Source organism: Allobosea rubneri, from assembly GCF_032464875.1.
In the GTDB taxonomy this organism is placed as follows: Bacteria; Pseudomonadota; Alphaproteobacteria; order Rhizobiales; family Beijerinckiaceae; genus Allobosea; species Allobosea rubneri.
Map to the genome: position 1 here is coordinate 52,741 of NZ_JAWDID010000007.1, position 99,723 is coordinate 152,463.

The 99,723-nt window shown below is 67.0% G+C and carries 103 protein-coding genes (1 of these 103 only partly in view); 50 read left to right on the forward strand and 53 right to left on the reverse strand.

Going from position 1 to position 99,723, the window contains the following annotated elements:
• Window positions 1-79, reverse strand: partial view of a phage portal protein gene (locus RKE40_RS06795; RefSeq protein WP_316017481.1) — the 5' portion only. Its footprint begins 1,121 nt before the window's first position; the window shows 79 of its 1,200 coding nt (coding positions 1-79); the start codon lies at window positions 77-79; its stop codon lies beyond the left edge, outside the window.
• A 1,584-nt stretch (window positions 80-1,663) separates the two neighbouring features.
• Here RKE40_RS06795 and RKE40_RS06800 point away from each other — a divergent pair.
• Window positions 1,664-1,936, forward strand: a complete 273-nt coding sequence (locus RKE40_RS06800) for a Blp family class II bacteriocin (RefSeq protein ID WP_316017482.1) — start codon at window positions 1,664-1,666, stop codon at window positions 1,934-1,936.
• Window positions 1,937-2,133: 197 nt separating this feature from the next.
• Window positions 2,134-2,271, forward strand: coding sequence for a hypothetical protein (locus tag RKE40_RS06805; RefSeq protein WP_316017483.1), 138 nt, complete (start codon window positions 2,134-2,136; stop codon window positions 2,269-2,271).
• Between the two features lie 185 nt (window positions 2,272-2,456).
• Here RKE40_RS06805 and RKE40_RS06810 read toward each other — a convergent pair whose 3' ends face one another.
• From RKE40_RS06810 to soxY, 8 genes are all read right to left on the reverse strand, one after another.
• On the reverse strand, window positions 2,457-2,843 hold the full coding sequence (locus tag RKE40_RS06810; RefSeq protein ID WP_316017484.1) for a c-type cytochrome: 387 nt from the start codon (window positions 2,841-2,843) through the stop codon (window positions 2,457-2,459).
• A gap of 99 nt (window positions 2,844-2,942) precedes the next feature.
• Window positions 2,943-4,220 carry an FCSD flavin-binding domain-containing protein gene (locus tag RKE40_RS06815; protein ID WP_316017485.1) on the reverse strand — a complete coding sequence of 426 codons (1,278 nt, stop codon included), beginning with the start codon at window positions 4,218-4,220 and terminating at the stop codon, window positions 2,943-2,945.
• Between the two features lie 111 nt (window positions 4,221-4,331).
• Window positions 4,332-4,661 carry a c-type cytochrome gene (locus RKE40_RS06820; RefSeq protein WP_316017486.1) on the reverse strand — a complete coding sequence of 110 codons (330 nt, stop codon included), beginning with the start codon at window positions 4,659-4,661 and terminating at the stop codon, window positions 4,332-4,334.
• The gene (locus RKE40_RS06825; RefSeq protein WP_316017487.1) at window positions 4,661-5,386 is read right to left on the reverse strand and encodes a c-type cytochrome; all 726 of its coding nucleotides are present in this window, start codon (window positions 5,384-5,386) and stop codon (window positions 4,661-4,663) included. Before RKE40_RS06825 ends, RKE40_RS06820 begins: the two co-directional genes overlap by 1 nt.
• Window positions 5,370-6,647: a sulfite dehydrogenase gene (gene soxC / locus RKE40_RS06830; protein ID WP_316017488.1), complete on the reverse strand. Its 1,278-nt coding sequence runs from the start codon at window positions 6,645-6,647 to the stop codon at window positions 5,370-5,372. Before soxC ends, RKE40_RS06825 begins: the two co-directional genes overlap by 17 nt.
• 46 nt (window positions 6,648-6,693) lie before the next feature.
• On the reverse strand, window positions 6,694-8,391 hold the full coding sequence (gene soxB / locus RKE40_RS06835; RefSeq protein ID WP_316017489.1) for a thiosulfohydrolase SoxB: 1,698 nt from the start codon (window positions 8,389-8,391) through the stop codon (window positions 6,694-6,696).
• A 104-nt stretch (window positions 8,392-8,495) separates the two neighbouring features.
• Window positions 8,496-8,825, reverse strand: coding sequence for a thiosulfate oxidation carrier complex protein SoxZ (gene soxZ, locus RKE40_RS06840; protein WP_316017490.1), 330 nt, complete (start codon window positions 8,823-8,825; stop codon window positions 8,496-8,498).
• A 53-nt stretch (window positions 8,826-8,878) separates the two neighbouring features.
• Window positions 8,879-9,334, reverse strand: a complete 456-nt coding sequence (soxY, locus tag RKE40_RS06845) for a thiosulfate oxidation carrier protein SoxY (RefSeq protein ID WP_316017491.1) — start codon at window positions 9,332-9,334, stop codon at window positions 8,879-8,881.
• Window positions 9,335-9,551: 217 nt separating this feature from the next.
• Here soxY and soxA point away from each other — a divergent pair, with 217 nt between their 5' ends.
• Both soxA and soxX read left to right on the forward strand, forming a co-directional pair.
• A complete protein-coding gene (soxA, locus tag RKE40_RS06850) occupies window positions 9,552-10,343 on the forward strand; it encodes a sulfur oxidation c-type cytochrome SoxA (protein ID WP_316017574.1) in 792 nt (263 codons plus the stop codon).
• Between the two features lie 11 nt (window positions 10,344-10,354).
• Window positions 10,355-10,963: a sulfur oxidation c-type cytochrome SoxX gene (gene soxX / locus RKE40_RS06855; RefSeq protein WP_390893269.1), complete on the forward strand. Its 609-nt coding sequence runs from the start codon at window positions 10,355-10,357 to the stop codon at window positions 10,961-10,963.
• 92 nt (window positions 10,964-11,055) lie between these two features.
• Here soxX and RKE40_RS06860 read toward each other — a convergent pair whose 3' ends face one another.
• A complete protein-coding gene (locus RKE40_RS06860; RefSeq protein ID WP_316017492.1) occupies window positions 11,056-11,625 on the reverse strand; it encodes a thioredoxin family protein in 570 nt (189 codons plus the stop codon).
• Between the two features lie 10 nt (window positions 11,626-11,635).
• Window positions 11,636-12,346 carry a cytochrome c biogenesis CcdA family protein gene (locus tag RKE40_RS06865; RefSeq protein ID WP_316017576.1) on the reverse strand — a complete coding sequence of 237 codons (711 nt, stop codon included), beginning with the start codon at window positions 12,344-12,346 and terminating at the stop codon, window positions 11,636-11,638.
• Between the two features lie 81 nt (window positions 12,347-12,427).
• Here RKE40_RS06865 and RKE40_RS06870 point away from each other — a divergent pair, with 81 nt between their 5' ends.
• The 5 genes from RKE40_RS06870 (at window position 12,428) to RKE40_RS06890 (ending at window position 15,485) form a co-directional block, all read left to right on the forward strand.
• Window positions 12,428-12,838 carry a hypothetical protein gene (locus RKE40_RS06870; protein ID WP_316017493.1) on the forward strand — a complete coding sequence of 137 codons (411 nt, stop codon included), beginning with the start codon at window positions 12,428-12,430 and terminating at the stop codon, window positions 12,836-12,838.
• A complete protein-coding gene (locus RKE40_RS06875; RefSeq protein ID WP_316017494.1) occupies window positions 12,835-13,212 on the forward strand; it encodes a metalloregulator ArsR/SmtB family transcription factor in 378 nt (125 codons plus the stop codon). Before RKE40_RS06870 ends, RKE40_RS06875 begins: the two co-directional genes overlap by 4 nt.
• A 35-nt stretch (window positions 13,213-13,247) precedes the next feature.
• Entirely contained in the window at window positions 13,248-14,324 is a 1,077-nt protein-coding gene (locus tag RKE40_RS06880; protein ID WP_316017495.1) for a YeeE/YedE family protein, read from the forward strand.
• A gap of 265 nt (window positions 14,325-14,589) precedes the next feature.
• Window positions 14,590-14,811, forward strand: coding sequence for a YgaP family membrane protein (locus RKE40_RS06885; RefSeq protein WP_316017496.1), 222 nt, complete (start codon window positions 14,590-14,592; stop codon window positions 14,809-14,811).
• Window positions 14,812-14,855: 44 nt separating this feature from the next.
• Window positions 14,856-15,485 (forward strand): rhodanese-like domain-containing protein, encoded by a 630-nt coding sequence (locus RKE40_RS06890; protein WP_316017497.1) that lies wholly within the window; start codon window positions 14,856-14,858, stop codon window positions 15,483-15,485.
• A gap of 50 nt (window positions 15,486-15,535) precedes the next feature.
• Here the strand turns inward: RKE40_RS06890 and RKE40_RS06895 are convergent, their stop codons facing one another.
• Complete coding sequence (locus RKE40_RS06895) at window positions 15,536-16,438, reverse strand: MBL fold metallo-hydrolase (protein ID WP_316017498.1); 903 nt, start codon at window positions 16,436-16,438, stop codon at window positions 15,536-15,538.
• A 220-nt stretch (window positions 16,439-16,658) separates the two neighbouring features.
• Here RKE40_RS06895 and ybaK point away from each other — a divergent pair, with 220 nt between their 5' ends.
• From ybaK to RKE40_RS06920, 5 genes are all read left to right on the forward strand, one after another.
• Window positions 16,659-17,132, forward strand: coding sequence for a Cys-tRNA(Pro) deacylase (gene ybaK, locus RKE40_RS06900; protein ID WP_316017499.1), 474 nt, complete (start codon window positions 16,659-16,661; stop codon window positions 17,130-17,132).
• A gap of 182 nt (window positions 17,133-17,314) precedes the next feature.
• Window positions 17,315-18,304, forward strand: coding sequence for a TRAP transporter substrate-binding protein (locus tag RKE40_RS06905; RefSeq protein ID WP_316017500.1), 990 nt, complete (start codon window positions 17,315-17,317; stop codon window positions 18,302-18,304).
• Window positions 18,305-18,397: 93 nt separating this feature from the next.
• Window positions 18,398-18,901, forward strand: coding sequence for a TRAP transporter small permease (locus tag RKE40_RS06910; RefSeq protein WP_316017501.1), 504 nt, complete (start codon window positions 18,398-18,400; stop codon window positions 18,899-18,901).
• Complete coding sequence (locus RKE40_RS06915) at window positions 18,898-20,184, forward strand: TRAP transporter large permease (protein ID WP_316017502.1); 1,287 nt, start codon at window positions 18,898-18,900, stop codon at window positions 20,182-20,184. The genes RKE40_RS06910 and RKE40_RS06915 overlap by 4 nt, the downstream gene beginning before the upstream one ends.
• A gap of 27 nt (window positions 20,185-20,211) precedes the next feature.
• Window positions 20,212-21,456, forward strand: a complete 1,245-nt coding sequence (locus RKE40_RS06920) for a Zn-dependent hydrolase (protein ID WP_316017503.1) — start codon at window positions 20,212-20,214, stop codon at window positions 21,454-21,456.
• A gap of 76 nt (window positions 21,457-21,532) precedes the next feature.
• Here RKE40_RS06920 and RKE40_RS06925 read toward each other — a convergent pair whose 3' ends face one another.
• The 8 genes from RKE40_RS06925 to RKE40_RS06960 all read right to left on the reverse strand — a co-directional run bounded on the left by RKE40_RS06925 (window position 21,533) and on the right by RKE40_RS06960 (window position 29,075).
• A complete protein-coding gene (locus RKE40_RS06925) occupies window positions 21,533-21,928 on the reverse strand; it encodes a RidA family protein (RefSeq protein ID WP_291634213.1) in 396 nt (131 codons plus the stop codon).
• Window positions 21,929-21,965: 37 nt separating this feature from the next.
• Window positions 21,966-22,961, reverse strand: a complete 996-nt coding sequence (locus tag RKE40_RS06930; protein WP_316017504.1) for a LysR family transcriptional regulator — start codon at window positions 22,959-22,961, stop codon at window positions 21,966-21,968.
• A gap of 104 nt (window positions 22,962-23,065) precedes the next feature.
• Entirely contained in the window at window positions 23,066-23,899 is an 834-nt protein-coding gene (locus tag RKE40_RS06935; RefSeq protein ID WP_316017505.1) for an inositol monophosphatase family protein, read from the reverse strand.
• A gap of 44 nt (window positions 23,900-23,943) precedes the next feature.
• Window positions 23,944-24,786 (reverse strand): endonuclease/exonuclease/phosphatase family protein, encoded by an 843-nt coding sequence (locus RKE40_RS06940; protein ID WP_316017506.1) that lies wholly within the window; start codon window positions 24,784-24,786, stop codon window positions 23,944-23,946.
• 33 nt (window positions 24,787-24,819) lie between these two features.
• The gene (locus tag RKE40_RS06945; RefSeq protein WP_316017507.1) at window positions 24,820-25,689 is read right to left on the reverse strand and encodes a carbohydrate ABC transporter permease; all 870 of its coding nucleotides are present in this window, start codon (window positions 25,687-25,689) and stop codon (window positions 24,820-24,822) included.
• The gene (locus tag RKE40_RS06950) at window positions 25,686-26,564 is read right to left on the reverse strand and encodes a carbohydrate ABC transporter permease (protein ID WP_316017508.1); all 879 of its coding nucleotides are present in this window, start codon (window positions 26,562-26,564) and stop codon (window positions 25,686-25,688) included. The genes RKE40_RS06945 and RKE40_RS06950 overlap by 4 nt, the downstream gene beginning before the upstream one ends.
• A 125-nt stretch (window positions 26,565-26,689) precedes the next feature.
• A complete protein-coding gene (locus RKE40_RS06955) occupies window positions 26,690-27,979 on the reverse strand; it encodes an ABC transporter substrate-binding protein (protein ID WP_316017509.1) in 1,290 nt (429 codons plus the stop codon).
• A 52-nt stretch (window positions 27,980-28,031) separates the two neighbouring features.
• The gene (locus tag RKE40_RS06960) at window positions 28,032-29,075 is read right to left on the reverse strand and encodes an ABC transporter ATP-binding protein (RefSeq protein WP_316017510.1); all 1,044 of its coding nucleotides are present in this window, start codon (window positions 29,073-29,075) and stop codon (window positions 28,032-28,034) included.
• Window positions 29,076-29,408: 333 nt separating this feature from the next.
• Here RKE40_RS06960 and RKE40_RS06965 point away from each other — a divergent pair, with 333 nt between their 5' ends.
• The 4 genes from RKE40_RS06965 (at window position 29,409) to RKE40_RS06980 (ending at window position 33,325) form a co-directional block, all read left to right on the forward strand.
• Window positions 29,409-30,473, forward strand: a complete 1,065-nt coding sequence (locus RKE40_RS06965) for an ABC transporter ATP-binding protein (protein WP_316017511.1) — start codon at window positions 29,409-29,411, stop codon at window positions 30,471-30,473.
• A 14-nt stretch (window positions 30,474-30,487) separates the two neighbouring features.
• Entirely contained in the window at window positions 30,488-31,618 is a 1,131-nt protein-coding gene (locus RKE40_RS06970; RefSeq protein ID WP_316017512.1) for an ABC transporter substrate-binding protein, read from the forward strand.
• A 64-nt stretch (window positions 31,619-31,682) separates the two neighbouring features.
• Window positions 31,683-32,513: an ABC transporter permease gene (locus RKE40_RS06975; protein WP_390893273.1), complete on the forward strand. Its 831-nt coding sequence runs from the start codon at window positions 31,683-31,685 to the stop codon at window positions 32,511-32,513.
• Window positions 32,513-33,325, forward strand: coding sequence for an ABC transporter permease (locus RKE40_RS06980; protein ID WP_066472647.1), 813 nt, complete (start codon window positions 32,513-32,515; stop codon window positions 33,323-33,325). Before RKE40_RS06975 ends, RKE40_RS06980 begins: the two co-directional genes overlap by 1 nt.
• Window positions 33,326-33,336: 11 nt before the next feature.
• Here the strand turns inward: RKE40_RS06980 and RKE40_RS06985 are convergent, their stop codons facing one another.
• Window positions 33,337-33,984, reverse strand: coding sequence for a hypothetical protein (locus RKE40_RS06985; protein WP_316017514.1), 648 nt, complete (start codon window positions 33,982-33,984; stop codon window positions 33,337-33,339).
• A 54-nt stretch (window positions 33,985-34,038) separates the two neighbouring features.
• Complete coding sequence (locus RKE40_RS06990) at window positions 34,039-34,350, reverse strand: hypothetical protein (RefSeq protein ID WP_316017515.1); 312 nt, start codon at window positions 34,348-34,350, stop codon at window positions 34,039-34,041.
• 124 nt (window positions 34,351-34,474) lie between these two features.
• On the opposite strand from RKE40_RS06990, the gene RKE40_RS06995 reads away from it, so the two are divergent.
• Window positions 34,475-34,729 (forward strand): hypothetical protein, encoded by a 255-nt coding sequence (locus tag RKE40_RS06995; protein WP_316017516.1) that lies wholly within the window; start codon window positions 34,475-34,477, stop codon window positions 34,727-34,729.
• Window positions 34,730-34,741: 12 nt separating this feature from the next.
• On the opposite strand, the gene RKE40_RS07000 is transcribed toward RKE40_RS06995, so the two are convergent.
• The 6 genes from RKE40_RS07000 to RKE40_RS07025 form a co-directional block, all read right to left on the reverse strand.
• Window positions 34,742-36,130, reverse strand: a complete 1,389-nt coding sequence (locus RKE40_RS07000; protein WP_316017517.1) for a M20 family metallopeptidase — start codon at window positions 36,128-36,130, stop codon at window positions 34,742-34,744.
• Window positions 36,131-36,289: 159 nt separating this feature from the next.
• Entirely contained in the window at window positions 36,290-37,273 is a 984-nt protein-coding gene (locus RKE40_RS07005) for an ABC transporter ATP-binding protein (protein ID WP_316017518.1), read from the reverse strand.
• The gene (locus tag RKE40_RS07010) at window positions 37,270-38,244 is read right to left on the reverse strand and encodes an ABC transporter ATP-binding protein (RefSeq protein WP_316017519.1); all 975 of its coding nucleotides are present in this window, start codon (window positions 38,242-38,244) and stop codon (window positions 37,270-37,272) included. Before RKE40_RS07010 ends, RKE40_RS07005 begins: the two co-directional genes overlap by 4 nt.
• Complete coding sequence (locus RKE40_RS07015; RefSeq protein ID WP_316017520.1) at window positions 38,244-39,140, reverse strand: ABC transporter permease; 897 nt, start codon at window positions 39,138-39,140, stop codon at window positions 38,244-38,246. The genes RKE40_RS07010 and RKE40_RS07015 overlap by 1 nt, the downstream gene beginning before the upstream one ends.
• Before the next feature lies 1 nt (window position 39,141).
• The gene (locus RKE40_RS07020; RefSeq protein ID WP_316017521.1) at window positions 39,142-40,059 is read right to left on the reverse strand and encodes an ABC transporter permease; all 918 of its coding nucleotides are present in this window, start codon (window positions 40,057-40,059) and stop codon (window positions 39,142-39,144) included.
• A gap of 164 nt (window positions 40,060-40,223) precedes the next feature.
• Complete coding sequence (locus RKE40_RS07025; RefSeq protein WP_316017522.1) at window positions 40,224-41,750, reverse strand: ABC transporter substrate-binding protein; 1,527 nt, start codon at window positions 41,748-41,750, stop codon at window positions 40,224-40,226.
• A 165-nt stretch (window positions 41,751-41,915) separates the two neighbouring features.
• Between RKE40_RS07025 and RKE40_RS07030 the strand changes: the two genes are divergently transcribed.
• Complete coding sequence (locus RKE40_RS07030) at window positions 41,916-42,866, forward strand: LysR family transcriptional regulator (protein ID WP_316017523.1); 951 nt, start codon at window positions 41,916-41,918, stop codon at window positions 42,864-42,866.
• Window positions 42,863-44,308, forward strand: a complete 1,446-nt coding sequence (locus tag RKE40_RS07035; RefSeq protein WP_316017524.1) for an SNF2-related protein — start codon at window positions 42,863-42,865, stop codon at window positions 44,306-44,308. Before RKE40_RS07030 ends, RKE40_RS07035 begins: the two co-directional genes overlap by 4 nt.
• Window positions 44,309-44,450: 142 nt before the next feature.
• On the opposite strand, the gene RKE40_RS07040 is transcribed toward RKE40_RS07035, so the two are convergent.
• Entirely contained in the window at window positions 44,451-44,633 is a 183-nt protein-coding gene (locus tag RKE40_RS07040; RefSeq protein WP_316017525.1) for a hypothetical protein, read from the reverse strand.
• A 133-nt stretch (window positions 44,634-44,766) separates the two neighbouring features.
• Here RKE40_RS07040 and RKE40_RS07045 point away from each other — a divergent pair, with 133 nt between their 5' ends.
• From RKE40_RS07045 to RKE40_RS07055, 3 genes are all read left to right on the forward strand, one after another.
• Window positions 44,767-46,032 carry a putative DNA modification/repair radical SAM protein gene (locus RKE40_RS07045; RefSeq protein ID WP_316017577.1) on the forward strand — a complete coding sequence of 422 codons (1,266 nt, stop codon included), beginning with the start codon at window positions 44,767-44,769 and terminating at the stop codon, window positions 46,030-46,032.
• Window positions 46,032-47,480: a UdgX family uracil-DNA binding protein gene (locus RKE40_RS07050; RefSeq protein WP_316017526.1), complete on the forward strand. Its 1,449-nt coding sequence runs from the start codon at window positions 46,032-46,034 to the stop codon at window positions 47,478-47,480. The genes RKE40_RS07045 and RKE40_RS07050 overlap by 1 nt, the downstream gene beginning before the upstream one ends.
• Before the next feature lie 65 nt (window positions 47,481-47,545).
• Window positions 47,546-48,307, forward strand: coding sequence for an SDR family NAD(P)-dependent oxidoreductase (locus RKE40_RS07055; RefSeq protein WP_316017527.1), 762 nt, complete (start codon window positions 47,546-47,548; stop codon window positions 48,305-48,307).
• 234 nt (window positions 48,308-48,541) lie between these two features.
• Here the strand turns inward: RKE40_RS07055 and puuE are convergent, their stop codons facing one another.
• Together puuE and uraH are read right to left on the reverse strand one after the other, a co-directional pair.
• Complete coding sequence (gene puuE, locus RKE40_RS07060; protein WP_316017528.1) at window positions 48,542-49,966, reverse strand: allantoinase PuuE; 1,425 nt, start codon at window positions 49,964-49,966, stop codon at window positions 48,542-48,544.
• Between the two features lie 72 nt (window positions 49,967-50,038).
• Window positions 50,039-50,392: a hydroxyisourate hydrolase gene (gene uraH, locus RKE40_RS07065; RefSeq protein ID WP_316017529.1), complete on the reverse strand. Its 354-nt coding sequence runs from the start codon at window positions 50,390-50,392 to the stop codon at window positions 50,039-50,041.
• Between the two features lie 155 nt (window positions 50,393-50,547).
• Between uraH and RKE40_RS07070 the strand changes: the two genes are divergently transcribed.
• The 3 genes from RKE40_RS07070 (at window position 50,548) to RKE40_RS07080 (ending at window position 55,290) form a co-directional block, all read left to right on the forward strand.
• Window positions 50,548-51,798 (forward strand): urate hydroxylase PuuD, encoded by a 1,251-nt coding sequence (locus RKE40_RS07070; RefSeq protein ID WP_316017530.1) that lies wholly within the window; start codon window positions 50,548-50,550, stop codon window positions 51,796-51,798.
• Between the two features lie 494 nt (window positions 51,799-52,292).
• A complete protein-coding gene (locus RKE40_RS07075; protein WP_316017531.1) occupies window positions 52,293-54,731 on the forward strand; it encodes a hypothetical protein in 2,439 nt (812 codons plus the stop codon).
• 73 nt (window positions 54,732-54,804) lie between these two features.
• Entirely contained in the window at window positions 54,805-55,290 is a 486-nt protein-coding gene (locus RKE40_RS07080) for an isochorismatase family protein (protein ID WP_316017532.1), read from the forward strand.
• 34 nt (window positions 55,291-55,324) lie between these two features.
• Here RKE40_RS07080 and RKE40_RS07085 read toward each other — a convergent pair whose 3' ends face one another.
• Together RKE40_RS07085 and RKE40_RS07090 are read right to left on the reverse strand one after the other, a co-directional pair.
• Window positions 55,325-56,407: an NAD(P)/FAD-dependent oxidoreductase gene (locus RKE40_RS07085; RefSeq protein WP_316017533.1), complete on the reverse strand. Its 1,083-nt coding sequence runs from the start codon at window positions 56,405-56,407 to the stop codon at window positions 55,325-55,327.
• A 143-nt stretch (window positions 56,408-56,550) separates the two neighbouring features.
• Window positions 56,551-56,985, reverse strand: coding sequence for a GlcG/HbpS family heme-binding protein (locus RKE40_RS07090; RefSeq protein WP_316017534.1), 435 nt, complete (start codon window positions 56,983-56,985; stop codon window positions 56,551-56,553).
• A gap of 195 nt (window positions 56,986-57,180) precedes the next feature.
• On the opposite strand from RKE40_RS07090, the gene lysM reads away from it, so the two are divergent.
• The 9 genes from lysM to RKE40_RS07135 all read left to right on the forward strand — a co-directional run bounded on the left by lysM (window position 57,181) and on the right by RKE40_RS07135 (window position 66,246).
• Window positions 57,181-57,624 (forward strand): peptidoglycan-binding protein LysM, encoded by a 444-nt coding sequence (lysM, locus tag RKE40_RS07095; protein ID WP_066472202.1) that lies wholly within the window; start codon window positions 57,181-57,183, stop codon window positions 57,622-57,624.
• Between the two features lie 172 nt (window positions 57,625-57,796).
• Window positions 57,797-58,849 (forward strand): TRAP transporter substrate-binding protein, encoded by a 1,053-nt coding sequence (locus RKE40_RS07100; protein ID WP_316017535.1) that lies wholly within the window; start codon window positions 57,797-57,799, stop codon window positions 58,847-58,849.
• 8 nt (window positions 58,850-58,857) lie between these two features.
• On the forward strand, window positions 58,858-59,361 hold the full coding sequence (locus RKE40_RS07105; RefSeq protein WP_316017536.1) for a TRAP transporter small permease: 504 nt from the start codon (window positions 58,858-58,860) through the stop codon (window positions 59,359-59,361).
• Complete coding sequence (locus tag RKE40_RS07110; protein ID WP_316017537.1) at window positions 59,358-60,677, forward strand: TRAP transporter large permease; 1,320 nt, start codon at window positions 59,358-59,360, stop codon at window positions 60,675-60,677. Before RKE40_RS07105 ends, RKE40_RS07110 begins: the two co-directional genes overlap by 4 nt.
• Window positions 60,678-60,695: 18 nt before the next feature.
• A complete protein-coding gene (locus RKE40_RS07115; RefSeq protein ID WP_316017538.1) occupies window positions 60,696-61,010 on the forward strand; it encodes a rhodanese-like domain-containing protein in 315 nt (104 codons plus the stop codon).
• A 72-nt stretch (window positions 61,011-61,082) separates the two neighbouring features.
• Window positions 61,083-62,048, forward strand: coding sequence for a YiiG family protein (locus tag RKE40_RS07120; protein WP_316017539.1), 966 nt, complete (start codon window positions 61,083-61,085; stop codon window positions 62,046-62,048).
• A 135-nt stretch (window positions 62,049-62,183) separates the two neighbouring features.
• Complete coding sequence (locus RKE40_RS07125) at window positions 62,184-64,493, forward strand: xanthine dehydrogenase family protein molybdopterin-binding subunit (protein WP_316017540.1); 2,310 nt, start codon at window positions 62,184-62,186, stop codon at window positions 64,491-64,493.
• A 133-nt stretch (window positions 64,494-64,626) separates the two neighbouring features.
• Window positions 64,627-65,061, forward strand: a complete 435-nt coding sequence (locus tag RKE40_RS07130) for a c-type cytochrome (RefSeq protein ID WP_316017541.1) — start codon at window positions 64,627-64,629, stop codon at window positions 65,059-65,061.
• 246 nt (window positions 65,062-65,307) lie between these two features.
• Window positions 65,308-66,246: a cytochrome c gene (locus tag RKE40_RS07135; RefSeq protein WP_316017542.1), complete on the forward strand. Its 939-nt coding sequence runs from the start codon at window positions 65,308-65,310 to the stop codon at window positions 66,244-66,246.
• Between the two features lie 38 nt (window positions 66,247-66,284).
• On the opposite strand, the gene RKE40_RS07140 is transcribed toward RKE40_RS07135, so the two are convergent.
• From RKE40_RS07140 to RKE40_RS07160, 5 genes are all read right to left on the reverse strand, one after another.
• Entirely contained in the window at window positions 66,285-67,127 is an 843-nt protein-coding gene (locus RKE40_RS07140) for a hypothetical protein (RefSeq protein WP_316017543.1), read from the reverse strand.
• Window positions 67,128-67,262: 135 nt separating this feature from the next.
• Window positions 67,263-67,883: a helix-turn-helix domain-containing protein gene (locus RKE40_RS07145; RefSeq protein ID WP_066472225.1), complete on the reverse strand. Its 621-nt coding sequence runs from the start codon at window positions 67,881-67,883 to the stop codon at window positions 67,263-67,265.
• Between the two features lie 107 nt (window positions 67,884-67,990).
• A complete protein-coding gene (locus RKE40_RS07150; protein ID WP_316017544.1) occupies window positions 67,991-68,920 on the reverse strand; it encodes a DMT family transporter in 930 nt (309 codons plus the stop codon).
• Window positions 68,921-69,072: 152 nt separating this feature from the next.
• The gene (locus tag RKE40_RS07155) at window positions 69,073-69,525 is read right to left on the reverse strand and encodes a GNAT family N-acetyltransferase (protein ID WP_316017545.1); all 453 of its coding nucleotides are present in this window, start codon (window positions 69,523-69,525) and stop codon (window positions 69,073-69,075) included.
• A 64-nt stretch (window positions 69,526-69,589) separates the two neighbouring features.
• Window positions 69,590-70,369 carry an SDR family oxidoreductase gene (locus RKE40_RS07160; protein WP_316017546.1) on the reverse strand — a complete coding sequence of 260 codons (780 nt, stop codon included), beginning with the start codon at window positions 70,367-70,369 and terminating at the stop codon, window positions 69,590-69,592.
• A 118-nt stretch (window positions 70,370-70,487) separates the two neighbouring features.
• On the opposite strand from RKE40_RS07160, the gene RKE40_RS07165 reads away from it, so the two are divergent.
• A complete protein-coding gene (locus RKE40_RS07165; protein ID WP_316017547.1) occupies window positions 70,488-71,321 on the forward strand; it encodes a UDP-2,3-diacylglucosamine diphosphatase in 834 nt (277 codons plus the stop codon).
• Window positions 71,321-72,415, forward strand: coding sequence for a glycosyltransferase family 4 protein (locus tag RKE40_RS07170; protein WP_316017548.1), 1,095 nt, complete (start codon window positions 71,321-71,323; stop codon window positions 72,413-72,415). Before RKE40_RS07165 ends, RKE40_RS07170 begins: the two co-directional genes overlap by 1 nt.
• On the opposite strand, the gene RKE40_RS07175 is transcribed toward RKE40_RS07170, so the two are convergent.
• Window positions 72,354-74,141, reverse strand: a complete 1,788-nt coding sequence (locus tag RKE40_RS07175) for a cation:proton antiporter domain-containing protein (protein WP_316017549.1) — start codon at window positions 74,139-74,141, stop codon at window positions 72,354-72,356. The genes RKE40_RS07170 and RKE40_RS07175 overlap by 62 nt on opposite strands.
• A 197-nt stretch (window positions 74,142-74,338) precedes the next feature.
• On the opposite strand from RKE40_RS07175, the gene RKE40_RS07180 reads away from it, so the two are divergent.
• Window positions 74,339-75,184 (forward strand): AAA family ATPase, encoded by an 846-nt coding sequence (locus RKE40_RS07180; RefSeq protein WP_316017550.1) that lies wholly within the window; start codon window positions 74,339-74,341, stop codon window positions 75,182-75,184.
• On the opposite strand, the gene RKE40_RS07185 is transcribed toward RKE40_RS07180, so the two are convergent.
• A complete protein-coding gene (locus RKE40_RS07185) occupies window positions 75,159-75,935 on the reverse strand; it encodes a hypothetical protein (RefSeq protein ID WP_316017551.1) in 777 nt (258 codons plus the stop codon). The two genes, RKE40_RS07180 and RKE40_RS07185, sit on opposite strands and share 26 nt — an antisense overlap.
• Here RKE40_RS07185 and RKE40_RS07190 point away from each other — a divergent pair.
• Window positions 75,928-76,437 (forward strand): DUF2975 domain-containing protein, encoded by a 510-nt coding sequence (locus RKE40_RS07190; RefSeq protein WP_316017552.1) that lies wholly within the window; start codon window positions 75,928-75,930, stop codon window positions 76,435-76,437. The two genes, RKE40_RS07185 and RKE40_RS07190, sit on opposite strands and share 8 nt — an antisense overlap.
• Before the next feature lie 10 nt (window positions 76,438-76,447).
• A complete protein-coding gene (locus RKE40_RS07195; protein ID WP_316017553.1) occupies window positions 76,448-76,693 on the forward strand; it encodes a helix-turn-helix domain-containing protein in 246 nt (81 codons plus the stop codon).
• Window positions 76,694-76,702: 9 nt separating this feature from the next.
• On the opposite strand, the gene RKE40_RS07200 is transcribed toward RKE40_RS07195, so the two are convergent.
• Complete coding sequence (locus RKE40_RS07200) at window positions 76,703-77,962, reverse strand: ABA4-like family protein (protein ID WP_316017554.1); 1,260 nt, start codon at window positions 77,960-77,962, stop codon at window positions 76,703-76,705.
• 106 nt (window positions 77,963-78,068) lie between these two features.
• On the opposite strand from RKE40_RS07200, the gene RKE40_RS07205 reads away from it, so the two are divergent.
• The 7 genes from RKE40_RS07205 (at window position 78,069) to RKE40_RS07235 (ending at window position 86,916) form a co-directional block, all read left to right on the forward strand.
• On the forward strand, window positions 78,069-78,755 hold the full coding sequence (locus RKE40_RS07205; protein ID WP_316017555.1) for a TetR/AcrR family transcriptional regulator: 687 nt from the start codon (window positions 78,069-78,071) through the stop codon (window positions 78,753-78,755).
• A gap of 38 nt (window positions 78,756-78,793) precedes the next feature.
• Window positions 78,794-79,321, forward strand: a complete 528-nt coding sequence (locus RKE40_RS07210; protein ID WP_316017578.1) for a SixA phosphatase family protein — start codon at window positions 78,794-78,796, stop codon at window positions 79,319-79,321.
• 13 nt (window positions 79,322-79,334) lie between these two features.
• Window positions 79,335-80,783 carry a YcjX family GTP-binding protein gene (locus tag RKE40_RS07215; RefSeq protein WP_316017556.1) on the forward strand — a complete coding sequence of 483 codons (1,449 nt, stop codon included), beginning with the start codon at window positions 79,335-79,337 and terminating at the stop codon, window positions 80,781-80,783.
• A 13-nt stretch (window positions 80,784-80,796) separates the two neighbouring features.
• Window positions 80,797-81,804 carry a YcjF family protein gene (locus RKE40_RS07220; protein WP_316017557.1) on the forward strand — a complete coding sequence of 336 codons (1,008 nt, stop codon included), beginning with the start codon at window positions 80,797-80,799 and terminating at the stop codon, window positions 81,802-81,804.
• A 242-nt stretch (window positions 81,805-82,046) separates the two neighbouring features.
• Window positions 82,047-83,459: a flagellar hook protein FlgE gene (locus tag RKE40_RS07225; RefSeq protein WP_316017558.1), complete on the forward strand. Its 1,413-nt coding sequence runs from the start codon at window positions 82,047-82,049 to the stop codon at window positions 83,457-83,459.
• Window positions 83,460-83,523: 64 nt separating this feature from the next.
• The gene (gene flgK / locus RKE40_RS07230; protein ID WP_316017559.1) at window positions 83,524-85,386 is read left to right on the forward strand and encodes a flagellar hook-associated protein FlgK; all 1,863 of its coding nucleotides are present in this window, start codon (window positions 83,524-83,526) and stop codon (window positions 85,384-85,386) included.
• A gap of 12 nt (window positions 85,387-85,398) precedes the next feature.
• Window positions 85,399-86,916, forward strand: a complete 1,518-nt coding sequence (locus tag RKE40_RS07235) for a flagellin (RefSeq protein ID WP_316017560.1) — start codon at window positions 85,399-85,401, stop codon at window positions 86,914-86,916.
• 126 nt (window positions 86,917-87,042) lie between these two features.
• Here RKE40_RS07235 and flaF read toward each other — a convergent pair whose 3' ends face one another.
• The 8 genes from flaF to RKE40_RS07275 form a co-directional block, all read right to left on the reverse strand.
• Window positions 87,043-87,414 carry a flagellar biosynthesis regulator FlaF gene (gene flaF / locus RKE40_RS07240; RefSeq protein ID WP_316017561.1) on the reverse strand — a complete coding sequence of 124 codons (372 nt, stop codon included), beginning with the start codon at window positions 87,412-87,414 and terminating at the stop codon, window positions 87,043-87,045.
• Window positions 87,398-87,790: a flagellar biosynthesis repressor FlbT gene (gene flbT, locus RKE40_RS07245; RefSeq protein ID WP_316017562.1), complete on the reverse strand. Its 393-nt coding sequence runs from the start codon at window positions 87,788-87,790 to the stop codon at window positions 87,398-87,400. Before flbT ends, flaF begins: the two co-directional genes overlap by 17 nt.
• Before the next feature lie 45 nt (window positions 87,791-87,835).
• A complete protein-coding gene (locus RKE40_RS07250) occupies window positions 87,836-89,170 on the reverse strand; it encodes a flagellin N-terminal helical domain-containing protein (RefSeq protein ID WP_316017563.1) in 1,335 nt (444 codons plus the stop codon).
• Between the two features lie 194 nt (window positions 89,171-89,364).
• Window positions 89,365-90,696, reverse strand: coding sequence for a flagellin N-terminal helical domain-containing protein (locus RKE40_RS07255; protein WP_316017564.1), 1,332 nt, complete (start codon window positions 90,694-90,696; stop codon window positions 89,365-89,367).
• 272 nt (window positions 90,697-90,968) lie between these two features.
• Entirely contained in the window at window positions 90,969-91,439 is a 471-nt protein-coding gene (locus RKE40_RS07260) for a flagellar protein FlaG (protein ID WP_316017565.1), read from the reverse strand.
• Between the two features lie 189 nt (window positions 91,440-91,628).
• Window positions 91,629-92,117, reverse strand: coding sequence for a hypothetical protein (locus RKE40_RS07265; protein WP_316017566.1), 489 nt, complete (start codon window positions 92,115-92,117; stop codon window positions 91,629-91,631).
• Entirely contained in the window at window positions 92,107-92,472 is a 366-nt protein-coding gene (locus tag RKE40_RS07270; protein ID WP_316017567.1) for a rod-binding protein, read from the reverse strand. Before RKE40_RS07270 ends, RKE40_RS07265 begins: the two co-directional genes overlap by 11 nt.
• Window positions 92,472-93,710 carry a flagellar basal body P-ring protein FlgI gene (locus RKE40_RS07275; protein ID WP_316017568.1) on the reverse strand — a complete coding sequence of 413 codons (1,239 nt, stop codon included), beginning with the start codon at window positions 93,708-93,710 and terminating at the stop codon, window positions 92,472-92,474. The genes RKE40_RS07270 and RKE40_RS07275 overlap by 1 nt, the downstream gene beginning before the upstream one ends.
• A gap of 262 nt (window positions 93,711-93,972) precedes the next feature.
• Between RKE40_RS07275 and RKE40_RS07280 the strand changes: the two genes are divergently transcribed.
• On the forward strand, window positions 93,973-94,380 hold the full coding sequence (locus RKE40_RS07280; RefSeq protein ID WP_316017569.1) for a flagellar assembly protein FliX: 408 nt from the start codon (window positions 93,973-93,975) through the stop codon (window positions 94,378-94,380).
• 33 nt (window positions 94,381-94,413) lie between these two features.
• Here RKE40_RS07280 and RKE40_RS07285 read toward each other — a convergent pair whose 3' ends face one another.
• The 4 genes from RKE40_RS07285 to RKE40_RS07300 form a co-directional block, all read right to left on the reverse strand.
• On the reverse strand, window positions 94,414-95,586 hold the full coding sequence (locus tag RKE40_RS07285; RefSeq protein WP_316017570.1) for an alpha/beta fold hydrolase: 1,173 nt from the start codon (window positions 95,584-95,586) through the stop codon (window positions 94,414-94,416).
• Between the two features lie 124 nt (window positions 95,587-95,710).
• Window positions 95,711-96,256 carry a 2,4'-dihydroxyacetophenone dioxygenase family protein gene (locus RKE40_RS07290; protein WP_291646792.1) on the reverse strand — a complete coding sequence of 182 codons (546 nt, stop codon included), beginning with the start codon at window positions 96,254-96,256 and terminating at the stop codon, window positions 95,711-95,713.
• 113 nt (window positions 96,257-96,369) lie between these two features.
• Window positions 96,370-97,086 (reverse strand): SDR family NAD(P)-dependent oxidoreductase, encoded by a 717-nt coding sequence (locus tag RKE40_RS07295; RefSeq protein ID WP_316017571.1) that lies wholly within the window; start codon window positions 97,084-97,086, stop codon window positions 96,370-96,372.
• Window positions 97,087-97,251: 165 nt separating this feature from the next.
• Window positions 97,252-98,076, reverse strand: a complete 825-nt coding sequence (locus RKE40_RS07300) for a hypothetical protein (protein ID WP_316017572.1) — start codon at window positions 98,074-98,076, stop codon at window positions 97,252-97,254.
• Between the two features lie 260 nt (window positions 98,077-98,336).
• Between RKE40_RS07300 and RKE40_RS07305 the strand changes: the two genes are divergently transcribed.
• Window positions 98,337-99,551 (forward strand): NADP-dependent isocitrate dehydrogenase, encoded by a 1,215-nt coding sequence (locus tag RKE40_RS07305; RefSeq protein ID WP_316017573.1) that lies wholly within the window; start codon window positions 98,337-98,339, stop codon window positions 99,549-99,551.
• Window positions 99,552-99,723 lie beyond the last annotated feature (172 nt).

The following is a 99,723-nucleotide window of genomic DNA, read 5'->3' on the forward strand; positions in this document are numbered from 1 at the left end:
CCGCGAAGAACTCCGCCAGCGCTTCGAGCGACTTGGCGTCCTCTGCCGAGGCGTCTTTGCGAGATCCGAACGGCCACATGGCCACTGTGAATCACGCGGTCTAATCGACTACAAGGCAACGCCCAATGTCACTAATCACTGACAATCGAGCGTTACATGGCCGGCTTTCTCGTGTCCGCGAATTGCGAAACGATCGGTGACATTATGACGCTAGCTGACGACCTCGCTCGCGTCTTGAACTCCTCGGCTATTCTCTCGTGGACGTCGCCTGGGCGCGCGCTGATAACGATTTCCGGATTGCTCTGTGAAGAAGACATCTTTGAAGGAGAGTTTCTGGAACTGATCGCATTCATCTATGGAGTGAGGTCATAGCTCCGCCTCCGCTACCCTCCTCCTCCGACCTAACCGGATGATCCCGGCGATCCGAGGCACCGGCCACAGCAAGGCGGATCGCGCCATGGCCTAGAGGGGGTGAGCTTCCATCTGCGTATACCCACGATGCCCGATGTCGGGGGCCAGCCGCTCGTCCGCCCTGTATTGCCCGGGCCAGGTAGGAGGGGTCGTCGTCGTGGTTTCTCCCCTAGCCATCACCATGGCGTCGGGGCGGTCGGAGGATCGGCGACGCGCTGCCAGCATGGCCGCCGATTGAGTTCCCGCGCAGATCATATCCTGATGCCCGAGGCGCCGGCATGCCGAACGCGCCAGATCATATGCCCGTCAGGCCGGGCTCCGGTTTCTCTTGAGGCGTCCGGTAACGCCGCGATCGCTCATCACCCTTGCGGGCGCGGTAGGGACAGGATCGAGAGGAGACCACCGCGAAACGCGGCGGCTGGCTCAGGGACTGGATCGCGCGCGGTGGACCTCCGAGCCCGTGCTGATCCAATGCGGAGCCATGCCGCCGCGCGATGCGGTCAGCCCAGTCTCTTCCTAAGGCGGCGCTCAGCCTGAGCCCTTGGGTTGAAAACCTCGTTCCGCAGCCTGTGGGTCACGTCCTGCTGATCGGACGGCTTCAGCGTCGGTAGCCAAGCCTTGAGCGCAGCTTCCGCTCGACGCTGCAGCTCGTCGCGTGGAGCAGTTCGGAGCGAGCGATAGTCGATATTGATGCCGATTCGCGGCTGCGTTACATGAGAGATGTTCGCGCCAACCACAGCGCCTTTGCTATCGAGCCCGTTCGCATTTCCCGATGCGGCGGGCTCTTGCTTTTGGGGCCAATTCGGTCCCCGATTTCGTTCTGACAAAGCCAAATTCTCCTTTTGCTCCAATGCCGGAACGAAAAGGGAATCTGTCAGAAGCGCCCTTGAACGACGCGGCTTCTACGCCGCCTCTTAATCAGCGGGTCGTAGGTTCGAGCCCTACATCACCCACCACGGTCCTTTCCTGAAAACTCGAAATTTCGCGCTGCGGCGCTCCACACCGGTGGAGCATCGCGAACAATGCGCGCCTGCGCGGATTTCGCCCGCTCTCGTCATCTCCGGATGGCTCGATCAGCCGCCCGTGGCCGGCGGTTGATGGCTAAAATTGCTCGGATATAGTCGGCAGTCTCTTTGCCGTAGCTGAAACCTCGGCTTCAGATGCGGCCGCCAACATTAGGCCTGTAAGCTTCCCGTAAGTCAGCTTCGGTACATCTCGCTCATCGAAACGACGCAATTGATGGAGCAGAGCGATGAACACCGAACATCACAACGTTGCTTTGAACGACGAGTCCCTGGAAAGCGTTAGCGGCGGCTTCAACCTCTACGACTCCATCTGCAACATCGGCGAATCCGTCGAGACCAGCTTCCAGAAGGGCGGGGAAGTCGGCTTTACCTTCGGGTTCGTAGGAGCCTTCGCCGGCGGCGTCGCGGGTGCGATCGTCGGCACCGTCAACGGCGTGAAGGACGAGGTCGGCAAGGGCGTCGGCGAGGCCGTTGATGCGGTCCGCGGGGCGATGCGCTGAGCCTTGCCGCCAGGCGCGTCCGCGCCTGGCCCGCTTCCACCGCGAGATCACCCGGCCCGTGCACGCGGTGCCGGGTTTTTTGTGCTCTACGGTCCCTCGAGGCCAACACCGCGGCGCGAGGCCGCTTTGCCAATTCCCCCAGATGAGCGCTAGAACGTCTCTGAAGGGGCCATAGTCTTGTCGCAAGGAGACGGGGCATGGCAATCGCACTTTTCAGCGTCGCGATGGCGGCGTTTGGAGGTCTGGCGCTGGGCACGGCAGAAGCAGGGGTGGCCCTCGGGCTGTTCTCGTTTCTCGGCCTCTGGATCGGGAGGCGCGCATTCACCGACGCCTGATCCGGGTCTGAGCGCGGCACGGCCGGCAAGCTCGGGTACGCCCCGCTCGGCCTGCTCCGTTATTCCGGCCGGAACGCCGCCGTTGCCGGTGCCCGCTCCACAAATGCAAACCGCCCATGGCATGGCCATGGGCGGTTCGTTCTTGAGAAGCTGGTCGGCGAGCGTCCGGCTACTGCTTCTTGCCGTTACTGCTTCTTGCCGTCCTTGCCGAACTGCTTGAGGAAAGCGGTGAGGTCGCCGATTTCCTTCTCGTTCTTGATGCCGGCGAAGACCATCTTGGTGCCCGGGATCTTGGCCTTCGGGTCCTTGATGTACTCGGCGAAGACCGCATCGTCCCAGGTGATCGCCGCATTCTTGTTGGCGGTGGAGTAGCTGTAGCCCTCGACGGTGCCGGAGACGCGGCCGAACAGGCCGTTGAGCTGCGGGCCGACGCCGTTCTTGGCCGTCTCGCCGAGCTGATGGCAGGCGCGGCACTTGTTCCAGGAGCGCTCGCCGGCGGCGATGTCCTGGGCGCTCGCGGCGCCGGCGCCGAGCACTGCGGCAAGAAGGCTGGCCGAGATCAGAAGTCGCATGCTTCGTCCTTGTTTCTGGTGGCTGGAAAAAAGGAGGCCGCGCGGGGCGCGGCCATCAGGTTCGCGCCGCGTGGGAGGCCGCGGCGCCGGTGCATTGCCTCAGCTGAACATGTCGGCGGTGATGCCGGCATACCAACCCATGTTCTCGGCCTGGTTCTCCTTGCGCAGCTCGGCACTCTCGCCGGGCTTGGAGACGAAGGTTTCGGTCGCGGCGATCTTGCCGTCCTTGGGCTCGTAGCGGCCGCCGACCTTGATGGTGTCGTCGGGCGCGACGAGCGACCAGCAGGTGTTGACGTAGCGGGCCGGGAAGGTGCGTGCGCTGGTCAGCTCGCCGCGGATCGTCATCGCAGCGACCTTGGCCTGGCTGTTGGCCGAGAAGGCGGATTTCGGCATGTCGCCCGCGATGCAGGCGTCTCCGAGCACGAAGATGTTGGCGTCTGCCGTCGACTTCATCGTGGCGGCATCGATGGCGCAATAGCCGCCGGCCGGTGCAAGGCCGGCACTGCGGGCGATTTCGCCGGCCATCTGCGCCGGGATGACGTTGACGAAGGCGCAGTCCTTGTAGGTCTCGAAGCCGGTGACGACGGTGTTGGTCTTCGGATCGACGGACTTGATCCCGTCATGGACCTTGGGGCCGAGCCATTCGATCATCGAGCCGTAGCGCTTCTCCCAGTCGGCCTGGAAGACGCCCTGCTTGGAGAAGCTCTCCTTCGGATCGAGGATGATGACCTTGGCGTCCTTCTTGCCGGCCTGCTGCAGCACATGGGCGAACATCGAGGCGCGCTCATAGGGGCCGGGCGGGCAGCGATAGGGGTTGGGCGGGGCGATCATCACGATGGTGCCGCCATTGGGCACGGCATCGAGCCTCTGCTTGATCAGCTGCGTCTGGCGGCCGGGCTTCCAGCCATGCGGCATCTGCTCCTCGACCTCCTTCGACCAGCCGGGGACGGAGTCGTATTTCAGGTCGATGCCGGGCGAGACGACGAGCCTGTCATAGGGCAGGCGCTGGCCGGTCGAGAGCACGACCTCCTTCTTGTCGCGGTCGATCTGGGTCGCCCGTGCCCGCGCGAGGGTGATGCCGTGGTTCTTCGTCAGCGCATCGTAGCGATGGCTGATTTCTTCGTAGGTCTTGAAGCCGCCGACATAGAGATTGGAGTGGAAGCAGGTCTGGTAGGTCTCGTTCTCCTCGACCAGCGTCACCGCGATTGCGCCCTGGCTGTCCTTGGCGATGTAGCGGGCAGCGGTCGCTCCGCCGGCGCCACCGCCGATCACCACGACGCGAGGCTTGGCCTGGCCGAGGACGGCCGGGGCTCCCAGCCCGAGCGTGCCGGCTGCCGTCAGGCCGGTCATGACGAAAGATCGGCGATGAATCTTCATGTCCCTCTCCCCAGTTCTCGTTCGACATCGTCGCGGCTGCATACCCGGCGGCCTCTTGGTGGGCCTGTCCGATCCTCGTTTGGCCGAGGCCGTCGCGCACCCTACGGGCGCTCACCGGCTCGGTTTCAGGCTTTCATAGTAGGCGGCGAGCGCCTCGATCTCTTCCTGCGATAGCCGGCCGGCGATGGTCTGCATGACCTGATTGTCGCGCTGCTTGTCACGATAGGTGATCATCAGCGCGACGAACTGGTCGGCAGGGTGGCCGATGATGGCGGGAATGCCGCCGACCTGCCGGCCGCTGCTCTGGTGGCAGGTCGAGCACTCCGACGACAGGTATTCGCCCAGCGCCTTGTCGCCGGCCGCGCTCGCCGGACCGCCCGAGAGCGCGAGCGCGGTCGCGACCGAGCCGAACCAGGTTGGAACCGGCGAGGCGCTAGGCATCAATCGACCTTCGGCGCCGATTTCGAATCAGGCGTAACGTCGAGCACGGCGGCCCGCCCGGTGATCTTCACTTCGGCCTTGCAGTCCTTCATGCAGGGTTCCTTGCCCCAGAACGCCTTTTCGGTCGCCTCGCGATCATCATCGTAGAATGCGGCGGCGTTGGGCAATTTCACCGAGGTGAAATTCTTGTCCGACAGCTCGAACTCCTCATCCTTCACGATGTCGTTCAGGTAGAGCAGATAGGCCGTCAGGGCGTAGATCTCGTCGGGGCTCAGCGACTGGGCGTTGCCATAGGGCATGGCGCGCCGGATGTAGTCGTAGACCGTCGAGAGATCGGGCCAGAACGAGCCGATCGTCTTCTCCGGCCGGTCGGCGGTGAGCGAGCCCATGCCGCCGGCGAGCACCGGCCAGCGGCCATTGCCCTGGCCGAACTCGCCATGGCAGCTCGCGCATTGCGCCTGGAAGAGCTCGTCGCCCTGCTTCACCGTGCCCTTGCCGGGCGGCAGGCCCTTGCCGTCGGGCCGCACGGCGATGTCCCAGGCCTTGATCTCCTCGGGCAGGGCGGGGCGGCCGAGGCCGAGCGCCGGCGCCTTGGCGGCGGGAGTGTGAGCAGGCGCGGCGGCTTTCGCCTGCGGCTTCGCGGTCTGGGCGATCAGCGGGCCGGTGCCAAGGATCGCGAGACCCGCCAAGCCCGCCAGCAGAACCGGCTTAAGCGATCTCGACATTCTCGGTCTCCCCGTTCGGCCGGACCTGCCAGGTCTGGATGCCGTTGTTGTGGTAGATGGAGTTGACCCCGCGGACCTTGCGCAGCTCCGCCTTGGTCGGCTGGACATAGCCGGTGGAATCGATGGCGCGCGACTGGATCAGCAACTCCTGGCCGGCCCAGTCGAAATCGACATAGAAGCGGGTCAGCGACTTCTCGAGCACCGGCCCGTCGATCCTGGCCGACTGCCAGTTCTTGCCGCCGTCGAGCGTGACGTCGACGCGTTTGATCGTGCCGCGTCCCGACCAGGCGAGGCCGGAGAGGACATTGCGGCCCTTGTGCTTGAGCGGGGCCTGCGGCGAGGGATTGGTCACCACCGACTTGGCGTCCATGATGAAGGTGTAGCGGCGCGAACGGCCATCGGCGAGCAGGTCGGTGTATTTCGAGGTCTCCTCGCGGGCCTGCCAGGGCATGTCGCCAACCTCGATCCGGCGCAGCCATTTCACCCAGATATTGCCTTCCCAGCCCGGCACGACGGCGCGCAGCGGGTAGCCCTGCTCGGGCCGCAGCGCCTCGCCGTTCATGGCGAAGGCGATCAGCACGTCGTCGAGCGCCTTCATCACCGGCAGGGAGCGGTTCATGCCGGAGGAGTCGGCGCCTTCGAGCATCAGCCATTTGGCGTTGGGCTTGAGGCCGGCCTCGGCGAGCAGCAGTTTCAGCGGCACGCCGGTATACATGACGTTGTGGACCATGCCGTGGGTGAACTGGCAGCCATTGAGCTGCGCACCGCGCCATTCCATGCCGGAATTGGCGGCGCATTCGAGGAAGTGGACATGGTTCTGGCGCGGCATGCGCTTGATGTCTTCCATGGTGAAGACGAGCGGCTTCTCGACCAGCCCATGGATCATCAGCCGGTGATTGGCCGGGTCGATATCGGCGATGCCGCCATGGTGGCGCTCGAAGCACAGGCCTGACGGGGTGATGATCCCGTCGAGCTCGTGCAGCGGCGTGAAGTTCACCGAGGATTCGGGCGAGGCCGTCAGCCAGGAGACGTCGCGGCGCATGACATGCTTCTCGAAGCGCGACGGCGTGCCATAGGGGCGCTTGTCGACGCCTTCGCCGAGATAGCGGTTCCAGTCCTGGACCTCGGTGATCAGCGGATCGGGCGCGGGGGCCTGGGCGCGCGCGGGCAGGGCGGAGGCGGCAAGGCCTGCGCCGGCCGCTCCGGCCGCGCCGAGGAAGCGGCGGCGGCTGAGAGGCCCGGCCTGTGGTTCGGAACTCATGGGCGTTCGTCCTGTTTGATCGCGGGCAGACGGCCTGAAGGCCGCGTCAGGCCCCGGTGACTTTCACGGCGTCGTTCGGCTTGATGGTGATCGTCTTGGTCGCGGCGACATGATCGCGGACCACGTCCCAGATCGGCGGCCCCTGCGTGCCCTCGTTGACGCTGGCCCAGCCGGAGACGACGTATTTCTTCGCGGCCTCGATCGGCTGGCCGGATTTCAGATGAGTCAGGCCGGAGATGCGGCTGCCCATCGGCTTGCCGACATCGATCGCGTAGCCCATGCCGCCGACGCGGACCATGTCGCCGCCGCCCTGGAAATAGGGGTCCGGGTGGAAGATGTTGTCGGCGACGTCCTCGAGGATCTCCTTGAGCTGCGCGCCGGTCATCTCCATGCGGTAGCAGTTGGGATAGGTGATCGCGGTGGCGTTGGTGATCGCCTCCCAGGTGATGGCATCGCCCGGCAGCAGGCTGCCGCCCCAGCGGAAGCCCGGCGAGAGCGCGATCTCGGCGTCGCGCTGGCTGAGCATCGCGTCGCAGATCAGGTCGTCGAACGAGCCGTTGAAATTGCCGCGGCGGTAGAGCAGCGACTCCGTCCGGCCGATCTCCTTGGCGAGATCGGCCGCGTAGGGCTCGCGGACCTTCCTGATCAGCGCCGTCATCTCGGCATCCGGGGCGATGGCGTCGGAGAAGACCGGCATCAGCTTGAAGCGGATGTCGGCGACCTTGCCGTCCCTCACCGCGATGTCGAGCCGCGACAGGAACTTGCCATGCGAGCCGGAGGCGACGAGCACGGTGTCGCCAACGCGGATCAACCCCGGCATCGCGTCATGGGTGTGGGCCGTCAGGATGATGTCGAGGCCCTTGACCCTGGAGGCCAGCTTCTTGTCGACGTCGAAGCCGTCATGCGAGAGCAGCACGACGATGGCGGCGCCCTCGGCGCGGGCTTCCTCGACCTGTTTCTGGATTTCCTCCTCGCGGATGCCGAACTCCCAGTCCGGGAACATCCAGCGCGGGTTGGCGATCGCCGTCCGGGGCAGGGCCTGGCCGATCACGGCGACCTTGACGCCGCCCTTCTCGAAGACTTTTCGCGGCGGGAAGACCGGCTCGTTCCATTCCTTGTCGCGGATGTTCTGGGCGAGGAAGGCGAAGGAGGCGCTCTCGGCGATCTCCTTGACCCGCTCGGCGCCGAGCGTGAACTCCCAATGGCCGACCATGGCGTCGGTCTTCAGCGCCGACATCACGTCGACCATGTCCTGGCCCTTGCTCTGGAGCGAGCTCCAGCTGCCCTGCCAGGTGTCGCCGCCGTCGAGCAGCAGAACCTTGTCGTCGCCGCGCTCGGCCCGGATCGCCTTGGCGAGGGTCGCGACGCGGTCGAGCCCGCCCATCCGGCCATAGTTCTTGGCCAGGCTGACGAAATCATCGGAGGTCAGCGCGAAAGCGTCAGCCGACCCGGCGGCGATCTTGAAGTGCTCGCGAAACTCGGCGTCGACGAGATGCGGGGGCTGGCCCTTGGCCGCGCCGACACCGAGATTGACCGAGGGCTCGCGGAAATGCAGCGGCATCAGCTGCGCGTGGATGTCGGTGACATAAAGGAGCGTCACCGTGCCCAGCGGGTCGAAACGCAGAATATCGGCCTGGGTGAGTTTCTGCTGGGCCGCGGCCCGGCCGAGCGGGCCGAGGCCGGAGGCCGTGGCGATCGCCGCCGCAGCCGCCGTGGCCTGAAGGAATTCGCGTCGAGAGACCATGCTTCATCCTCTGGACGAACGCGTGCGCGCCGCCCCTGCGCGCTGCCCACCGGCGGCGCGCCTTTCGTGATCAGGTGGTGGCCGGCCGCGCCGGCCGCAGCGGCTCAGCCGACCGTCAACTTGTTCTTGGCGGTGTATTCGGAGCCGTCGTCATCCTTCCAGGTGAAGGTGAACTCGCCCGATTCCGTCGCCTTGAAGAAGAAGGACTGGTAGGGGTTGGCAGAAATCGCCGGGTGCCAGTCGGCCGAGAAGACCGGCTTGCCGTTGAAGCTGGCGCTGAACTTGTTGAGGATCTTGCGCGGGATCGTCTGGCCCTGCGCATCCTTGCGCTGGCCCGATTCCATCTCGTGCGAAATCAGCGTCTTGATCTCGATCAGCTCTCCGGCGGCGGCCTTGGCCGGCACACGCACGCGCGGGGTGGGCTTGGTGGTCATGGGAGCATCCTCACCTTGAAACGTCTTTTTTCGTTGAACCGGCGGGGCTGAACTCAGCCGCCGCAGCCGCCGATCGTGACCTTGATGTTGGCCTTGGCCATGTGCAGCGCGCCGTTCGACATCTCGGCGACGCAGACGATGTTCTGGGTCTGGGCGAGCCGCATGCGGGTCGCGGCCGAGGCTTTTCCGCAGGCCGGCGTGAAGTGGTAGGTCACGATGCCCGGCTGCGGATTGCCGTCGGCATAGATGTGGACCGCCTTTACGTAGTCGGCATCGGTCATCGGGCTGTCGATCTCGACATTGACCGGCACGACCAGGCCGTTTTCGGCGATCTCCGGCACGTCGAGCTTGATCTTGCCCTCGGCCATCGCCTTGTCGCCGTAGAGCTTCTTGATTTCGGCCGCGACGGCCTTCTCGTCGGCGAAGGCCAGCCGCGAGCCCAGAAGGCTGGCGAAAGCGGCGACGGCGCCGGCCGTGATCGTGCTGCGGCGCGTAAGCCCTGAAGACATCGGAATTCCTCCTTTGAAATGTTCTTGTTTCGCTCTTGACGGCGGGGCCGGCTCGCGATCATTCTCACGTATCGTGATATTGTTTTTTGTGAATGTAAAGCCCCTCCAATGAGACGAGGGGCGTACAGCACAGGCCGGGAAACCACGGCCGCGAGAGGGAACGAAAGGGCAAGGGATGAAGCTCCCCATGATCGGGGCGGCCGTGCTGGCTGCCGCCATGACAATGGCCGCAGGCCACCTGACCGCGCAGTCGCCACCGCTCGACGATAGCGAAAAGGAAATCGAGCGCTATCGCCAGATGCTCTCGGACCCGTTCTCGAATCCGGGCTTCCTGGCGGTCGACCGCGGCGAGGTGCTGTGGGCGGAAAAGCGCGGCACCAAGAACGTCTCGCTCGAGGGCTGCGATCTCGGCGAAGGGCCGGGCAAGCTCGAAGGCGCCTTCGCCAAGCTGCCGCGCTATTTCGCCGACGCCGACAAGGTGATGGATACCGAGCAGCGCCTGCTCTGGTGCATGGACAAGCTCCAGGGGCTCGACACCAAGGACGTGGTGCTGCGACGCTTCTCGGGCCCGGCCCGGGCCTCCGACATGGAGGATCTCGTCGCCTTCATCGCCAACAAGTCGAGCGAGATGAAGATCCAGCCGCAGCTCTCCCATCCCAAGGAAAAGGAGATGGCGGCGGTCGGCGAGGCGCTGTTCTACACCCGCGGCGGCGTCAACGACTTCTCCTGCGCCACCTGCCATGCCGAGGAAGGCAAGCGCATCCGCCTGCAGGGGCTGCCGAACCTCTCGGTCAAAGGCAAGACCGCGCAGGAGACGATGGCTTCCTGGCCGACCTATCGCGTCTCGCAGAGCGCGCTGCGCACCATGCAGCACAGGCTCTGGGACTGCTATCGCCAGCAGCGCTGGCCGGTGCCCGGCTATGGCACCGACGCCCTGACCGCTCTCACCGTCTTCCTGCAGAAGCAGGCCGAAGGCGGCGAGATCAAGGTTCCGTCGATCAAGCGCTGAGGGGCAACGAGATGATCAAGCAAGCATTCGCCGCCGCCGCGCTCCTGCTCTGCGCCGGTCCGGCCTTCGCCGATGAACGGCCGAGCCAGGCCGTGATCGACGCCTACCTTGCCGCGACCTTCGGCAAGGCGCCGCCGGAATGGCAGGCCAGGATCAAGCCGGATGAGACGCTCGCCGTCTGCAACACGACGCGCAACAACCCGTCATCGGCGGAATCCGAGGCGATCCTGAAACGCGAATCGGCGCGCGTCTCCTATCCGGCCGACGGGAAATTCCTCGGCGATTGGAAGAAGGGCTATCAGGTCGCCAACAATGGGCGCGGCGGCCAGTTCTCCGATCCGCCGAACACCGTCTCCGGCGGCAACTGCTTCGCCTGCCACCAGCTCGACCCGAAGGAGGTCAGCTACGGCACGCTCGGCCCGAGCCTGGCCGCCTATGGCAAGGACCGGAAATACGATCCGGAGACGATCAAGGACGCCTACACCAAGATCTACAATTCGATGGCGGTGGTGCCCTGCTCGAACATGCCGCGCTTCGGCGTCAACAAGGTGCTCGACGAGCAGCAGATCAAGGATGTGATGGCCTATCTGTTCGACCCGGAATCGCCGGTGAACAAGTAGCGGCAAAGGTGCCGGCGGGGGCGATCTGTTCTCGCGGCCGGGAAGACAGTGAAGGCGGGTCGCATTTGCGGCCCGCCTTCTTCGGTTTCGGCTCAGCCCGACTTGACCGGGTTGCGCTTCAGCCAGTCGGGGAAGGGCGCGCTCTCATAGCCCTTCTCGCGGACATAGCGGAACATCGCCAGGAATTGCGGGGGATCGAGCAGGCCTGGCATGCGGGCGACCTCGCGCTCCTGCGGCTTGCGCGCCTTCAGCCCGTCCGCGCTTTCGGGCAGGAACTGGATCGTCGGGGTGAACCTGACGCCGTAGCGCTCGCCGAGCTGCTTCTCGCCGAGCTTGCTGCCATCGAAATCGGTGACTTCGCGGGCGCCGATATGGTTGAGGTGCAGCACCTCGAAATTCGCCTTGATGTAGCCCTCGATGGCGGGGTCGGCGAGATGGACCTCGTGCATGCGCCGGCAGGCCGGGCAGCCCTTCAGCCCCCACATGATGGCGAGCCGCTTGCCATTGGTGGTCGCGGTCTGCAGGTCCTCGGGAAGGTCGAGGAAACTCTCGAGATACCAATCGAGATGGTAGAGCCCGTCCTCGCCCAGGGTGGCGCCGGCGGCCGGTTTCGCCAGCGTCGCCGCGAAGGCGGTGCCCAGCAGGGTTCTGCGCGTCAGCATCAGCCTCTCCCTATCCGATCGTGCCGAGAGCCGGGAATGTCTGGAGCAGCCAGCCGGCCAGAACCGGCATGGTGCCGGTCATGAACAGCAGGCCGGTGACGACGAGGGCCGCGCCCATGGTCTTCTCGACCACCGGCATGTGCCGCCGGAAGCGCGCCATCAGATTGAGGACGGGGCCGGCGAACACTGCGGCGAGCAGGAAGGGCACGCCGATCCCCAGCGAATAGGCGGCGAGCAGCGTCGCCCCGCGCGCGGCGGTGCCTTCCGCACCGGCGACCATCAGCACCGTCGCGAGCACCGGTCCGACGCAGGGCGTCCAGCCGAAGGCGAAGGCGAGGCCGACGAGATAGGCCCCGACCATGCTCGCCGGCTTGCGCTCGGTCTGGAAGCGCGCCTCGCGATAGAGCAGGGGAATCCGCAGCCAGCCGAGGAAATGCAGGCCCATGATCAGGATCAGCGCGCCGGCGATGATCGAGAGCGTCTCGAAATAGGCGGTGACGACGGCGCCGATGGTCGAGGCGGTGGCGCCGAGCGCGACGAAGACGGTGGTGAAGCCGAGCACGAAGGCGCCGGCCATCATGACGATCCGGCGCGACTGGCGGGCCTCAAGCCGGCCGCTTGAGCCCGACAACTCGCCGATGCCGACGCCGGCCAGGAAGCAGAGATAGGGCGGCACCAAGGGCAGCACGCAGGGGCTGAGGAAGGAGAGCAGCCCGGCCATGAAAGCGCCGGCGATCGAGATGTCGAACACGCTCTGATCCTGCCTCTGGTTTATATATCTGAATACGACTATGTTAACGCGATGAATGCAACCGCCAATGTCATGCGTGCTTTGCTGGTCGCCTCTGCGCTGCTGCTGCCGGCGATGGCGGCCCGCGGTGCCGAGCTCTTGATGTTCGAGCGCGCGGGCTGCGTCTGGTGCGAGCGCTGGGACCGCGAGGTCGCGCCGGGCTACGACAAGACGGCAGAGGGGCGCGCGGCACCGCTGCGGCGGATCGACCTCGGCAAGGGCGGCCCGGCCGAGCCCACGCTTGCCAAGCCGGTGCGCTACACGCCGACTTTCGTGCTGGTCTCGCAGGGGCGCGAGGTCGGCCGGATCACCGGCTATCTCAGCAACGACACGTTCTGGGGTTTGCTTGGCAAGATGCTTGCTGACATAGAAAAGACGATAGAGCGAACGAGCGGCCTGTCCGCGACGATGGAAAGACAATGAGCGCGATCGTTTCCAAGGCTCTCGAGACCGAGCTGCGCGACGGCGAGGAATTCTCCCCGGAGCTCGATGTCCTGATGCGCAAGGCGCGCAAGGCGAGCGATTTCCTCAAGGCGCTGTCGCATGAAAACCGCCTCCTGCTGCTCTGCCTGCTCGCCGAGCGCGAGCGCACGGTGACCGAGCTGGAGCACATCCTTTCCTTGCGTCAGCCGATGGTGTCGCAGCAATTGGCGCGCCTGCGACTCGACCAGCTGGTGACGACGCGGCGCGACGGCAAGGCGATCTATTACAGCCTCGCCAATGACGATGTCCGGCGCATGATTTCGGTGATCTACGACATCTTCTGCGGGCCGCAGAAGCCGGCGAACGAGGATTGACCGGAAAAATGCTCCCGTTGCCCGGGCGCTGAACCGTGACACCGCTTTCTCCCTGGGCCGTGACGATCGTCGGCGTCCTGGTCGGCGCCGCCTGCGGCTTCACCGTCAGGCGGGCGCGGCTCTGCTCCTTCGGCGCCGTCGAGGATTTTTGGATCGGCGGCGATACGCGCCGACTGCGGATCTTCGGGCTGGCGCTCGCGGTCGCGCTGTTCGGTACGCAGCTGATGGTCTGGCGCGGCGATCTCTCGCCCGAATTCTCGACCTATGTGCCGAGCGCGCTCGCCTGGTTCTCGATCCTCCTCGGCAGCACTCTGTTCGGCATCGGCATGGCGCTGGTCGGAACCTGCAGCTTCGGCTCGCTGATCCGGCTCGGCGCCGGCGACCTGCGCAGCCTGATCGTGATGATGGTCTTCGGCGCCGTGGCCTATGCGACGCTGCGCGGCATCCTGGCGCCGCTGCGGATCGACGTTCTGGAGAAGGTCGCGGTCGCCGTGCCGGGCTCGGTGCAGGGCGACCTGCCTTCGGTGCTGGAATGGCTGGGAGTAGGCGACCTGCGGCTCGCGCTCGGCACCCTCGTTCCGGCCTTCCTGATCGGGGCGGTGCTTATCGATCGCCGACTGCGGCGCTCGCCGCGCCTGCTGATCGCCGGGCTGACGCTCGGGCTCGGCGTGGTGTTGGGCTGGTGGGCGACCGGGGTGGCGATCGACGAGTTCGCCCTCAACCCGCGGACGCAGAGCCTGACCTTCGTCTCGCCGGTCGGCCGGGCGCTCTATGCGGTTTTGACGACGCCGGTCGGGCTGTTCGATTTCGGCGTCGGCACGATCGTCGGCGTGGTCTGCGGCTCCTTCGCCTCGGCGCTGTTCGATGCCGAGTTCCGCTGGGAAGCCTTCGACGACCATTACGAAATGCGCCGGCACCTGCTCGGGGCGGTGCTGATGGGGGGCGGGGGCGTGCTCGCCGGCGGTTGCACGATCGGGCAGGGCATCTCGGCCGGCTCGATGATGGCGCTGTCCTGGCCGCTGGCGATCGGTGGCATGATGATCGGCGCCCGACTCGGCATCGCCTTCCTGATGGAAGGCTCGATCCGGAACCTCTTCATCTTCCGCCGCTGAGCGGAGCGGGTTCCAGCGTCACCCTGCGGCGATATGCGCCGTCAGTGCATTGCAGGCGGTCTGTGGTGTGCCGGCCTGCCGGACTGGCCCGCGCACGGGGCCGCAATTCCGGAAAATCGCTGTGTTGTTTGATCGACATCATCGAACGGCGGCGCGGCGGCTTCCACAATCATGGCCATGGACCGGTAATGCCGCGCAGCGGTGTCATTGACATTTTATAATTCATATATATGAATATTAATATGTTGTAACATGGAGCGGGTCGATGAATGTCGGTGTCCTTGATCGCTGGGTTCGCTTCGTCGTCGGTATCGTGCTCGTCATGGCGGCGTTCGTGTCGCCGCTGGCCGAGCTCGTCGCCGGCTGGGGAGCGTGGAAATACGCGCTGACGGCCTGGGGCGTGGTCATGCTGGCGACGGCGCTGTTCCGCTTCTGCCCGGCCTACACGCTGCTCGGCATCCGCACCTGCCCGCACAAGCCGCTCTGAGCGGCGCGGCGCAGGCATAGCAGGGACCGGTGAGGGACATCCGCATGAAACGCCAGATCGCGATCCTGTCGGCCATCGTCATGGCCGTTGCAGCTTCTTCCGCCTCGGCGCAGGCTCCGGTCGTTCCGGGCACCGCGCCGCCTGCCAATGCTGCCGCCCAGGCGCAGGCCGCCATTCCGAAGGCCAAGCAGACCTCGCTCGGCCTCTACATGCGGCCGCGCGAGGCGGCGGAGACGATGAGCCGGGACGGCGCCCGCACCTTGTTCGTCGACGTACGGACCCGGGCGGAGATGATGTTCACCGGCTGGGCGCCTGTCATCGACGGCCATGTCCCGTTCGTCGAGGTGACCGAATTCTGGGATTGGGACGACAAGGAGGGGCGCTACAAGCTCGATGCGAACCCGGTCTTCAGCCGCGACGTCGAGCGTCTGCTGGCCGCCAAGGGCCTGACCAAGAACGACCGCGTCATCCTGATGTGCCGTTCCGGCGACCGCTCGGCCCGCGCCGCCGACAAGCTGGCCGAGGCCGGGTTCACCCAGGTCTACAGCCAGTATGAGGGCTTCGAGGGCGATACGTCATCTTACGGCCAGCGCACGGTCAATGGCTGGAAGAATGCTGGGCTGGCCTGGACCTACAAGCCCGACAAGGCGAAGTTCTACGCTGCGGGACAGTGAGCGGAAGGGGCGCGCCGGCAGGAACGGCGCCGCTTTACATCGCCCTGCGCTCAGCTGCCGGTGACGAAGCGATAGGCGTTGCCGTCGCGCTCGACGCGGCCGATGGCGCCGTCGAGATGATAGCCGATCACCTGGGCCTTCTCGTTCGCGGCGCGGTCGAGCACCCGGCGCCGGGTCGCGACCGCGAGATCGGCGTCATGGTCGGAGGCCGGGCGCCATTCCGGATGGGCGAAGGAGGCGATCCGGTGCGTCAGCGCATCGCCGAGCACGAAGACCGGTCCGCCTGCATCCTTGAGCTCGAATGATACGTGGCCGGGCGTGTGGCCGGCGGTGTCGAAGGCGGCGACGCCCGGCACCCATTCCGACCCAGCATCGTGCAATTCCAGCGAGTCGCCCAACGCCTTGACGATGCGCTGGGCGCCGGCGGCGAAGGCGTGCCGGTCCTCGGGCAGCTTCTCGTAGACCTTGGCGTTGGTCCAGAAGGCGACCTCGCGCTTGTCGGCATGCCAGCGGGCGTTCGGAAAGAGCGGCGTGTCGAAATCGTCGAGCGCACCCCAGAAGTGGTCGGGGTGGAGATGCGTGAACAGGACATGGGTGACGCTGTCGGGCGCGATGCCGGCGGCTTCCAGGCTGGCGGCGAGCTTGCCGGTGCCGGGCAGGAAGTTGGAGCCCGAGCCGCTGTCGAAGACGATGACCTGATCGCCCTGCCGGAAGCAGGTGACGTTCAGCACGCTGACGGTCGGGCCGCTGACCTTGGTCGCTTGGGAAACCGCGTCGAGCGGGACATCGCGGGCCAGCATCGATTGCGGCAGCTCGAAACTGCCGTCGCTGAGGATCGAGATCGCCCGCTCGCCCTGTTTGGCGGTGGCGACGACCTGGGAGAAGGCGCCCGAAGCGGAGCCGGCCAGCGCGGCGGCCGCGCCGCCCAGCAACATGTCGCGACGGTTCAGCATGGATCCTCCCCAGGATTATGTTCGATGTATCTTTATCTTTGAATATATCTGGTTTCCGGACTGCGGCAAGCCGGCCTTGTGCCGGTCGTCGCAGGGGCAGGCTGGTGCCCGGCGCGTGCCCGGCCTGCAGATCTCCGCATTGACCTCGCTCCGGCCGCGGAAGATGGTCCGCGCCTCATCGGACGGTTGCGGCCATGGCGGCTGCGCCCTGGAGGCTGGAATGTCGAAGGCGACAAGGGCGACGAAGGCGCTGGAGCAGGCGGGCGTCGCCTTCACCGTCCACAGCTATGATTACGACCCCGGCGCCGACAAGGTCGGCCTGCAGGCGGCCGAGGCCCTGGGCGAGCCGCCGCAGCGCGTGCTCAAGAGACTGATGGCGCTGGTCGACGGTAAGCCGGCCTGCGTGATCGTGCCGTCCGATCGCGAGGTCTCGATGAAGAGGCTCGCCGCGGCCTTCGGCGGCAAGTCGGCCCAGATGATGAAGCCGCCCGAGGCCGAGCGGCTGACCGGCTACAAGGTCGGCGGCATCAGCCCTTTCGGGCAGATGCGGCGGATCCCGACCGCGATCGAAGAGCAGGCGCTTGTGCATGAGCTGGTCTACCTCAATGGCGGCCAGCGCGGATTGCAGCTCAGGATGCGGCCGGCCGATCTGGTCTCGGCGCTGAACGCCATCGTCGCGCCGGTCGTCGCCTGAGGCAGCTTTTTCGGCGGCTCCGAAAGCCGATCGAATGCGCGGGCGAGGGCGGTGTTGCGCCGCTCGGCAAGGCACTGGCGGCAGGCCGGATGCCAAGCATAGCGAATATCTATTTGCCAGCCACGCTCATGCCCCAAACAATCACGGGCATAGCTACAAAGCCGCATAGAGGGGTAAAAACCATGAAATTCGTGGGAATGACCGCATTGGCGAAGGTCGCCGCGGTCCTCGGCTGTTTCGCCGCCGTGCCGGCGATGGCGCAGAACAAAGTCCAGATCCGGCTCGGCCATGTGCTCGCCGAGAACCATAGCTGGAACCTCGCGGCGAAGGGCTTCGCCGAGGATGTCGCCAAGGCGACCGAAGGCCGCGTCACGATCCAGGTCTTCCCGTCGGGGCAGCTCGGCACGGAGAAGGACGTCGTCGAAGGGCTGCAGATCGGCACGATGCAGGGCGGCGTGATCGGCAGCGGCTCGTTCCAGCCGATCGAGCCGCGCATGGGCATCGTCGAGCTGCCCTATGCGTGGCCGACCCGCGAGAAGGCCTTCGCCGCCTTCGATGGCGAGATGGGCACCGAGCTCGCCAAGCTGCTCGCAGCCAAGAACATCGTGGTGCTGGGCTGGTGGGAGAACGGCTATCGCCACATCACCACCAAGAAGGCGCCGGTCAACAAGCCGGAAGACCTGAAGGGCGTGAAGATCCGCGTGACGCCCGACAAGGTGCGCCTCGACACTTTCCGCGCGCTCGGCGCCGAGCCGGCCCCGCTGGCCTTCGGCGAACTCTACTCGGCGCTGCAGCAGGGCGTGTTCGACGCGCAGGAGAACCCGCTCTCGATCATCGATTCCTCGTCCTTCGCTGACGTCCAGAAGTACGTTGCCCTGACCGGCCATGTCTGGGGCGCGGCCTGCCTCGTCGTCAGCAAGCGGATCTGGGATCAGGTCGGCCCGGCCGACAAGGAAGCCGTTCTGGCCGCCGCCGCCAAGTGGCGCGACGAGCAGCGCAAGATGGTCACCGCCTCCGACCAGCAGCTGGTCGAGAAGCTGACCGCCAAGGGCATGACCGTCAACAAGGTCGACCCGACGCCGTTCATCGCCGCGGTCCAGCCGGTCTGGAAGTCGCAGGAAGCGGTGTACGGCCCGGCGCTGATGGCGCTGCTCGACAAGTACCGCAAGTAACTCCGCAATCGCGGACCGGCAGGACGCCGCCAGGTGAAGGCCTGGCGGCGTCTCGCCTTCCGGCGATCCCAATCCCGCCGAGGAGAGGCTCTCGTGACCCCCGACTCATCGCCTGCCGCGCCCAGGAGCGCGCTCGCCCGCGGCGTCGACATCGTCGACCGGCTGACATTGGCCGTCTCCTCCATCGGCGTCGCGCTGTTCAGCGCCGTCGTGGTCTATGTCGCCCTCGGGCGCTATCTTCTCGGCACGACGCCGTACTGGTCCGAGGAGCTGCCGCGCAGCCTGCTGGTCTGGAGCGTCTTCATCGGCCTCGTGCCGGCGACGGTCCGCGCCAGCCATCTGAATGCCGGCCTGCTGCCACTCCTGGTGCGCAATGAGCGCCTGCGGGGCAAGCTGGAGACCGTCGCCCGGCTGCTGACCGCGTTGTTCTTCGCCATCCTCGCCTATACCGGCTGGCAGCTGACCGAAGCCGGCCTCGACAGCCTGACGACCGCGCTGCAGATCCCCAATGCCGTCGTCTATGTGGCGCTGCCGATCGGAGCCGGCCTCTCGGCTATCGTCATCCTCCTGCCCCTCTTGAAGGAGCGCGCCCCGTGACGCTCGGACTTGCCCTGCTGCTCGCCAGCTTCACCGTGCTGGTGGCGCTGGACGCGCCGATCGCGGTCGCGCTCGGCCTCGCCTCGGTCGTCTACCTCCTGGTGTCGGACCTCGCGCCGATGATCGTCGTGGCGCAGCGCGTCCTCGCCGGCATCGACTCCTTCACCCTGCTCGCGATCCCGCTCTTCCTGCTCGCCGGCCTGTTGCTGCTCCATGGCGACCTGACGCCGCGCATCATTCGGCTCTGCAGCGCCATCGTCGGGCGCGCCCGCGGCGGCCTCGCCATCGTCATGGTGATGGGCTGCATGATGTTCGGCGCGCTTTCGGGCTCCGGCGTCGCCGACGTCGTGGCGATCGGCACGATGATGCTGCCGGCAATGAAGGAGCGCGGCTACGACACCGGCTTCTCCTGCTCGCTGCTCGGCTGCGCGGGCTCGCTCGGCACGGTGATCCCGCCGAGCATCGTGCTGATCGTCTACGGCACAGCCACCAACACCTCGATCGGCGCGCTCTTCGTCGCTGCCATCGTCCCCGGCATCCTGACCGGCCTCGGCCTGATGATCGTCGCGTACATCATTGCCCGCCGGAACGATTGGCGCGGCGGCGAGGCCTTCAACTGGCGCGAGCTCTGGCTGGCACTGAAGGATTCCTCGCTCGCCCTGCTCGGCCCGGTGATCATCATCGGCGGCATCCGCGGCGGCATCTTCACGGCGACGGAAGCAGCCGGCATCGGCGTGCTCTATGCGCTGATCGTCGGCGGCCTGATCTACCGCAAGCTGACTTTTCCGCTGATCTGGAACCTGGTGAAGCAGACGGCCGAGAGCTCTGCCTCGATCCTCTTCGTCATCGCCTGCGCCAGCATCTTCGGCTGGATCCTGGCGGCCGAGCAGGTGCCGCAGCTGATCGTCAACGCGATTTCCTCGGCGACGAACAGCGCCACCGTCGCGCTCCTCTTGATGATGGGCGTGCTGCTGATCCTCGGCACCTTCATGGAGACCATCGCGATCATCCTGATCCTGGCGCCGGTCTTCGTGCCGATCCTGCGCGCCTACCAGATCGATCCCGTGTTCTTCGGCGTGCTGCTGACGGTGAACCTCGCGATCGGCGCGAACACGCCGCCGCTCGGCATAGACCTGATGGCGGCCTGTCGGGTCGGCGGCATCCCGATGTCGGCCTCGTTCCGCTACCTGCTGCCGTTCATCGGCTCGATGGTGGCGGTGCTGCTGCTGATGGTGCTGTTCCCCGGCATCGTGCTCGGCCCGGCGCGCCTGTTCGGCCACTGAGAATATCCAGATAGTCAGGAGAGTGTGATGGCACTGCCAGCATCTGCGCGCGTCGATATCGAGCGCTATTGGGCAACCCTCGAGCGTTCGGCTGAGATCGGCCGCGGCCGGCCGGGCGGTCTCTCGCGACTTGCGCTCGGCGATGCCGACAAGCAGATGCGCGACGAGTTCGTCGGCTGGTGCCGCGAGGCCGGGCTTAAGGTCCGGATCGACGGCATGGGCAACATCTTCGCGCGTCGTCCGGGCCTCGACGACAACCTGCCGCCGGTTGTGATGGGCAGCCATCTCGACACGCAGGTGAATGGCGGGCGCTTCGACGGCATCGCCGGCGTGCTCGGCGGGCTCGAGGTCTGCCGCGCGCTCGATACGCTCGGCCATCGTACCCGCCGGCCGCTCGAAGTGGTCAACTGGACCAATGAGGAAGGCAGCCGCTTCTCGCCGCCCATGGTCGGCTCCGGCTGCTTCGTCGGCGCCTATGGCCTCGAATGGGCGCGCGAGCGTCGCGACGATGACGGCAAGTCGATCGGCGAGGAGCTGGCCCGGATCGGCTATCTCGGCGAGATGGAGGAGAAGCCGCACGCCTTCGACGCCTATTTCGAGTTCCATATCGAGCAGGGCTACTATCTCGATCGCGACGGCATGCAGGTCGGCGTCGTTACCGGCGGCTTCCCGAGCACCGGCATGCTGGTCGAGTTCCGCGGCGAGACCGCCCATACCGGTCCCTGGCCGATGGAACGGCGCAAGAACGCGCTGATCGCCGGCGCGCGCCTGCTGGTCGCCGTCGACGAGCTCGGCTGGGAATATGCCGGCAGCGGCGGCAAGGCGACGGCGGCACGGCTGATCGCCTGGCCGAACAAGCCGGGCATCCTCTCCGACTGGGCCCAGACGGTCTGCGATGTCCGCCATTCCGACCCTGAAACCGCACAGGTGATGGCCGAGCGCATGCGCCGCGCCGTCGGCGAGGCGGCAGCCCGTGCCGGCTGCAGCGCCGAGATCCTCGATGTCTGGAACTGGGGCGGCGCGATCTTCGCTCCGGAACTGATCGACCAGGTCCGCAGCGCCTCGCTCGCCATGGGCTACCGGACACAGGACATCCTGAGCCAGGCCGGGCACGATGCTTATTTTGTCGCGCGCCATGCCCCGACCACGATGATCTTCGCGCCCTGCAAGGGCGGCATCACCCACAATAACGAGGAAAACTGCGACCGGGACGATCTCGAGCCCGGCCTCAACGTGCTGCTCCAGGCGGTCGTCGCGCGCGCCGACCGCTAAGGCCGCGGCAACTCGAACAAAAAAGGGCTCGCCAGGCATTGCCTGGCGAGCCCTTTGCGTTCTGGTGCGAGGCGCTTCAGCCGATCGTGGCGACGCACTCGATCTCGATGTCGAAGGGCAGGGGCCAGGGCTTGATGGCGAGGCTGGTGCGGGCCGGGAATCCGTCGGCGAAGCGGGTGCGGTAGACGGCGTTGACGCCCGCCATCAAGGCGGGGTCGGTGACGTAGACGGTCGCCTTCACCACGGCGTCGAGCGAGGAGCCGCCATGGCGCAGCGCGACGTCGAGCGCATCGAGCGCGGCGCGGGTCTGGGTCTCGATATCGCCGGTGACGATCTCGCCGGTCACGAGGTCGACCGGCGGCATGCCGCAGGTGAAGAGCAGGTCGCCGGCGCGGGCCAGCGCCGAGGTCGGGGCGCCCAGCCGGCGGATCGCCTCGGAGATGACGGGGACTTCGATGATTTCTCGTTTCATTGCAGGCACGGCCTTCTCGATCTGGTTCCCGCGAAGGCTAGAGCGCTTTGAGCGGGGCGTCAGATAGATATTGGCTATCCGAAACAGAGTCCGGGTCGTCGCCCGCCGGCTCGGCCGCCAGCAATTCGGCCTCGAAGACACGCTGGAACGCCGCTTCGGCGGCGCTCAGCTCCATCGCCGGGTTGGTGATGAAGTAGAGGTCGGCGCCGAGATTCTCGTCCGGCGAGGAGAGGTCCCAGAGCGAGCCGGCATCGAGCGCGTCCTGGACGGAGGCGACAGGCAGGATGCCGATGCCCATGCCGGCGGCGATCATCCGTGCGACCTCCTCGAGATTGGGGCTGGAGCCGACGATGCGGCTGCCGAGGCCGACGCCCTGGCGCAGCGAGACCATCGGCTCGAGCGCGCCGTCCTGGCCGCAGGCGAGCGCGATGAACGGCTCGTCCTTCATGTCGGCGAGCGGGATGTCCTTCAGCCCGTAGAGCGGGTGGTCGCGTCCGCACAGGATGCCGAATTCCTCGCGCAGCAGCAGGCGGCAGGTCAACCCGGCCAGCGGATTCGGCAAGAGGCAGATGCCGAACGGGCTGAGCTTCTGCGAGACGGCGCGGACGATGTCCTGGCTGGTCGCGACGTCGATGCGGACATTGACCGAGGGGTGCTGGCGGTTCAGCAGGGTCAGCGAACGGTCGAGCACCGGCATCACGACATGGGTGACGACCAGGATACGGACGAGCCCGGTGAGCTCGTCATGCTCCTCCGAAAGCTTGTCGCCGATGCGGGCGACGCTGCGATAGATGTCGACGCATTCCTTGTAGAGCAGCTCGCCGCGCTTGGTCAGCACGAAGCGGCGGCTGTCGCGCTGGATCAGCTGGCTGCCCAGCGTTTCCTCCAGCCGCTGCAGGGCGGCGCTGACCGAGGGCTGCCGGACCAGCAGGCGGTCGGCCGCCTTGGTGATGGAACGCTCTTCCACGATCACCAGGAAGGTGTGGAGCAGGTTCCAGTTCAGGTGGTGCAGCTTGGGGCGTGTCGCATTCAACGGGGCTCTCCCGAGCCTCGCGGGAGAGGCTCAACGGCAGGTTGGCCCCATATCGACTCCGATGCCGGGAGGTGGCAACGGCTTTCTCGCGGCCACGCGGCCGCTCAGGCGAAGGATGGCGCCAGGATCGCCCGGGTGCGCAGCCAGCTCTCGCGATCGGGCGCGCAGAGCAGGCCGAGCGTCGGCTGAGCCGGGCGGTAGGGCTCGCCGTCCAGCATCCGGACATGGCCGCCGGCCTCGGCATAGATCAGCGAGCCCGGCGCGTGGTCCCAGGGGCTGAGGCGCCCATAGAGCAGGAAATGCCCGTTCCCGGCGGCGGCCAGCCGGTACTCGTGGCCGCAGCAGCGCAGCGAGGAGACATTGGCGAAGGCCGGCATGCGACCGGGCAATTCGCTGCGCAGCGGCTCCGGGAAATACTGCCAGCTCATCATGCCGGTCATTTCGGCAGGGGCGGCGCCCGGGGCCACCTTCAGGTCGCGGCTCTTGCCGTCCTCGCGCGCGAGCCAGGCGCCTTCGCCACGTAGTGCCATGGCGCTGTCTGCGACGACGGGATCATGGATCACCGCCGCGACGACCTCGCCCTTGACCAGCGCCGCGGCCATCACCGCGAAGAGGGGCAGGTCTGAGGCGTAGTTGAGGGTGCCGTCGATCGGGTCGATGACGAAGGCGAGCTCGGCATCCGCCAGACGTTCCAGCAGGGCGGGGTCGGCGGCGACGGCCTCCTCGCCGATCAGCGCGGCGCCCGGAAAGGCGCGGGCGAGCTCGGCGCTGATGAAGCGCTCTGCCGCCTCGTCGGCCTCGGTGACGAGGTCGGTCGCCGAGCGCTTCTCGCGGATCTCGCCCGCGGCGAGGTTGCGGAAGCGCGGCATCACCTCGCGGCGGCCCGCCTCGGCAAGGATGCGCGCGAGGGTCTCATGGTCCTGGCGTGAGAAGGTCATGGTGGTCCGGTCTTGGTAGCAGGAGGAGGTTCCGGCGAGGCCGTTCAGCTAAGGTCGAACTCGACGAGGATCGGCTGATGGTCGGAGACCTTGGTCTCGACGTCGCAGACGATGGCGCGGGCGCGGGCCGCGAGATCGGGCGTCGCCAGGACGTAGTCGAGGCAGCCGGGCTGGCCGTAGGTCTGGTCGAAGAGATTGGCGGTCGGCGGATGCGGCGCTTCGCCCATCACCGAAGGCCAGAGGTCGACCAGCGGCGGCTCGCCGCCCGGGAAGGGCGCCATCAGCTTTGCCAGAACCGGATCGTCCGGCCGCATGTTGAAGTCGCCGGTGAGCACGGCGCTCGGCGAGCTCGGCGTCATCCGGTAGGTGTGAGGCCCGGCGGAACGGGGCTTGGCATGACGCGCCAGCGCCATGCGATGGGCCTCGCGTATGCCCTCGACCTGCGCGGCGCGCAACTCCGAGGCCGAGTACTCCAGATGCGTCGTCATCAGCCTGACCGGCCCCATCGGCGTCAGCGCCATGGCCTCGATCAGCGTGCGCGGCATGTTGCGCGTCTCGGCCGCTTCCCAGGGCAGGAGATGGCGCAGCGCCTGGGCGACGGGATAGCGCGTCAGCAGGAGGTTGCCGAAACGGCTGCGGCCGCCCTTGCCGTCATCGACATCGACGCCGATGCCCTCGATCGCCGTGAAGCCAGGCAGCAATTCGGCGAAGCGCGCGAACTGGTTGGTCTCGTCGTTGAAGTCGAGCTCGGGGAAGTTGTCGGCGACCTCCTGCAGGCAGAGCACGTCGAAATCGGCCATCTGCCGGGCATGGGCGACGACGCGCGCCGGATCGACGCGGTTGTCCATGCCGCGGGCCCACTGAATGTTCCAGGTGATCAGTTTCATCCGAACCGCCGTGTCGTCACTTGATCCATGTCGTCACTTGATTCCTGCGCGCATGAAGCTCTGCACGAACTGACGCTGGAAGAGCAGGAAGGCAACCAGCAGAGGCGCGGAGGTCATCAGCGTCGCGGCGCAGATCACCGCCCAGTCGATGCCCTGGTCGCTGGAGGAGAAGACCTGCAGGCCGACGGTCAGCGGCCGCGACTCGACCGAGTTGGTGACCAGCAGCGGCCAGAGGAAGTTGTTCCAGTGGTAGCTGACCGAGACGAGGCCGTAGGCGATGTAGGTCGGCTTGGCGAGCGGCACATAGACCTTCATCAGCACCTGGAGCGGGCTCGCGCCCTCGACGCGAGCGGCGTCGTCGAGTTCCTTGGGCACCGTCTTGAAGGTCTGGCGCAGCAGGAAGATGCCGAAGGCCGAGGCGATATAGGGCAGGGCGATGGCGGTGATCGTGTCGATCAGGTTGACCTTGGCGAGCGTGCGGTAGTTCTCGACGATCAGCGCGTCCGGCATGATCATCAGCTGCGCCAGGATCAATGCGAAGGCGACGTCCCGCCCCCAGAAATCCTGCCGCGCCAGCGCATAGGCCGCGAGCGTGCCGAGCACGAGCTGAAAGCTCAGGATCATGGTGACGAGGATGAAGGTGTTGAGGAAATAGCGCGCGAAGGGCGCCGCCGCCCAGGCCCGGGTGAAATTGTCGAGGGTCAGCGGCGCGTTCAGCACGAAGCGCGTCGTGTACTCGGCCGGGTGGATCGCAGCCCAGACGGCATAGGCGAGCGGCAGGATCCAGATGACGGCGAGCAGGATCGCGCCGATCGATTCCAGCGAGAGGGCGAGCCCCTTGGGCGAATAGGGGTCGGTCCGCGCGGCCGAGACTGCGTGCTGCGGCGTGGAGGGCGCGCTCATCGATAATGCGTCCTGCGTTCGAGCCAGCCATATTGCGCGAAGGCGACCAGTGCGAGCAGCAGCAGGAGCACGCAGGTCAGGGCAGCGGCATAGGCGGTGTCCCAGAAGCCGAAGCCGACCTGGTAGATGTAGAAGAGCAGCAGCGTCGTCGCATTGTCCGGGCCGCCGCGCGTCATCACGAAGATATGGTCGACCATGCGGAAGGCATTGATCACCGCGTTGATCAGAACGAACAGCGTCGTCGGCATCAGCAGCGGGAACTGGACGCGCCGGAAATAGGTCCAGCGCGAAGCCCCCTCGATCGCCGCCGCCTCGCCGAGGCTGGGCGGGATCGCCTGCAGCGCCGCGAGGTAGAAGATCATGAAGAAGCCGGCCTCCTTCCAGATTGCCACGATGGTGATGGCGTAGAGGGCGGTGTCCTGCGAGCCCAGCCAGTTGGTGCTGCGCCCGCCGAAGAAGCCGACGATCTGCTCGAGCAGGCCGTATTGCGGGGTGAAGAAGAACAGCCAGATGTTGGCGACCGCGATCATCGGCAGGATGGTCGGGGTGAAATAGGCCATCCGGACCCAGGTGCGGCCGACGATCTTGTCGTTGACCCAGACCGCCATCAGCAAGGCGAGCGCGATGGAGGTCGGGATCGTGCCCAGGGCGAACCAGAGATTATTGGTCATCGCCTTCCAGAAGATCGGGTCGGCGAGCATCTGTTGGTAGTTGTCGAGTCCCACGAAACGCGCCGGACGGCGCGCCCGCGGGGTCGACATGAAGCTGTCGATGAAGCTCGCGATCGCGGGCCAGTGCGTGAACAGGGCCAAGCAGGCCATGGCGGGCAGCAGAAGCAGCCAGCCATGGACGGTCGCGGTCGCGCGGCTATTCATCGGCTCAGCCCTGCGTCATTGCGAGGAGCGTGAGCGACGAAGCAATCCAGGGGCGGAAGAGCTCTGCGTCTTCCTGGATTGCTCCGCTTCGCTCGCAATGACGGTTGGGCTTCATCGACGACGTCCTAGCGATACGACTTCAGGATGCGCTCGGCTTCCGCCTGGGCGTCGGCCATCGCCGGGCCCGGCTGCTTGGTGCCGGTGAGGGCAGCCTGCAGGCCGTCGTTCAGCGCCTTGGTGACGCGCTGGTTCTCATGGGTCGAGAGCTCGGCGACGGCGGTCGGCAGCTGGTCGCGCGCGACGAGCGCCTGCGGGAAGTCGGCGACGTATTTCTTCATCGCCTCGGTCTCGTAGGCCGCCGGGGTCACCGCGACATAGCCGGTATCGGCGCTCCACTGCGCGGCACGCTCGGGCGTGGTGATCCAGCGCACGAACTTGAACGCGGCTTCCTGCTCGGCCGGGCTCGCCTTCTTGGAGAGATAGAAGTTGCCGCCGCCGGTCGGGCTGCCGGGCTTCTTGCCGGCGGGCAGGACCGCAACGCCGAAGGGGAATTTTGCGTTGGTCCTGACATTGGTCAGGTTGCCGGTGGTGGTCCACATCATCGCGACCTTCTTCTCGAAGAAGTCGCGCGGCGTGGTGCCCCATTCGACGATGCCGGGCGGGTGGACCTTGTGCTTCTGCGAGAGGTCGACCCAGTACTGCAGTGCCTCGACGACGCCGGGATTGGCATAATCGGTCTTGTCGCCGGCCGGATTGGCGAGGATGGCGCCGGCCTGCGTCGTCAGGCCCTGGAAGAGCCAGTAGGGGAAGCCGGAGGAGGGGATCTGGATGCCCCATTGCGTCACATTGCCGGCGGCGTCGCGCTTGGTCAGCTTCTGCGCGAATTCGAGCTGCTCGGCCCAGGTCTTCGGCGGCTTCTCGGGGTCGAGCCCGGCTTCCTTGAACAGCTCCTTGTTCCAGTAGAGGACCACGGTGGAACGCTGGAACGGGATGCCCCAGGTCTTGCCGCCGGTCTGGCTGTTCTCCATGAAGCCCGGGAAGAAGCTCGAGAGCCACTTCTTGTCCTCATCGGTCTTGATGTAGGGGTCGAAGGGGACGATCGCTTCCTCGTCGATCAGCGTGAACATGTCGGTCGAGAGCAGCACCGAGAGCACCGGCGGCGTACCGCTCTTGTGGGCGGTGAGCGCCTTGACGATGGTCTCCTGATAGGTGCCGGCATAGATCGGCTTGACCTTGATGGTCGGATTTTCCTTCTCGAAGCCGGCGGCATAGGCGTCGATCAGCTTGGTGATCGGCCCGCCCACGGCGACCGGGTAGAAGAAGGAAAGCTCGGCGGTCTGGGCGAGGGCCGGCCTCGCCACGGCGAGCGAGCCGGCGAGGGCCGCGGTGCCGCTCAGGAATTCACGCCTGTCCATGTCTCATTTCTCCCCTGCTACGGCGTTTGAACGCCTGGTTATTCAGGCGTCGTCAGTCGAGGACGAGCCTTTGCTCGGTCTTCAGGTCGAACCAGTGCACCGCCGATTGTGACAGTCTGATGTGGACGCGGTCGCCGGCCATGGCGCGGACCTTGCCGGGCCGGCGCACGATGAACGGATGCCCGTCGATCCGGGTCTCGACCAGCGTGTCGGCGCCGAGATATTCGACCGCGACGACATCGGCGGCAATGCCGCTCTCGGCCAGCTCGGTCATCTCCGGACGGATGCCGACCGCGAGCGCGCCCGGCTCGACATGGGCCGGCGGCGAGAGGCCTTCGCCACCGCCTTGCGTCACGACCGAGCCGAGCGGGATGACGTTCATCGGCGGCGTGCCGACGAAGCGGGCGACGAAGATCGTCGCCGGGTTCTCGTAGAGCTGGTCGGGCGGGGCGTCCTGCTCGATCCGGCCATTGCGCATCAGTACGACCTGGTCGGCCATGGTCATCGCCTCGACCTGGTCATGGGTGACGTAGACCATGGTGATGCCGAGCTTCTGCTGCAGCTCGCGGATCTCGCGTCGCATCTCGACGCGCAGCTGGGCGTCGAGATTGGAGAGCGGCTCGTCCATCAGGCAGACCGGGGCCCGCGCGACGATGGCGCGGCCGAGCGCGACGCGCTGCTGCTGCCCGCCGGAAAGCTGCGACGGCTTGCGGTCGAGCAGGGCGCCGAGGCCGAGGATTTCGGCGGCACGGGCCAGGCGCTCGTCGCGTTCGGCGCGCGGCAGCTTGCGGACCTTGAGGCCGAACAGGATGTTCTCCGCCACCGAGAGGTGCGGGAAGAGCGCGTAGTTCTGGAAGACCATGGCGATGCCACGGCGCGAGGGCGGTGCGTTGGTGACGTCGTTGCCGCCGATCGCGATCACCCCCGAGCTGGCATCCTCCAGCCCGGCGATCAGCCGCAGCGTCGTCGACTTGCCGCAGCCGGAAGGGCCGAGCAGGGCGACGAGCTTGCCTTGCCCGACGGTGAAGGTGACGCCGTCGACCGCCGGGGTTCCGCCCCAGTTCTTCGAAACGGCCTTGAGTTCGACTGAAACCATACGCTGACTGGCTCTCCCCCGAGGCGCTGCCCTGCCCAGCCGAATCCGCGGCGTCCTCACGCCCCGCCCCCCGACGTGCGCGAGCATGACGGGAAATTCCGCGCGCACAAGACCCCCTCCACAGCCGTTTCGAGCCCGATGGAAGCGAGCTGAAACGGCAATCGCAGACCTTCACAAAGCTGTTGCACACCGGTGCAAGTGTCCGCTACGCTTATTCCAAGCGAGCTGCAAAATGGAATGTATGATCCATTTTGCCGGAATAAGATCGCGTGAGGGAGAAGGCGTTTGCAGGCCGAACGGCAACAGAGCTTGCGCTCGGGCGAGGCGATCAGCGTGCGCGGTCTGCACGTTGGCTACGGCAACACGCGCGTGCTGCACGGCGTCGATCTCGATTTCTCGCCCGGAAGCTTCACGGCGCTGCTCGGCTCCTCCGGCTGCGGCAAGACCACGCTCTTGCGCTCGCTGAGCGGCTTCGTGCCGGTGCAGTCCGGCTCGATCATCGTCGGAGGGCGCGATGTTGCCGGCCTGCCGCCGGAAAAGCGCGGCATGGCGATGGTGTTCCAGTCCTATGCGCTCTGGCCGCATATGACCGTGCTGCAGAACATCGGCTACGGGCTGAAGCTGCGCGGCGTGCCGAAGGCAGAGATCGCCGCCAAGGTCGCCTCGATGCTCGCCTTCCTCGGCCTCTCCGGCTATGAGGGCCGCAAGGTCACGGCGCTTTCTGGCGGCCAGCGCCAGCGCGTCGCGCTCGGGCGGGCGCTCGCCATCGATCCCGGCATCCTGCTGCTCGACGAGCCGCTCTCCAATCTCGACGCCAAGATCCGCATGACCATGCGGCACGAGATCCGGGCGATCCAGCAGCGCCTCGGCGTGACCGCCGTCCATGTCACGCATGACCGCGAGGAGGCGATGACCATGGCCGACCGGCTGGTCATCATGGAAGCCGGTCGGATCGCCCAGGTCGGCACGCCGGAGGAGGTCTATGACCGCCCGGCCAGCGCCTTCGTCGCGAACTTCATGGGCGCCGAGAACATCCTGCCGCTGCGCGTCGAGCATTCCGCTGGCAGCGCGTCGCTCCTTGCCGGCGACGCCGCGGCCGAGCTGCCGCCGGCGCTGCGCGATCTCCTGCCGGCCGGCAAGGCCGTTGCCTATTTCCGCGACGACGTCGCGCGCCTCGACGCGGCTGATGCGCCGTCGGCGGGGGATCTGGTGATGGCGGGCCGCGTCGCGGCCCGTGCCTATCCGGGTGGGGTCTATCGCTATCGCGTCAAGACCGACGACTGCGAGGTCACGGTCGACGACGCCACCCGTCACGAACTCGGAGCGAAGGTCGGGCTGCGCATTCCCGTGCAGCGCCTTCACATCTTCCCGGCATCCGAGGCCGGGCTTGCTGCCTGACAGGGGTTGATCACATGCGCACGCTCACGATTGCCTGTTCGATCGCAGCGCTGATGGCGGCGACGCCGCTTTCGGCGCAGACACTCAACGTCGCCACGGCCGGCGACCAGAACATGGTCGACTATGTGAAGGACTATCTCGGGCCGATGTTCGAGAAGGCCCATCCCGGGGTGAAGGTCGTCTCGGTCGGCACCGGGCCGGGCGATTCCGGCTCGCAGAAGATCTACGAGAAGCTCGACGCCCAGAAGGCCTCCGCCGCCACGGATTTCGACGTCGTCGTCATCCACCAGAAGGCGGCTGGCACGATGGTCAAGGAAGGGCTTCTGGCCAAGTACACCGATGGGGTCGACACCGCGAAGCTGGTCTCCAGCGAGGCGGCGAAGAACTCGCTCGGCGCCGATGTCTTCGGCTATGTGATGCCGATGTTCCAGTCACAGACGGCGCTGGCCTACAATGCGGACCTGCTCAAGACGCCGCCGAACAGCTTCGCCGAGCTGAAGGACTGGGTCGGCAAGAACCCGAAGCAGTTCGGCTATAACGGCATCAAGGGCGGCATGTCCGGCGTCGCCTTCGTCACCGGCTGGGTCTACGCCTTCGGCGGCGATGCCGACAAGCTGGTCAAGGGACCCTATGATCCGGCGGTGAAGGCCGGCTGGGACGGCGCGCTCGCCGACCTCAAGACCTTCAACAAGAACGCCGTCATCACCCCCGGCAATGCCGGCACCCTCGACATGCTGAACCGCGGCGAGATCGCCATGGGGCCGGTCTGGGTCGACATGTTCTATTCCTGGCAGGCCGACGGCAAGCTGCCGCCGAACATGAAGCTGAAGCTCGCCGCACCGGGCATGCCGGGCCAGCCCATGTACTACGCCGTCCCGGAGAAGACCGCCCATCGCAAGCTGGCCGAAGCGTTCATCGCTCTCGCCACCAGCCCGCAGGTCCAGGCCGACGGCATCGTCAAGCGCTTCAACTGGTATCCGGGCATCGACGCCAAGAACCTCGAGGGCAAGCTCGACCAGGCCGCCTGGAACAAGCTCTTCACCGACATCACCCCGGCCGATCTCAGCGCCAAGGCGAAGCCCTTCCCGATCGCGCCCTACTTCAACGACATTCTCGAAAGCTACGAGAAGAAGGTCGCGAACTGAGCCTTACCCCCAATCGCGGCCCGGTTCCTGCCGGGCCGCATCTTTCCCGATGGCGCCCACCATGCTGTCTCAACGCCAACTGGCGCTGATCCTGATCGCTCCCGGCCTGTTCCTCGTCGCGGCGCTGTTCCTCTACCCGCTCGGCTTCTCGCTGGTCTCGGCCTTCACCCGGCCGGACGGCTCGCTGACGCTGGAATGGTTCGCCAAGGCCTTCGAACTCTATTCGGGCGACATCCTCTTCACCATCATCATCGTGGTGACCTCCTGCGTGCTGACCGGGCTCGCCGCCATCGCGATCGCCGGAACGCTGACGCTCGGCGAGAACCGCTGGGTCGTCGGCACGCTGCGGGCGCTCTATCGCTGGCCGCTGTTCATTCCGTTCATCGTCGCGGCGCAGTGCATGCGCACCTTCCTCGCCAAGAACGGGCTGATGAACAACACCTTCGTCTCGCTCGGACTGATGGAGCCGCTGAGCGCGACGAGCTTCCTCGACTGGCGCGGCATCATCGCCACCTTCGTCTGGAAGCAGACGCCCTTCGTCGCGCTGCTGCTCGCCGGCGCCCTCGCCTCGATCGACCGTGCGACGCTGGAGGCCGGCCGCAATCTCGGGGCCTCGCGACCGCGCGTGCTCTTCGAGCTCGCCCTGCCGCAGGTGATGCCGACGCTGCTGGTCGCGCTCGTCCTGTCCTTCGTGACGATGCTCTCGGTGCTCTCGGTGCCGATGATGGTCGCCGGCTCGCAGCCGACCATGCTGACCGTCGACATGGCGTTCCGGATCAACGCCTATGGCGACTACGCGACCGCCAATGCGCTCGGGGTCATCACCTATCTGATCAGCGCCGGCGCTGCGATCCTCTACCTGAAACGCGGGCTGGCGAAGGAGGGTGCGCCATGATGCGGCTCGCCTCCGCCGCCAGGGCGACCTTCGCGGCCGCCGTCCTCACCGCCTTCGCCTTCGTGCTGATCGGCCCGCTCGCCAATCTCGCGCTGTGGTCGGTCGCCGAGCGCTGGTACACGCCCTACAAGCTGCCGGTGACCTATGGCACGCGCTATTGGGAGCAGGTCTTCCGGCCTACCGGCGACGCCATGGCCTCGCTCGGCACCAGCGTCTGGATCGCGGTGCTGACGGTGATCGTCGCACTCGCTCTGTCGATCCCGGCCGGCTACGCGCTGGCGCGGCTGAAGCTGCCGATGCGGGCGGCCTTCATGGTACTCTTCCTGCTGCCGCAGGCCTTTCCCTCAGTCGCGATCTATATCAACGTCGCCCGCGTCTTCTACCAACTCGGCATCAACGGCACGGTGCTGGGCGTGGTGCTGGTCCATGCCGCGCACGGGCTGGTGTATTCGGTCTGGATCGCGGCCGCGGCCTTTGCCGCCGTCGACAAAGACCTCGAACTCGCCGCGCGCAATATCGGAGCCTCACCGCTGCGCACCTTCTTCACGGTGACATTGCCCTTGGCGATGCCGGGGATCATCGCGAGCGGCATCTTCGTCTTCCTGGAATCGCTCGACGAGTTCACCGGCACCTTCTTCGTCGGCGTGCCGCAGGTCACGACCCTGCCGCTCCTGCTCTACAATGCGGCGATGGGCGGCAACTATCAGGTCGCCTCGATCACGGCGCTGATCCTGCTCGTGCCCTCGGTGCTGTTCATGCTGTTCATCGAACGCTTCCTGCGGGCGGACGTTCTGGCCAAGGTCGGCGCCTGAGATCGGCGCCGCTACTCCGTCCAGGACAGCAGAATCTCGCCGACGACCGGCTTCACCGCCTTGATGTCGGCATCGCCTGAGGAAAACTCGCTGTCGCCGGAAACGCGATCGAGCGCCGCGCCGTCAGCGCCGGGCGTGTCATGAAAACGCAGGAGCAGTCGGCAACCGCCGCCTGCCTTGGCGAGCTTTCCGCCACGCCAGTCGGTCGCGGTGCCAGCATAATCCCAGCCGAAGCCGAGAATGGTGAAGGGTCCGCCATTGGCCTTTTCGACCGCCGCGAGCGGCGTGCCGATCGCGATGCGCATGCCGTCCGGGCCCTCCACCGATTGGCCAGAGCCTTCGCGGATATAGATCGTTGCTGGACGACGACGTTTCGCGCCGTCCTGCCAGATCAGCTCGATGCGCCGCTTGCTGTCGCCCGGGAAGATGATGGCGCCCGGCTGCTTTTCGCCCTCGCCGACCTCGATGCGCGCCCGCCGGACATTCTCCTTGCCGAAGGCCCGGAGCAACGCCGCCTCGTCGGCGTTGCGGGCGAAGGGGCCGGTGCAGGCGATCGGGGCGAGGGGCTGCGCCGCAGCGAGGATGACGCCGAAGGTCAGCGCGGCGAGGGCTGCCGGGCACAACCATAGGTGACGGCTCGGGCGGATCGCGAAGCTCATCCTTCAGCCTAGCTTGCCTGCCGCTGCGGAAGCCAGACGGGATGAACTGACCCTTCAGACCTTCGGCGGAGCCGAGCCGCGGTCGAAGACGGGTGTCGCCTCGGTGGGCCCGGCCGGGTCCTGACTGGTCGGAATGTCCTCGGCGGCGTGCCTGACGGCTTCTTCCTGCTCGGTCAGGCCGTCGATCGTGTCGTTGGCGTCGCTGCCGGCATCGTGGACATTGGTCTCGTCGCTGACCTTGCGCCGGTCGCGGCCCGCAAGATCGGGATCGGGACGGACCGAGGCATCTTCCGGGCGGACGGCATCACTCTCGATGCGTTCGTCGAGCAGCGCCGGGTTCTCGCGCGGCTTGGGGTTCTCCGGCATGGCGGCTCTCCCTGGCTGGCCTGTTGCCGAACCAAGCCACGAGCCGCGGCATTGTTCCGCGGGGCCTCGCCTGTGCCGAACTTTCGCGGGGGCGCCGCGTTGCGTCAGGCAAAGGGAGTACGAGATGACGATGTTTCATCAGGCCGCAGGCGAGCCCGGCGGCGATCCGATGCCGCCAATGCCGCCGCCAGAGTTGCCGCCGCTGACGCCGGGCGAGGTTCCGCCGGCGCCGCCGATCGAGACGCCGCCCGATGCGGAGCCCGTCGGCATTCCGACCGAGCCGCCGCCGGAGCTGCCGCCCGATGCGCCGCCGGAAACACCGCCGGCGACGCCTGTCGACCTGCCGCCGGCGCGCGATCCGCGCCAGCCGCAGGAGTGAGGAGGTAGCGGGTCAGAGCGCCGGCGTGTTGCCGTCGCCGAGGTCCCAGTAGAGCCCGGCCATCATGCCGAGCGCCTCGCGGGCGATCGCGACCGGGAGGTGCTCGTCCGGGGCGTGCTGCGAGCAGCCCGGATAGGAATGCGGCACCCAGATCGTGCGCAGGCCGAGGATCTCCGAGAAGATGTCGTTCGGCAGCGACCCGCCGAGATTGGGCAGCAGCGCCGGCTTCTTGTTGGTCGTCTTTGCGATCGAGGCCAGCGCCCAATGGACCCAGGCGTCCTCGGGGTCGAGACGGGTCGCGTTGAAGATCTCGTCGCGGGCGAGGGTGACCTCGACCATGTCGAGCCCCTGGCGCTTCAGGTGGCGGCGCAGCGCCGGCAGCACCTCGTTCGGGTCGATACCGACGACGAAGCGTAGCTGGCAGCGGGCCCAGGCGCTCGGCGGCACGGCGTTGACCGGGGTCTCTGGCACGCCCGACTTCATCGCCAGCACGTCGAAAGAGCACCAGCCGAAGACTTGCTCGGCCGGTGACAGGCCGGGCTCGCCCCAGTTCGGGTCGATGGTCGGGCCGTCAGGGCCGCCATCGACCTCGCAATCGGCTAGCGCCTTGCGCACCGGCTCGGGCAGCTCCTTCGGCACCCATTCATGGATGCGGATCTGGCCGGTCGGCCCGGCGATCGAGGCGATGGCATGGGCGAGCTGGATCGCGGGGTCGGAAAGGATGCCGCCCCAGTTGCCGGAATGGTGGCCGCCGTCGCGGGCATTGATCGAGAGATCGAAGGTCACGCCGCCGCGCGAGCCGAGGAAGACGGTCGGGCGCTCGGCATTGAGGCGCGGCCCGTCGGAGCCGATCAGCACGTCCGACTTGAACAGCTCCTTCTGCTCGGTGCAGAGCTCGCGCAGGCCCGGGGAGCCGCATTCCTCGCCCATCTCGATCAGGTACTTGGCGTTGAAGCCGAGCTTGCCGCGGGTCTCGAGCACAGCGCGCAGCGCATTGATGTTGATGACGTGCTGGCCCTTGTTGTCCACCACGCCGCGACCGTACCAACGGTCGCCGCGCTCGGTGAGCGTCCAGGGCGAGAGGCCCTCGCTCCACTGGGCGTCGAGGCCGCGGATGACGTCTCCATGGCCGTAGCCGAAGATCGTCGGCAGGGACGGGTCCTCGATGCGCTCGGCGAAGAGGAACGGTCCTTTGGCGCGTGGATGGGTCAGCGTCCTGCAGGTGAAGCCGAGGCCTTCGAGCAACGGGCGCATCTCGTTTTCGAGATAATCGCTGAGCACCGGGGCGCGCTCGGGATTCTGGCTCTCGGTCGGCATGGCGATGAGGCGCGAGAGGTCGCGCTTGAGGCTGCCGGAATCGAAGTAGTCCTGGGCGTGCGCGACGGCCTGGGCGCGGGTCATGGGAATGTCTCCTCGCTGGGAATTCTATTTGTCCCGGCCTCATCCTGAGGAGCCGCGCAGCGGCGTCTCGAAGGATGTTCCAGAGTTTGCTGGAGGCATCCTTCGAGACGCGATCTGCGATCGCTCCTCACGATGAGGACCGAGGGGGAAATGGACATGTCAGGCGGCGGTGCTCGCCGGTTCGTCGTAGAGATGGCAGGCGACCAGACCGGCCGTGTCGGCCCGCAGCTTCGGCGTCACCGTGGCGCATTGCGGCATTTTCGCCGGGCAGCGCGGGTGGAAGGGGCAGCCGGGCGGCGGGTTGAGCGGGTCCGGGAAGGCGAGGCCGAGCCCGGTCTCCGGGATGCCCTTGCCGGGTTCCGGCGTCAGCACGGAGGCGAGCAGCGCCTTGGTGTAGGGATGGCGCGGCGCCTTGAACAGCGTCGCGGTATCGGCGAGTTCGACGACGCGGCCGAGATACATCACCGCCACCCGCGTCGCGATATGCTCGACGACGACGAGGTTGTGGCTGATGAAGACATAGGTCAGCCCGAGCTCGCTGCGCAGATCGTTCAGCAGGTTCAGAATCTGTGACTGCACGGAGACGTCGAGCGCCGAGGTCGGCTCGTCGCAGACCACCATCTCGGGATTGAGGATCAACGCCCGGGCGATGGCGACGCGCTGGCGCTGGCCGCCGGAGAGCTCGCGCGGATAGCGGTCGGCGAAGCGGCGCGGCAGGCCGACCTTGTCGAGGATCGCGATAGCGCGCTCGCGGCGTTCCTTGGCGGTGCCGATGCCCTGGACGGCGAGCGGCAGCGCGACGATCGAGGCGATGGTGCGGCGCGGGTTCAGCGAGGAATACGGGTCCTGGAACACCGGCTGGACGCGCTTGGCCATGCCGAGCCGGCCGAGCTTGCCGACATTCTCGCCAGCGAGCGCGATCTCGCCGCTGGACGGCGGCAGCAGGCCGAGCAGCATGCGCGCCAAGGTGGACTTGCCGCAGCCGGATTCGCCGACGATGCCGAGCACCTCGCCCTTGGCGATGGCGAGCGAGACGCCGTTGACGGCGTGGAGCTTGCGCTTGCCCTTGAACAGGCCCTGGCTGACCGAGAAGGAACGGGTGAGGTCACGCGCCTCGAGCAGGATCGGATTGGTCGCACTCATGCCGCGTCCTCCAGAATGCAGCGCCAGCTATGGCCGTCCGGCCGCTGCCGCAGCGGGGGCGCCTCGGCGCAGGCAGGCTTGGCGTGCTTGCAGCGGTCGCGGAAGCTGCAGCCCCTGATCTCGCCGACGAGCGAGGGCACGACGCCGGGGATGACGCCGAGCTTGCCGCCGGGCTCGGTACGGCCAGGCACCGGGATGCAGTCGATCAGGCCCTGCGTGTAGGGGTGGCGCGGATTGCGGAAGATCGCCTCGGTCGGGCCCTCCTCGACGATCTGGCCGGCATACATCACGCCGACCCAGTCGGCGATGCGGGCGACGATGCCGAGATCATGGGTGATTAGCACCATGGCGATGCCGAGCTCCTGCTGGAGGTCGGCGAGCAGGCGCAGGATCTGGGCCTGGATGGTGACGTCGAGCGCGGTGGTCGGCTCGTCGGCGATCAGGAGGTCGGGCGAGCACATCAGCGCCATGGCGATCATGACGCGCTGGCGCAGGCCGCCCGAGAGCTGGTGCGGATACTGGCCGAGCCGCTGGGCGGCATTGGCGATGCCGACCTTGCCGAGCAGCAGGATCGCGCGATCGCGGGCTTCCGCCTCGCTCGCCTTGCGGTGCAGCTTGTAGGCCTCGGTCATCTGGTCGCCGATGGTGTAGGCCGGGTTCAGCGCCGTCATCGGTTCCTGGAAGATCATCGCCATGCGGTCGCCGCGCAGGGCGTTGATCCGCTTCGGCGTCGCCTTGGCGAGGTCCTCGCCGGCGAAGGAGAGGCGTCTTGCGCTCTTCTTCGCCGCCTTGGGCAGGAGGTCCATGATCGCGAGCGAGGTCATCGACTTGCCGCAGCCGGACTCGCCGACGAGGCAGAGCGTCTTGCCCTTCTCGACCTTGAAGGAGAGGTCGCGCACCGCATGGAGCGAGCCGCGCGGCGTCGCGATGTCGACGGTGAGGCCGTCGATCTGAAGGATGGCGTCGCTCATCAGGCGCGTCCCTCCGGCGAGATCACGTCGCGCAAGCCGTCGCCGGCGAGGTTGATGGCGAAGATCAGCAGGGCAAGCGCGCTGCCCGGCAGGGCGATGAGCCAGAACGAGAAGAACATGTAGGCCTTGGCTTCCGAGATCATCAGGCCCCAGGAGGGCAAAGGCGGCTGCACGCCGAGGCCGAGGAAGGAAAGCGCCGCCTCGAGCAGGATGGCACTGCCCGCCTCGAGGGTCGCGACGACGATCAGATGCGGGGCGATGTTGGGCAGGACCTCGCCGAAGATGATGCGGCTGGTCGAGGCGCCGGCGGCCTGAGCGGCGGCGACGTAGTCGAGCGAGCGGACCTGCTGGGTCGCGCTGCGCATCACCACGGCGAAGCGGTCCCATTTCAGGAGGCCGAGCACGAGGATGACGATCCAGAGCGAGGAGCCGACGATGGCGACGACGGCGAGCGCGACCAGGATGACCGGCATGGAGAGCCGCGTGGTGACGAGGAATGTCATCACCATGTCGATCCTGCCGCCGAAATAGCCGGCGAGCAGGCCCATGGTCGTCCCGATCAGCCCGGAGATGATCACGACGCTGATGCCGATCAGCAGCGAGATCCGGGCGCCGTAGAGCAGGCGCGAGAGATAGTCGCGGCCGAGCGGATCGGTGCCGAGCGGATGCACCCAGTTGCCCTTCTCATACCAGAAGGGCGGGATGTTCCGCGCCGTGAGGTTCTGCAGATACGGGTCGTGCGGTGCCAGCAGCGGGGCTGCGAGCGCGATCAGGATGAACAGCACGAGCAGGCCGAAGCCGAAGACGAAGGCCTTCTGGCCGAGGAAGCGGCGCAGCAGCTTGCGGCCTTCGGAAAGCTCGGCTGTCTCGGCGACGGAGAGGGAGGTTTCGCTCATCTCAGGCCACCCTGATGCGCGGGTCGAGCCAGGCATTGGCGATGTCGGCGGCCAGCGTCAGCAGGACATAGACGACCGACAGCAGCAGGACGACGACCTGCATGACGGGGAAATCCTTGTAGGTAATGCTCTGATAGGCGAGGTAGCCGAGGCCATCGAGCGCGAAGATCGTCTCGATCACCACCGAGCCGCCGAGCAGGAAGCCGAGCTGCACTGCCGCCAAGGCGACCACCGGAACGACGGCGTTGCGCAGCGCATGCTTGAAGATGATCTTGCCGGAGGGCAGGCCCTTGGCGCGGGCGGTGCGGATATAATCGGCCGAGAGCACCTCGATCATGCCGGCGCGGATCAGACGCATGAAGGCGGGAGCGGCATAATAGCCGAGCGCCACGGTCGGCATGATGTAGTGTTGCCAGGTCGCGGAGCCGGAGACCGGCAACCAGCGCAGGGTGATCGAGAACAGCATCACCAGGATCAGCGCGAAGAAGAAGTTCGGCATCGCCTGGCCGAAGACGGCGATCGCGAGCGCGACCCGGTCGATCCAGCTGTTGGCGTAGATCGCGGCGAGCACGCCGAGCGGGATCGAGATCAGCAGCGCGAAGGCGAGCGAGGTCAGGCCGAGGATCAGCGTCACCGGCATCTTGGCCAGCACCAGCTCGGACACGTCGGTCTTGAAGTAGATCGACGTGCCGAAATCGCCGCGCAGGGTCTTCCAGAGCCAATCGAGATACTGGACGACAAGCGGCCGGTTGAGACCGTAGGTCTCGCGGATCACGTCGATGTCTGCCTGCTGCGCGCCTTCGCCGGCGATCGCAACCGCGACGTCGCCGGACAGGCGCAGCAGGAAGAAGGCGATGGCCGAGACCGCGAGCGCGACCATCAGCGCCAGGCCAAGGCGTTTGAGGATAAAGCCGAGCATAAGTCGCTTTCGCAGGATGCTGAAATAGGCCCGGGCGGCTGCATGGCAGCCGCTCGGTAGCAGGTAGGCATAGGCAGGCCGTCACGCGGCGCCAGGGCGCGGCGAAGGAACCTAGGTGGATCGCTTCGCCGCGCGGGCGAGGACGGCAGGGAAGGTGGCTGGATTTACTTCCAGCCCATCTCCCAGAACCGGACCATCTCGTCCGGATAGGCCTTGAAGTTCAGGTCCTTGTTGGCGACGTAGTAGACCGGAAGCGAGTAGAGCGGCGTCGCGTAGGCCTTGTCGGCGATGATCTTGAGCGCGCCCTTGTAGGCTTCCTTGCGGACCGCGGGATCGACCGAGTTGTTGCCCTTGTTCAGGAGGTCGCGGACCTCCGGATCGCGGGTGACGTCCTCGCTGCGGAAGGCGAAGTAGTTCGGCGTCGCCGCCGAGACGTCGTTGACCGAGAAGGAGCCCCAGGTCTGGTGCGTCAGCATCGCCTTGTTGGTGGCGATCTGCTCGCGCATCGCGGCGTATTGCAGGAAGCGCAGATTGGTCTTGATGCCGACGGCCTGGAGATAGCCGATCAGCGCTTCGGTCTGGTTGCGCTCGCGATAGGCGACGATGTCCAGGGTCAGGTCCTTGACGCCGGCTTCAGCCAGCAGTGCCTTGGCCTTGGTGGGGTCGTAGTTGTAGCGGGTCGCACCCTCGTCGGTGCAGCCGAACTGCGAGGGGAAGCAGATCGTGTTGATGACGCGCGAGCCGTCGCCGACGATGTTCTTGACCATCGCCTCGCGGTCGATCGCGTGGATGATCGCCTTGCGGACGCGCTCATCCTTCAGGGCCGGCGCCGGAGTGCCGTCCTGGACGTTCATCTGCATGAAGACAATGCGCATCGTCTCGCCGGAGACGACCTGCAGCGTCGGCACGGTCTTGAGCTGATCGGCCTGGTCCTTGGGGACGTGCATGATCAGGTCGCCGCCGCCCGAGAGCATCTCGGCCATCTGGGTCTGGCGGTCGGGGATGAAGCGGATGTCGATCTTGCCGATCTTGGGCTGCGGCTTCGGCGAATCCTTGAAATAGTCCTTGTTGAGCTCGAGCGTGATCGACTTGCCCGGCACGTAGTTCGAGACCTTGTAGGGGCCCGAGCCGACCGGCTTCTCGTTCTGCCCCTTGGGGCCGACCTTCTCGTAATACTCGTTGGGATGGATCACCACCGGGCCGGCGAGATATTCGATCGCGGCCGGGAAGACCTCCTTGGTGGTCAGGCGGACCTTGTACTTGTCGAGCTTCTCGGCCTTCTCGATCCAGTTGACGTTGCCCTGGGTGACGACCTTGTTCTCCGGCTTGGAGATGAAGTTCAGCGTGTAGACGACGTCGTCAGCGTCGAACTCCTCGCCATTGTGGAACTTCACGCCTTCGCGCAGCTCGAACTCGATGGTCTTGTCGTCGACCTGCTTCCAGCTCTTGGCAAGCTGGCCCTTGTACTCGTTGGTGTTCGGGTCGCGGTAGACCAGCGTATCCCAGACATTGGCGCCGATGATCACGCCGATGCGGACATTGTTGAAGAACGGGTCGACGTTCTCGGGCGCCTGGTCATAGGCGAAGCGGACCGTGTTGGCGGCCTTCTGGGCGGAGGCCGGCATGCTGGTCAGGGCCGCCATTGCGGTACCCGCCAGCGCGACGGCCAGCGTCTTCATCGAGATTCGCATTCTTATCCCCTCACGGCTTCATCGAGCGTGCTGACAAAGCTCCGCCACGGCTGGACTGCCGCAGTTTTGCTTTATTCGAAATCTGCCCAAGGATTGAGCTTGCCGCCATAAGAATGAATCGAAGGGATCGTTGCCGAACCGGCAAAGCTTCTCTAAAGCCGCGCGATGCAGACAGCGGCCCTCCGATATTTCCTGGCGGTGGCGCGGACCGGCTCGGTCAGCGCCGCGGCGCAGCGCCTGCGGGTGGCGGCCTCCGCCGTCAGCCGCCAGATCGCCAATCTTGAAAAGGAACTCGACGCGGACCTGTTCGAGCGGCGCTCGCACGGCATGATCGTGACCCAGGCCGGCCAGACGCTGGCGGCCTATGCGCAGCGGCTCGAGCTTGAGGCCGAGCAGGTCGTCAACGAGATCCGCGAACTGCACGGCGCCGGCCGCGGGCTGATCCGCATGGGCGTCACCGAGGGTTTCGCCGTCTCCTTCATTCCCGAGACGATCCATGCCTTCCGCCAGCGACATCCCGATGTCTCCTTCGACATGAAGGTGATGTCGCCGCAGGTCGTGACCGAGCAGGTCCGCACCGGCGCGATCGATCTCGGGCTGACATTCGTGCTGCAGCAGGAGCGCGGCGTCACCATCAACTGGCAATGCGCGACGCGGACCTACGCGTTCGTCGCGCCGCATCATCCGCTGGCGCAGCAGGAGACCGTGCGGATCGAGGACATCTTCGCCCATCCGGTCGCGGTGCTCGACAGCGAGGCGACCGTGCGCAAGATCGTCGACATCTATTTCTCGGCGCGCGGACTGACCGTCGATCCCGTGCTGACCTCGACCAATGTCGCGAGCCTGCGCCATTTCTGCAAACTCGGCGGCGCCGTGATGTTCGCCAGCTCGATCTCATTCGGGGCCTCGATCCGCGATGGCTCGGTGGTGGCGCTGCCGCTGAAGGACGGCGAATTGCCGCCGCGCAGCCTGCAGATCCAGACCATGTCCGGTCGCGCGCTGCCCAAGGTGGTGACGAATTTCATCAGCACGCTGATCGAGGAGCTGCAGCAGGCAGACGTGCTCGCGGCGATGGCGACCGAGCCGCCCGCGACAGCCGGGGACCGCCGCGCATGACCGCTGCGGGGCAGGGCGCCGCGCCCGACATCATGGTGCCGCACCCGCACCAGCTCGTGGCGCGCGATGCGATCCTGGCGGCGCGGGCGGCGGGCAAGCCGGGCTTCCTGCTCGGTGACCTTACCGGCCTCGGCAAGACGCTCTCGGCCTGGCTCGCGATTGCGGCGATGCCGGAGCAGGAGGTGCTGGTGATCTGCCCGAAGGGCGCGATCCCGCAATGGCGGCGCACCATCGCCCGTTCCGGCCTGCCGGCGAAGAAGCTGACCCTGATGAATTTCGAGCGGACGAAGTCGCTGCTCGCGCCGCCGCCTGCGAGCAACAAGCGCTCGACCCGGGCGAAGAACAATGAGCTCGCCAAGCACGGCACGCCGAAGCGGACCTGGCCGCTGGTCGTGATCGACGAGGCGCACCGCATCCGCAATCCGAACTCGCAGCAGGGGCTGGTCTGCCGGCAGATGGCGGCAGCCGCTGAGTTCGCGATCTATATGAGTGCGACGGCCGGGCAGGCGCCGCACGAGCTCTCCTATCTGGCGCGGCTCCTGAGCGGGGCGGCCGGCATGGCGGACGCCGATCTCGACGGCTTCAGGCAGTTGATGAAGAAGCTGAAGATCGGCCGGGCCAAGGGGCGCTGGAAGAACTGGAGCTGGGAGCCCAACGAGGCCGACCGCAAGGTGATGGCCGAGCTGCTCTATCGCGGCCGCAACGCCATCGGCCTGCGCCGCCGGCCGGAGGAGATCGCCGGCTGGCCCGAGGTGCAGCGCGAGCTTGCCCCCGTCGCGCTCGATGCCGCCGAGCGCAAGCTCTACGACGCGACCTGGCGGGAATTCCGGCGCGAGCTCGGCCTTGCCGGTGGCTCGACTCGCAAGCCGGCCGGCTGGGCCGCCGACCTGCGCTTTCGCCAGAAGGCGAGCCTGCTCAGGACCGCCGGCACGGCGGACTTCTGCCAGGACCTGCTGGAAAACGACGAGCAGGTCGCGATCTCCGTCGCCTTCCTAGAAACCGGCGCCATGCTGGCGGAGAAGCTCGCGGGACGGGGCTGGCGCGTCGGCTCGATCACCGGCGAGCATTCGGGCGAGGCGAATGAGGCGACGCGGATCGCCTTCCAGACCGGCAAGCTCGACGCTGTCGTCTTCACCGTGACGGAGTCGATCTCGCTGCATAAGGGCGAGATGCCGGGCGGGGAGCGCGAGCGGGCGCTCGTTGTCCATGATCTGCGCCACAGCGCGATCCAGCTCCAGCAGATCGAGGGCCGCTGCCATCGCGACGGCCAGCACGCGACGATCTTCTATGCCTACGCCGAGGACACGGTGGAGGAGAAAGTCGCCGGGACCGTGCTTCAGCGCATGGCGGCGATGGAGGGGCTGGCCGGCGATGAGACCGCCCTGATCGAGGCGATCGCCGGCGAGATCGAGCAGGCGGCATTAGCGCGGGAGGCGGCTTAGACGCTGCCTCCACCTTTAACGAGTCATCCCGGGCGCCGCAGGGGGACCCGGGATCCATTCCGGAACCTCATTCGGAAATGATCCGGAATGGATCCCGGATCTCCGCTTCGCTGCGTCCGGGATGACAATGAAAGGCTAGGCGCTAGTTCATCTGCGTGCGCGGCGGCTCGTCCGGGGGGCGCTCGCCGACACGCTTGGCTTCGTCGACGGCCCGCTCGGTCACGCCGACGGCCTTGTACCAGAGGTCGCGGGTATAGGCGCCCCGATGGACCACGGCGTCATAGCCGATCGCGACGACCGCGATCACCAGCAGAATGCGAAACATGGGTTCCCCCGTCCAACTTTATCCTCGCAAGGGAACGCGGTGGCCCAAGCCCGGTTCCGATCCGTCGAGCCGTGTCCGGTGCGACGATCATGCAGGCTGGAACCTCTGGCGGCGGGGAAGCGTTTGGTTCATGATGGAACATATCATGAACATGGAGGCGCGCTTGGCGCAGCTCACCACGCTTCAGAAGCTCGAAATTCTCAGCGACGCCGCGAAATACGACGCCTCCTGCGCGTCGTCGGGCACCGCCGAGCGCAATTCGGTCGGCGGCAAGGGCGTCGGCTCGACCACGGGCTCTGGCATCTGCCATTCCTATGCGCCGGACGGGCGCTGCATCTCGCTGCTCAAGATCCTGCTGACCAATTTCTGCTCCTATGACTGCGTCTTCTGCATCAACCGCAGTTCGAGCAATGTCCGGCGAGCGCGCTTTTCGGTCGAAGAGGTCGTGGCGCTGACGCTGAACTTCTACAAGCGCAACTATATCGAGGGCCTGTTCCTCTCCTCCGGCATCATCCGCTCGCCGGATTACACCATGGGCGAGCTCGTCCGCGTCGCCGAGAGCCTGCGGCTGGAGCATGATTTCCGCGGCTACATCCATCTCAAGCTGATCCCGAGTGCGAGCCAGGATCTTATCGACCGCGCCGCTCTGTTCGCCGACCGTGTCTCGATCAATGTCGAATTGCCGAGCGAGACCTCGCTCAAGCGCTTCGCACCGGAAAAGCAGCCGCTCGACATCCGCAGCGCCATGGGCGGGCTGAAGCTCAGGATCGATGAGGCCGCAGCCGAGCGCGAACGTTCGAAACGGGCGCCGGCCTTCTCGCCGGCGGGGCAGAGCACGCAGATGATCGTCGGCGCCGACGAAGCCAGCGACACCACCATCCTGCAGCGCAGCGCTCATCTCTACGGCGCCTATGGTCTGCGCCGGGTCTATTACTCCGCCTTCAGCCCGATACCCGACTCATCCAAGCAATTGCCGCTGTCGGAGCCGCCGCTGATGCGCGAGCACCGGCTCTACCAGGCCGACTGGCTGACGCGCTTCTACGGCTTCGAGGTCGACGAGATAATGGATGCGGCGCCGGGCGGCATGCTCGACCTCACCGTCGATCCCAAACTCGCCTGGGCCTTGCGCCATCGCGGCCGCTTCCCGGTCGATGTCAACCGTGCCGAGCGCGAGCTGCTGCTGCGCATTCCAGGGCTCGGTACGCGGAGTGTCTATCGCATCCTCGCCATGCGCAGATTCCGGAGCTTGAGGCTGGAGGATGTCGGGCGCTTGGTGCGCTCCCTGAAGGTGCTCAGGCAGTTCATCGTCACTGCCGACTGGCGGCCGGGCGCGGCGCTCGATGGCGAGAGACTGAAGGCGCAATTGGCGCCGAAGCCGCAGCAACTGGCGCTGCTCTGATGTTCGTCGCGCGTCTCCCCCATCCCGCTGATTTCGACGGCTGGCGCGGCTTCGCCCGACGCTTCGCACAAGCGCTGGTCGCGCCCTCGGCGATCGACTGGCGCGTCGGCGATCACGACACCGGCCTGTTCGGCGAGGATGTGGTCGAGGTCGGCGAGGGCAGGGCGCTCAGTGTACCGCGTGCCTTCATCGCGCTGGCGCAGGAGGTGATCTGCCATAGCGACCCTGCGCGTTTCGACCTGCTCTATCGCCTGCTCTGGCGCCTGCAGGAGGAGCGCGAGCTGCTCCAGATCGCCTCCGACCACGACGTCCATCGCGCCGAGGCGCTGGCGCGCTCGGTCCGGCGCGACATGCACAAGATGACCGCCTTCGTGCGCTTCCGCGAAGTGGATGACGGGGAAGGCGGCGAGGCCTTCGTCGCCTGGTTCGAGCCCGAGCACCATATCCTTCAGAAGGTCGCGCCATTCTTCGTCGAGCGTTTCACCACCATGCGCTGGACGATCCTGACGCCGCGCGGGACGCTGCTCTGGGACGGGCGCGAGCTCAGGCTCGGTGAAGCGGCAACACGGGCGCAGGCGCCGACCAGCGACGCGATGGAAGACTGGTGGCGGACCTATTACGCCAGCATCTTCAACCCGGCCCGGCTGAAGCCGAAGGCGATGAGGGCGGAGATGCCGGTGAAGTACTGGCGGAACCTGCCGGAGGCCGAACTGATTTCTCCCCTGATCGCCGACGCTGCCCGGCGAACGCAGGAGATGATCATGAGCGCTCCGACCTCACCGCAGAAGCGGCGGCCTGCGGCGGCTTCCGAACCGGCCACCTCCAATATTTCCGCGATCGAGAGCTGGGAGCACGCCGCGGCCGCCGCGCGCTCCTGCCGGCGCTGCGATCTCTGGTGCGATGCGACCCAAACGGTGTTCGGCGAAGGCACGCGCAACGCGCCGGTGATCTTCGTCGGCGAACAGCCCGGCGACCAGGAGGACCTTGCCGGCAAGCCTTTCGTCGGCCCGGCCGGCAAGGTCTTCGACCGCGCCATGGCCGATGCCGGGCTCGACCGCACCCAAGCCTATGTCACCAATGCGGTGAAGCATTTCAAATTCCAGCTGCGCGGCAAGCGGCGCATCCACGAGAAGCCGAATGCCGGCGAGGTGAAGGCCTGCCGCTTCTGGCTCGATCTCGAGCTCGGCTTCGTCAGGCCGCAGCTGGTGGTGGCGCTGGGCGCGACCGCGCTCAAGGCGCTGACCGGCGAGACGGGCTCGCTCGCCGAGGCGCGGGGGCGCAAGCTGGCCTTGCCTGACGGGACGCCGTTGCTGGTCACCGTCCACCCCTCCTATCTCTTGCGGCTGCCGGATGAGGCGGCGAGGGCGCGCGAGACCGCCCGCTTCGTGGCCGATCTCGCGAGCATCCTCGAAAGGGTTCCTGCGCTGGGCCAGCCGCGGGCCGCCTGAACCGGGCTTGACCGGCATGGCGCGGCATTGTCCCCTCCGGCGGCTTGTTGCGACGGGGGGTGGCGGTGTTCGAGGATCTCAAGGGAAAGCGCGTGTTGGTGACCGGCGCCTCGTCCGGACTGGGAGCGCATTTCGCCCGGCTGCTGGCGGAACGCGGCGCCCATGTCGCTGCCGCGGCGCGGCGCACCGACCGGCTCGCGGCACTGGCGCAGGCTGCGGCCGGCCTGCCCGGCAAGATCGTGCCGGTTTCGCTCGATGTCGGCTCGGTCGCGGCGATCGAGAGCGGTATTGCTGAGGCCGCCGGCCTGCTCGGCGGGCTCGACGTTCTCGTCAACAATGCCGGCGTCGGCGAGACGGAGCAGGCGCTTTCGGTGAGCGAGGCGCAATGGGACGCCCAGCTCGACGTCAACCTGAAGGGCTGCTTCTTCGCGGCACAGGCGGCGGCGAAGATCATGGTGGATCAGGGAGTTGGCGGCGCCATCGTCAACATCGCCTCGATCCTCGGTGAGCGTGTCGCCGGCCGGGTCGCGCCCTATGCGATCTCCAAGGCCGGGCTGATCCAGATGACCAAGGCGCTGGCGCTGGAATGGGCGCGCCATGCGATCAGGGTCAATGCGCTGGCGCCCGGCTACATCGTCACCGACATCAACCGCGAGTTTTTCGCCAGCGAAGCCGGCGAGGCGCTGAAGAAGCGCATCCCGATGCGCCGGGCGGGCGAGCTGGAGGATCTCGACGGTCCGCTCCTGCTGCTCTGCTCGGATGCCGCCCGCTACATGACCGGCGCGGTCGTCGCCGCCGATGGCGGGCATCTGGTCAGTGGGCTGTAGCGGTTTTTGCCTCGCCGTCATTCCGGCTGCAGCGAAGCGGAGTACCGGAAGCCATGCCACGACGCCGCTCCAGCTCGTCATGCGCTCCCTTGTGGCGAGCATCCACGTCTTGAACACTGGTCTCGACCAGCGACGGCGTGGATGGTCGGGACAAGCCCGACCATGACGGAAAGGGCGGTGTTCATGGGGCCGGGCTCAGACCTGTGACCTGCCCCGGAAAGACCGCAGCGCGTTCTAGCTGGCCGGCAGCAGCTCCTTCAGCCTGATCAGGGCGATCTTCTCGACCTGCGCGAGGGCCGTCTCGAATTCCTGCTCCGGCGTGCTCTTCAGTCGCGCCTCGAAGGAGGCGAGGATGTCCGACTTGGTCAGGCCCTTCACGGCGAGGATGAAGGGGATACCGAATCTGGCCTTGTAGGCCTCGTTCAGCGCGGTGAAGCGGGCGCGCTCGTCAGAGGTCAGTCGGTCGAGCCCTGCCGAGCCCTGTTCTCCGGCCGATTCCGGTGTCAGCTCCCCGGCTGCAGCGATCTTGCCGGCGAGGTCGGGATGAGCGAGCAGCAGCGCCTTCTGCCGCTCGCGCGGGGCAGCGCGCATCACCGCGACCATCGCCTTGTGGAGGCCCTCGACCTTGTCCTGCTCGGCCGAGCGCCCGGCGGCATGGGTCTGCTCAGCGATCCAGGGCGAATGCTCCCAGACCCGGCCATAGACCTCGGTGAACAGCGCTTGCGGCAGGCGCGAGGGCACATAGCCGCCTTCCGGCGGATGCTGCCTCACCCAATGGCGCGCGATGTCGAGCCTCGTCGCGACCCAGACCCTGTCATGGCTCTGGACATAATCGAGGAAGCGGGCGAGCGCGGCGGCGCGGCCGGGCCGGCCGACGAGGCGGCAATGCAGGCCGACCGACATCATCTTCGGGGCGGTCTCGCCCTCGGCATAGAGCGTGTCGAACGAATCCTTGAGATAGGCGAAGAACTGGTCGCCACTGTTGAAGCCCTGCGGCGTCGCGAAGCGCATGTCGTTGGCGTCGAGCGTGTAGGGCACGGCGAGCTGGGGCCCGTGCGGGCCTTGCAGCCAGTAGGGCAGCTCGTCGGCATAGACGTCGGCGGTGTAGAGGAAGCCGCCTTCCGCCATGGTCAGGGGAATGGTGTTGACCGAGGTGCGGCCCTGATAGCAGCCGAGCGGGCGTGTCCCGGCGAGCTCAATCTGGATGCGGATCGCCTCCTCGATATGGGCGCGCTCGGTCTCCGCTGGGGCATCGCGATAGTCGATCCATTTCAGCCCGTGGGTGGCGATCTCCCAGCCGGCCTCCTGCATCGAGGCGACGATCTCGGGGTAGCGCTGCAGCGCCGAGGCGACGGCGAAGACCGTGACCGGCATCTTCCGCTCGGTGAACATGCGCCAGAGCCGCCAGTAGCCGGCGCGCGAGCCGTATTCGTAGATCGACTCCATGTTCATGTGGCGCTGGCCGGGCCAGGGCGCGGCGCCGACGATCTCGGAGAGGAAGGCCTCGGAAGCGGCATCGCCGTGCAGCGTGCAGTTCTCGCCGCCCTCCTCGTAGTTGATCACGAACTGTACCGCGATCCGCGCCTCGCCCGGCCAATGCGGATGCGGCGGGGTGCGGCCATAGCCGACGAGGTCGCGCGGATAGGGGGAAGGGCTCATAGGATGATTCAAGTCCATGCGGCGATGATTCAGAAACGGCGCGTAAGGCGTTGAAAACCGGTTGGTTTCGCTTCAGCTGCCGCGATAGGTTGAGTAGCTCCAGGGCGAGGCGAGGAGCGGCACATGGTAGTGCCCCTCGGGCTCGGCGATGGAAAAGCGGATCGGCACATGGTCGAGGAAAGCCGGCTCGGGGAGCGTCGTGCCAAGGCCCCGGAAATAGTCGCCGATGCGGAAGGTCAGCTCGTAGCTGCCGGCGGTCAGCGTGCCGGTCAGCAGCGGCGCGTCGGTGCGGCCGTCGGCATTGGTCTGCGTTTCCAGGACGCGGTTGCGCGAGCCGTCCGGTGCGATCCAGTCCAGCGTGATGCGCACCCCTGCCGCCGGCCTGCCATTGACCGTGTCGAGCACATGCGTCGACAGCCGCCCCATGCCTTTTCCTTTCGCCGGTGGAGCCGCGCTGGCGCGGCCGGAATGATGCTTGCGTTCCGGAAAAGGCCGAACCTAGTCTGGAGACAGCATGCAAGTTCCATCCCCGAATCTGCCCTGTCAATTCGCGCGCCGAGGCGCCTTCGCGGAGACGCCGCATGCTTGAGGCCTATCTCATGGAATGGGGCAGCATGCTGATGCGTTGGCTGCATGTCATCGCGGCCATTGCCTGGATCGGCTCGTCCTTCTTCTTCATCCATCTCGACGCTTCGCTCAGGGCGGCGCCCGACGCGCCCAAAAACGCGGCCGGCCAGCCGACGCAGTTCCTGGCCTGGCAGGTGCATGGCGGCGGCTTCTACGCGATGCGCAAATATCTGGTCGCGCCGGAGGTGCTGCCGAAGGAGCTCACCTGGCACAAATGGCAGGCCTACTGGACCTGGATCTCCGGCTTCTTCCTGCTGGTCTGGGTCTATTACGCCCAGTCGGAGCTCTATCTGATCGACCCCGCGGTGATGGCGCTCTCGCCCTTCGCGGCGGGTGCGATCGGCATCGCGGCCCTGGCCGGCGGCTGGCTGTTCTACGACCTGCTCTGCAGGTCGCCTCTCGGCAGGAACGACGTCGTGCTCGGGCTGCTCGGCTTCGGCTATGTCCTCGCTGCGAGCTGGGCTTTCTCCAGCGTGTTCTCGGGGAGGGGCGCGCTGATCCACACCGGCGCGCTGATGGCGACGATCATGTCGGCCAACGTCTTCTTCGTGATCATGCCGAACCAGCGCAAGACCATCGCTGCGATGGTGGCCGGCGAGACCCCCGATCCGAAATACGGCAAGCAGGCCAAGCAGCGCTCGCTGCACAACAACTACATCACTTTGCCGGTGCTGTTCCTGATGCTGGCGAACCATTACCCGGTGACCTACGCCAATTCGGCGGTGATCCCGGTTCTGGTCGCGCTCGTCATCGTCGCCGGCGCGCTGATCCGGCACTTCTACAATGTCCGCCATGCCGACCACGCGAAATCGCCCTGGTGGACCTGGGCGGTGGCGGCGCTGGCGCTCTGGCTCGCCTTCTGGGTGGCGATGGCCTCCTCGCCCGGCGGGCGCGAGCGGCTCGGCCTGAAGCCGTTGCCGGCAGCCAAGCCGATCATGCTGGCCGGGCTGGTGCCGCCGCCGGCCGAGGTCGCCAACATCGTCACCGGGCGCTGCGCCATGTGCCATGCGCCGGAGCCGTCCTGGCCCGGCATCCAGATCGCTCCGAAGGGCGTCTATCTGCACGAGCCCGAGCTGATAGCCCGCCAGCGCCATGCGATCGGCGTGCAGGCGGTGATGACCCATGCCATGCCGCCGAACAATCTCTCGGGCATGACGGTGGACGAGCGGCGCCAACTCGCCGCCTGGGTGGCGCAGAAGCGCTGAGCGCGGTCCCGGTTGTCGCGCGAGTAGGCACGGGTCGTCCCGGGCGACTGAAGGGAGACCCGGGACCCATGCCTGAACCTCTAGCGGCAAGGCTCCGGAATGGATCCCGGATCTCCGCTTCGCTGCGTCCGGGATGACCAAGCTCGAATGTCCTGAAGCCCTCATCATGAGGAGCGCCGCAGGCGCGTCTCGAAGGATGGTCCGACGGTCTCCGGAGCCTCTTGGACCATCCTTCGAGAGGCCATTCCTTACGGAATGGCTCCTCAGGATGAGGGCTTTGGGACTTTTCGGTCGGACACGCCGGGCAAGGTCGCAGGCGAGTTTCCGCCGTCCCGGTAGCGGCGCGTTGACGCTGCCGCACGAATCTGAACGGCGCACCGGTTTCATTCAGTTTCGGTTCACGTCGCGGGCCGCATTTTGGCTGCCTGATCAAATCGGCGTGAACAACCCCCGGCGAACGGGAGGTGGGCACGCCCTGGGACCGGGGGGTCCGCTTGGACCACGCATCGACGAAGGGCGTCAGCTACAGGCTGGCGGCCGTGCTGTTCCTTTGCGCCTGGGCGCTGCTGTGCTGGCCCTGGCTGTCGGGGGCGGTGACGATTCCGTTCGATGCCAAGGCGCATTTCCAGGCGCAGATCCAATTCCTCGCCCAGGCCCTGCATTCCGGCCAGTCACCGTTCTGGACGCATAACGTCTTCGGCGGTTCGCCACAGATCGCCGATCCGCAATCGCTGATCTTCTCGCCGGCGATCCTGCTCGCGCTGATCAACCCTTCGCCGAGCTTCCGCGCGGTCGATGCCTATGTGCTGGCGCATCTTTTGGTCGGCGGGCTCGCCTTGCTGATGTTCTTCCGCGATCGCGGCTGGCATCCGGCGGCCGGCCTGCTCGCGGCGCTGGTCTTCGCCTTCGGCGCTTCCGCGGCCTGGCGCGTCCAGCATGTAGGGCAGATTTCGAGCCTCGCCTTCTTCGCGCTCGCCTTCTGGCTGACGGCGCGCATGCTCCAGCGTTCCTCGCTGCTCTACGGTTTCCTCGCAGGGCTGGCTTCCGGGATGATGGTGCTCGACCCAGACCAGGTCGCACTGCTCGGCGCCTATGTCCTCGTCGGCATGGTGGTTTCCCACTGGATCGCTGTGGGCAAGGCGGGCTTCCGCGCCAGCCTTGGGCCGATCGCCGCGGCTTCCGTGGCAGGCGTCGCGACCATCGCCGTGCCACTGCTCTGGACCTGGCTGTTCGCCGAGGCGACGACGCGTCCGGCCGTCGATTTCGTCGAGGCGGGCCGGGGCTCGCTGCACCCGGCCTCGCTGCTGACCGCCTTCATCGGTGACCTCTTCGGCGCCAGCGACCCGGCTGTCGACTTCTGGGGGCCCTACAGCCCGCAATGGGACGCCAAGGAGCTGTTCCTGTCGCAGAACATGGGGCAGGTCTATGCGGGGGCGCTGCCCTTCCTGCTGCTGATCGCGCCCGGAATCAGCCGCGGCTGGCTCTGGGACAGGGCGATCCGGCCCTTCACCATCCTGTTCGTGATGATGGTGCTGTTCTCGCTCGGGCGCTACACGCCGTTCTTCCACCTCGCCTATGAGTATCTGCCCGGCGTCAAGGCGTTCCGGCGGCCGGCGGATGCGACCTTCCTGATCGGCGCGCTCGGCGCCGTGCTCTCGGGCTATCTGCTGCACCGGCTCCTGACCGAGGAGAAGGCGAGGGCGCCTTGGCGCGATCTCGGCATTGCGGCGCTGGTGCTTGCCGGCCTGATCGGTGGCGCGCTCCTGGTCGCGCAGCGCGAAGGCCATCTCGGCGATGCCTGGTGGCCGAGCGCCATTGCCGGCCTCTGGTTCGCGCTCGCGGCGGCGATCGTCTTTTCGCTGACGAGATGGCGTGCGGCGATCGGCCCGCTGGCAGCGTGCCTGATCGTCACGGCTGCGGTCGGCGCCGATCTTGCCTTCAACAACGGCCCGAACGAGTCGACGGCGCTGGCGCCCGAGCTCTACGACGTGCTGCGGCCGGACACGAAGAACGAGACCGTCGCCGTGCTCAAGCGGCTGACCGCGCAGCCCGCCGACTCGCCGCGGCGCGACCGGGTCGAGCTGCTCGGCCTCGGCTTCGAATGGCCCAATGCCGGCATGATCCACGGCTTCGACCATACGCTGGGTTACAACCCGCTCCGGCTGGCCGATTTCTCCGACGCTGTCGGCACGCGCGATTCGATCGCCGGGCCGGATCAGCGCGTGTTCACGCCGCTGTTCCCGTCCTATCGCTGCCGCCTCGCCGATTTCCTCGGCCTGCGCTACATCGCCTCGCGCGTGCCGATCGGCCAGGTCGACCGGACGCTGCTTCCGGGCGATCTCAAGCTCGTCGCCTATACCAAGGACGGCTTCATCTATGAGAACCCGCGCGCCTTGCCGCGCGTGCAGTTCGTCGGCGGCTGGCAGCTTGCCGATTTCGAGGGGATGAAGACCGCCGGCAAATGGCCGGATGCCGATCCGCAGCGGGTCGTCCTGCTCGACAGCGAGCCCGGCGAGGGCGTGACGGAGGGGCCGAGCCGCGCCCAGGGCGAGGTCAAGCTGAAGCGCTACGGCAATACCGAGGTCGAGATCGAGGTCGAGAGCGCGCAGGCGGGCTTCGTCGTGCTCAACGATATCTGGCACCCGTGGTGGCGGGCCGAGCTAGACGGTACCGAAGTCGAGATCCTGAAGGCCAATGTCCTGTTCCGGGCGGTCAAGGTTCCGGCCGGCAAGCACAAGGTCCGTTTCGTCTTCAGGCCGCTGGAGGGCGCGATCGCCGAATTGCGCGACCGTGTCAGCGAGCCGGAGGAAGAGACCGCGGTGGCCGAGCAGGCGCCGGAAACCGTGCCCGTGACGCCCGCGAGCGTGCCGACGCCGCCGCGCAAGCCGGTCCGCCCGTCGCCCGATCTCACCGCCTCGTCATCGGCGCACTAGACGCACCATCAGGCCGCCCGCGCGGCAGCGGCCGGAAACTGGCCTTGCTCCCGGCCGGCGGCTATGAAGCGCCATGCGACAGGCGCTCCTGATCATCGACGTGCAGCCTGGTTTCGACCCGCCGCAATGGCTGGTCGAGGGGATCGGCAGGCTGATCGGGACCATGCCTTCGGTCGCCACGGTCGAACGCCATGACGAGTCCGTCACGCCGTTCCGGCGCCAGCTCGGCTGGGTCCCGGCGCCCGACGATGACAGCCTGATCGCGGCCGACCAGGTTCATGTGAAGCACGGCTATGGACCGCCGCCCGAGACGCTCGCTTATCTGAAGAGGCTAAAGCCGGAGCGCGTGCTGGTCTGCGGCATCCAGACGGATACCTGCGTCCTCGCCGCCGGCTTCGCCCTGTTCGATGCCGGGCTGATGCCGACGCTGGTCAGCGATCTGACCGTCGGCTCCTCGCTGGATCGCTCGGGCGAACTCGGCGTCCGGCTCTGGCGCCACCATTTCAGGCATGTGGTCACCAGCCGCGAACTCGGGCTGGCCGATCCTCGGACGGCGTGAAGCCGGCGCTGCCGGCTCCGCCGCCAAGCGGTCCTCAGGCGACGCCGAGCTTCTTCTGCAGCGAGCTCGACGAGGTCGTGTACTGGAAGGTCAGCCGCTTCTCCGGATAGACGTAGCGGTGGACCTTCTGGGCGGCGAGCGCGGCCTCGTGGAAGCCGGAGAGGATCAGCTTCAGCTTGCCCGGATAGCTGTTGATGTCGCCGACGGCGAAGATGCCGGGGACGTTGGTCTCGAACTTCTCGGTGTCGACCGGGATCAGGTTCTCGTGGAGGTTCAGGCCCCAATCGGCGATCGGCCCGAGTTTCATAGTCAGGCCGAAGAAGGGCAGCAGCGTATCGCAGGAAACCTCGAAGCTGGCATTGGCATTGTCGCGGCAGATCGCGGCCTCGAGGTTCGCGCCTTCGCCGCGCAGGCCGGTGATCTGACCGATCTTCAGGTCCATGGCGCCGGAGGCGACGAGGGAACGCATCTGCTCGACCGAATGCGGCGCGGCGCGGAAATCGTCGCGGCGGTGCATCAGCGTGACGCGCTTGGCGAGCGGCTGCAGGTTGAGCGTCCAGTCGAGCGCCGAATCGCCGCCGCCGACGATCAGGATCTCGCGGTCGCGGAACATCTCCATCTTGCGCACCGCGTAGTACACGCCGCTGCCGTCGCTGCGGTTCTCATAGGCCTCGATGCCGGGGATCGGCGGCTTCTTTGGCAGGAAGGAGCCGCCGCCGGCGGCGATCAGCACGGTCCTGGCGTCGAAGACCGTGCCGGCGTCGGTGCGCAGCCGGAAGCGCGGCGCCTCCGGCGTGCCCAGCACCTCGACCGCCTCGATCATCTGGTTGAGATGGAAGGTCGGCCCGAACGGCCTGATCTGCTCCATCAGATTGTCGACCAGCTGCTGGCCAGTGACGAGCGGGAAGCCGGGAATGTCGTAGATCGGCTTCTCGGGGTAGAGCTCCGCGCACTGCCCGCCGACCTTCGGCAGGATGTCGACGAGATGCGCCTTGATGTCGAGCAGGCCGAGCTCGAACACGGTGAACAGGCCGCAGGGGCCGGCGCCGATGATCAGCGCATCGGTCTCGATGATCTCGCTGGCGGGCAGGTTCTCGTTGGCGGTCGCGGCGGTCATGATGCAATCCTGTAGAGGCTGAGGAGGCGCGCCCTCGCCTCGGGCGCCTTCCGTTGCCGCAAAATCCGCCGCAACGCAATGCGACACGCCGTAGCCCGGCCGCCGCATTGCTGCATGGCTCACCGCCGCGGGGGCGGCGCGGCTCAGGCCCCGGTGTCGGCGAGCAGCCCGGCTGCGGCGATGCCAGCCAGCGCCGCAGCCTCGTCATTATCGGAGGTGTCGCCGGAGATGCCGATGACGCCGAGCAGGATGCCGTCCGTGTCGCGGATCAGCGCGCCGCCCGGGACCGGGACGAGCGAGCCGCCGATGGCAAGTGAGGCGCCGTTGATGAAGTGCGGACGCTCCAGCGCCATCTTGTTGAGGGTGCGCGGCCCGACGCCGAGCGCTATCGCGCCATTGGCCTTGCCGAGCGCGATCTCGCCGCGCTTCAGGCTGGTGCCGTCCTGGGCGACGAAGAGCTTCTGGGCGCCGCGGGCATCGAGCACGGCGATGGCGAGCGGCTTGAAGCCCTGCTCGCGCGCATGCTTCAGCGCGCCGTCGACGATCGTGCGGGCCTGATCGAGAGTGAGCATGGTCATAACGATATCCCCATTGGACGGAGAGCCCGCAAGGGCGAGCGCGCTCCGGGGCCGGTCTGTCGGCCCTGATGCTTCTGCCAGTCTTCGGCGCCGTGCGGAAGCGCTTGCCCGGCCGGATCGAGGCGTCGCGAGTTCCGTCTTGAACTTGTGACGCTGAGGAGGCTTGATGGGCATCCAGCCACAGGAGGACGCCCCATGGGTCTGTTCAGTTTCATCAAGGAAGCCGGATCGAAGATTTTTGGGTCTAGCCCTGCCAAGGCGGCGACCTCCGAGGAGCTGCAGAAGGAGCTCGCGAGCCATGGCCTGCCGGCCGGCGTCGAGGTCAAGGTCGAGGGCGACAAGGTCAAGGTCAGCGGCAATGCCGTCTCGACCGAGGAGGCCGAGAAGATCATCCTGGCGCTCGGCAACACCACAGGCGTCGCCTCGGTCGAATCCGAGCTGATCGTCAACAAGGAGGCGCCCGCCGCCGTGTTCTACACGGTGAAGAAGGGCGACACGCTCTGGAAGATCGCCGAGGTGCACTACGGCAAGGGTCAGGGCGCCAAGTACACCGAGATCGTCAAGGCCAATACGCCGCCGGTCAAGGATCCCGACCTGATCATGCCGGGCTGGGTGCTGCGCATCCCGCCGCAGGCTTGAGCAGCGGCATAGCCAATTCGTCGGGCAAGCCCGGTTCCTGGTGGAACCGGGCTTGCTTCGTCTTGGCTTTGGCCGTCATGTGACAGGACGAGACGGGGCACGCGGCCGGCATGGGCGCGGAAAAGCTCCGCGAGGGGCAGACGAAACGAGCGCGATCCCGGGGAGGGGACCGATGAATTTTGACCGTCGCAAGTTCTTGACGCTGGCCGGTTCGGCCGTGGCCGCGCCGGCCGTGCTGCGCGCCACCAGGGCGAACGCCCAGGAAGTGACGCTGCGCATGCACCACTTCCTGCCGCCGGTTTCGAACGGGCATGCCAAGTTCCTCAAGCCCTGGGCCGACAAGGTCGGGGCCGATTCTAACGGCCGCATCAAGATCGACATCTTCCCGTCGATGCAGCTTGGCGGCACGCCGCCGCAGCTCTTCGACCAGGCGCGCGACGGCGTCGTCGACATCGTCTGGACCCTGCCCGGCAACACGCCCGGCCGCTTCACCGGCATCGAGGCGTTCGAGCTGCCCTTCGTCGCGAACAAGCGCGCCTTGGTGAACTCGCTGGCGCTGACCGACTATGCCGAGCAGAACCTCAAGGACGAGTTCAAGGACATCAAGCCGATCTGCTTCTGGGCGCATGATCACGGGCTGATCCATGCCAACAAGCCGGTGAAGACGATGGAGGACCTGAAGGGTCTGAAATTGCGCTTCCCGACCCGTCTCGCCGGCGAGGCGCTGCGCGCGCTCGGCGCCAACGCCATCGGCATGCCGATCCCGCAGGTGCCGGAATCGCTCGCCCAGCGCGTAATCGACGGCTGCGTCGTGCCCTGGGAGGTGGTGCCCTCGATCAAGGTGCAGGAGCTGGTCAAGAACCACACCGAGATCCCGGGCTCGCCGACCTTCTATGTCGCGACCTTCGTGCTCGCGATGAACCGCGCCAAGTACGACGGGCTCGCTCCCGATCTGAAGGCGATCATCGACAAGAACGCCGGCGCCGCCGCAGCCGCCATGGCCGGCAAGGTCTGGGACGAGCAGGCCGTCGTCGTCGCCGAGATGGTGAAGAAGCGCGGCAACAACATCATCACGCTTGAGGAAGCGGAGGCGGCGCGCTGGCGCAAGACCACCGGGCCGGTGATCGAGGGCTGGCTGAAGACCGCCAAGGACAAGGGGCTCGACGGCGACAAGCTGCTCGCCGCCGCCCGCGCCGCGCTCGCCAAGCATCAGAACGCGGCCTGAACTGAGGCATGGCGGACGGCGTGGGCGATAGGCCGCCATCGCGGATCGACGCGGTGGCGGAGGCGGTGGCGCTCATCGGTGGGGCGCTGCTGGTCGGGCTAGCGACCATGGTCGTGGTCAGCGTCACCTTGCGCAGCGATCTCGTCGGCGGGGCCGGCGTCCCCGGCGATTTCGAGCTGGTGCAGATGGCGACGGCGGTCGCCGCCTTCTGCTTTCTGCCGCTGTGCCAGCTCAAACGCGGCAACATCTTCGTCGACACCTTCACGCTGAAGCTGCCGCAGCGCTGGCGCGACGGGCTCGATGCGCTCTGGGACGTGGTCTACGGGCTCGCCATGGCGCTGATCGCCTGGCGGCTCGGCGTCGGTGCACGCTCCGCCTTCGCCAGCGGCGAGAACACCATGGTGCTGCAGCTGCCGAGCTATCTGCCGATCGCGGTCTGCGCCGTGCTCGCGGGCTTCGTCGCGGTGGCCGCCTTCGTCAGTGCGAGCCGGCTCCTGAGGCAGCCGCGATGAGCGGCTTTTCTCTCGCTCTCACCGGCTTCGGCGTGATGCTGGCGCTGATGGCGCTGCGCCTGCCGATCGGGCTCGCCATGCTGGTCGTCGGCAGCGCCGGCTATGTCCAGCTCAACGGGCTCGACCCGTTCCTGAACTATATCCGCACGACGCCCTACCAGATCTTCGCCAATTACACTCTATCGGTGATCCCGCTCTTCGTGCTGATGGGCGCCTTCGCCGAGCGCTCGGGGCTGGCCGGCGACCTGTTCAAGGCGGCCTCGGCCTTCATCGGGCATCGCCGCGGGGGGCTCGGCATGGCGATGATCGGCGCCTGCACCGGCTTTGGCGCGATCTGCGGCTCGTCGGTCGCGACCACCGCGACCTTCGCCCGCGCGGCGCTGCCGCAATTGCGCGGCTATCGCTACGATCCCGGCTTCGCCTGCGGCGTCACCGCGGTCGGCGGCACATTGGGCATTTTGATCCCGCCCTCGGTCATCCTCGTCGTCTATGCGATCTCGACCGAGCAGAACATCGCCAAGCTTTTCCAGGCGGCGCTGATCCCCGGGCTCATGGCGACGGCGTTCTACTGCCTGACCATCTGGATCATGACGCGGCGCGACGGCACGCTCGGCCCGGCGCATGAGCGCACGCCCTGGCGCGAACGCTGGCCGCTGCTCGTCGGCGTCATCCCGGCGCTGACGGTCGCGGTGATCGTGGTCGGCGGCATCTATGGCGGCGTCTTCACCCCGACCGAGGGCGCCTCGGTCGGGGCCTTCATCATGCTGGCCATCGGCTTGTTTCGTCGCACGCTCGGCCTGGAGGGCATCAAGCAGGCGATCATCCAGACCGCCGAGACCTCGGCGATGATCTTCGCGATCCTGCTCGGCGCCGAGGTCTTCAACGCCTTCCTCGCCCTGACGCAGGTGCCGACGGCGGCGGCCGAGATGATCGCGGCCTCGGGCTGGCAGCCCTATACGGTGCTGGTCGGGCTCTTGCTGTTCTACATCGTGCTCGGCGGCGTAATGGACGAACTCGCCATGATCCTGCTGACGCTGCCGGTGTTCTTCCCGATCGTCACGGCGCTGGACTTCGGCATGCCGACCGACGACATCGCGATCTGGTTCGGCATCCTCGTCCTGATCGTCGTCGGCATCGGCATGACCTGCCCGCCGATCGGCCTCAACGTCTTCGTCGTCGCCTCGCTGGCGCGCGACGTGCCGATCACCCGGATCTATCGCGGCGTGCTGCCCTTCGTCGCTTCCGACATTATTCGCCTTGGCATCTGCGTGGCATTTCCGGCCCTGAGCCTCTATCTGGTGAAGCTCCTGAACTAGGTTGCCGGAGCGACGGGCATGATCGTGAACGACCTCGACATCGACGACATCAAGGCGGGGCTCGCGGCGGGTTCGATCCTGATCGTCGATGTGCGCGAGCCGCATGAATTCGCGGCCGGCCATATTCCGGGCTCGGTGTCGCGCCCGCTCTCGCAGTTCAACCCGGCCGACCTGCCCAACGAGCCCGGCAAGCGCCTGGTTCTCTCCTGCGCCGCAGGGGTGCGCTCGCTGCGCGCCATGGAGTTCGCCCAATCGGCTGGCCTCGACGTCGACAGCCATTATATTGGCGGCTTCAAGGACTGGGTCATGCATGGCGAGCCGGTCGAGCGCTGAGCCGCCCTCTGGACCAGAGTGAGTTCAATCTCCGCCGGCTGCGATGCCGGCCGGCACGATCAGGAACGCAGAATGCCGCCTAAAGCCTACCTTCGCTCCGCCGCCCTGGCGCTCGCGCTGATGACGCCCGGGTTGATGGCCCTTGCGCCCGCATCCGCCCTGGCCCAGGGCGCCGCCGCTCCGGCCGCGACCCCGGCGGGTGATGCCGGCCTCCAGGCCGCGATCTCGAAATCCAATGCCTATACGGCCCTGATGAACCGGACGCTGCGCGCCAACCAGTCCTGGGAGCGCTATGCGAGCTGGGTTGACATGAAGAAGGGCCCGACCGGCAAGGAACGCTACATCACCTACGGGCTCTACAGCCTCTACGACGTCAATAGCGAGATCGCCGCCGCCGAGCAGGCGACGGTGCGCGAGCCGGCGCTGCCCGAGATCGACCAGACGATCCGGCGCTATATCGCGGCCTACCAGGCGTTGGCGCCGCTGATCACCCGGGCCGAGCGCTATTACGAACGCAAGGACTATCGCGACGACGGCGCTGCGGAAGGCCGCAAGCTGCACGAGCAGATGGTTCCTGCGGCAAAGGCCTTCCTGCAGGAGCGGGCGACGCTCGATCAGCAGATGCGCGTCTTCAAGCGCGATCTCGACGCCAAGGAGCTGGCGGCGGTCGAGGCGCGCGAAGGCAAGTCGGCGCGCTGGCAGGTGCGCAACATCATGATCAACGCCCGCGCCATCGTCGACCTGATGCCGAGCAATGAAAGTCCGATCGTCGATCTCAAGGCGTTCGACGTGGCGGTCGCCGGCTATGCTGCGGCGGTGCGCGAGATGGACAATTTCAAGGAGCGCGAGCCCAAGGGCGTGCCCTTCATCGAATCGCAGGCGAGCTCCTGGCTCGGCAAGGTCAGGGACTTCCGCGAGAAGCTCGGCAAATCCAAGGGCGACGTCCGCAAGGGCGCGGCCAATGACGCCAACTGGCTGATCACCAACTATAATACGATGGTTTCGCTCGCCGACACCGCAGTGCGGATGGCGCGCTGACGAGGCCGGGCCGGTCTTCCCCGCAAGGGCGCGACCGGACTGCGCTGCGTGCAATGCGGAAGGCCTCCGGCCGGGGGCTGACTGAAAGCCGGCCCTGTTCCAGACTCGACTTCGAATAATTCCGAGGACACCGCCATGCGACCCATGAAGTTCGGAGTAGGCCAGCCGGTTCGCCGGGTCGAGGATCAGCGCCTGACCACCGGTACGGGCCGCTATACCGACGACACCGCCGTCGAGGGCGCGCTGCACGCCTATGTGCTGCGCTCGCCGCATGCGCACGCGACGTTCAGGATCGTCGACAAGCAGGCGGCGTTGAAGCTCAAGGGCGTCAAGCTGGTCCTGACCGGCGAGGATGTCGCCCATCTCGGCGACATCCCCTGCAAGGGACTGATCAAGGAAATCTCGGGCGAGGACGTGCAGCCCAACCCGGTCCCGGTCCTGCCCGTCGACACGGTGCGCCATGTCGGCGAAGCCATCGCCTTCATCGTCGCCGAGACGCTCGAGCAGGCACGCGATGCCGCCGAGGCGATCGAGATCGATTTCGAGACGCTGCCCTCGACCACCGGCATCGCCGCATCGCTCGAGCCGGACGCGCCGCAGGTCTGGCCGGGCCGCGCCGGCAATGTCGCCTTCGAGGCCGAGCAGGGCGACCGGGCGAAGACCGAGAAGGCCTTCGCCAAGGCCGACCGCACCGTCTCGGTGACGATCGTCAACAACCGGCTCGCCTCCAACTACATGGAGACACGCGCCTGCATCGCCGAATACGACAAGGCGACGAAGCGCTGGACGCTGACGCTCGGCAGCCAGGGCAGCCATGGCACGCGCGAGATCCTCGCCGACTACATCCTCAAGGTGCCCCAGTCCCGCATCCGGGTGATCACCCCCGATGTTGGCGGCGGCTTCGGCACCAAGATCTTCATGTACCGAGAATACCCGCTGACCATGGTCGCGGCCGAGAAGCTGAAGCGGCCGGTGCGCTGGGTCGCCGACCGGACCGAGCATTTCCTCGCCGACACCCATGGCCGCGCCAATCTGACGACGGCGACGATGGCGCTCGACAAGCGCGGCAAGTTCATCGGCCTCAAGGTCGATCTCGCCGCCGAGATGGGCGCCTATCTCTCGCAGTATGGGCCTTTCATCCCCTGGGTCGGCACGACGATGACGCCGGGCTGCTACAGCATCCCGGCCGTGCATGTCCGCTTCCGCGGCGTCTTCACGAACACGACGCCGGTCGACGCCTATCGCGGGGCCGGGCGGCCAGAGGCGGCCTATCTGATCGAGCGGCTGGTCGATGCGATCGCGCGCGAGACCGGCAAGACGCCAGACGCGGTGCGGGCGCTCAATTTCGTCAAGCCGAGCGAGATGCCGCACAGGACCCAGACCGGCCCGGTCTACGATTCCGGCGAGTTCGAAGGCCATATGCGCCGCGCCATGGAGGTGGCGGACTGGAAGGGCTTCAAGAGCCGCCTGAAGGCCTCGCAGAAGGCCGGCAAGATCCGCGGCATCGGGCTCGCCTGCTATATCGAGGCCTGCGGCGGCGGCGGGCCGGAAAGCTCGACCGTGATCCTGGAGAAGGACGGTACCGTCACCGTGCTGATCGGCACCCAGTCGAACGGCCAGGGCCACGAGACGGCCTATTCGCAGCTCGTCGCCCAGCATCTCGACATTCCGATGGATCGCATCCGCGTTATCCAGGGCGACACCGACCGGGTCGCGACCGGCGCGGGGACGGGCGGCTCGCGCTCGATCCCGGTCGGCGGCGCGGCGCTCAACGCGGCGACGGGCATGCTCGCCGACAATCTCAAGAACCTCGCTTCCGAGGCGTTGGAGACCAGCGCCGGCGATCTCGAGATCGTCGACGGCGCCGTGCGCATCGTCGGCACCGATAAGAAGCTCGACCTCAAGGCGATCGCCAACCTGCCCGGCGCCAAGGCGGATCTGCTCAGCGTCAACCAGAGCTGGACGCCGCCTGAGGCGACCTATCCGAACGGCACCCATGTGGTCGAGCTCGAGGTCGACCCGGCGACCGGCGGCACCGAGATCGTGAACTATGTCGTGGTCGACGATTTCGGCGTGACTCTGAACCCGGTCATGCTGCAGGGCCAGGTCCATGGCGGTGCGGCCCAGGGCATCGGCCAGGCGCTGATGGAGGAGATCCGCTTCGACTCGTCCGGCCAGATGCTGACCGCGACCTTCATGGACTACGCCCTGCCGCGCGCCGTCGACATCCCGAACTTCCATTTCGAGACGCGCAACGTGCCCTGCGTCACCAACGCCCTCGGCGTGAAGGGGGCGGGCGAGGCCGGTGCGATCGGCGCCTGCCCGGCGGTGATGAACGCCATGGTCGACGCGCTGAACCGGGCGGCCGGCATCAAGGCGATCGACATGCCGGCGACGCCGGTCAAGGTGTTCGGGGCGCTGCGGGCGGCCGGCTACGGAGACTGATGCAAGATCCGATTTGCATCAGCGCAAACGACTTCACAAAAAAGGGACTTGGCGTCGTCATGATCATCGGTTGATCTGGAAGCGTTCCAAACAGCGCCGGTCCCGGCGCCGGCCTTTCAGAGGATAACAGCGTATGATCCGTACTGCTCTCGTCGCCCTTGGCCTCGCCATCGGCGTCTCTGCCGTCGTCGCTCAGTCGAACCCGATCGCAGAGCGCAAGGACGCGATGAAGAGCGTCGGCGCAGCGACCCGCGAAGGCGCGGCCATCGCCAAGGGCGAGGCCCCGTTCGATGCCGCCAAGGTGCAGGGCATCTTCAAGGTCTACAGCGACGCGGCCAAGAAGGTCCCAGCCCTGTTCCCGGACAATTCCAAGACTGGCGGCGAGACCACTGCGGCCCCGAAGGTCTGGGAGGACCAGGCCGCCTTCAAGACGGCCTTCGCCAAATTCGAGGCCGATGCGGCCAAGGGCGCGTCCAGCGCGACGGACCTGGCTTCGTTCCGCGCGGCCTTCGGTGACGCCACCAAGAATTGCGGCAGCTGCCACGAGGCCTTCCGAATCAAGAAGTGAGACCGGCTCGCCAGCCAGGTCCATTGCAACCGTCATTCCGGACTGGCGCCGAAGGTGAGTCGCTCCGGAAACCATCGTCGAGCGCCGGGGTCCTGCGATGGATTCCGGCGCTCCGCTTTGCTGCGACCGGAATGGCTGCGCTCATTTCCGCCGATGCGCCAGCCTGTTCCCGTTCGGCCGGGCTTTTCGGCCGGGCCTTCTTGGCCGAGAATACCCTGGACATGACGGGCCACAGATGAGGAACCGATGCGCCGCCTATTGATAACCCTCCTCGTCTTCGCCCTGGCGGGTATCGCCGGTTTCTTCGTCCTCACCGATCCACGGGTGGTCTCGCCGGGGCCCGAGATCGGCACGCTGCCGCAGCCGGATATCGAGAACGGCAGGCTGCTCTTCGCCGCTGGCGGCTGTGCCTCCTGCCATGCGACACCGGGCCAGGACGACAAGACACGGCTCGGCGGGGGGCTCGAACTGGGCTCGCCCTTCGGCAAGTTCCACGCCCCCAACATCTCCCCGCATACGCGCGACGGCATTGGCAACTGGGGCACGGCCGACTTCATCCAGGCGATGGCGGCCGGCGTCTCGCCCGCGGGGCAGCACCTCTACCCGTCCTTCCCCTACACCTCCTACCGGCTGATGACGCCGAAGGCGCTCGCCGATCTGCTCGCCTACATCCGCACCCTGCCGGCGGTCGAGGGCAGGGCGCCGCCGCATGAGCTGCCTTTCCCCTTCAACATTCGCCGCATGGTCGGCGGCTGGAAGCTGCTCTTCTTCGACGGGGCGCCGTTCAAGCCCGATCCGACGAAGAGCGATGAATGGAACCGCGGCGCCTATCTGGTGCAGGGGCCCGGCCATTGCGCCGAGTGCCATTCCGCCCGCAACAGCCTCGGCGCGATCGTCCAGGCGACGCGCTTCGCCGGTGGCCCCGATCCTGAAGGCAAGGGTTGGGTGCCGAACATCACCCAGTCCGAAGACGGCTTAAGCAAATGGTCCAAGTCCGAGATCGCCGAGCTGCTGAAATCGGGCTTCACCCCGGAGTTCGACAGCGTCGGCGGTACGATGGCGGCCGTGGTGCGCAACACGGCGCAGCTTCCCGAGGCCGACCGGCTGGCGATGGCGGAGTTCCTGAAGTCGCTGCCGGCAGTGCAGGGGCCGCCGCGCCCGCCCAAACCCGCAGCGGGCGGCTGAGGCACAAGACCGGGGTGTCTTTCCCCGTCAGTCCGCCGCTATTTCAGAGACGCGCCAAGGGCGTCGACGTCCTTGCAGTCTCGCTCGGAAGGTTTGTCGCCGGCCCGTTCGTCGATCGCCCTCATCGCCGCATGGGCCTTCCCCAGGCGTTCGATCGTGGCGGGGGACTGGTCCTTCATCAGCATGTTGGACGTTGCTTCCATGACCAGTCCGGCGCGCCTGTTCAACTCGAGCTTGGTACAGCCGCCTGCAGGTCCTGACGTCGCCTTGTCGCCACCGGTGCTTGCAGCGGCGCCCGCCCTTGCCGCGGGGTCAAACAATCTGACGGTCGAAACGGCGAGATCGCAAGCCGGCGCGAACTGCTCGGCCTTGTCCGCGCGATAGATGCACTCGACATTGTAAGCGTTATTGCCAATCGCCGTGAAAACATAGCGCTTGATTTGAGGACGCTCCTTGCTGAAAGGCAGTCGTCCGTTGGAGAAGACCATGTCGACGGCCGGCCGGCCGAGCAGGGCCGTCATGGTCGCTGACTTGAGCTCGATCGAGGGGCGAACCGCGATTGCCTTGGTGAAGGCGTCGGCAATCGATTGACGCGTCCGTTCGCTCACATCCTGGAGCTCGCCGGCATCGCGGGGGCCCGAGAAGGTGATGAGCACATCGCCATTGGCGGGCGTGGAAGCCTTGACGCCCGTCACCTCGCCTGTCCCATCCGCGAAGAGATGAGCCAGGGAAAAACCAGGCGGATATTCGAAGCTGTAGCTTCCGTCCTGCGCCCTGAAGGTCTTGGTTTCAGCGGCCTGGCTGTGTAGCGGCGCGAGTGCCATCGGCAAGGCGAGAGCCACGAGCATCGGCAGTCGCGCTGAAACGGCGGAAGACAACATCTTGGAAAGCCTCATATTTCGATGAAGTCGCTGCTTCTCTGGCCGTGATCCATCGCGCGGCGCCGCGACAGGCGCCGCCCTGGCGGGGCCGGCCGGCGACAGCCAGCTGGCCCGATTTGGCGGGATGGCCCGCGCTTAGTCCATTACCGCTGCTTTGAGGATGCAGACCATCAGAGCGGTGCCCGGCTTGTCGCCGACGCAGCGCACGACATGCTGGCGGTCGCAGCGATAGCGCAGGGTCTCGCCGGCCTTGGCGCGCTGGGTGACGCCGCCGACCTCGACCTCGAACTCGCCTGCGCTGACCGAGAGCGACTCGATCGAGCCGCGTTGGTGGCCTTCGGAATCAAGCTCGCCGCCGGGCTCGGCGCTGACCTCGTACCATTGCAGCCATTCGACGGTCTTGATCCAGCCGATGATGGCGAGCCGGAGCTTGCCGTCCTCCGAGACGAGGATCGGCGTGTCCGGGCGGGCGATCTTCTCGATGAAGGCCTCTTCCTCGTTCGAGGAGAGCACCCGCTCGATCGAGACGTCGAGCGCCTGCGACAGCCGCCAGATCGTCGCGAGCGTCGGATTGGTCTCGTTGCGCTCGATCTGGCTGATGATCGACTTGGCGACGCCGGACTGCTCGGCGAGCTCGGAGAGCGAGAGATTATAGGCCTTGCGCAGCCGCTGGATCGTCTTGCCGAGCTGACCGGAGATCACCTGCGCGCCGGATTCCATCTCGCGGCCGCCACGTTCCCTAGTTTCGATGCCCATCGGATTCTTGCCTCATCGCTTCACCGCTCGTTTGGGAAAGCGAACGATCGTTTGTCTTGGCGGACAATGCCTCGGATTGCTCCAAGCGGCAAGCAAAGGCTTGCGCTTCAGGTGGAGCGCGAGGGGCCGACTTCCCGGGTTTCGCGCTTCAGCAGGCCGAGCTGCTTCTCGCGCAGGATCACGTAGATCCCGGAGGCGATGACGATCAGCGAACCGGCGACGACCGCCGACGCCGGCCACTCGCCGAAGACGAACCAGCCGAGCGCAGTCGCCCAGATCATCGTCGAATACTCGAAGGGCGCGACCAGCGAGGCATCGCCATAGCGATAGGCCTGAACCAGCAGGATCTGGCCGAGCCCGCCGAGCACGCCGATGGTCACCAGCAGCAGGAATTCCTGCCAGTTCGGCATGGTCCAGCCGAGGAAAATGGTCAGCAGGCCGAGCAGCGAGGTCAGCGACATGAAGTAGAAGACGATGGCGCCGGTCTTCTCGGTGCGTGTGAGCATGCGCACCTCGACCGAGGCGAAGGCGGAGCAGAAGGCGCCGCCGAGCGCGAGCAGCGCGCCGATGGCCGGGCCTCCCGACAGGCCCTGCGCGAACGCATCCGGCTTCATATGGGGGGAGAGCATCAGCAACACGCCGAGGAAGCCGATGCAGACGGCGGTCCAGCGATAGACCCGGACCTTCTCCTTCAGGATCAGCGCTGCCAGCGCCACCAGGATCAGCGGGGCGGCGTAGCCGATCGCGACAGCATCCGAGAGCGGCAGGAGGTGCAGGGCGGCGAAGCCGAGGAACATGCCGGTCGAGCCGATGATGCCGCGCTTCATGTGGCCGCGTAGATTGCTCGTCCTGAGGGCGCTCGGGAACTCGCTGCGCCAGGAAAGCCAGATCACCAGCGGGATCAGCGCGAAGAAGGAGCGGAAGAAGACGATCTCGCCCGTCGGGTAGCGCGCGGCGAGCAGTTTGATCGCCGCCGACATCAGCGTGAAGGACAAAGCCGAGAGCAGCTTGAGGCTGATGCCGAGGAGAGGGGACAAAGCGAAGTTCGGGGCGTGGGGGAAGGAGTCTTGTAGAGGACCCCCCTTAGACCACGAGGCTGGAGTCGTTCAAAGCGTCGATCTTGCAGGGCCGACCGGCAGGGCGCGGGACGCGACGGCCATCGGCTAGGCGCATTTCCTCGCCGGCGGCTTCAACGCAGCGGGTATTCGAGCACCTCGTCGCCGGCCTCGTCGAAGCTGCCGGTCGAGCGCCAGCCGAGATGCCGGTAGAAGCCGTAAGAGCGGACCTCAGGATCGGCCGAGCAGCCGAGGAAGAGCCGCTGGAAGCCGAACTTTCCGAGGTCCTCGACCATCAGCGAGAGCAGTTTCTTGCCGATGCCCTTGCCTTCCTGCTCCGGCAGCAGAGCGAGGACGGCGATCTCGCCGCTGTCGCTATGGCCGAAGCAATAACCGACGATCTTGCCGTCTTCGATTGCGACATGGCCGGGCAGGCTGCCATCGGCGATGGCGTCGCGCCAACTCTCCAGCGTGATGCCGCGCTCCGCCAGTTCCGCGACCGAGAAGGCGTTTTCGCGTGTCATGCCGCGCAGGGTGATGCAGTCGGGCGTGTCGTCGGAGACGGCTTTGCGATAGGTGATCGTCATTGGGCCAGACAGGATTGCGTGAACGGGCCGGCGGCGAGGTGCGCGCCGGCCCGTCCTTGTTGTGTCAGAAATTGGTCCGGAACGAGCCGCCATCCATCAGGAAGTTCTGGCCGGTGATGTAGCCGGCATGGACGCTGGCGAGGAAGGCGCAGAGCTTGCCGAACTCCTCGGCCTCGCCGAAGCGGCCCGCCGGGATCTCGGCGCGGCGCAGCTTCATCACTTCCTCTTCCGAAATGCCCTTCATCGCCGCGACGCGCTTGGTCGAGGTGGTCAGGCGGTCGGTGGCGAAGACGCCCGGCAGGATGTTGTTGATGGTGACGTTGGCATGGGCGACCTCGCGCGCCACGCCGGCGAGGAAGGCGGTCAGGCCGGCGCGGGCGGCGGAGGATACGTCGAGCCCGGTCAGCGGCGTCAGCACGCTCGCCGAGGTGATGTTGACGATGCGGCCGAAGCCGCGCTCGATCATGCCGTCGACCACGCGCTGGGTCAGCTCCAGCGGCGTCGCCATGTTCTGCGCGACGCCTTCGAGCAGGGCCTCGCGCGTGACCTCGCGGAAGGGCTTCGGCGGCGGGCCGCCATTGTTGTTGACGAGGATGTCGACTTGCGGCGATGCGGCGAGCAGCGCGTCCTGGCCGGCCTTGGTCGAGACGTCGGCGACGACCGCGATGACCGTCGCGCCGGTGCTGGCGCGGATCGCGCTCGCAGTTTCTTCCAGGGTCTTGGCGTCGCGCCCGTTGACGACGACGGTGCAGCCGGCCTCGGCCAGTGCCTGAGCGCAGCCGCGGCCGAGCCCCTTGCTCGAGGCGCAGACGATGGCGGTGCGGCCGGCGATTCCCAGATCCATGGTGTTCCTCCGAATTTCCAGTGCCGCAGCCAAAGCACGGTTTTCCCGCCGCGTCATCAAAGCGTAGCGCAAATCAGACACACGCCGCAGGCATCGCAACAGGATGGGCTGGCGGCACATGAGCGACGACAGCGACGCCAAGCAGGTTCGCAGCATCTTCATCTCCGACCTGCATCTGGGTACGCGCGGGGCACAGGCGGACCTCGTTCTGGAGTTCCTGCGGGCCTATGACGCGCCGCAGATCTATCTGGTCGGCGACATCATCGACGGCTGGCGGCTGAAGAACGGCTGGTACTTCCCGCAGGCCCATAACGACGTCGTGCAGAAGCTGCTGCGCAAGGTGCGCAAGGGCTCGAAGCTCGTCTACGTCACCGGCAATCACGACGACTTCCTGCGCGACTACACCGGGCTGCAGTTCGGCGGCATCACGCTGGTCGACGAGATCATCCATGAGGCCGCCGATGGCCGGCGGATGCTGGTGATCCATGGCGACCTGTTCGACCTCGTCGTGCGCAACGCCAAATGGCTCGCGCTGCTAGGCGACTGGGCCTACACCGTCGCCCTCGTCCTGAACCACGGGATCAACAAGGTGCGCCGGACCCTGCGCCTGCCGCACTGGTCGCTCTCGGCCTGGGCCAAGCACAAGGTCAAGAACGCGGTCAACTATATCGGCGAGTTCGAGCAGTGCCTGGCCGACGAGGCGCGCCGGCACAAGGCCGACGGCGTGATCTGCGGCCATATCCACCATGCGACGCAGCGCCAGATCGACGGGCTGACCTACATCAACACCGGCGACTGGGTGGAGAGCTGCACCGCGGTCGTCGAGCATGACGACGGCCGCTTCGAGATCATCCGCTGGCCGCAGCACCGCTTCAGGGGCGAGAATCCGGGCCTGTCGGCCGTGTCCGCCCCGCAGCGGCCGGCGCCGGTGCTGGTCGGCGAGGCCGCCTGATGCGCGTCCTGATCGCCACCGACGCCTGGCGGCCGCAGATCAACGGCGTCGTGCGCTCGCTGGAGCGGATGTTCGAGGCGGCGCCCGATTTCGGTGTCACGGCGCAGATGCTGACGCCGGAAGGTTTTCGGCAGGTCGGCCTGCCTTCCTACCCGGATATCCGCATCGCACTTGCCAGCCAGCAGCAGGTCGCAAGGCGCATAGCAGAGTTCGGCCCCGACCATATCCACATCGCGACCGAAGGGCCGATCGGCTGGCTGACCCGGGCGGTCTGCCTTGCCCAGAAGCGCACCTTCACCACGAGCTACCACACCCGCTTCCCGCAATATGTCGCCGCCCGCTGGCCGATTCCCGAAAGCTGGAGCTACCGCTTCCTGCGCCGCTTCCACGCGCCGGCGGCCGGAGTGATGGTCTCGACGGCGACGGTCGAGGCCGAGCTGCGCGACCACGGCTTCGAGCACATCCTGCGCTGGGGCCGCGGCGTCGATCTCTCCCTGTTCCATCCGCGGGCCGCGAGCGTGCTCGACCTGCCGCGGCCGATCTTCCTCAGCGTCGGCCGGGTCGCGGTCGAGAAGAACCTCGAGGCGTTCCTGTCGCTACGCCTGCCGGGCAGCAAGGTCGTGGTCGGCGACGGGCCGGCCCTCGCGGACCTGAAGCGTGCCTTTCCCGAGGCGCATTTCCTCGGGGCACGCGAGGGCGAGGAGCTCGCGGCCATCTACGCCTCCTCGGACGTCTTCGTCTTCCCGAGCCTGACCGATACGTTCGGCATCGTTCTGCTCGAAGCGGCGGCGAGCGGCCTGCCGGTCGCAGCCTTCCCGGTGCAGGGGCCGAGCGATGTCTTCGCCGGCGGCAATGCCGCGGTGCTGCATGAGGATCTGCGTCAGGCGGCGCTTTCGGCCCTCAGGCTGTCGCGCGAGGCGGGGCCAGAACTGGCGGCGCGCCATAGCTGGCAAAGCAGCGCCGAACAGTTCTACGGGCATATCCGCCGGGCCGCGCAGGAGGCGGCAGCGCGGCCGGCCCCGGTGCAGAACGTTACAGCCTTCGCGAGCGCGCGTGGCGCGGAAGCGAGCGGGCGGGCGCGCTCGCCGGCTTGAGTTCGCTGCGGAAATCGTCGCGGCGCTGATGCACCGAGGCGATGACCAGGCCCATCGGCACGCCGAGCCCGACGAGCGCCGCTTCCGACAATTGCAGGCTGGCCTCGATGGTCTCGGGCACGGCGTCGTTGACGCCGATCTCGTAGAGATGGCGGGCATGCCTGGCGTCGCGGGCGCGGGCGACGATCACAAGGTCCGGCCGCATGGCGCGCGCGGCCTTGACGATCTCGTCGACGGCGCGCTGGTTGTCGATCGTCACGATCAGCGCGGTCGCCTCCTGCAGCCCGCAGAGGCGCAGAAACTCCGGCTTGGTGGCATCGCCGTAGAAGGCCGGGCGGCCGGCCCGGCGCTGGCTCGCGACCAGGGCCGGGTCGGCATCGACCACCAGGAACGGGGCCTTGTGCTGTTCCAGCATCTCGCCAACCAGGCGCCCGACGCGGCCGCAGCCGACGACGAGCGCGCGCGCGGCATGATCTTCGGGCGGCAGGATGCGGGCCTCCTCGGGCAGAGTGACCGTCGGGGCGAAGCGCGCCGCCAGCGTCCGCGCGAGCCGGGCGGCGAGGGGCAGAGAGATCATGGTCAGTGATACCGCCGCCAGCACGAGGCTCGAGGCCGATCGTTCGACGAGTTCGGCCGCAACCGAGGCGCTGAGCAGGACGAAGGCGAACTCGCCGCCGGGGCCGATCAGGATCGCGCTCTCCAGGGCCGTCGCACGCCCGAGCCGGAAGAAGCGCGCCAGCAGGAAGGTGATCACCGCCTTGGCGAGGAAAAGTCCGAGCGCGATCGCGATGATCGCCCATGGCTGGGCCGCGAGCGCCGCCGGGTTCACGCTCATGCCGACGGTGAGGAAGAAGACGCCGATCAGCAGAGCCTTGAACGGCTCGATCGTGACCTCGATGGCGCGGCGGTACTCGGTTTCGGCGAGCAGGAGCCCGGCGATGAAGGCGCCCAGCCCCATGGACAGGCCGGCTGCGGCGGCGATCAGCCCGGTGCCGAGCGCGACCAGCAGGGTCGCCGCCAGGAAGCTCTCGGAGGAGTCGGTCGAAGCGACAAGCCGGAACAGCGGACGCATGGCGACGCGCCCGATCACGATGATGGCGGCGATCGCCGCGACCGCCTGGAGCAGCGCCTGGGCGAGGCCGGCCAGCAGCGAGCCGTTCTCCTGCGAGCCGAGCACGCTGATCAGGAAGAGCAGCGGGATGACGGCGAGGTCCTGGCAGAGCAGAATCGCGAAACTGGCGCGGCCGGCCGAGGAGGTTATCCGGCGGTGGGCCGAGAGCAGCTCCACCACCATCGCCGTCGAGGAGAGCGCCAGCGCCGTGCCGATGATCAGCGCCGCCGTCGCCGGCTGGCCGAAGGCATAGGCGACCGCGCCGATGACGCTGGCGGAAACCGCGACCTGGCCGAGGCCGAGGCCGAAGACCAGCCGCCGCATCGTCATCAGCCGGTCATAGGACAGCTCAAGGCCGATGATGAAGAGCAGGAAGGCGATGCCGAGTTCGGCCGGGCCGGCCAGGGCATCGGCATTGGAAACAGTGATGGTGCGCAGCAGCGGCACCTTGGCGACGAGCCCGCCGAGGCCAAATGGCCCGAGCAAGGCGCCGCATGCGATGAAGGCGACGACCGAGTTGACGCGGAAGCGCTTCGCGAAAGGCACGATGACGCCGGCCGTCGCCAGGACGACCACGGCGTCGCGATAGGTTGAGGGGTCGATCGTTGCGGCCACATGCCCCCCGAAGCGAACGGACGATTCAGCTGATGCGGAATTTTGCGTGCTGCGCCGCGACGACACAACAAAATCAAGCGGCTCCCGCGCGAAAACTTGCCGGGCCGGGAGCCGGCGACTAGACCTCGACGAAGGCCCGTCGCGATGCGGGCCGGGAGGCCGCGGGCCGTGGCCCCTCCGATAGCGAAGGGTTACGCATGCGCTTCACCGGCACCGCTTCTTACGTCGCCACCGAGGATCTCACCGTCGCCGTCAATGCCGCGATCCGCCTGGAGCGGCCGCTGCTGGTCAAGGGCGAGCCCGGCACCGGCAAGACCGTGCTCGCCGAGGAGGTCGCCGCAGCGCTTGGGGCGCCGCTGATCACCTGGCACGTCAAGTCGACGACCAAGGCGCAGCAGGGCCTCTATGAGTACGATGCGGTCAGCCGCCTGCGCGATAGCCAGCTCGGCGATGCCCGCGTCTCCGACATCGCCAACTACATCAAGCGTGGCAAGCTCTGGGAGGCCTTCGTCTCGCCGGTGCGCCCGGTGCTGCTGATCGACGAGATCGACAAGGCCGATATCGAGTTCCCCAACGACCTGCTGCTCGAGCTCGACCGCATGGAATTCCATGTCTACGAGACCGGCGAGACCATCCGCGCCGCGCAGCGCCCGGTGATGATCATCACCTCGAACAACGAGAAGGAGCTGCCGGACGCGTTCCTGCGCCGCTGCTTCTTCCACTATATCCGCTTCCCCGACGCCGAGACGATGCAGGCGATCATCGAGGTGCATTTCCCGGGCATCAAGAAGCGGCTGATGGAGGAGGCGCTGCGCCTGTTCTTCGAGGTCCGCGAGGTGCCGGGCATCAAGAAGAAACCGTCGACCTCGGAGCTGCTCGACTGGCTGAAGCTGCTCGTCGCCGAGGATATCGGCCCCGAGGTGCTGCGCGAGCGCGATCCCCGCAAGCTGATCCCGCCGCTGCACGGCGCGCTCCTGAAGAACGAGCAGGACGTCTCGCTGTTCGAGAAGCTCGCCTTCATGGTTCGGCGCGAGAGCCGCTGAGCTTCGCCGGCGGGACCTCATCGCAAGGCGGGATGGCGGCGGCGAGATCGAGCTTGGGATCGATCTCGCGGACGGCCTGCCTGAGATCGAAATCGCGCATCAGCAGGACATAGTCCTGCGTTTCCGACGTTCTGAGGTAGCCGCTCATCGCGATCGGCTTGCCAGTGAGCTCGCCCAGCCGGCAGGCCTTGTTCGCCTCAAGCGACAGGCTGCCGCGATTGCCGCTGTTCTGTGGCCCTGCGAACATCTCCTCGCGGAAGGCGCCGAGGCGAGCGGCATCGCCCGTACCCAGCTTGAACAGCGTGAAGCGCCGGCCGGGCGCCGCCATGGCCGGCAGCTTGGCGAGCTCGACCGCGTCGCGGACCTCTTCCAGCGCGATCTTCCGCTCATGGCGGCCGCCATCCTTCGGCAAGGCGACGAGCGTCATGGTGACGCCGCCGGGCAATGTGCGGATGTCGGCGGGCAGGCTGATGCCGGCGCGCAGCTCGGCGAGGTTCGTCGTCTTGATATCGACCTTCGACAGTTTCGGCAGCGACGTCAGTGGGACGTGGCCGCAACCGGCGAGGAGGCTGAAAAGCAGCAGTTTGGCGGGCAGGGCGATGCGCATGGCGGTTCTCGATTGAATGGTTTTGACATTCAGAAATTCATCTCTTAGTTTAATTTTGTCAATCATGGAGCGAAGCAACATGACGCCCTCTCTAAGCTCGCCCCAAGGCCTCGCCGCGATGACGAGGCTGCGCCGCGTGAGCACGGTCGCCCGTTTCGCCTGCTTCGCGGCGGCTGCCCTGATGGCCTTCGGTGCGGTTTGGCTTTGGCGCGATCCCGAGCAGCTCGCCGCCTATGCTCGCGGTACGGTCGGGGTGAGTGCGCCGATCGGCCCGCTCTCTGTGCGCGGCTACTGGATCGCGCTTGCGGTCGGCCTCGTGCCGGCTGGTCTCTTCGTCGCGGCGATGCTGCGCCTCGCCGGGCTGTTCGGCCGTTTCAGCCGCGGTCAGGTGCTGGAGGAGGCGAATGCGGAGCGTCTCACGCGGGTCGGCTGGCTGCTGACTGCGATGGGCCTGGCGACGCCGGTGACGCGCGCGCTGCAGAGCGTCGCGCTGACCTTCGACAACCCGTCAGGCCACAAGCAACTGGCGATCACACTCGATCCCGGCACGTTCGGCGCGCTCGCGGCCGGTGCCGCATTGGTCGCCTTCGGGCTGGTGCTCAAGGAGGCGGTGCGGCTCGCGGACGAGAATCAGAGTTTCGTGTAGGAGCATGGCGATGCCGATCATCGTCGAACTCGATGTCATGCTGGCGCGTCGCAAGATGCGCTCGAAGGAACTCGCCCAGCGCATCGGCCTGACCGAGCAGCAGGTCTCGCAGCTGAAATCCGGCAAGGTGCGCGGCATGCGTTTCGATACGCTCAGCCGGATCTGCGCGGTGCTCGACTGCCAGCCGGGTGACCTGCTGCGCTATGAAGCGGGACCGGAGGAGCCGACCGTGGAAGGCGAGGGCGACGAGGCCTGAGCTGCCCGCTCAGCCGAGCCCGAGCAGCGGCCTGGCGGCGAGCGCGGCCAGCAAGGCGGTCACGGTCAGGCCGGCATAGACTGCGGAGACGGCGCCGAGCGCGACGAGTCCCGGGCCCGTCTGGCGCGTCGCCAGCCAGATCAGGAGCCCCAGAACCGGGACGATCTGCAAGGCGTGCAGCGCGAAGAAATGCGCGAGGCGCAGATCGCCGATACTGAGCGACCAGCCCAGCAGCGGTATGGTCGGATGCAATACAGGCGGCGTGCCGACGAAGTGGCCGCCGGGGTTTCTGCCGAGCACGATACCGCTCAGCAGGCCCAGGACGCAGGTCAGCGCGAGACCGATCACCAGCGACCAGCGCAGGACCGACGGCATCGGCGCGGCGTCGCGCCTGGCGAGCCCATAGGCGAGGAAGCCGGGGGCCAGGGTGAACATCACGGCGCCAATTCCCATCAGCACGTAGAGCGCTGTGCCGAGCGGGGTGCCGTTGTAGTGCGAGGCCTCCACCCGGGAGGCGCGCCAGGCGATGTAGAGCACTTCGAGCACGATCGGCACGATCACCGGCCAGACCACATAGCGCCCGGCCCATGATGCCCGGAAGCGCTCGCTGGTCAGGGGCAGGAATACAGCGAGCGTCAGCAGGTAGAAGGCGACCGAGAGCTCGAATTTCAGCGGCTTCACCCAGGTGCCGACGCCCCCGAACTGGCGTTCGTCGAGGCTCAGGGCAAGCACGGTGGGCAGCGCCAGCCCCAGCATGGCGAAGGCTGCCGCGGCGAGGCGCGGTTCGATCTCGATGTCGCGCAGCCAGCCCGGCAGCCGGGACTGGAAGCGGGCGATCCGGTCCTCCCGGGCAAGGCGGAAACAGGCGGCGATGAGCAGCCAAGCGAGATAGCCGGCTGGACCGAACAGGAAGGTCAGGATCAGGACCGGCACCATCAGCCAGTGCGGAATCTCTTCTTCCTGCGAGCGCCTGAGAATCCAGTTCCCGAGGAACAGGTCGAAGGCGAGATAGTGCACCCAGCCTGCAAGCAACAGCGGCTTATAGCCGAACAAGGCGGCGACCGAGTCTAGCGAGCCGAATCCGCCGTCTGCGCCGTGCCAGTAGACGAGGATCAACACGAGGTAGCCGAGCGAGAGCAGGGCCGGAATGATCCAGCCGGCGAGTGCCGCCGAGACGCCGCGCCAGCGCGGCAGCAGGATCAGCGAAAGCCAGCCGATGATGGCGAGGCGGCCGGCGACAGCGAAGGCGTCGTCGAAAAAGCTCGGCATCGCAAACTCCGATCTTGACGCTGTTAAGTTGTGGTGTCTGCCTATTGCGCTATCTTGACGGCGTCAAGTTCAATTTTGACGTTGTAAAGATATGGAGTTGTCGGACATGGCGATGGGGGTGGCGGGGCGCGGCGGCTATCATCATGGCGATCTGCGCCAGGCGATGATCGACGCGGCCGAGGCGGTCCTGGCCGAAAAGGGCGTCGACGGCTTCACCCTGCGCGAATGCGCGCGGCGCGCCGGGGTCTCGCCCGCGGCGCCGGCGCATCATTTCGGCAATCTCGTGGGCCTGTTGACCGCGGTGGCGACGCTCGGCTTCGACGAGCTGTCCAATGCGATGGAGGCAGCGGTCGCGGACGCCGCCGCCAGCGGCGGCGACCGGCTTGCGGCGATCGCGGACGCCTATCTCGCGACCGCCCTGGCGCGGCCCGGCCGCTTCCGGGTCGTCTTCGGGCGCCTCGGCCTGAAGCGCGGCGACGAGGCTCTGATGCGCGCTGGCCTGCGGGCCTTCGGCATCCTGGTGCGCGAAACCAAGCTGGCCCTCGGGCGGCACATGACGGACGATCCGCTGACGCGGTTGCCGTCGAGCTATTCCGAGGATGCCGATCTCGGCGCGATCCTCTTCGTCTGGTCGCTGACGCACGGATTTTCGACCATGCTGATCGATGGCCAGCTTGGCTCATTCGAGACCCTGCCCGGCGGCCGCGAGCGCCTGCTCAAGCTCTATTCGCAGCAACTCGTGCAGTTGCTGGTCAGCGCGGTGCGCCAGAGCCGGAGCGATATCGGCGCATAGCCCTCGCAAATCCCGGCGGGCGTGGTTAGATGGCGACCATGCGCCGCCTGATGCTTCTGCGCCATGCCAAGTCGAGCTGGCCCGCCAATACTGCCGACCGCGACCGGCCGCTCGCCGTGCGCGGACGCGAGGCCGCCCCGGTGATGGGCCGCTATCTCGCCGAGGAGCTGCTGTTTCCCGACCTTGTCCTGATCTCGCCGGCCAAGCGCACGGTCGAGACCTGGGAGCTGGTGCGGCCGATGCTGCCGGAAAAGCCGCCGACGCAGTTCGAGCCGCGGATCTACGAATCGCCGTCCGAGCGGCTGCTGAAGGTGGTGCAGGAGGTCGAGCCGTCGGTGCGGACCCTGCTGATGATCGGCCATAATCCCGGCTTCGAGGAGCTTGCTTCCAAGCTCACCAGTCATGGCGACCGCTATGCGGCGGCACGTATGGCCCAGAAGTATCCGACGGCCGGGCTCGCGGTGATCGATTTCGACATCGAGGACTGGCGCGACCTCGCGCCCCGTTCCGGCCGGCTCGACCGCTTCGTCACGCCCGCCTCGCTGGGCGAGGGGCCGGACGAGTGAGGCGCCCGGCCTGATGGCGTCGGCCTCCTATCTCGACGAGGCCCGCGATGCGGCGCTGGCTTTCGGCGACAGCCTGCTCGGCCTGGCGCGGCCGCGTTTGCGCATCGGGGTCACCGGCCTGTCGCGCTCGGGCAAGACCGTCTTCACCACGGCGCTGATCCAGAATCTGGTCGAAGGCGCCAAACTTCCCGTGCTGAAGGCTTCGGCGGAAGGGCGGATCGCCCGCGTGCGGCTGGTGCCGCAGCCCGATCCCGATATCCCGCGCTTTCCCTATGAGGCGCATCGCGCCGCCCTGTCGGGGCCGGACCGGCGCTGGCCGGAATCGACAAGGCGAATCTCCGAGTTGCGGCTGGAGATCGACTATGAGCGGGCACAGGGCTGGTTCAAGGGGCCGGCGACGCTGACGCTCGATATCGTCGACTATCCCGGCGAGTGGCTTCTCGACCTTGCTCTGATCAATCAGGACTATGCCGGCTGGTCGGCCCAGGCCGTCGCCGATGCGCGCAAGCCGCATCGCCTGCCCGTTGCGGCGCCCTGGCTCGAAGACCTGAAGGCACGCGACCCTGCCGGCCCCGTCGACGAAATGGCGGCGGAGGCGGCGAGCGAGCGCTTCAAGGCCTATCTCGCGGCATTACGGGCCGACCCCGAGGCCGTCGCGGTGACGCCGCCCGGGCGCTTCCTGATGCCGGGCGATCTCGACGGCTCGCCGGCGCTGACCTTCGCGCCGCTCGACCTTCCGCCCGGTGTCCAGCCGGTGCCGGGCACGCTCGCCGGGCTGATGGCGGAGCGCTTCGAGGCCTATAAGCGGGTCGTGGTGGTGCCGTTCTTCCGCGAGCATTTCGCCAGGCTCGACCGGCAGATCGTGCTCGTCGACGCGCTGGCGGCGCTCGATGCCGGTCCGGCAGCGCTCGCCGATCTCGAGACGGCGCTCGGCCAGGCGCTCTCGGCCTTCTCGGTCGGCCGCAATTCCTGGCTCACCAGCCTGTTCGCGCCGCGGATCGAAAAGGTTCTGTTCGCCGCGACCAAGGCCGATCATATCCACCACACCAGCCATGACCGGCTCGCCAATGTGATGTCGCATCTGGTGGCGCGTGCCGCGGGCAAGGCGCAGGGCGCCGGCGCCAAGGTCGAGGCGATGGCCTTCGCCGCGATCCGCGCCACGCGCGAGGTCCGGATCCGCGACGGGCGCGAGGAGCTGCCCGCGATCGCCGGTGTGCCCGAGGCCGGCGAGGTCGTCGACGGCGAGGTCTTCGACGGCCAGACCGAGGCCGCGATCTTTCCCGGCGAGCTGCCGCAGCGACCGGAGGCGATCTTCGACCCTGCGACGCCGCGCTGGCAGGTACGCGCGCCGCGCTTCCGCCCGCCGCTGGTCAAGCCCGATGCCGGCGGCCGTATTGCGCCGCCGCCGCAGATCCGCCTCGACCGTGCGCTCGAATTCCTGATCGGCGACCGGCTGTCATGAGGGGAGGGCAGGGGTGAGCAAGGCGCCACGAGCCATCCGTCTCGATCCGGCTAGGCCGGAGGACGAGCTGTCCGAGCGGCTGGCTGCCGGCGGCGACGTTGCGATCGTACCCGAGCATGAGCCGATCGAGCCGGAGGCGGCGCTTGGTGTGCCGGTTCCGCGTCGGCGTCCCTTCAGCTGGGGCAGCCTGTTCGTCGCGGCGCTTTCGGGGCTGCTGGCGCTTTCCGCCGCGATCTGGACCGAACAGACGATCAGGTGGCTGCTGGCGCTCAACCCCGCAGTCGGGATTGCGGCTCTGGTCTGTGCCGGCCTCGCCGCGCTGGCGCTTATCGTCATGCTCGGACGGGTGCTGCGCGACATCCTGCGCGAGCGCAGGGTTGAAGCCTTGCGCGAGCGTGCCGTCGCGGCGCTCGCCGAAAGCGACCTCGCTAAGGCGCGGGCGGTCACGGCCGATCTCGAACGGCTCTATTCAGGCCGGGCGGAGACGGCGAAGGGCCGGGCAGAGCTTGCCGCCCATGCGCCGCAATTGCTGGCTGCGCGCGATCTCCTGACCGTCGCCGAGCGCAGCCTGATGACCCCGCTCGATGCGCTCGCCCAGGCGCAGGTGGCGCAGGCGGCGCGGCGGGTCTCGCTGGTCACCGCGGTCAGCCCGCGCGCGCTGGTCGACGTCGTCTTCGTGCTCGTCGCCTGCGCGCGGCTGCTGCGGGCGGTCGCCGGCGTCTATGCCGGCCGGCCGGGGACGCTCGGCCTGCTTCGGCTGGCACGGCAGGTGCTCGGCCATCTCGTCGTCACCGGTGGCATCGCGGCCGGCGATGCGGTGATCCAGCAGGTGCTCGGCCAGGGGCTCGCTGCGAGGCTCTCGGCCAAGCTCGGCGAGGGCGTGCTGAACGGGCTCCTGACCGCGCGCATTGGCCTTGCCGCGATCGCTGTCTGCCGGCCGCTGCCTTTCGTCGAGGCGCAGCCGCCGGGACTCTCCGACGTGGCGGGCGACCTGTCGGGCTGGGGCGGCAAGGACGGTTGAGCCTCATCGTCGTTCCGGGCCGGCGCTGCGTTTCGCGCCGGAAATGACGATCGCGCTCGGCAGAATTTGCCGGTGCCGGATGAATCTGCCCGGTCGGAAGCGCCGGGAAAGATTCTGAAAACCATCCAAGCTCTTGAAATATCTCAGCCCTCGCGGTGGCACGGGCTGTGCAAACTCACCTGCGGTTCGACATGCCGCCCATGGGGGGCGCTGTCCGGGTCTGATGGCCAGGTGAGGTTGCGATGGGTGTTTTCAGTGCGCTGACGACGGCGGTGACGGGCATGCAGGCCCAGTCCTATGCCCTCGAGAATATCTCCGGCAACATTGCGAACTCGCGTACCGCCGGCTTCAAGCGGGTCGACACCAGCTTCTCGGACCTGGTGCCGGATTCAGCACTGAACCGGCAGATCGCCGGCTCGGTCGCCTCCTATAGCCGTGCGACAAACACCATCCAGGGCGACCTCAACGCGACCCGCATCGACACCAATGCGGCCATCAACGGCGACGGCTTCTTCGTGGTCGACCAGCGCCAGAGCGGCGTCGGTGCCTCGACCCAGTTCGCCAACACCAATCTCTACACCCGTCGCGGCGATTTCGATTTCGATGCCGACGGCTATCTCGTCAACGGCGCCGGCTACTATCTCAAGGGCCAGAAGATCGACCCCGTCACCGGCCAGGTAATCGGCAGCCAGCCCGATGTGCTGCGCATCACCAAGGACCAGTTCCCGGCCAAGGCGACGACGCAGATCGAATACAGCGCCAACATTCCAGCCTATCCGAAGACCAACAGCGCCGTTTCGACGACACTTGGATCCGAGCTGCTCAATGCCGGCACGGGCTTCGGCACCAACCCCAGCATCACGCCGGGTGGTACCGGCACTGTCGTCGGCAGCGACCTCACCACTTTCCTCAACCGCTCGATCCCCGGTGGCTCGGTCACGGTCTACGACACGCTCGGCAAGGCGACGAGCGTCGAGCTTCGCTGGGCCAAGATTTCCAACGCCACGACTACGCCGGCACCGGGCACGCCCGACACTTGGAACCTGTTCGTCGCCGAGAATACCGGCGCGACCGGCGCGGCGGTCGCCTACCGGAACATCAATACCAACATCACCTTCGACACGACCGGCAAGATGACGCTGCCGGCAAACGGCAACATCGTCATCCCGCCGATGACGATCGGCGGCACCGCGATCTCCCCCGCCGCCGCTCCCATCACCATTGTCACCAACGGCACCAGCCTGACCCAGAACGGCGACACCAGCGGCCAGATCGACGCCCGCAGCATCCGCCAGAACGGCTACACCGCCGGCACGCTCGACCGGGTCTCGATCTCGAACGAGGGCCAGGTGATCGGCACCTTCAGCAACGGCCAGGTCGTGGCGCTGGCGCAGATCGCCGTCGCCCGCTTCAACGCCGGCAACGCGCTGAAACGTCTCGATGGCGGCGCCTTTGAAGAGACAATCGAGTCGGGTGCGCCGATCGTCGGCCTCGGCACCGCAGCGCTGATCGGCGGCAATGTCGAGCAATCCAACACCGACATCGCCGACGAGTTCTCGAAGATGATCGTCACCCAGCAGGCCTATTCGGCCAACACCAAGGTGATCTCGACGGCGCAGGAGATGCTGCGCGACGTCTTCAACATCATCCGCTGAGGACGACCGGGCAGCCGGAGCCTGACGGTCCAGGAGGGCCGGGGCGAGACGACAGGAGTTGACGATGGGGCTCGGAACCGCTCTCGACACCGCCATTTCCGGCCTGCGCGGCACGCAGGCCGGCATCGGCGTCATCTCGCAGAACGTCGCCAATGTCGGCACCGCCGGCTATGTCCGGCGTTCGGTCTCGAATGTCGATACCAATGCCGGGCGCAATGTCGGCGTCGGCAATCCGAACGTCCAGCGCTTGCTCGACCGGATCGTCCAGCACCAGCTCTGGCAGGAGACCTCGGGCGCGGCCTACACCGCGACGCGGGCCGAGGCCTTTGCCGGGCTCGACCAGCTTTATGGCGCGCCCGGCAGTGCGACCGCGCTCGACTCGATGTTCAGCACCTTCACCAGCTCGCTGCAGGCGCTGCGGAACGATCCGTCCTCCTATACCAACCGCACCGCCGTCCTTAACTCCGCGAGCCAGCTCGCGAACCGGCTGCGCACGGTCTCCGAGGGTGTGCAGACCCTGCGCAACCAGGCCGAGGCGGGCATCGGCAATGCAGTCGGCCGGGTCAACGAGCTGCTGGACTCGCTGACCAACGTCAACGCCCGCATCGTCAATGGCGAGGCGAGTTCGGGCAACGCCGATCTGCGCGACCAGCGCGAGCGGATCGTCTCGGAACTCTCGCAGTATCTCGAGATCCGGACCCAGGAGCAGCCGAGCGGCGCGATCACCATTACCGCCGCCTCCGGCACGCAGCTCTTCGATGGCCGCCCGACCGTCCGCTTCGAGTTCGACCAGCGCAGCGCGCTCGGCCCGAACGCGCAATGGAGCACGGACCCGGCGCAGCGCGGCGTCGGCACGATCGTCGCAAGGGATCTCTCCGGCAACGGCTTCGACGCCATCGCCAACAACACCTTCCGCTCCGGTGAGATCGGCGCGCTGCTCGAGCTGCGCGACAAGACGCTGGTGCAGGCGCAGGCGCAGCTCGACGAGATTGCCGCCCAGCTCGCCAGCGCGCTGTCCGATCGCGAAGTCGCGGGAACGGCTGCCACCGCCGGCGCGGCGACTGGCTTCGATGTCGACCTCAACGGCCTGAAGGCCGGCAATACGGTGACGCTCGACTACAAGGTCACGCCCGGCAGGCAGACCCAGCGCTACACCTTCGTGCGCGTCGATTCCGCCGCGTCGCTGCCGCTGCCTGCCTCGGCCCAGGGCGATGCCAACAACCGCGTCATCGGCATCGACTTCTCCGGCGGCCCGGCCTCGGTCGCGGCGCAGATGCAGGCGGCGGTCGGTCCCGGCTTCACAATTTCGAACACCGGCTCGGTGCTGCGCATCGTCGACGACGGAGCCGCCGGCACGCGCGACGTCGTCGGCCTGATCGCGCGCCCGACGCAGGACTCGCTGACCGGGGGCACGGCGGAGCTGCCGTTCTTCGTCGATTCCGGCCGCGCCAATGGCGCCTATACCGGGTCCTACGAGGGTGGGGCGCAGTCGGTGGGCTTCGCCTCGCGGATCGTGGTGAACCCTAATCTCGTGAGCGACCCCAAGTCCCTGGTGCTGCTCACCCCCACGACACCGCAGGGCGACACGACCCGGCCGCAGTTCCTGCTCGACCGGCTGACCTCGAGCCAGCGCAGCTTCACCAACGCCACCGGCTTCGACGGCTCGGGCGCGACCTCCTCGATGACGATGGCGAACTTCGTCCAGCGCGTCGTGGCCGGGCAGGGGCAGGCGAGCGCCGCCGCCCAGCGGCTCGACGAGGGGCAGCAGGTCGCGCTCGCGGCCGTGCAGAGCCGCTTCCTCGAGGATGCACAGGTCAATGTCGACCAGGAAATGTCCACCCTGATCGAGCTCCAGTCGGCTTACGCCGCCAATGCGCGGGTGATCTCGACCGTCAAGGAGCTGCTCGACGTGCTGTTGAGGCTGTAAGGAAACCGCGCCATGACCATCACCGCCACCGGCACCGGCGCCTATCGCTCGGCCAAGCCGAACCAGTTCGTCTCCAGCCGCGCGCAGTTCGACGATCTGCAGCGCCAGCTCGCCACCAAGAAGAAGAGCGATACCTTCGCTGGCCTTGGGATGGACCGGAGCCGGAGCCTCGATCTCAACAACAAGCTCTCGACGCTCGAAGGCTACCTGACGGGGATCCAGCGCTCCGAAGTCAATCTGAAGCTTGCTTCCACGGCGGTCGAGAACTTCGCCAAGATGACGCGCGAGACGGTGAGCGACACGCGCACCGGCAGCTATCTGCCGAGCTCGACCGGACGCTCCGCGCCGCAGGTTCTGGCCGAGGAGAAGTTCAAGCAGACGCTCGATCTGCTCAACACCAACGTCAATGGCCGCTACCTGTTCTCCGGCCGCACGGCCGATGTCGAACCGGTTGCCAACTATTCGCTGATCATGAATGGAGACGGCGCCAACCGCGCCGGGCTGAAACAGCTGATCTCCGAGCGCCGGCAGGCCGATCTCGGCGCCAACGGGCTCGGCCGGCTGACGACGGGCGGTGCCGGCACCTCGGCGACGATCGCGAAGGAGGCGGGCGACCCGCCTTATGGCTTCGACCTGACCGGCGCCTCGACCAACTCGGCGGCGCTGACGGTGAACTACACTGCCGGACCGCCGGCCGATATCGCGGTCAACGTGGTGGGAACCCCGCTGCCCGGCGAGACGCTGACGATCAAGCTCGAACTGCCGGATGGTACGAAGGAGGAGATCACGCTGACCGCCCGCGCCGAGGGCACGGACGGCACCGCCCATGGCAGCTTCGTGATCGGCGCGGACAACAATGCGACGGCGACGAATCTGCGCGCGACCATCGACGCGGCGCTGAAACGCGAGGCGAACACCACCCTGTCGGCTTCGTCGGCCCAGGTCGCGGCCAAGGATTTCTTCAATGGCAGCCCGAGCAATCCGCCGCTGCGGGTGCCGGGGCCGCCCTTCGACACCGCGTCCACGGCGCCGGCGCCCGGCACCGATGCCAATACGGTGATCTGGTACAGGGGCGACGACGCGGCCGGCCCGGCGCGCGCCACCTCCAGCACCCAGGCCGACCAGAGCCAGATCGTCGCGACCGGCGCGCGCGCCAACGAGGAAGCGTTCCGGACCGGGTTGGCGCAGTTCGCGGTGCTGGCGGCCGAGACCTTCCAGGCGAGCGATCCCAATTCCGAGGCGCGCTACGAGGCGATGACCGAGCGGGCCCGCGATGCGCTGGGCTTCCCGCCCGGCGTCCAGAACCCCTCCGAGATCATCGTCGAGTTCGGCACGGCGCAGACGGCGCTGGCGCAGGCCAAGGAACGGCACACCGCGACCAAGAACTATCTGACGACGACGCTGGACGGCATCGAGAACGTCACCACCGAGGAGGTGGCGGTGCAGATCCTCGCCCTGCAGAACCAGCTGCAGGCGAGCTATCAGGTCACCTCGATCCTCTCCAAGCTGAGCCTGACGAACTATCTGTAACCGATCGGGGCGGCGCTCGGCGCCGCCTTCGCCTTGCCGTGGTCGCCACAAACGAAAACGCCGCCCGGAGTTCGGGCGGCGTTTTCGTTTCGGTTCAGTCAGGGGCGAGGCGGCCCAGGAAAGGGCTCAGCGCCCGCGCAAGCCCGCTGCGAGGTCGCGGTTGATGTCGACCAGCACGGTTAGTGCGGCCGGGCCAGGATTGGCCGCGACGCGGAAGGTGTGGTTGAAGATGAAGTTCGCCAGCGACAGGATGTTGCGCTTGATGTCGACCGGCAGCGGATTGTCCTCCGCGATCACGGCCGAGACCAGCAAGGTCCAGAGCTTGCGGTTATAGTTCAGGGCTTCGTCGAGTTCTCGTGAGCGGCCGGCCCAATCGTCTGCAATTGCTTGGAGCCGGAAGCCGGCTTTGAGCAGCAGTGAAGCCTCCAATTCACGGGGGGAAGCTGTATTCTGCGCAGATTTGGCCGCTGCGGCGTAAGCATTAAACCCGCTTTGCATTCTCGATAAGCTCCGCCTCGTACGCAATCAGCTTCTTGGCTGATTTCAGACCTTTGTAGAGTTCGGAGCTTAAGATGCAGTTATTGATCTCAGACACATGCGGCAGAGCGCTCGGCGCGGCTTGGAGGAAGTCGCGCACCAGCTGGAAATAGACCTCGTGCTGGTGCGTCGCGCTGCCGGCCAGATACATGAGCTGGACGGCCAGGTAGATCTTCTTGGCCGGGCTGTCGGCGGTTGCCGGGGTGAGGATGTCCTTCTCGCGCAGGATCGGCGCGTCGCCCTCGATGAAGAAGCGCGTGCGCTGCTCGTCGTTGCGGATGACGACCGAGCCGATGATGATGCGCTCGTTCGGTTTGAGCTCGACCTTGAGGGCCATTGTCTTTCCTGCCTTCTGGCTGGCGGGGGGCGGCGCCCTTCGGGATCAGCCGAAGAGACGCAGCACGCCCTGGTCGGCCTGCGAGGCCAGCGACAGCGCCGTCTGCGAGAGCTGCTGGCGGGTGTTGAGCGCGAGCAGCTTGGCGCCTTCCTCGTTGGAGTCAGCGAGCACGAGATTGTCGGCGCCGGTGGTCAGGGTGTTGACCAAGTTCTTGGTGAAGTCCTGACGGGTCTGGACCACCGAGAGATTCGAGCCGAGCGTCGAGGAGATCGAGCGCAGCGAGGAGAGCGCGCTGGTCAGCGTGTCCGCGACGGTGTTCAGCGAGGTGTCGTCCTGGATGTTGAACTGGCCGGTCAGGGCCGTGCCGCTGACCGCAGTCAGCACGCCGAGATTGGCAGCGGACAGTGTTTCGCCCTGGATGTCGAGCTTCGACTGGTTCGTCCCGGTCTTCTCGTTGAAGATGATCGAGAGCTTGTCGCCGTTGAGCAGGTTCTTGCCGTTATAGCCGGCGTCCTGGGCGAGCTTGTCGATCTGGTCGCGCAGGTCGTTGAACTGCTTAATCAGGTTGGAGCGGACGGTGGAATTGCCGCCGGTCGAGGTGATGCCGGCGCCGGCCGAGTTGCCGTCAGCGACGAGCAGGCCAAAGGTGGCGTTCTGGTTGGTCGCGCTAGAGGCATTGGTGCGGGCCGCGGTCGCGTCGGCGCCGGCGCCGATGCCAACGCGCAGTGTGTCCGAGCCGGCCCCAGTGACGTTGAGGCGGCCGGAATCGTCGATGGTCGCGGTCGCGATACCGGACTTGTTGATCTCGTTGACGAGGTCGCGGACGGTCGCGTTGGCACCGAGGTCGACGGTGTAGGTGGTCGAGCCGGCAGAGATCGTCAGGGCGGTTGCCGGCGTCGTGGTCGCGTTGATCAGATGGCCGACGCTCGTGGCGGTCGCGTCGGCAGGCGCGCCGGCGTTGCTGATCCGCTTGTCGAGCGCGATGTCCTTGCGGCTCTTGCCGTTGGTCGCGGTCACTTCCCCAGCATCGGCGAGGACGTCGGACGTGCCGATCCGGTTCGGGCGGTTGGCGGCAGCATCCGCCTGCGCCTGCTTGATGGTCGACTGTAGCGACTGAACCAGCTTGGTGATGGAGTCGATGCCCTGCGAGGCGGCTGTGATGGTCTGGATGCCGTTCGAGATGCCGTCCAGCAGGCCCTTCAGCTCATTGGCGCGGTCGTTCAGGCCGAGCGAGGTGAAGTAGTTGACGGGGTTGTCGATGGCAGAATTGACGCGCTTGCCGGTGGCGAGGCGGTTCTGGATGATACCCTGCTCGGCAGTGGTCTGCTGGAGGGTCAGAAGATTGGCCCTGACGCCGCTGGTGAGAATCGTATTCGCCATCTTCGGTCCCCTGAAGGCGCGATTCGAGCGCCCGTGCGGTTTGGTCTAGCGAGATAATCCTTTCTTAAGGCTAACAACCGGTTAACGACTTGCCGGCGCCCGGTGACGCGAAAAAGGCGGCGGAGCTTTCGCCCCGCCGCCCTTTGGCTTCGTCCCACTTCTGTGGGCTGGCCCGCTCCTGCGGGACCGAAGGATCAGAACAGACGCAGCACCGCCTGGTCGGCCTGCGAGGCCAGCGACAGGGCCGTCTGCGACAGCTGCTGGCGGGTCTGCAGGGCGAGCAGCTTGGCGCCTTCCTCGCTGGAGTCGGCGAGGACCAGATTGTCGGCGCCCTGGGTCAGGGTGTTCACCAGGTTCTTGGTGAAGTCCTGACGGGTCTGGACGACGGACATGCTGGAGCCGAGCGAGGAGGCGGTCGAGCGTAGCGAGGTCAGTGCGTTGGTCAGCGTGTCGGACGCCGTGTCGAGCGACGCGTCGTTCTGGATGTTGAACGACACGCCGGCCGCATCGGTCGTACCGGCCGTCAGCACGCCGAGGTTGGCGGCCGTCAGCACCGAACCCTGGACGTCGAGCTTCGACTGCTGCGTCCCGGTCTTCTCGTTGAAGACGATCGAGAGCTTGTCGCCGGCGAGAAGGTTCTTGCCGTTGAAGCTCGAGTCCTTGGCAAGCTGGTCGATCTGTGTGCGCAGGTCGTTGAACTGCTTGATCAGGTTCGAGCGGACAGTCGAGTTGCCGCCAGACGCCACGATGCCGGCGCCGGCCGCATCACCGTCGGCGGTTGCAAGGCCGATGGCGGCGTTCTGGTTGCCAGCAGCCGTGCTGTTGGTGCGGGCCGCGGTCGCGTCGGCGCCGGCGCCGAGACCGATGCGCAGCGTGTCCGAACCGGCGGCGGTGACGTTGAGGCGACCGGAATCGTCGACTGAGGCAGTAGCCAGGCCCGAGCTGTTGATCGTGTTGACGAGGTCACGAACAGTCGCGTTCGCGGCGAGGTCGACCGTGAAGGTGGTCGAGCCGGCCGAGACCGTCAGAGCCGTTGCCGGCGTCGTGGTCGCGTTGATCAGGTGGCCGGCGCTGGAGGCGGTGGCCGCGGCGGGAGCGCCGGCAGCGCTGATCCGCTTGTCGAGCGCGATGTCCTTGCGGCTCTTGCCACCGGTGGCGGTGACTTCGGCCGCGGTGGCCAGCACGTCGGCGGCGCCGACCTTGTTCGGACGGTTGGCGGCGGCGTCGGCCTGAGCCTGCTTGATGGTCGACTGCAGCGACTCGACGAGCTTGACGGCCGAGTCGATGCCCTGCGAAGCCGCCTGGATCGTCTGGATGCCGTTGGAGATGCCGTCGAGGAGGTTGGTCATCTGGCCGGCGCGGTCGTTGAGGCCGGCAGAGGTGAAGTAGTTCACCGGGTTATCGACAGCGGAGTTGACCTTCTTGCCGGTGGCAAGACGGAACTGACCCTGCTGGGAGGCAGCGGTGGTCTGGGAGAGCGAGGTCAGCGCGCTGCGCACGCCGGAAGAGAGGGAGACGGTAGCCATCGTAGAATACCCTTCTGGTATGATGCCTTCTGGCGTCCGGGCCGTTCTGGCCAGGACCCGGCGACCATCGGGGTCCATCTCGTAACAAGCGGTAAATTCGGCCCGGCGAATTGCCCGGAAATTGGGCGAAACCGGCGCGTGGTTAACTGCGGGTGAAACGAGCGAGGGCGTCGCGCGCGGGCGAGCAGAGGCCCTAAAACGCCATCGCCCGCCGGCTCAGCCTTGCGCGAGCGACGGCGGGCGATGGAACGCGGAGCGATCGGTAGCCTGGTTCAGGCCGTGCGTTCGACGACGTGCGAGGAGGACATGGTCGTCTCGCGCGCTCGCTCGATCAGGTCGCGGGAAAAGGCGCGCAGCTTGAGCATGGTCTCGTCGGGCAGTTGCTCGACCGTCTCGCCGGTGTCCGGGTCCGTCTTCTGGAGCACGATGCTGTGGGTCTTCGAGTCGATCACCAGGCGCCGGTCGACGGCCTCGCGCCGTTCCTGCTTCTGATAGGCCGCCTCGGTGCGCTCGCGGTTGACGGCGTCGTCCTGGTTCTGGCGGTACTGCGCCTGCTCCTGGCGCTTCTCATTGGCGCGTGCGCGGATATCGAGCTGGAGGGCCTCGCCAGCCGCGGCGGACTGCACGGTCTTCTCGGCCGGAAGCTCGACCGGCGCGCTGCCGGGCTGGATTGCAATATCGGTCCGCACCGTCGCCTGCGCGGCGCCGGTGGCGATCATTCTGGGTGCCCCGCCGAAATCCATTCTGGACTCCTCCTGCCTGAGACGGACTCAGTTCATGATAGCGAGCATGGCGGGGAAAGTTGAATCTGCCGTTACGGAAATTGATAAATTGTGAAGGATTGGCTGCTAAGGGCCGCTTTTGGTTAAGGATTTTGCTGAGCGCGCGCGAGGCGCGCTCTGTCCTGTCTCGCTGAGCTGAGCGGAGCGCGGCTAGAGGCTCTTCGAGATCACCATCGGTCCCGCATTCGGCCGGGCGAAGACGCCGGCGCCTACCGTCGCCGCCGGACCATAGCCCGCAGCCTTCATCGGCCTGTTGGCATCCGCGGCGAGGTCCCGCACGATCGATTCCGACACGGCCCGCGCCGTTGCCAGCACGGCCTGATTTGTCTCGATAAGCTCCTGGAAGGCGAGATGCGCCGCCTTCAGTCGCTTGACCTTCTCCGGGACGAAGCGCGCGAGCGCGACGGCATTCAGTTTGATCTGCTCGACGCCCTTCATGTAGATGCCCGCGAGCTCGGATTTGCGCGGCTCGCGTTCCATCGCGTCCTTGAGCCTGCCGGCCTTGACCAGCGCGGTCTCCTCGCCGACCAGATGCGACAGCGCTCCGAGCGCCTCGGACACCGCCTCGATCAGACCTTCCGCCTCGATCGCGTTGCCGACACGCGGGCGCTCGTCGATGACGGGCGGCCTAGCCAGCATGGCCGCCTCCGGCGTTGGTGCCTGAGGCCTTGGCCTGGACCTGGATCAGGTCGCGCAGGATCTGGTCGGAGAGGCCGAGGCCGCCGGCCTTCTGCAGATGGCGGGCATATTCCTGGGTCAGCATCGAGCGATAGACCTCGCCGCCGGTGCCGTTCTCGCCGAGCGGTCCCTCGGTGCCGGAGGAATCCATCACGCTCTTGGTGAAGTTCTCGAGGAAGACGGTCTCGAACTCGTCGGCCGTCTTCTTGGCCTTGGCGGCCTTGCTGCCGTCGAAAGCGCTGGCGATGCCATGGGCGATGTTGGCGGCGGCGCCGAGCGCGAGCTTGGCGGCGGGGATGGCGAGGGCAGCACTCATTACATCACCTCGATTTCAGCTTGCAGCGCGCCGGCTGCCTTGATGGCTTGCAGGATGGAGATCAGGTCGCGCGGGCCGATGCCGAGCGCGTTGAGGCCGTCCACCAGCTCGCGCAGCGTGACGCTCTCCTTGACGAGGGCGAGCTTGTTCGTGCCCTCGGTGTCGACCTTGACGTTGCTGCGCGGCACGACGACCGTTCGGCCGTTGCCGAACTCGTTGGGCTGGCTGACCTGGGGCTCCTCGGAGATCGTCACGGTCAGGTTGCCCTGGGCGACGGCGACGGTGGAGACCCGCACGTCCCGGCCCATCACGATAATGCCCGAGCGCTCGTCGATGATGACGCGCGCGCCCTGATCGGGCTCGACGCGGAGCTGCTCGATATCCGTCAGCAGCCGGATCATGTTGCCCTGGAACCGCGGCGGGATCTGCAGCACGATCGTCGAAGGGTCGGTCGGCTCGGCGGAATCGCCGCCGATGAAGTCGTTGATCGCGGCGGCGACGCGCCTTGCCGTGGTGAGGTCGGGATTGCGCAGCGAAAGGCGCAGCGTCTTGAGCTTGTTGAGCGCGAAGTCGATCTCGCGCTCGACCAGGCCGCCATTGGCGATGCGGCCGACGGTCGGCACGCCGCGGGTGATCTTGGCGGCCTCGGCCTCGGCCGAGAAGCCGGAGATCGCGACGGGGCCCTGCGAGACCGCATAGACCTCGCCATCGGCACCGAGCAGCGGCGTCGCAAGAAGAGTGCCGCCCTGCAGCGACTTGGCGTCGCCCAGCGCCGAGACGGTGACGTCGAGACGCGTGCCCTGGGTGGCGAAGGGCGGCAGGTTGGCCGTCACCATCACCGCGGCGACGTTGGCGGTGCGCATATTGGCGCCGCGGGTGTTGACGCCGAGCCGTTCCAGCATCGCCTGCAGCGACTGCTTGGTGAAGGGGGCGTTGTTCAGCGTGTCGCCGGTGCCATTGAGGCCGACGACGATGCCGTAGCCGAGAATCTGGTTGGAGCGGACGCCTTCGACCGAGGCGAGGTCCTTGATGCGCGAGAGCGCGCCGCCGAGGCCGGGCGAGGTGCCATGGGTGCCGCCGAACGAGGCTGCGGCGACCTTCGCCGCCGATCCGGCGCGGGCCTGTCCAGGCGCCGGCCCCGGACCCTGCGCCAGATCCGCCGCCCACGCCGCGCCGACGAGCAGCAGCGTTGCGGCAGCCTGCGTCAGCAAATGGCGGATCGGGAAGAGGGCGAACATGTGGCTACCGGGTTCAAGCGTCGTCGGACGACAAACGCCTTGCGAACTGCGTGCCAGTTCCAGAAAATTCGAAAACCGTTCTTAATCATAGCTTTAACGATGCCCGGCTTAATCGGCGGCAGGTCGGGAACATGTCCAAACCTGCCGGGCACGGCAATTCCTGCCGGGTCGTTTACCGCTCGTTAACCCTGCCGCCGGCAAAACGGAGGCAGGGTCGGGCGGGGTCAAAGAGCCAGCAGTTCGAACCGACCTCGAGAGCGCCATGATCCGCATCGACCAGCGCGCAGCCATCACCTCGACCGGAGCGACGAGCCGCGGCAAGGCCGCGAGCGGCACGAGCTTCAGCCTTCCGGGGCGCGAGACGGCCGCGAGCACGCAATCTTCCGCCGTCAGCCATGCCGGCCCGCTCGATGGCCTGCTGCTGGTGCAGGAGGAGGAAGGCGGCCAGGAACGCCGACGCCGCCAGGCGCGCCGCGGCCACGACCTGCTCGACGGGCTCGACCGGCTGAAGGCGGCGCTGCTCTCCGGCCGGGTTCAGCTCGCCGAACTGGAGCGCCTCAAGGCGATGCTGTCGACGCGGCGGGAGAACACGGACGATCCGCGGCTCGACGAGGTGCTGGCGCATATCGAGCTGCGCGCCGCGGTGGAACTGGCGAAGCTCGGACGCTGACGCCGGGACGGCAATGCCCCGGCGCCGCCACGGCTAATTCAACGACGCGCAATTGTTCGGCGCAGGCTCGCCCCGGAAACGCTGGTCCATCCAGGCGACGGCTGTCGCGGCGCTGTCGATTGCCGCGGGCAGATGGCCGATCCCTTGCAACGCATCGAACTGGACGGCGCGGCCGGCCCGGCACAGCGTCTGGGCATAGGCGCGGGTGACCTGCGGGCGCACCAGCGTGTCGCTCGTGCCCTGCGCGATATAGACCGATACGCCGCGCGGCGTCACGCCGGGCGAGTTGCGTGCCAGCAGGGTGCGCCAGGGCTCGCGCGTACCGAAATTCTGATCAGTGAGGAAGCGGCGCTCGAGCTGCCGCGTCGGCCAGAGCCGCAGCACGACGTCCCGCAGGCTCTCGACGCAATCGGCGGCGAGATCGTTGACGATCGGCACGGCCTGTTCGTTGACGATCTGTGCCATCGGGGCGCCATAGACGCGCGACCATGACCAGAGCGTCATCGCGGTCAGGTTGCGGCCGCCATCGGTGTCGATGTCGTCGGCGAGCAGGGTGCCGAGCTCGGTCGCCGGCGCTGCCGCCGCGACGCCGACCAGCTTCAGCTCAGGCGCGAGACTCCTGGCGAGAAGCCCCGTGAACAGCGCGGCATGACCGCCCTGCGAATGGCCCCAGACGGCGAAGCTGCGGCTCGCTGCGGCGTCGGGAAGCTGCTGGACGGCCCTGACGGAATCGACGACGGAGCGGCCCGCGCTGGCGCCGACGAGATAGGGATGAGGTCCGGGCGTGCCGAGGCCGGGATAGTCCGTCGCCGTGACGATGTAGCCCCGGGCGAGCATGGCGCGCAGGCCCTGGATGGTCTCGAAGACTCCGCCGGAGAGAGAGGGCGCGCATTGCGGCTGCACCCCGGTGGTGGGGTGGGCCCAGGCCACCACCGGCCGCCCGCCTCGCGGGGCCGTGCCGGCCGGGACGACCGCGACGCCGGAGACGGCTATCGGCTTTCCATCGAGGCCTACGGACCGATAGAGGATCCTGTAGGCGCGGGCGTTGCCCGGCGCCCCCGGCAGCGGCTCGCTCCGGATCAGCGAGCCAGGCTTGCCCGCGGCGATCTCGTCCGGCGGCGCGGTGTAGAAGCCTGATTGGGCATGTGCGGGCCCCGCCAGAACGGCGGCCGACAGGGACAGGACGAGAGCAAAGGCAAGACGCATCGACGGTTCTCCGGCCGGCGGCGCCATGCCGCTACGACACGGGCCGCAGACTGCGCGGAGAATCGTTCAGCAATGGTGTTCGGCCGCACAGCATCGGCGCGGCCGGAACGCGGGCGAGGACGCCTTATCGGATGAACTGGTCGACGAAATCGGCGCCGAGCCCATTGGCGGCGTAGTGCGCCCGGCATTTGTCGATGCGGGTGAAGACGTCGTCATAGCCGAGGCACTTGCCGTCGGGGTCGACATAGATCATCGCGCCGTTGACCTGGAACATGGTGATCATCTCCTCGACATCGGGGTCGACCACCAGGGTGTGGGTCTCGCCCGGCGCCTCGTAGACATAGCCGCCTTCGGTCGCGACCCAGTCATGTTCGAGATAGCGCCACTTGCCCTTGAGCACATAGCCATGCACCGGCTGGGGATGGCGATGGCGCGAGAGCACGCCGGCGCGCCGGACCTTGAGCAGGTTCATCCAGTAGCCGCGCGTCGCCGAGAGGCAGAGCGGGCGGAACCAGACATTGTCGTCGACCGGCACCCAGACGCGGTCATCCTCGGGGATGACGTTGGGGATCACCAGCTCCGGCGGCGATTCCTTGGGCTGCGGATGGCGATAGGGGGTCCAGCGCTCGGCGTTCGTGGCGGCGACCGGGATCGGGCTGACCTTGTCCATGGCTCGTTTCTACCCTTGAGTTTTCGATTCAGGCCCTTCCTAGACTGAATCCGGAAAGCGGGCCATGTCATTGATCGGGCGGCGTTTCGTCGCCCGGCTGAAGAGTCTGGCGCTCAGACTGCGAGATAGCCGCCGTCCACCGGCAGGACGGTTCCGGTGACGAAGCGCGCCGCATCCGAAAGCAGGAAGACGATTGCGCCGCCGATATCGGCGGGCTCGCCCCAGCGGTTCATCGGCGTGCGCGCCAGGATCGGGGCCGAGCGCTCGGCATCCTCGACCAGAGGCCGCGTCAGCTCGGTGGCGATCCAGCCGGGGGCGACCGCGTTGACCCGGATGCCGTCCGTGGCCCAGGCGGCAGCCAGCGATTTGGTGAGCTGGCCGACGCCGCCCTTCGACGCGGCATAGCCAGGCGCGAAGGGCGAGCCGTGGAAGGTCAGCATCGAGGCGGTGTTGACGATGGCGCCCCTGCTCGCCGCGAGCTTGTCCCGGGCGGCGACGCACATGCGCATGGTACCGGTGAGGTTGACCTCGACGGTGAGGCGGAAGGCCTCGATCTCGAACTCCCTGCCGCCTCGCTGGATCATGCCGGCGCAGTTCACCAGCGCGTCGATCCGCTCGCAGCCGGCGACGATGGCGCCGACCTGATCGTCCTTGGTGACGTCGAGCCTGGCATGGCGGATCGCGGCGTGGGCCGGCGTGGCGGCGACCTCCTCATCGGTGAGGCCGGTGGCGAGGACGCGGTAGCCGGCTTCGGCGAGGGCGAGCGCCGCGCCGGCGCCGATGCCGCGCGTGCCGCCGGTGACGAGGGCGAATTTCTGGATGACGGTCATGGGCGGCTGCTCTTCATGGGCTGGCGGCCCTTGGGCATGTCGGCCATGGGCTCATCGATGATGGATGCAATTCTAGACGGCAGTGCCGCTGCGGGGGAAGCAGCCGGCTCCCCCGCCTTCGCCTGATCGCCTTGCGCCGAGGGTCTGGCCCGCAGCGCCGGGCGGTCACCGCGGCCCGAGTTCGAAGCGCAGCATCGCCGAGCCGCCGCCCCTGACGTCGCCGCCGCCCAGCTGCCTTTCGCGGTTCATCTTGACGTCGAGCGTCGTCTTCCAGGGCGTGCCGGGCGCGAGGCCGAGATCGGTGACCAGCTGGAGCTGCGGTGTCAGCGTCGCCTCGGGCATGGCCTGGCTGGCGAAGGCGTAATTGCTGGCGAGGGCGATCTCGGAGATCAGCGTCACATTGTCGAACAGGGAATAGCGATAGCCCAGCATGGCGTTGACGTTGTGGCTGCCGCTGCCGGCCATGCCGAAGCCGCCGCCGGTTGACAGGCGCCAGAGCAGCCCGTTGCCGGCTGCGGTGGAGCGCCTTGCCAGCGACCAGTCGAGGCGCGTGTCGGAGCCTTGCCAGGTTCCGGCACCGCTCACGATCGCGGTTTCGAACGAGAGCAGGTCCGGGCCGATCTTGAAGCCGACGGCACGCTCGGTCGCCGCATAGGGGCCGCGCGAGACCGCGCCGAGGCCGCGTCGGATCGTGCTGGTTTCCACCTCGGGCCGGGCGAGGCCGGAGCGCCGTGCTCGCTCGTGATAGGCGAAGCTCTTGTCGAGCGTCGGGGCGATCAGGGTCGGGATCGCGAGAACGGGATCCAGCTCCTCCTCCTGCTCCGGGTCTTCCCAGAAGGGCTCGTTCGGCAGGCTGGTCATCTCGTATTGAGCGAGGATCGCAATCGCGCCCGCACCGGAGGGCTGCTCGCGGGCGGCCGCGGGGGCTGCGAGCACGGAGAGGGAGGCGCAGAGCAGGCCGGCGGAGGCTGTCGAGAATATGCTGGTCAATGCATCGGATCGCGGAGCGGATGACGAAGCAAGCCATGGTGCCGGCCGATCGTGCTCATAATGCGGCAGTGCAACATGAGACGGTTCAAGCCGGGCTTCCTGCGGCCGGCACGGCATTTCGCGGATATTCCGCCGCTCTGCCACAAAAGGCCTGCTTCCCCCTGCGGCCGTAACCCGCTAGGAAGCGCGCGAGCCTGCTGCGGCGCCAAAGCCGCAGTTCGGGACCGTTCCAGACTGGCCAGAAGCAGGGGTCGTATCACATGAGCAAGATCAAGGTCGCCAACCCGGTCGTCGACATGGACGGCGACGAGATGACCCGCATCATCTGGCAGAAGATCAAGGACACGCTGATCTTCCCCTATCTCGATCTCGAACTCGACTATTACGACCTCTCGGTCGAGAACCGCGACAAGACCGACGATCAGGTCACGATCGACGCCGCCAACGCCACCAAGAAGCACGGCGTCGCCGTGAAGTGCGCGACGATCACGCCGGACGAGGCGCGCGTGAAGGAGTTCAACCTCAAGTCGATGTGGAAGTCGCCGAACGGCACGATCCGCAACATCCTCGGCGGCGTGATCTTCCGCGAGCCGATCATCTGCAAGAACGTGCCGCGCCTGGTGCCGGGCTGGACCCAGCCGATCGTCATCGGCCGCCATGCCTTCGGCGACCAGTACCGCGCCACCGACTTCAAGTTCCCCGGTAAGGGCACGCTCTCGATCAAGTTCGTCGGCGAGGACGGCAACGTCATCGAGAAGGAGGTCTTCAAGGCTCCGGAGGCCGGCGTCGCCATGGCGATGTACAACCTCGACGAGTCGATCAAGGACTTCGCCCGCGCCTCGCTGAACTACGGCCTGATGCGCAAGTACCCGGTCTATCTCTCGACCAAGAACACCATCCTCAAGACCTATGACGGCCGCTTCAAGGACATCTTCCAGGAGATCTACGAGGCCGAGTTCAAGGCTGAGTTCGACAAGCTCGGCATCACCTATGAGCACCGCCTGATCGACGACATGGTCGCGTCTGCGATGAAGTGGTCGGGTGGCTATGTCTGGGCCTGCAAGAACTACGATGGCGACGTGCAGTCCGACACCGTCGCGCAGGGCTTCGGCTCGCTCGGCCTGATGACCTCGGTGCTGATGACGCCGGACGGCAAGACCGTCGAGGCCGAGGCCGCGCACGGCACGGTGACCCGCCACTATCGCGAGCACCAGAAGGGCAAAGAGACCTCGACCAACTCGATCGCCTCGATCTTCGCCTGGACCCGCGGTCTCGCCCATCGCGCCAAGCTCGACAACAATGCCGAGCTCGCGAAGTTCGCGGCCCTGCTCGAGAAGGTCACGGTCGACACGGTCGAGGCTGGCGACATGACCAAGGATCTCGCACTGCTGGTCGGCCCAGACCAGAAGTTCCTCTCGACCACCGGCTTCCTCGACAAGGTCAGCGAGAACCTGCGCAAGGCGATGGCCGCGTAAGCGATCTGGCCTGCTAGACAAGAAAGAGAAGCCCGGCCGTATGGCCGGGCTTCTCTATTGGGCCATGGGTGTCAAGTCGGCTGACGACGAATGTCTCAGATGGGCCGGAAGGGGAAGTTGGCTCTCTGATCAGTCGCGTGTTCCCCGTGGAAGAGGCCGGCCCGTGACGACT

Bases quoted from the DNA above. Each gene is read 5' to 3' on its own strand.
- RKE40_RS07105 (WP_316017536.1), top strand. From the start codon at position 58,858: ATGGCGGACGGCGTGGGCGATAGGCCGCCATCGCGGATCGACGCGGTG.
- RKE40_RS07255 (WP_316017564.1), bottom strand. From the start codon at position 90,696: ATGGCTACCGTCTCCCTCTCTTCCGGCGTGCGCAGCGCGCTGACCTCG.
- soxB (WP_316017489.1), bottom strand. From the start codon at position 8,391: ATGGTCTCTCGACGCGAATTCCTTCAGGCCACGGCGGCTGCGGCGGCG.
- RKE40_RS06870 (WP_316017493.1), top strand. From the start codon at position 12,428: ATGAATGCAACCGCCAATGTCATGCGTGCTTTGCTGGTCGCCTCTGCG.
- RKE40_RS07040 (WP_316017525.1), bottom strand. From the start codon at position 44,633: ATGTTTCGCATTCTGCTGGTGATCGCGGTCGTCGCGATCGGCTATGAC.
- RKE40_RS07305 (WP_316017573.1), top strand. From the start codon at position 98,337: ATGAGCAAGATCAAGGTCGCCAACCCGGTCGTCGACATGGACGGCGAC.
- RKE40_RS07265 (WP_316017566.1), bottom strand. From the start codon at position 92,117: ATGCTGGCTAGGCCGCCCGTCATCGACGAGCGCCCGCGTGTCGGCAAC.
- RKE40_RS07080 (WP_316017532.1), top strand. From the start codon at position 54,805: ATGCGACAGGCGCTCCTGATCATCGACGTGCAGCCTGGTTTCGACCCG.
- RKE40_RS06960 (WP_316017510.1), bottom strand. From the start codon at position 29,075: ATGGTTTCAGTCGAACTCAAGGCCGTTTCGAAGAACTGGGGCGGAACC.
- RKE40_RS07115 (WP_316017538.1), top strand. From the start codon at position 60,696: ATGATCGTGAACGACCTCGACATCGACGACATCAAGGCGGGGCTCGCG.
- RKE40_RS07260 (WP_316017565.1), bottom strand. From the start codon at position 91,439: ATGGATTTCGGCGGGGCACCCAGAATGATCGCCACCGGCGCCGCGCAG.
- RKE40_RS07195 (WP_316017553.1), top strand. From the start codon at position 76,448: ATGCCGATCATCGTCGAACTCGATGTCATGCTGGCGCGTCGCAAGATG.
- RKE40_RS06980 (WP_066472647.1), top strand. From the start codon at position 32,513: ATGCGGCTCGCCTCCGCCGCCAGGGCGACCTTCGCGGCCGCCGTCCTC.
- RKE40_RS07290 (WP_291646792.1), bottom strand. From the start codon at position 96,256: ATGGACAAGGTCAGCCCGATCCCGGTCGCCGCCACGAACGCCGAGCGC.
- RKE40_RS07005 (WP_316017518.1), bottom strand. From the start codon at position 37,273: ATGAGTGCGACCAATCCGATCCTGCTCGAGGCGCGTGACCTCACCCGT.
- RKE40_RS07010 (WP_316017519.1), bottom strand. From the start codon at position 38,244: ATGAGCGACGCCATCCTTCAGATCGACGGCCTCACCGTCGACATCGCG.
- flbT (WP_316017562.1), bottom strand. From the start codon at position 87,790: ATGGCCCTCAAGGTCGAGCTCAAACCGAACGAGCGCATCATCATCGGC.
- RKE40_RS06820 (WP_316017486.1), bottom strand. From the start codon at position 4,661: ATGCCTAGCGCCTCGCCGGTTCCAACCTGGTTCGGCTCGGTCGCGACC.
- flgK (WP_316017559.1), top strand. From the start codon at position 83,524: ATGGGGCTCGGAACCGCTCTCGACACCGCCATTTCCGGCCTGCGCGGC.
- RKE40_RS06895 (WP_316017498.1), bottom strand. From the start codon at position 16,438: ATGCTGAACCGTCGCGACATGTTGCTGGGCGGCGCGGCCGCCGCGCTG.
- RKE40_RS06805 (WP_316017483.1), top strand. From the start codon at position 2,134: ATGGCAATCGCACTTTTCAGCGTCGCGATGGCGGCGTTTGGAGGTCTG.
- RKE40_RS07165 (WP_316017547.1), top strand. From the start codon at position 70,488: ATGAGCGACGACAGCGACGCCAAGCAGGTTCGCAGCATCTTCATCTCC.
- RKE40_RS06810 (WP_316017484.1), bottom strand. From the start codon at position 2,843: ATGCGACTTCTGATCTCGGCCAGCCTTCTTGCCGCAGTGCTCGGCGCC.
- ybaK (WP_316017499.1), top strand. From the start codon at position 16,659: ATGTCGAAGGCGACAAGGGCGACGAAGGCGCTGGAGCAGGCGGGCGTC.
- RKE40_RS06920 (WP_316017503.1), top strand. From the start codon at position 20,212: ATGGCACTGCCAGCATCTGCGCGCGTCGATATCGAGCGCTATTGGGCA.
- RKE40_RS06875 (WP_316017494.1), top strand. From the start codon at position 12,835: ATGAGCGCGATCGTTTCCAAGGCTCTCGAGACCGAGCTGCGCGACGGC.
- RKE40_RS07090 (WP_316017534.1), bottom strand. From the start codon at position 56,985: ATGACCATGCTCACTCTCGATCAGGCCCGCACGATCGTCGACGGCGCG.
- RKE40_RS07125 (WP_316017540.1), top strand. From the start codon at position 62,184: ATGCGACCCATGAAGTTCGGAGTAGGCCAGCCGGTTCGCCGGGTCGAG.
- RKE40_RS07120 (WP_316017539.1), top strand. From the start codon at position 61,083: ATGCCGCCTAAAGCCTACCTTCGCTCCGCCGCCCTGGCGCTCGCGCTG.
- RKE40_RS07015 (WP_316017520.1), bottom strand. From the start codon at position 39,140: ATGAGCGAAACCTCCCTCTCCGTCGCCGAGACAGCCGAGCTTTCCGAA.
- RKE40_RS07050 (WP_316017526.1), top strand. From the start codon at position 46,032: ATGTTCGTCGCGCGTCTCCCCCATCCCGCTGATTTCGACGGCTGGCGC.
- RKE40_RS07285 (WP_316017570.1), bottom strand. From the start codon at position 95,586: ATGCGTCTTGCCTTTGCTCTCGTCCTGTCCCTGTCGGCCGCCGTTCTG.
- RKE40_RS07295 (WP_316017571.1), bottom strand. From the start codon at position 97,086: ATGACCGTCATCCAGAAATTCGCCCTCGTCACCGGCGGCACGCGCGGC.
- RKE40_RS06860 (WP_316017492.1), bottom strand. From the start codon at position 11,625: ATGCTGACGCGCAGAACCCTGCTGGGCACCGCCTTCGCGGCGACGCTG.
- RKE40_RS07110 (WP_316017537.1), top strand. From the start codon at position 59,358: ATGAGCGGCTTTTCTCTCGCTCTCACCGGCTTCGGCGTGATGCTGGCG.
- RKE40_RS06905 (WP_316017500.1), top strand. From the start codon at position 17,315: ATGAAATTCGTGGGAATGACCGCATTGGCGAAGGTCGCCGCGGTCCTC.
- flaF (WP_316017561.1), bottom strand. From the start codon at position 87,414: ATGCAAAGCGGGTTTAATGCTTACGCCGCAGCGGCCAAATCTGCGCAG.
- RKE40_RS06800 (WP_316017482.1), top strand. From the start codon at position 1,664: ATGAACACCGAACATCACAACGTTGCTTTGAACGACGAGTCCCTGGAA.
- RKE40_RS06925 (WP_291634213.1), bottom strand. From the start codon at position 21,928: ATGAAACGAGAAATCATCGAAGTCCCCGTCATCTCCGAGGCGATCCGC.
- RKE40_RS06940 (WP_316017506.1), bottom strand. From the start codon at position 24,786: ATGAAACTGATCACCTGGAACATTCAGTGGGCCCGCGGCATGGACAAC.
- RKE40_RS07160 (WP_316017546.1), bottom strand. From the start codon at position 70,369: ATGGATCTGGGAATCGCCGGCCGCACCGCCATCGTCTGCGCCTCGAGC.
- RKE40_RS06890 (WP_316017497.1), top strand. From the start codon at position 14,856: ATGAAACGCCAGATCGCGATCCTGTCGGCCATCGTCATGGCCGTTGCA.
- RKE40_RS06945 (WP_316017507.1), bottom strand. From the start codon at position 25,689: ATGAGCGCGCCCTCCACGCCGCAGCACGCAGTCTCGGCCGCGCGGACC.
- RKE40_RS07205 (WP_316017555.1), top strand. From the start codon at position 78,069: ATGGCGATGGGGGTGGCGGGGCGCGGCGGCTATCATCATGGCGATCTG.
- RKE40_RS06970 (WP_316017512.1), top strand. From the start codon at position 30,488: ATGCGCACGCTCACGATTGCCTGTTCGATCGCAGCGCTGATGGCGGCG.
- RKE40_RS07035 (WP_316017524.1), top strand. From the start codon at position 42,863: ATGACCGCTGCGGGGCAGGGCGCCGCGCCCGACATCATGGTGCCGCAC.
- RKE40_RS07200 (WP_316017554.1), bottom strand. From the start codon at position 77,962: ATGCCGAGCTTTTTCGACGACGCCTTCGCTGTCGCCGGCCGCCTCGCC.
- RKE40_RS07170 (WP_316017548.1), top strand. From the start codon at position 71,321: ATGCGCGTCCTGATCGCCACCGACGCCTGGCGGCCGCAGATCAACGGC.
- RKE40_RS07020 (WP_316017521.1), bottom strand. From the start codon at position 40,059: ATGCTCGGCTTTATCCTCAAACGCCTTGGCCTGGCGCTGATGGTCGCG.
- RKE40_RS07030 (WP_316017523.1), top strand. From the start codon at position 41,916: ATGCAGACAGCGGCCCTCCGATATTTCCTGGCGGTGGCGCGGACCGGC.
- RKE40_RS07270 (WP_316017567.1), bottom strand. From the start codon at position 92,472: ATGAGTGCTGCCCTCGCCATCCCCGCCGCCAAGCTCGCGCTCGGCGCC.
- RKE40_RS06825 (WP_316017487.1), bottom strand. From the start codon at position 5,386: ATGTCGAGATCGCTTAAGCCGGTTCTGCTGGCGGGCTTGGCGGGTCTC.
- RKE40_RS07025 (WP_316017522.1), bottom strand. From the start codon at position 41,750: ATGCGAATCTCGATGAAGACGCTGGCCGTCGCGCTGGCGGGTACCGCA.
- RKE40_RS07275 (WP_316017568.1), bottom strand. From the start codon at position 93,710: ATGTTCGCCCTCTTCCCGATCCGCCATTTGCTGACGCAGGCTGCCGCA.
- RKE40_RS06885 (WP_316017496.1), top strand. From the start codon at position 14,590: ATGAATGTCGGTGTCCTTGATCGCTGGGTTCGCTTCGTCGTCGGTATC.
- RKE40_RS07140 (WP_316017543.1), bottom strand. From the start codon at position 67,127: ATGTTGTCTTCCGCCGTTTCAGCGCGACTGCCGATGCTCGTGGCTCTC.
- RKE40_RS07250 (WP_316017563.1), bottom strand. From the start codon at position 89,170: ATGGCGAATACGATTCTCACCAGCGGCGTCAGGGCCAATCTTCTGACC.
- RKE40_RS07155 (WP_316017545.1), bottom strand. From the start codon at position 69,525: ATGACGATCACCTATCGCAAAGCCGTCTCCGACGACACGCCCGACTGC.
- RKE40_RS07135 (WP_316017542.1), top strand. From the start codon at position 65,308: ATGCGCCGCCTATTGATAACCCTCCTCGTCTTCGCCCTGGCGGGTATC.
- RKE40_RS07235 (WP_316017560.1), top strand. From the start codon at position 85,399: ATGACCATCACCGCCACCGGCACCGGCGCCTATCGCTCGGCCAAGCCG.
- RKE40_RS06815 (WP_316017485.1), bottom strand. From the start codon at position 4,220: ATGAAGATTCATCGCCGATCTTTCGTCATGACCGGCCTGACGGCAGCC.
- lysM (WP_066472202.1), top strand. From the start codon at position 57,181: ATGGGTCTGTTCAGTTTCATCAAGGAAGCCGGATCGAAGATTTTTGGG.
- RKE40_RS07000 (WP_316017517.1), bottom strand. From the start codon at position 36,130: ATGACCCGCGCCCAGGCCGTCGCGCACGCCCAGGACTACTTCGATTCC.
- RKE40_RS07085 (WP_316017533.1), bottom strand. From the start codon at position 56,407: ATGACCGCCGCGACCGCCAACGAGAACCTGCCCGCCAGCGAGATCATC.
- uraH (WP_316017529.1), bottom strand. From the start codon at position 50,392: ATGGGGCGGCTGTCGACGCATGTGCTCGACACGGTCAATGGCAGGCCG.
- RKE40_RS07225 (WP_316017558.1), top strand. From the start codon at position 82,047: ATGGGTGTTTTCAGTGCGCTGACGACGGCGGTGACGGGCATGCAGGCC.
- RKE40_RS06950 (WP_316017508.1), bottom strand. From the start codon at position 26,564: ATGAATAGCCGCGCGACCGCGACCGTCCATGGCTGGCTGCTTCTGCTG.
- soxA (WP_316017574.1), top strand. From the start codon at position 9,552: ATGACAATGGCCGCAGGCCACCTGACCGCGCAGTCGCCACCGCTCGAC.
- RKE40_RS06955 (WP_316017509.1), bottom strand. From the start codon at position 27,979: ATGGACAGGCGTGAATTCCTGAGCGGCACCGCGGCCCTCGCCGGCTCG.
- RKE40_RS07180 (WP_316017550.1), top strand. From the start codon at position 74,339: ATGCGCTTCACCGGCACCGCTTCTTACGTCGCCACCGAGGATCTCACC.
- soxZ (WP_316017490.1), bottom strand. From the start codon at position 8,825: ATGACCACCAAGCCCACCCCGCGCGTGCGTGTGCCGGCCAAGGCCGCC.
- RKE40_RS07045 (WP_316017577.1), top strand. From the start codon at position 44,767: ATGGAACATATCATGAACATGGAGGCGCGCTTGGCGCAGCTCACCACG.
- puuE (WP_316017528.1), bottom strand. From the start codon at position 49,966: ATGAGCCCTTCCCCCTATCCGCGCGACCTCGTCGGCTATGGCCGCACC.
- RKE40_RS07280 (WP_316017569.1), top strand. From the start codon at position 93,973: ATGATCCGCATCGACCAGCGCGCAGCCATCACCTCGACCGGAGCGACG.
- RKE40_RS07215 (WP_316017556.1), top strand. From the start codon at position 79,335: ATGGCGTCGGCCTCCTATCTCGACGAGGCCCGCGATGCGGCGCTGGCT.
- RKE40_RS07070 (WP_316017530.1), top strand. From the start codon at position 50,548: ATGCTTGAGGCCTATCTCATGGAATGGGGCAGCATGCTGATGCGTTGG.
- RKE40_RS06985 (WP_316017514.1), bottom strand. From the start codon at position 33,984: ATGAGCTTCGCGATCCGCCCGAGCCGTCACCTATGGTTGTGCCCGGCA.
- soxX (WP_390893269.1), top strand. From the start codon at position 10,355: ATGATCAAGCAAGCATTCGCCGCCGCCGCGCTCCTGCTCTGCGCCGGT.
- RKE40_RS06995 (WP_316017516.1), top strand. From the start codon at position 34,475: ATGACGATGTTTCATCAGGCCGCAGGCGAGCCCGGCGGCGATCCGATG.
- soxC (WP_316017488.1), bottom strand. From the start codon at position 6,647: ATGAGTTCCGAACCACAGGCCGGGCCTCTCAGCCGCCGCCGCTTCCTC.
- RKE40_RS06990 (WP_316017515.1), bottom strand. From the start codon at position 34,350: ATGCCGGAGAACCCCAAGCCGCGCGAGAACCCGGCGCTGCTCGACGAA.
- RKE40_RS07145 (WP_066472225.1), bottom strand. From the start codon at position 67,883: ATGGGCATCGAAACTAGGGAACGTGGCGGCCGCGAGATGGAATCCGGC.
- RKE40_RS06865 (WP_316017576.1), bottom strand. From the start codon at position 12,346: ATGGCCGGGCTGCTCTCCTTCCTCAGCCCCTGCGTGCTGCCCTTGGTG.
- RKE40_RS07130 (WP_316017541.1), top strand. From the start codon at position 64,627: ATGATCCGTACTGCTCTCGTCGCCCTTGGCCTCGCCATCGGCGTCTCT.
- soxY (WP_316017491.1), bottom strand. From the start codon at position 9,334: ATGTCTTCAGGGCTTACGCGCCGCAGCACGATCACGGCCGGCGCCGTC.
- RKE40_RS07210 (WP_316017578.1), top strand. From the start codon at position 78,794: ATGCGCCGCCTGATGCTTCTGCGCCATGCCAAGTCGAGCTGGCCCGCC.
- RKE40_RS06935 (WP_316017505.1), bottom strand. From the start codon at position 23,899: ATGACCTTCTCACGCCAGGACCATGAGACCCTCGCGCGCATCCTTGCC.
- RKE40_RS07100 (WP_316017535.1), top strand. From the start codon at position 57,797: ATGAATTTTGACCGTCGCAAGTTCTTGACGCTGGCCGGTTCGGCCGTG.